Below are 115343 nucleotides of genomic sequence, written 5' to 3' on the forward strand. Positions count from 1 at the left end.
TTACAGATTGAACCGTATCAAGTACTTCCAAATAACTTTTACAATATAGGAATGAACTTTTCTTATGGAGAGATGAATAGAAACCTCTACACTAGAGTATGGCACCCTTATTTTGAAATTTATCCTTATTATAACTCCGATATCAACGATTTTACTTTTGGTCTCAATGCCGGTATCGGTGGAAAAGCATTTCATCAAGATCATATGAATATAGGTGTTTCTTACAGCGATTCAGTTAATGGTATCGGAGGTAAAATTCTTGAATTTTATATCAACTATCAATTTATGTATACTCTAAGTAAGGAAATTTAGTTTGAAAAAAGTTATATTTCTTTTAATATTTTTTATTACCTCTTTATCAGCATCTTTAGAAGATAAAAGTGCCATTGTTTATTATGGGGAAGATCTTTCTTATCCTCTAGTCGGTATTCATGACTATATTATTGTACAACCTGAGCACATAAATACCTATACTCATGGCTTTTCACTTTACAAAAAAAATATCTATGCATACATAAGTATTGGAGAGGTTGATCGTAACACTACAACTGCAAAAGCTATAAATACTTCATGGATCGTTGCAGAAAACAGTGCTTGGAAAAGTGATGTTCTTGATATTAGAAACCAAAAATATCAGGAATTCATCTTTGCAAAACAGATTGAACCATTGCTAAAACGAGGATTTAAAAACTTCTTTTTTGACACTCTGGACTCTTACCATCTCTATGCCAAAACTATGCAAGAGAAAAAACAATGTGAACAATCGTTAATTTCTTTTATCCGTGAATTTCATACACGCTATCCAGATGCAAAACTGGTCGTAAACCGTGGATTTGAGATTATAGATGATATTCATGATTCAATAAATGCTGTTTTATTTGAATCTTATTACAAAGGGCTTCAAGGGGAAAAACTGGAGTATACGGATGTCAATGACAGTTCGAGGGAGTGGCTTGACACGTATTTAAATAAAATCAAATCATATAACCTCGACATCATTGCCGTTGATTATCTTCCTACACTAGATGGTGCTGATGCACTTGTTGCAAAACTAAAGGACAAAAGGTTTATCCCGTATGTTTCCAATAAAGCACTCGACACCTACGGAAAAAGTTCTAAAAATGCTATACAAAGAGAAATTTTAACGCTTGTTGATGAGAGCAAACTAGACAAATCGCTACAGAGTGCCCATAGAAATGGAGCTACTGTTTTTGAATACCTTGGCTATATACAAAAGTTCTCCGACATTAATAAAAACTTACCCGATCCCTCTTCTCTACACAGATACTCAGGTGTAGTCATTTGGACCGAGAACTATGTAAAAGATCCGGAAAAATTTTTAAAATGGCTCCTTGAATTGAAAAAACAACATATCAAATTTGTTTTTGTCGGTAACTTTGGTTTTGAACTCCAAGGCAATGAACTTGATCTACTAGGTATTAATGTTGAAAAGAATAATACACAAAAAAGTTCTATTATCAAAAAAGACACAATGTTCGATTTTGAGATAGACCCCCCTATGTCTTTTAATTCCGTACTTATTCATGTAAAAGATGCACGAAAGCTTTTAACTTACCAATATCAAAATGATAAAATTTCAACACCAGCAGCGATAACATCATGGGGTGGATATATTGTTGATGAAGCATATTTAACTGATTTCGATCAAGAAGAAATTTGGACAATAAACCCGTTTCAATTTTTTGAACAATCACTCAAATTAAAAAAACTGCCTGTTGCCGATCCTACTACTGAGAATGGGAAACGTTTACTTTTTACACACATTGATGGTGATGGGATTATGAATAGAGTCGAAGGTGATTTTGGTGAGTTTTCAGGGGATGTAATTTTAAATCAAATTCTCAAAAAATATCAAATCCCCCACTCTGTTTCTATCATCGGTGCCGAAGTCGATCCAAACGGCTTATTTCCAGAGCTCTCTCCACAGCTTCTCAAGATTACAAAAAAAATCTTTGCACTTAAAAATGTAGAACCTGCATCTCATACATTTACACACCCATTTTTTTGGGGGAAAATAGTTGATGACAATTTAGCACCTGAATATAGGCTCAAAGTTCCAAACTATCAATTTTCTCTCAATAGAGAACTCAAAGTTACGCTTGATAATATCAATGAAAAATATCTGCCGAAAAACAAACTGCCAAAAGCAAATACTATTTTTTGGAGTGGGGATTGTGCTCCGAGAGAGAATGCTTTAGAGTTTATCTATAAACACCATATTTTAGCAATTAATGGAGGAGATACAACTATCTCAAAAATACACCCTTGGATGAGCCGTATTGCCCCTTATGGTATTAAACGTGGCGATTATTATCAAGTTTATACAGGAGCACAAAACGAAAATGTGTTTACAAATGACTGGCTTGGCCCATTTTGGGGCTTTAAACGTGTAACACAAACGTTTGAACTAACAAACTCGCCAAGACGTTTTAAACCAATAGATATCTATTACCATCTTTACTCAGGTTCAAAGCGTGCATCATTAGAAGCTTTAAAGTATGTCTTTAACTGGGCACTGAAACAAGATGTGATGCCTATCTATACTTCAGAGTATATTCCTAAAGTTATGGATATGTATGAAGTTTCTATGGCAAATGAAGGGAATAACTGGCTTATTAACGGTATGAAGGATCTTAAAACCATCCGTTTTGAAGACTTTACTCAGGCCATAGATATGAAAAATTCGCAAGGTACTATAGGAATAACTCAGTTTGAGAATCACACCTATGTCAGTTTGGATCAAACACAAAAACATCTGCTTAGACTCACATCGAAAGATACAAATAAAATCTATATGGTTTCAAGTAACGGTAAACTTCTAAACTACAAAGAAACAAATACGACAAAAAGCTATCAGCTTCGTTCTTATGTTGATTTAGATCTCACTATGCACGTCGATAAAGAATGTCGCATAAAATCGTCTCCAAAAGCAATGAAGCTTTTACAAGACGGCAATACTATAACTCTTCAATATAAACATGTGAAAGAGGCGACTATTACACTAGAGTGCAAGTAACTCTAGTCATTTTTATATCCGTTTGGATTGTTGACCTGCCATCTCCAACTATCTTCACACATCTCATTCACATCTCTTGTCGCTTCCCAGTTTAAAACCGCTTTGGCATAACTCGGATCGGCAAAACATTTTGCTATATCACCGCTGCGTCTTGGAGTAATTTTATACGGTATCTCTTTACCTGATGCTTTTTCAAATGCTTGCACCATATCTAAAACAGAATACCCTTTACCTGTTCCGAGATTAACTGTTAAAACTTTCTCTACACTATTAATTTTTTCTATCGCTTTCACGTGTCCCATTGAGAGATCAATAACGTGGATATAATCTCTGACACCCGTACCGTCATGCGTATCGTAGTCATTTCCAAATACACTTAAATGCTCACGTTTGCCTACAGCTGTTTGCGCAATAAACGGCATAAGATTATTTGGAATTCCATTTGGATCTTCACCTATTAATCCAGATTTATGTGCCCCTACGGGATTGAAATAACGTAATAATACTATTTTCCATTCATTATCCGAGATATACAAATCACGTAATATCTCTTCAATAAAGAGTTTGCTTTTCCCATAAGGGTTTGTAGCTGAAAGAGGAAAGTCCTCTTTAATCGGTGTTGTATGGGGATCGCCGTAAACAGTTGCAGAAGAACTAAAAACAATCTTTTTACAGTTATTTTTTTTCATCACTTCACACAGATGCAAAGTACCGACTATGTTGTTATCATAATATTCTAAAGGCATCTCAACCGACTCACCTACCGCTTTAAGCCCTGCGAAATGGATCACTGATTCAATATCATAATTGTCGAAAACCTGCTGCAGTGCCGCAGAATCACGAATATCCCCTTCTACAAGTTTTATCTCTTTTCCTATAATCTTTGCAACTCTGTTTAAACTCTCTGAAGATGAATTAGAAAAATTATCAAATACCACAAAGTCATGTCCTGCATTATGTAACTCTATACATGTATGAGAACCGATATAGCCTGCTCCGCCGGTAACTAAGATCATTAACAACACCCCTGCTTAATATGGGATTTATTATACAATTTATATACTTACGTATGCTGAATTTAATAAAAACAACCATTAAAGAACCCCTTCTGCACTTCTTACTTTTAGGTGCCCTAGCTTATCTTTATTTCGATTATTATCAAGAATCGCCAGCTACTCAAAAAGAGACTGTGATCACTATTGAAAACTATGAACTCAAAGCACTTCAAAAAGCAACAAAATTACAAGACCCAGAACTAGTATTAGAGCTTTTAAAGTATCAGAAAATTTTACTTGCAGAGGCATATTCCTTAGAACTTTACAAAGAAGATAAACAGATTAGCAAACTGCTTCTAGAAAAAGCAGCTTATCTTATTAATACGGATAAAAAATTCGAAGAACCTACAGAAGAGCAGCTCAAAGAATTTTACAATTCGCATCTAAATGATTACAGTCACCTGCAATCTTTCGATCTCTATACCATCTCACTTGGCTCAAAAACAGATCGAAAGATAATACAAAAACTCTCTAAAGTCTCTGATCTCATCTCAATTGCTAAGAGTTATAAAAACTATACACCCAAACTTTTAGAAGAAAAATTTGGAAAATATACGGCTTTTAAACTTTCTCATTTGGCACAGGGATTTTGGAGTGAACCGATTCAAAACGGTTCTGATGAAAATATCTATTTCATTAGCAACAAAAAAGCTGAAAAGCCTTATCCTTTTGAAGAGGTAGAAGATATTGTTTATGAAAACTATAAAAAAGAGTTTTTCACTAAAAATGCCCAGCAAGAATATGCAAAACTATATAACAAATATATTATCAAAGAACAGAAATAGATGTATCTTTTTCGCTCTCTTCTTTTATTCACACTTTTAACAACCTTTCTCAAAGCGCATCAAACAGGTCTTTCATTTTTTAACCTGTATGAAAACAATGATAAAACAATTGATGTGGTATACAAAAAACCGCTTTCAGACACCAGAGGAGAAGATATCAGTATCAACTATCCTTCACATTGTGCACAACTCTCTCCAACTGTGAAAATTATAGAAAACGGTTTTATCATAAGAACTTACAAACTTAACTGCGGCAGTAATGGATTGCAAAATTCCAGAATTTGGGTTGAAGGACTCGTATCAAGTGACAGAGGTGTACTTGTTCGCTATGAAAATAGTGAGAACATATATAAATCTCTTTTACGTTCAACAACACCCTTTATGAAAATCGATCAACAAAGTTCTAAATGGAAACTCTTTTTAGAGTATGTACAACTGGGAATTTTGCATATTTTAGAAGGTTTTGATCACCTGAGTTTTGTTATGGGACTCTTAATCCTCTCAACTACTTTCAAAAAACTGCTCTATACGATTTCAGCCTTTACCCTTTCTCATTCAATTACATTAATCTCTGGTGTTCTTGGAATCGCTACCATCAACACCTCTTATGTAGAAGCTATGATTGCTTTAAGTATATTATTTTTAGCAAAAGAGATTATGCTGGAGCGTCAAACATTTACAAAAAAACATCTGGGAGTTGTTGCATTTATATTTGGGCTTGTTCACGGATTTGGATTCTCTTCAAGTTTATCAAGTATAGGACTTCCGCATGATGAAATTCCTCTTTCACTTTTTTCATTTAATCTGGGGATAGAGTTGGGGCAGATTATCTTTATTGTAGCGGCTTCTATAGTATTAAAAGCAGTATATAAATTTCTTGCGGAGAAAAAATTTGATACTGCCGTTGCTTATACAATCGGCAGTGTCTCTTCTTTTTGGCTTTTAGAGAGAATACTTTTTTAGGTTCTTCCTATCTTATGTCCCTTAAGTGCATAAAACAGTATAATCAGATAACAAAAAATTCCAAGTAAATAACTTTGCTGCATATCTCCTGTGTACAAAGCAATCCTACCAAAAGCAAGCGGCAGAAGTGCACCGCCTGCTATCGACATAATAAGTAAAGCACTGGCCTTTGGAGTATGACGCCCAAGTCCGTCTAAAACTAAGGGCCAGATTGTTGGCCAAACCAAAGCGTTTGAAAGTCCAAGCAATGCTACAAACAAAACAGTATCGGGAATACTCTCCATGAGCACATGGCTTTCTTTAGGAGTAAATACTACTGCTAAAACAAGCCCTATTCCCAAAACTGATGAAGCTGCCAAAGCATTTTTCTGTGAAAGCAGTTTTGGAATCGCTACGACACCGAATAGATAGGCCACAACCATACATGCCATTGTATAAGATGTCAGTGTCGTTGCATCTGCCACACCTAAACTTTGCGCATATAATCCTATGGTATCGCCTGCTATCACTTCGATCCCTACATAAAAAAATAATGCAATTGCACCAAGTATTACATGGGGGAATCTAAATACGCTTACATGATCGTAAGTATCATCCTCTTCATATTCAACCTCTTTTAAAGGGGAGAAAAAGACAAATACTATAAGTGCAACCAAAATAGATGCCATTACAATATAGGGTGTAACAAGCTTTTGCGACAAGGTGTCTAAGTTAGAGGCTTGTAAATTCTCTACAAGCGGCATATCTGAAAGAATCAATGCTGTGAACACTATTGGTGCCAATACCCCTGCTGATTTATTAATAAGTCCCATAATACTGATACGTCTTGCAGCACTTTCAATTGGGCCGAGTAAAACAATGTAAGGATTTGAAGCACTCTGTAAAATAGTAAGTCCCGTCCCTAGTACAAAAAGAGCAAGCAAAAAAATTCCAAACTCTCTCATAAAAGCTGCGGGAATAAAAAGAAGACTTCCTATAGCCATGACTAAAAGCCCCAGTATCATCCCTCTTTTATATCCTGTCAATTCTAGCAAATATGACATGGGGTATGCCATGACGGTATAAGAGATATAAAAAGCAAAAGTTACAAACAGAGCTTCGAATTCATTGAGATCGCATAAGACTTTTAAAAATGGAATCAGAGAACCGTTTAGCCAAGTTACAAATCCAAAAATAAAAAACAGCGTTGCAATGATTATCATCGGTATAATATTTGATTCCCTATCCATCTCTTAGTCCTTCTAGATATTTTGCCACGGCATCTTCATCATTGGTATGAGGCAGTACTACATTTGCCATTTTTTTAACATCGTTATGAGCATTAGCAACTGCAATAGAGACTTTTGCCAAATCAAACATTCCGATATCGTTTAAATTGTCTCCAAAAACACTTAACCTGGAGAGATCAAAACCTGCCGCTTCGCTCACACTTTCAATCCCGTGTGCTTTGTCTGCATCTTTATGTAATATGGTTAAAAAATAGCATCCCATGTATGCTTCAGGTGCCAAGATATATTTTAATTCATCTCCGAAAACTTTTTCAATTCTGTTTTTGAGCTCTATCAAAATCTCTTCATCGTCCATATACACAATTTTAAAATTATCTTCCATCGCACGTAAGTTTTTATAACCTTGTGTGTGGTCGTCGTTAGCATAACGTTTTAATATTTCTGTTTGATAACTATTCAGTGTAAACGAGTAAGTAAACGATTCATTTAACTCTTGATCGAGTAAAGAAAGTACAAACGGATATATACCTAATTTAGCACCTTCATCAATAATCACATCCGCCATCTCTTTTGAAACAAACTTTGTATCTACTATTTTTTTATCCACAGTCGCTATCAAAGCACCGTCAAGAAGGATCATCGGTGCATTAATACTAACTCCTTGTAAAAACTGCATCGTTTTTTTATATGTTCTTGCCGTTGCAATGGATATAATGGAATCTTGTTCATAAGAGTTCCATATTTTTTTAGTATAATCACTTACAGATAAATCTGTTCGCAGGAATGTATGGTCTAAGTCTGTGATATAAATATTTTTCATAAGAGTAGTATAGGGAAAAGTAATGAAAAACGCAATAGTTACGGGAGCAAGTAGTGGTATCGGTTATGCAATAACAAAAAAATTGTTAGCGTTAGGTTATAAGGTGATCGGTGTTAGCAGAGATATTGATGAAGCGCTCTTTGGTCAATATAATTTTAAAGCTATTAAATGCGATCTCAGTGATGAAAAACAGACAAATTCATTGGTTGAAAAGTTGAAAGTAGAAGATGTCGATATTCTTATAAACTGTGCAGGCTTTGGAAAATTTGCACCGCATGAAGAACTAGATACCAAAACAATTACGCAAATGACTTTTTTAAATCTTACTGCACCTATGCTCCTGACAAATGCAACGCTCCGTTCACTCAAAAAAAACAGCGGCTATCTTATAAACATCAATTCAATTGAAGCCCTGCGTTCTAGTAAGTTTGCAGGCGTTTATAGTGCAACCAAAGCAGGTCTCAAAGCTTTCAGCGATGCTCTTTTTGAGGAAACCAGAAAATCTGAACTCAGTATTACAAACATCAATCCCGATATGACTGAGAGTGCTTTTTATGATGATCTGCATTTTGATGTATCTGATGATGAAAATGCAAAACTGCTTGCCAGCGATATTGCCGATGCAATAGAACATATACTTACAATGAGAAAAGGTGCAGTGGTAACTGATTATACTATTAGAAGTTTACATTTTGGAATAAAGAAAAAGCCTCTTAAGACTTAACATCTAATCTATGCGGCTGTGTAGTCTCTGTAGATTTTAAAAATTCTAAATTTTTTTTGATTTGCTTCATTGAAGCAGCTGTTTCATTTTGTAGTTCTTGAATAATCTCTTTTGCCTGAGCCAGCAAAACAATTGCCGAGTCAAGCTCTTCTTTATCAGTTAAATTCGGTATGTCTGCAAGCAAAGAACCTAAAAGGTCCATATCTTTTTGACTTACCGCTATTTTTAACTGATTAAGCCACATTCGTAGTTTCTCTCCACGCTTCTAACAACCCGCGAAACACATTTGTAGATTCATCAAGTTTTGCTTCATTGTTTTTAAGACCTGCATCTGTCAAAAGTTGAATTTGGTAGTTATAAAGACCCTCAAGATACTTTGCGACATCACCGTGTGAGAAGTCAAGTATAGAGATTAATTCTGTCACAATTGCTATAGAACGGTTTGTCCAATATACTCTTTTTTCAATATTACCGTCTTTCATAGCATTCTTTGCTTGTGTATTAAATTTTAGAATACCTTCATACAACATAGCGATTAACTTTGCAGGTGATTCTACTTGAACATTATTTTGAGCGTAAATATTATGAGCTGCATTTCCATACATTTTAGATCCTTCTTTTTTTTTCATATCCTATGCTTTATATATCGGTCAATCCAACCAATACTTTAACTTTTTTTAGCTTTGTGTTGCAGCGTATTGTGCATTTACCATTTGTATAAATGCATTTGACGCATTATTTATCTGTGTCATCATTAAATCGTATGCTGCATAACGTTTTGCTAACATTTCATACTTCGAATCAAGTCTGGCAACTACAGATTCTCTTCTATCATTAAGTGTAGATATTTGGTCTGTGATACTCTGATCGAATTGTGACAAGAAAGCATTTGTCTGTGTATATTGACCAAGCTGTGTCGTCAATTCATCAAATGCACCTGTAAGTGTCGTCGTTGTTCCGTTACCGTTATCATAAACACCGCCTGAAAAAAATGCTTCAAAATTACTAATGTTTGCATCCATCTGAGCATTGATAACAGTTTTATCAACAGTAAGTTTTCCATCTTTATCAACATCAAAACCATAGTCATATAAGCTACCGACACCACCGCCTACCGTTCCTAACATATCTTGTAAATCTGAACGTAGGTTTCTAATTAAACTCTCTCCTGAGAATATCCCTCTTGTTTCAGAGTCAGTAGAACTTTTTGTCAAACTTGTAAGCTCGTCAATTGCAGTATTGTATTTTTCAACAAAACTATCAATTCTTGAAAGAATTTCATCACGATTTTGTTGTACAGATACAGTTGATAAACCTGTTGACTGCAGTGTAATATCATATCCAGTAACAATATCCGTAATATTGTTACTAGTTCTTGTCATTGCTAAACCATTAAATTCAAAGTTTGCATCAACTGCTGTTTGTACAACGCTTGAACCTGTTGTAAGTTGTGTACCCGATAATAACCCACTTGTATCAGTTAGTGTAATATCTTGTGTAGTACCAGTGTCTACAGAACTCATAAATAGTCTGAAGTCACCTGTTGCCACCTGAACAATTGTCGCATCAATCTTTGTCCCTGCAACTGTATTAATCTGATTTTTCAAATCATCCAAAGTAGTCGTCGCATCGTAGTTGATTGTAAAATCTTGCCCGTCAATATTAAGGTTTAAACTACCTGCACCTGTCGCAACCGTATCTGTCGTTGCCGCAAAACTACCCGATTGTTCGATCTGTTTTGTAGCAAGGTTGATTACATTCAATGAAAAATCTTGAATGTCACTATTTGCTGCAGCCGTTACTGCAACCGATGTTCCCGTTACTGTGGCAGATCTTTCATCATAAAGAGTATTTGTCGCAAGTTCATTCATAGCATCATACACGTTCTTCATATTAGCCATTAAAACATCTAACGCACTTTGTTTGTCTTTTTCTAATGCGAGGCTTAAATCTATCGGTGTAACCCACTGTGATTCATCAGCTTTTCTTAACTGATCAAGTACATCTTGTGTTAATACACCAGCTCCTGCACCAAGTGAAGATATAGTTGCCATAATAAACTCCTTTTTATATATAAGAACTATATCGGCAAGTTGTAAATAATCTGTAACTTTTTTTGTGGAATTAATATTGCTATTTACACAGAACATAGCTGGAGTTATTGAATGGATAAAATTTTAACGTTAAATGGAATTATAGAGACTGATGGAAGCCGTATCACTGCTATAGAAGAGAAACCTATCCATAAATTTTTTGTCAATGCAGGTATTTATGTACTCTCTCCCCAAGTTTTTGAATACATTCCAAAGGATCAGTTTTATGATATGCCTACACTTTTCGAAGAGCTTATTAAAGATGATCTAAAAACCATTTCTTTTCCAATTCATGAATATTGGCTAGATATCGGTCGTATGAGTGATTTCGAACAGGCACAAACTGAATATGGCGAGATATTTTAATGCTTGAAGGCAAAACTTTTTTAGCAATTATCCCGGCTAGAGGGGGTAGCAAAAGGCTTCCGAGAAAAAATATTTTAGACTTATCAGGTAAACCACTTATTGCTTGGAGCATTGAAGCAGCTCTTGAGAGTAAATATATTGACAAAGTTATAGTAAGCAGTGATGATGATGAAATCCTAGACGTTTCACACAGTTATGGTGTAGAATGTATTAAAAGACCAGATAATTTAGCAAGTGATACTGCTACAACATTTGATGCACTGAAGCACACTATTGAAAGTGTATCCAAATACGACTATATAGTATTGCTGCAACCAACTTCTCCCCTAAGAACTGCTAAACATATAGATGAAGCAATAGAATTGCTCAACGCAAAAAATGCAGATGCTGTTATTAGCGTATGTGAAATGGAGCATAGTCCTCTTTGGTCTAATACTCTCCCGGAAGATAAAACTATGGAGCAATTTTTACAGAGTGATCTTTTAAATAAAAGAAGTCAGGATTTACCGACATACTATAGACTTAATGGAGCAATATATATAGCTACAACTGACAAACTTCTTGAAGCCAAAAGTTTCTTTTTACAAAACAACATTTTTGCATACGTCATGGATCAAGAATCTTCTGTAGATATAGATACGCTACTAGATTTTAAGTTTGCACAGATTCTTATTGAAAATAATTCATCAGAACCACTAAAGGACTAAATATGACTGACATTAATGAAATTATAGTCCAAAACTTCCAAAAAAATGTCCAATACCTGCAGATCAACCATCGTGCGATTTACGAAAAACTTCTAGCTTACGAGCATTATGTAAGTCAAAACAATATCGCTGAAAATTTTACATTAAGTTATGAAAACGGTGGTTTTGATATTCTCAACTTACACTCCAATAATTACCTCTATCAACAACAAAGTCAACAGCTCATTCAAATCATGCAGGAAAGTGTCAATTTTCAAAAAAATGAAAATGTGTTTGAAACCTTTAAAGTTCTGCCAAAAACACCAGAGACGAAAGGATACGATTTTGTTTTTGATCTGTTTGAAAAAACAAAAAATCAAGAGCTTGAAAAAATATATAAATTTATCTTTTTCGGCACTGGTTTACACATTAATCCAATCGCTGAGAAAATAAATGCTGAATTTTACCTCATCATTGAAGACAACATTGAACTCTTTCGTCTCTCTTTGTTTACAACAAAATATTTTGAACTAGCAGATAAAGCAAAACTTTTATTTGCTATTGCTTCAGACAAAAGTGAGTTTGAAATCATCACAAAAAAATTTTTAGATGAAGCTTTCTATTACAATCAGTATATAAAATTTTTCGAATCTATTTTTCATTCTGATGATAAAGTTAAGCAGTTTCATACAACTGTTGTAACTCAATCACATCTAAATTTCTTTTACTCTTCGATCTTAAAACAGTATACGCAGCCGCTTCAGTACCTGCAAAAAAACTATAATTTTATAAACTTAACAGCGCAACAACTTAATGAGTATTTTCAAAACAAAAGTGTGTTCTTAATCGCTCCTGGTCCATCCTTAGATAAAAACATTGAGTTTATAAAAGAGTATCAAGACCAGTACATCATTGTAGCCCTTTCGGCAACACTAAGAACTTTAGAAACAGCAAATATCAAACCTGACATCATCACCCATTTTGACGGTTTTGAACGTAGTGCCGTTCATTTTGAAAAACTTGAGAACAAAGCATTCATCCAAGATTCTATACTACTCTTTAGTGCTAAAACACCACAAAAAATTGTCTCTATGTTTCACAAAGAGAAGCTCTTTTTCTTTGAAAGCGGTACCAATTACAAGCAAGGTTTTGGAGAGTTAAGTGCTTTTTGTGCAGGTTCATCAACTTACCTTATTTTAGTTGCTCTTGGATTTAAAGAAATTTTTCTTATCGGACTTGATCTAGCACTTGAACAAACAACATTAAAAACTCATAGTGATGCTTATACTTATACACTTGATGCACAACAAAAAGATGATACTCTCAGTTTTCGTGATTCCATTATAGAATTAGAAGGAAATCTGCGACCACTCGTCAAATCAACTCCTAATTTTTCTCTTTCTGTTAATGCTATGAATGAAATTTCCTTGGGACTCAAACAGCCGTATCAAAATATTTATAACTTCAATGACGGTGCAAAACTACAAAACACTATAGCGGTTTCTTCCGGATCTTTAGAGCTGCAAAAGCACTCGAAAAAGTCACTCGAAGAGCTACAAAAGCTTTTTATCCGAAACAGTGCCCAATCTTTGACTCAAAAGGAACAAAAGTTCCTTTCTACAATTGCAGAAAAAACTCAAGAAAAAATCGAAATACTAAAACTGTTTTCATCTGAACATTATGCTACTAAAGAACTATTTCTCAGTGCCCTTATACAACTTAAGAACGATCTTTGCTTGTGTGATGAAAAAGAGTGTGAAGTGCTTTCAATATTACTTGAACACTATCTCAAATTTGTATATGGATTTATCTTTGATGCATGCAATACACAAGAGTTCAATCCAAATATAGATGAGATACAGCTACACTTAACAAACAATCTTTTAGAGATTTTAGAAGAGTTTATACAACATTTTAAAGAGAGCTGGATTTGACAGATATTAATGCAAAAGTAGCACAAAACTTTCATGAAAATATAGAATATTTACAACAACATCATCCAAAAGTATTTGAAAAGCTTTCTGCATTTGACATTGCTGTTGAAAACGGCCATTATAAAGAAAAATATGAGCTTATTTTTGAAAACGATAATTTTGATGTATTGGAGCATGCAACCCAAAAATTTCTTTATGACAAACAAACTTCTTACCATACTGAAAAATCTTTGCATAGTGTAGATTACAGTACTGAAAACAACTGTTTTGAGGCTTTTATCAGACAAGACTACACGGAAGATGAGATTAAAGATTTTAAACAACTCCAAACAAAAGATCCTCTAGAGTCACATCTGCCTTACATTGCAGATATTATTCACATAACCAACCAAAGAGAAAAAAAACTTTTAAACACAATAGATAAATATATTTTCTTCGGTGTCGGACTCGGTTTACATATTGAAGCAATTGCAGAACATATACAAGCAAAAATGTATCTTATAGTTGAAGATGATTTAGAACTCTTTAGATTATCTCTTTTTTGCATCAATTATAAAAATTTAGCAAAAACAGCAAAGCTTTTTTTTGCTATTTTTGAAGATGATTCGGAATTTGCCCATATTTGTGAAAACTTTTTAAAAGAGTCTTATTACTTTAACCACTATATAAAATATTTTCAATTACTCAGTCATTCAGAAGTAAAAGCAAATCATTTTTATTTGGCACTTTCAAGTCAAGCTGAACTGAAATTTTTATTTCACAACTATCTTCGTACCCTATCTATACCGTTAGAAACATTTTCTCAAGGATATTCGATTATTGAAAAAAATCTCAATTTCAATACTGAGTATTTTCAAAACAAACCCTTCTTATTCATTGCCAGTGGACCATCACTGCAAAAAAATATAGATGCACTCTTACAAAATAAAGACAAGTTCATCATAGTTGCTGTTTCTTCCTCTTTGAACTTCCTTGAGAAGTATCAAATTCAGCCGCACATTGTTTTACATCTTGATCCATTTGAGATTAGTGCCACTCCATTTGAAAGATTAGACTCTCTCTCTTTTTTAGATAATTCACTTATTTTTCTATCTGCTCATGCATCAAGAAAAGTATACTCGTTATTAAACAAAGAAAATATTTATGTTTTTGAAGCAGGTTCTGCATATAAAACAGATGCTTTAAATGTTTCATCTTCCTGCGTCGGTTCCTTAGGATATCTTTTACTTACTGTTCTTAAAGTACAAAAACTCTATTTTTTAGGACTTGATTTGGCAGTAGATAACGAAACGGGTTCTAGTCATATCAATACACATATTCATGAAAAAACTTTAGAATTAAAAGACTCTTTTCAAAATGACACAAATGAGACACTCTCGTATTATGATGACCTCGTCCAGATAAAAGGGAATCAGAGAGAAAAAGTTTTTACGACACCGCACTTCTTTACTTCCGTCAATCTAATAAATAATTATTTTGCGACTATTGTAAAACCATCTCAACAGTTTTATAATCTTAGTGATGGTGCTTATTTCCAAAAAACACAAGCTTTGACGTTTAAAGAGTTAAAAGATCTTCCTGATTTACCGGAGTCAATAGAGAGAGAGCTTAAAACACTTCTTGAAGCACACACACTCCATTCACTCAATGAAAATGAACTAAAATCCCTTAAAAGAAAACTAAAATTTTGTAAAAAGCTTCAATCACAATTACAAAATATTAAACCGAATAATACAACACCGCTCTCCTATGTTAAAACAATACAACAGTTAATCACTGGGGATGAAAATCTCTATAAATATGAATTAGCTCGTGTATTAGATAGTTATTTATACTATATCCTTAACTTTATCTATGACTATCTAAACAATCCAAAAATACCCCAGGAAGATTTTCAGCATATAGATCAACTTTTTAAACAACATCTTGTTGAACTGATATCTGTTTATCAGAATTATTTACACAAAGCTCTCGAAGGAAACAATCAATGAATGATATAGAAAATAAAGCTTTAGAACGTTACACAAAAAACAGTGAATTTTTAGCTCAAAACCATCCTGACGTATTTAATAAGATCAAAATACTTGAGGATGGAATCAATCATGGTCTTTATCAAGAGAAGTACGCCTTAGAATATCAAAATAAATATTTTGATGTTGTAGATTTAAAAAGCGGTCAATTTTTATATAATACCAATAGCATCCAAGTGTCTGATCAGTTAACTTCTCTTGTTAATTTCGATAAAAATTCTTATCTCTTTGAAGGTTTTGGTCTTTATTATAATTATGAACAAGGAAAAGATTCTTTTTTAGATACTGCCAAAGGAGCAGAAGGAATTTATCCCCTAATGACATACTATATCGATAACTTGCCTAAAAATGCGACTATGAATGAGATCGAAAAATTCATTTTTATTGGTGTCGGTTTAGGGCTCCATATTCTGCAAGTTGATAAAAAAATTCATGCTGAAGAGTATTTCATTATTGAAGATGATTTAGAGCTGTTTCGTCTTTCGCTTTTTACAACTCCGTATTATAAAATAAAAGGGAAACTCTCTTTTTCTATACAAGAAAAAGAGGAGCAGTTTACACGAAAATTTCAACTTTTTTTACAACTGAGCTTTTTCAGAAACAAATTTTTGAAATACTCTTATTTTCCTGCACATTCTAAAGAAAAATTTGATTTTATCAAACACTCTTTAGCATCTCAAGCCTTTTCAGTCTTCCCATATAAGACAAGACTTATGAAATATTTAAGACCGCTTGAATACATTAAAAATAACTATAAATTTATCAATTTATCAAAGCAATTCAAAAAATCTTCTTTAAGTGAAAAACCCTGTATAGTTCTCGGTGCTGGACCATCTTTTGAAAAACATATAGACTGGCTGAAAGAAAATCAAGATAGTTTTATCATTATAGCTGTCTCGGCCGTACTTAAAAAACTACATGAATATAATATAAAACCTGACATTGTGACACATTTGGACGGCTTCGCAATTTCTGCAAAACACTTTGAAGGTTTTGAAACGAAAAACTTTTTAAATAACAGTATTTTACTCGCCGGCAGTTTTGTACAACAAAATATTATTGACCACTTTGTCAAAACAAATGTGTATATCTATGAAGAAAATCAAACAAATTACCATAAAGGTTTTGATTCTATCAACGGTTCGTGTGTCGGTTCAACATCAGTGGTTCATTCTGCATTATTGAATTTTGACAAAATATACCTTTTAGGTGTTGACCTAGCAATTACAAAAGATGGACAAACTCATGTTTCATCTCATATTCATAGTAAAACTGTAGATCTTAATAAGATTAAAGAATCTCAGACGAATATCTCTCTCGCAGGCTCATTTTTTAATGTTCCAGGAAATTTAGAGAAAACTGTTTATACTAATCCTACGTTTTACGGTTCTATTTTAAATCTCAACAATATCATTCCACATGTTAAAAATGAAACTCAAACAATCTATAACTTAAGTGAAGGTGCATACTTTAGTGGTACAGAACCTTTCAAAAATTTCGAACAACTAAGCGATAGTTTGGGATCTTATGATAAAAAAGAGATACATGCTGAAATAATGGACCTATTTCAATCTTACTCAAATGACAACTTATCATCAGATGAGCTCAAGGAAATTGCGAAAAAACTAGAGTTTGTTACTTCTGTCAAACATATCATTACAACTTTTCAAGAAAAGAAATTTTTACATGCAAATCACTACCTGCATGCATTAATATCTCTGATGTTGGATATTCTTCAACCGCCAACTATCACAACTGCAAACCTAATCGATATTTATGACCAGTTCTTTAGTTATTCCATGCCTTTAATCTTTGATCTTTTTAATACCAAAGAGTTAAAAGAACAAAATAAACATATAGAGAATATTAATAAACTTATTATTGACGAAATGATGGAAGTTGTAACTATTTATGAAGAAAAAATAACGGAGTTTTTAAACTAAGGAAAGTTGGACTTGTTTTAAATTAATAGCTAAGGCCACCGAAGTAGCCTTAGTAGATACGGTTAAGACTATTGTAATAATCTTAATACGTTTTGTTGAACAGCATTAGCTTGACTCATAGCATAAGAACCAGATTGAGCTAAAATGTTTCTTTTGTTGAAGTTTGCAGATTCAGCAGCAAAGTCAACGTCACGAATTTGAGATTCAGCAGCAGTAACATTTACTTGAGTAACTGAAATATTTCTAACAGTTGATTCAAGTTTATTTTGCGCAGCACCTAAAGTCGCTCTTTTACCGTTGATTGTATCAAGTGCAGCATCCATTTGTGAAATAGCTGCTTCTGCTTTACTACGGTTACTTACAACAACACCAGCAAGTGCAGTTCCTACGATTGCAGATACAGTATTTGTACCGATCGCAACATTTTGTGTTTCGTTAGCATATGCACCAACGTGGAATGTAAATGTACCTGTAGCACCACCTGTAGCATCTAAAAGAGAAACACCATTAAATTTAGTAGTAGTAGCGATATCACTAGCTTCTTGTAAAAGTGCAGTAACCTCTTTTTGAATGTGACCACGAGATGTAGAATCTTGTGTATCATTCGCCGCTTGAGCAGCAAGAACACGAACTCTTTTTAAAATGTTTGTATACTCTTCAAGTGCACCATCAGCAGTTTGGATAAGACCAATACCGTCATTTGCATTAGCGATAGCTTGACCAAGACCTTGAGACTGAGCAGAAAGTTTGTCAGCGATTGCAAGACCAGCAGAGTCATCAGCAGCTTTGTTGATTCTTAAACCTGAAGAAAGTGATTGTAAACTTTTATCAAGTTGAACATTGTTCATTGTTGCATTTCTGTGTGCGTTCATCGCACCTACGTTAGTATTAATTCTGAAACCCATAATAAATCCTTTTAGGGAAGAGCCTTTCGCTCTCGTCAATTTAATTTTATCTTCAGGCTTCCTTGCCCTAGATGTAAACTAAATCGACACTAAAAAAAATAACTTTAGAAAAATTTACATTTTTTTTCAATTTTTTTATATTTAAAGTTTTTGTGCTAAACTTTCGCACTTGAAACACTATACTATATTATATAGGATTATATTTGAACTTAATTATCGTCGAATCACCCGCAAAAGCTAGAACTATTAAAAACTTTTTAGGTAAAGATTATGATGTAATCGCGTCAAAAGGACATATTAGAGATCTTCCAAAGTCACGTTTTGGAATTGAGATAGATGAAGATACACATACTATCGTACCTAAGTATTCTGTAGCTAAAGAGAATGCTGCTACAGTAAAAGAGATCAAAGACAAAGCAAAAAACGCAGATACTATCTATATCGCGACCGATGAGGACCGCGAGGGGGAAGCTATCGGATGGCATATTGCTCATGCCATAAAGAAAGATCCTGAAGAACTTCCACGTATCGTTTTCCACGAGATCACAAAAAGTGCTATTACACATGCACTAGAATCTGCTCGTAAAATTGATATGAAAATGGTAAATGCTCAACAGGCTCGTCGTTTACTTGACCGTATTGTAGGGTACAAACTATCCCCATTACTAAGTTCAAAAATCCAAAAAGGTTTAAGTGGTGGTCGTGTACAAAGCTCTACTCTTAAACTCGTAGTTGATCGTGAAAAAGAGATCAGAGCTTTTGTTCCTGAAGAATACTGGAGCATCGATACGACATTTAAAACAGATATTGAAGCAAATCTTATTCAGCATAAAAATGAAAAGATAGAAAAACTGACTATCAAAAATAAAGAAGCTGCTGCTGCAATCGTTGAAAGTGTAAAAAAAGACAACTTTACAATCACGAAAATTGAAACAAAACAGAGAAAAAGTTCAACGCCTCCTCCGTTTATGACTTCAACTCTGCAACAAACAGCATCTTCAAAACTAGGTTTTTCACCTAAAAAGACAATGATGCTTGCGCAAACATTGTATGAAGGTGTAAAAACACCTGATGGTACGAGTGGGGTTATTACATATATGAGAACGGACTCATTAAACCTAGCTAGTGAAGCAGTAAGTGCAGTTCGCGGTATTATCGAAAGTCGTTACGGGAAAAACTACCTTCCGGGTAAACCTAAAGTGTACACGAAAAAAGCAAAAGGTGCACAAGAGGCCCACGAAGCAATCCGTCCAACAATGTTGCAGTTTACTCCGGAAGTTGCAAGTAAATACTTAAAAGCTGACGAATTAAAACTTTACCGTCTGATCTATGAAAGATTTATGGCATGTCAGATGGAAGATGCAGTGTTTGAACAGCAATCAATCATCTTCAGCGGTTCTGAAAACGAGTACCGTGCAAGTGGTAGAAAACTAATTTTTGACGGTTTTTACAAAGTTCTAGGCAATGATGATAAAGACAAACTTCTACCATCACTTAAAGAGGGTGAAAAAGCTGAGATTGAAAAGATTAAACCAGAACAGCACTTTACTGAACCACCTTCACGTTATTCTGAAGCAAGTCTTATTAAAAAACTAGAAGCTGAAGGTGTAGGACGTCCGTCTACGTATGCACCGACAATTGCAACACTTACAAATAGAACTTACGTAAGCATTGAGAAAAAGCAGATCGTACCTACAGAAGTAGCATTCACTGTTACTGAAATTTTAGAGAAACACTTTGCAAACATCGTTGATATTAACTTCACTGCGAATATGGAAGAGAAACTCGATGAGATTGCTGAAGGTGATGTTGACTGGGAAAAACTGCTTGTTGATTTTTACGATGAATTTATGCAGAAAATTGCAGAAGGTAAAGAGAAAATAGTTTCACTTAAAATGGCAAAACCACTTGGAAGAAACTGCCCTAAATGTGGGAGTGAGCTACTTCTTCGTTCAGGACGTTTCGGAGAGTTTGTAGCATGTAGCGGTTTCCCTAAATGTAAGTATACGGAACAAGTAGATGCCGAAGGTAACAAAGTAGAAAAACAAGAGGAAGTTGCTGAAGACAAGTGTGATAAATGTGGTGGTGATATGGTTGTGAAAAATGGCCGTAACGGACAATTTTTGGCATGTGCAAACTATCCGGAGTGTAAAAATACAAAAAGTATACAGGTAGAAGAAAAAGTGAGTGAAACTCCTTGTCCTGATTGTGGAGGGAAACTCAGTCTGAAAAATTCAAGACGCGGACCATTTTGGGGATGCGAAAACTATCCTGATTGTAAATTTATCTCTAAATTCGAACCGACAACTATAAAATGTACACAAGAGGGTTGTGATGGCGTACTTGCTCCTCGTACGTTTAGAAACAAAGAGGTATATGAGTGTGTTAAATGTAAAACAAAAACGCCTCGTGAAGAGATTGACCAGAAGTAACTCTATTTCTGATTCTATCAAAATAGGGATTATTTCCGATTCTCATACAAAGCATAACAGAGCCGTAAAAGCTATTGATATGCTACTTAAAGAGGGTGTGGAGTTTTTTATTCATGCCGGCGATATTGTAGAAGCGGAAACGTTAGAGTATCTTAAAAAAACAAAAAAACGCTACGTTGCCGTTTATGGAAATAACGATGCCCATCTTGTGGATTTGCATAACAAATATAACTTAGTGCAAGAACCGAACTATTTTAAATTGGCAAATACAACTTTTAAACTGATGCATCTGCCTTTTTATATGTCTAACGATACGGATATAGTAATATTTGGTCATACTCACAAATTTGAGGTAGAATATAAAGGTAAAACTCTTTATCTCAATCCGGGAGAGGTTTGCGCAAGGAATAAACCGTCTTCAGAGTGTGTACTCTTAGAGATTACGCCTGAAAAGTTTGATGTAAAATATTTTACAAGAAAGAAAAAAGAGGAGTTTCAACTCGAAGAAGAGTACTCCTTTCAGAGGGAATAGAATGAGTCAAAAAATCTTTTTATGCTCAATTTGTAATATCAATAGTGGCACATGTAAAGAGGATTGTAAATTCTGTTCACAAAGTGTACGTTATAAAGCAGACATTGAGCGCTATAAACAAAAACCGATCGAAGATATTAAACAAGAAGCTATTGCTGCGCGTGATAAAGGTGCACTAGGATTTTGTCTGGTAACTGCAGATAAAGGCTTAAATGACAAAACACTTGATTTTGTATGTTCAACTGCAAAAGAGGTACAGAAAGTAGCTCCAGAACTTCGCCTTATCGCTTGTAATGGTACTGCTTCGATTGAGCAACTAAAAGAGTTAAAAAAATCGGGTATTAAAGCGTATAATCATAACTTGGAAACTAGTGAAGCATTTTATCCTGAGATCTGTACAACTCATCCTTGGAGCGAGCGATATGAGACATGTCAAAATGTCAATGAAGCTGGACTTGTACTTATAAGTGGGGGGATCTTTGGACTTGGTGAAACTCAAGAGGATAGAATTAGTATGCTAAACTCTCTTAAAGAGTTAAATCCGACAAGTGTGCCGATAAATTTTTATCATCATAATCCGGCATTGCAATTACAACCGAATCCTCTAAATATTGAAGAAGCACTAGAACTTATCAAGTTAACTCGTGAAACGTTACCAGATGCAGAACGTATAATGGTAGCGGGTGGTCGTGAACTGATGTTTGGTGAACGTCAAGGTGAAATTTTTGATTATGGTGCAAATTCAATCGTAATAGGAAATTATCTTACGACTTCTGGACGTGAGATGAATAAAGACCTCGAAATGCTAAAATCGCTTAATCTCGAAGTCGCTACAAAAGTAGGAAAATAAAATGACTCATACGATAGGTGATAATGTTGTTTTAATCATAACAATATCACTTATCATCATTTTCTCTCCATTTATAGCTCGTGCTGTTAAACTCCCTACAACACCGATTGAGATCATACTAGGTTCAATCTTCGGATATATAGGATTTATTCACGATGAACACCTCTTTGAACTCGTTGCGGAGTTTGGATTTTTATATCTGATGTTTATTGCAGGGACAGAGATTAATTTAAAAAATGTCCTCAAAACCCCATCTAGTATCCTGAAAAAAACAGCTCTGTATCTTGTCTTTTTATATACCTTCTCCTTAGCCTTTTCTCTACAGTTTGATCTTGGAAAAGTGTTCATGGTGCTTCTGCCTCTAATCTCCGTCGGACTTGTTGCATCATTGGCAAAAGAGTACGGAAAAACCGATTGGCTAGAACTCTCAATGACAGTCGGAGGTATCGGTGAAGTTGCCTCTATCTTTATCTTGACAATCACCTCCGCAACACTCCAGTCAGGAATTGGTTTTGGATTAGTGCAGACAATTTTTGCCCTGATAGTATTTATCTTTATCATGTTTGTGATCTTTCGCTCTATGCAGCTTGTCTTTTGGTGGTTTCCTGCAATTTCTACTGCACTGATGCCGCATGAAGACAACAAAGAGCAAGATATACGTTTATCTATGGGGATATTTTTTCTACTCATCGGTGCTATGCTTTACCTTGATCTCGAACTTGCATTTGGTGCTTTTTTGGCGGGTATTTTTATTCCAAGTTTCTTTGAACATAAACACGAACTGCCTGAAAAACTTTCATCCTACGGTTTTGGATTTTTAATCCCTATATTTTTCATCCATATCGGGACGATCTTTAACCTTGATGCACTTTTTATGGAAGGTCTTGTAGTTAAATCTTTAATAATCACTGCTGTAATGATACTTATGCGTGTTATTGCTTCACTCGTATTTATTAAAAACCTTGGATTTATAGATTCCGTATTAATGGGTCTTTCACACTCTATGCCCCTTACGCTTTTAATTGCGATGGCTACACTGGCCTATAATGCACACTCCATAGATAAGCTGCACTATTTTGCTTTTATCTTAGCGGCTTTATTTCAGGTGATATCTGTTATGATAATCATCAAGCTTATCAATATGTATAAAGAGAAAAAAGAGATAGAGGTAGTGTAATGGCTCGTTCAGTTTTGCTTCAACTTGCTCGTGATTCAATCCAAGAGGTTATAGAAGCAAGCAATACTATCAATAAACAAAACCTAATTAACGAGCACCCTTTACTTGATCAAAAAATTGCGACTGTGGTGAAAATTTTTCTTGAAGAAGAGCTTCGAGGAACTTCAGAGTTAGATGCCAGCAACGCACTTATAGACAATATTATTATTGCCTCAAAAAAAGCGGCTTTTGAAGATAAAAACTTCACACCGCTAACAACTTCGGAATATCTTCATTGCTCTATTGAGATCACTCTTGATACGCCAGAAGGTATAATCTCTCAAAAAGATGATCCCATTTTAAAAGCTTAAACCTTTATCCCAACTTTTCCGGAAAGTGTGTCATAAACTTTTGAAGCTTTGGAGCGATAACCACCTGGCAATATCCCTGCATAGGATTTAAATTGTAATAGTTTTGATGATACGCTTCTGCGGGATACACTTCTCCTAAAGGACTCACTTCAGTCACTATCTTTTCTGCAAAATCTTTTTGATGCTTTGCAATCGAGTTTTCTATAATAGTTTTTTCTTCCTCATCTGCATAATATATTACAGAACGGTACTGCGTTCCTTTATCTGCACCTTGTTGGTTCAGTGTTGTAGGATTATGTACGGCAAAGAAGATATCTAAAATCTCATCCAACTTGATAACCTCATTATCAAATTCAATATCAACTATCTCAGCGTGCCCAGTTGCTCCTGAACAAACGTTCTCATATGTAGGATTGGGACGTAAACCTCCGCTATAACCGCTTACTGCGGAGATCACACCTTTAACATTTCTGTATACTGCTTCAACACACCAAAAACAACCACCCCCTAAAACAATCCTTCTTTTATCCATGTATCCCTCTTTTTTTATGCTATTATTGCACAGTTTTCTTTTAGAATATAGTAGTGCGATTTTTATCTTAAAAACTTAAGTCTTTTACAATTATAAATAGGAAATATGATGCCTACAATTGACAATAAAACCTTTTATCTTGCCGCCATTAAAAAGTATGGACAAAGTGCTAAAGGTTTAAATTGGAACTCATCAGACACTCAAATTCTCCGTTTCGATAAACTCATAGAACTTTTGCCTAACAATCTTAATCGTTATACACTTACAGATGCCGGTTGTGGTTTCGGGGACTTTTATAACTATCTTGATCAAAAACCAAAAAGATATCTTGGATTAGATGCTTTAGAGGAGATGGTAACAATTGCAAAAGAAAATACTTTGCAAGAGATACTCAAATGTGATCTTCTCCAAGAGACACCGCCAGTAAGCGACTATATTGTCTGCAGTGGTGCTTTAAATATACTGACTAGATTTGAGACCACGATGTTTTTGCAAAACTGCTATAAATCTGCAAAAGAAGGATTTATTTTTAACTGCTTATACGGAGATCGAGAGAGTGATACTTTTAACTATCTAGATCAGGAGTTTATAGAGAAAATTGCCCTCTCATTAGGGGTAAATGAGGTAAAATACGTTCAAGATTACTTACCAAACGATATCACTGTAGGATTTTTTAGATAATGTGTGCAATTTTTGGAATTTTAGGGGAATACGACGAGCAAAAAGCAAAAAGCGCACTCTCTAAACTTGCGCACAGAGGACCTGATTTTTGCGGACTGACACAGGAAAAAAACATCTTCTTTGCACACCAAAGACTCTCTATCAATGATACTCACCATAGAAGTAACCAACCGCTTCGCTACAAAGATATTCTCCTTTCATTTAACGGGGAGATTTATAACTTTCAAGAGTTAAAAAAAGAACTCGATTTTGAGTTTCAAACAGAAGGTGACAGTGAAGTTATTATTGCTGCCTATCTCAAGTGGGGTATAGATTTTGTGCAGCATCTCCGTGGTATGTTTGCAATCGCTCTCAAAGACGGTGACAAACTTTACCTTTTTCGTGATAGACTTGGTAAAAAACCACTTTTTTATATGCAACAAAATAATGCACTCTACTTTGCTTCAGAACTGAAGGCACTCACACCGTTTTTAAGCAAAAAAGAGCTGAATGATGATGCAATGCTCAGCTATCTTAGCTTCCTAGCTCCCACTCCACCCAATACGTTTTATAAGGGAATTTATAAACTTGCTGCAGGAGAGTATCTAAGCTTTATCAACAATAAAGTCAAAGTAGAGAGATACTTCGATCTTTTAGACAACCCTTCTAATATCATAACTTCAAAAGAAGAAGCATTGACAAAAATTGAAGAACTTTTGGAAGAATCTATTTACATGCGCCTTGATACTCAAGTACCAACTGCAGCACTTCTTAGTGGAGGGATAGATAGTGCTACAATTAACTACTATGCACAAAAAAAAGGTTTAAGCCTACCCTCGTATACTCTTGGATATAAAGAGTTTGCAAAGTATGATGAACGTAGTAATGCTAAAGAGAGTGCAGAATTTTTAGGTATTGAAAATATTGAAGTGGAAATAGATCAAACAAGTTTTATTGAGAAGATCGACGAAGTATTCTACGCTTTGGATGAACCGCTTAACGATCCAGCCTCTGTCCCTTTGTATATGCTTTTTGAAAAGATTAAAGCTGATGGACACAAGGTGGTGATGAGCGGTGAGGGAAGCGACGAACTTTTCTTAGGCTACAGACAATATTTTGAATACCTTGACATAGAAAAAGCTGCAGTTTTAATGCACAAAAACTGGCTGAAAAAATATTTTCGCTCAAACTTCTCCATGAATCGGGAATGGGAGTGGTATAAACGTATCTTTGATGAGAGCCTGCTATTTAGAACATCAGGTGAGAAGTTTACCGATCTACAAAAGAACACCCTGCTTCGCAGAAACATAAGAGATGATGAGAGTCTGAAATATCTGCAACCGTACAGAGATCGTTTTGTAAACTCGACCCATTCTGACAACTCCATATGGTACAGTTATATAGATCTTAATCTCTTTCAAGCTGAGCATTTCTTGACAAAACTTGATCGCGTATCTATGGCGCATAGTATTGAGTCACGTACACCATTTTTAGATCACAAGCTTGCAGAGTGTATCTTTTCAATAGATCCGAAATTACGTTATCAAGATGGGAAAACAAAAGCCCTTTTAAAAGAGATAATGCAAAACAAACTCGATAGTAAAATATTAACAAGAAAGAAAAAAGGTTTTTCAAATCCATATATGGAGTATCTCATCAATTCAGAAGAGATCAATCTCATCACTGAAGTCAATGAGCAAACAGGTCTTTTCAAAGATGATGTTTTAGAGCGTTACATTCAGACAGCGGCAAAGGGAAGATTTAAACAACATCTTTGGGGTCTGTATAGCCTTAGTCACTTTCTAAAAAGAGAATTCCTATGAATAAGCTTATGATACTCGCTATGTTTTTTTGGGGAAGCGGCTGGAGTGCACTCAAAATACTCACCTATGAACTTCCTATGGATGTTGTCGTATTTTGGCGTTTTTTCTTTATGTCTTTGACATTTATCCCTGTGCTTATCTATTTTAATAAACCTCTGAGGCTAACAAAAGATTCGCTCAAATTTATCTTATCAAGTTCAGTCCTCAATGTCAGCTTTATGTTCTCTTCTTTTTACGGTATCAAATATGGCTTAGCGGGTGCAGGAAGTGTTATAATAACTACTTTTAGTCCAATTATGACTTTTTTACTTGTAGCTTTGTTATTTAGAAACAGATTACACAACAGACAATATTTTGGACTCCTTTTAGGGCTTGTTGGTGGGTATATACTTCTTCAGCTCAATGATTTTTCCCTCTTTTTAAATTCGGCAAACCTTTACTATCTGCTATGTGCTGTGATTTGGGCAGGTGTAACTGTACTTTCACAGCACTCGCAAAAACATATCCATCCCGTACATTACAGCTTTTTTATATCTGTCGTTGCAACTGTTTTTATGTTCTTTTATTCCTATGATTCAAACTTATCAGCCGTTTTTGATCAAGATCTGAAGTTTTGGAGTGCACTCATCTACCTGGCTGTCTTTGGACAAACGATAGCAACGACAATCTTTTTTATAGCAAGCGGTAAACTAGGAAGTGAAAAAACTAGTTCCTATATGTTCTTGGTACCTGTTTTTGCACTACTTAGTGCATCTGTTTTACTTGATGAATCTATGCAACTACATGTAATAGTCGGAGGGGTTATTAGTATGTTGGCAGTTTATTTTATTAATAAAAAATAATTTTTTCGATACATTGTTGTTAATATAAAGTTAAAAACAATTTTTATAAAATACACGATATTTCGAAAAGGGTCACATATGAAAAAAGTTTTAGTTCTTGGAGGAGGCTTTGCAGGTGTTGATGCTGCAATACATCTAAGAAAAAAAGGTTACAAAGTTACACTTGTAAGCGATCGAGACTATTTTTATATCTATCCTACTTCTATATGGGTGCCGACACGCAATGCCGAATTTAAAGACGTTTGTGTCGACCTAAAAGAACTACAGCAAGCACATGGGTTTGATTTGCTGATAGACGGTGTAAAAACGATTGCTTATAAAGAGAATAAAGTCACTTTAGAAAGTGGAATGCAGATTGAGGACTACGATTATCTCATACTTGCAATTGGTGCTTCAAAAATGCAGCCTAAAGGAGTTGAAAATACTCTCTCAATCTGCGGTGCCCCGGAGCAATCGCTTCTAATCCGCGATAAACTCGATGAACTGATTACAAAAGGAAGCGGAAAAATTGCAATGGGTTTTGGAGGCAATCCAAAAGACACTTCTGCAGTTCGTGGTGGTCCAGGGTTTGAGCTTATGTTCAATGTTCATCAACTCTTAAAACAAAAAGGGATCCGCCAGAACTTTGAACTTACATTTTTTGCCCCTATGCCTGAACCGGGTAAACGTATGGGACCTAAAGCACTTGCAATGATGGATATGTTTTTTACAAGACTGGATATTAAAAAACGATTCGGTAAAAAGATCACTCACTTTGAATCAGATAGTGTCGTGTTTGAGGATGAGAGTAAACTCGAAGCTGACTTTATTATGTTTATCCCTGCAGGAAACGGGCACAAAGTTGTACAAAGTTCCGATCTACCGCAAAATGATGCCGGATTTGTCAAAACAGACGACTATTCTTGTGTTATTGATGAAAACGGTTATATGACAAACGTCTATGCTGTCGGTGATGTTGCAGCACTCGAAGGGTATGAATGGCGTGCAAAACAGGGTCATATTGCCGAAGTTATGGCAAAAAATGCAGTACACAACATTTACCAAAGAGATAACGGCGGTTTTGATTTTAAAGGCTATCACGAGCATCTCAATATCTTATGTGTAATGGATAGCGGTGACGGTGCTGCTTTTGTTTACAGAGATGAAAAACGTGCCTTTATGCTTCCTCTGCCTTTTATTGGACACTGGCTAAAAAAAGGGTGGGGATTTTACTGTAGGAATTCAAAACTCGGGAAAATCCCAAGAATTCCAGGTATGTAACAAGAGCTTATTGCTCTTCTTGCAGTCTTCTTTTGAGCTTCATTTTTCTTTTTGCAAGCTCGCGCATATCTTCGGTTGTATCACTCTCATCCATAATCTCAACTCCTAAAATTGTCTCAACACAATCCTCTAAAGTCACAATCCCTTCCGTTTGATCATAGTTATCACGAACAAGGAACATATGATCTTTTTTTGCAATAAACATATCAAGTGCTTTTGATACCGGAATTTTTTCATTGATTGAAAAAATATCTTTTTTAATCACAGTCAAAGGTACACTGTCATCAATAAGCGCCTGTTTAAATATCTTCTTTGTAAGCACTATACCTGTCACCTCTTCAATTGAGTTTTTAAAGACAGGGATACGTGAAAATTTAAAAATAGCCGGTTGTGTATTCACAACTTCTTTAATTGTCATATTCTCATCAAGTGCGAAAACAACACTTCTCGGTGTTAATACTTCTGCAACTTTAATCTCGCGAAGTTTTAAAATATTTTCAATTACCTCTGATTCTTTCTCATCGATAACACCTTCATCCTCACTCAAAAGCATACTTTCTAAAAGTTCCTCTTTCGTCATCGTATGTGCGTTTTTTTTACCTTTTGAAATCTTATTTGTTACTGCCAATGTAAGTAAAATAACAGGGTATGTAAACCAGATAAACACACGGATGAAATATGCTGCTGCAGGAGCTAAACTTTTCCAATAAATAGCCCCTATAGTTTTAGGGATAATTTCCGATAAAAATAAAATTGCAAATGTTAAAATAACAGAAACATATACCACTGCATCATTTCCGAAAATCTTTGCGGCTTGTGCACCGACAGCTGCAGCACCTAAAGTATTTGCAATGGTATTTAAAATTAAAATAGAAGCTATAGATTTGTTTATATTCTCTTTTTGAATACGAAGTAATATACCTATATTTGGTCTTTCTTTCTCCATTACTGCCACGTAAGACATATTGATGGATAAAAGTACAGATTCTAAAACTGAACATAAAAACGATACACCAACTGAAAGAAGGAAAAACAGTATCAATAAATCCAAATGATTACTCTCTTTATAATAAAATATATGTTGCTAAGCCTAAAAAACTAAAAAAGCCGACTACATCGGTTACAGTGGTCAAGATAACCGTACTTCCGATCGCCGGATCAATTTTTAGCACTTTAAGTCCTAGTGGCACTACGGCCCCAAAAAAACCTGCCATTAACAGGTTTATGATCATACTAAGCCCTATAACAAGCCCTAACATACTTATATCGAACCACAGCCATGCTATAAGTCCCATGACTATAGCAAAAACCAGTCCGTTCATAAGCGCAATAAAGATCTCTTTTTTTAATATCCTTAAAGCATCACCGTTAGAGATATCTCCCAAAGCTAACTGACGTACAACAACCGTTAGCGTTTGTGTTCCCGCATTGCCTCCCATAGATGCGACTATCGGCATCAAAACAGCAAGTGCTACCAAACTTTGCAGTGTTTGCTCAAACATACCGATTACTAAAGAAGCTATTATTGCTGTTACAAGATTTATTCCAAGCCATGTAGCACGCTTTTGCCCTGCCACTAACACATCATCCTCTTCCGCTTCGTCATCGACACCGGCAAGTTTATACATCTGTTCTGTTGCATGTTCGTTAATAATATCATAAATATCATCCGATGTGATACGTCCTAACAGTTTTCCATCACCGTTGACAACAGGCATAACAGAGAGGTCATACTCTTCAAAATAATGTACAACTTCTTTAATATCTTCAGTATCTAAAGCTTTTTTCGGTTCAAAAGTCTCTTCACTCTCTTCAATATTTTCTTTGATTGTTTTTGAAAAATTAAAAATTAAAAGATCATCCAAACCGACTGCATATAAAAGTTTATTTCTTCTATCAACTACAAAAAGATTCTGAACATTTTCAAGTTCATGCTCTTTACGAAGTTTTGCAAACCTTTTGATTACATCTTGAACAACTTCATCTTCATACGATGTAAATACTTCCAGCTGCATGTATGCACCGGCTTCATCTTCATCATAACTTTGAAGTGTTTCAATCTCTTCTTTATTCTCTTCGTCAAGCTTTTTGAAAACCTCTGCAGCAACCTCTTCATCTATATCTTCTAGTTCTTCTAAGAATTCTACCTGGTCATCTGTTTCTAGTTCGTTAACTGCATGTAAAAGTTCATCAATACTTAAGTTGCCTACTACATCTTCGAAATATCTATCTGGAAGTGCTAGTGCAACGTCACCGATAATATCTTTAGGAACAAGTTTTATGGCACGCTTAAACTCTTCTGCATTGAGTTCTTTTAAAAGCTTTGCTATATCTGAGGGATGCATCTCTACATCATCATGTGTTTGTAAATATTTTTCTATCTCTTCCATTAATGTAATTATAACTTAGTTGGGTTACTTTTTATCATATTTCATAAGCTTATTATATTTTATAATGCTCTTTATTTCATCTACGTAGGACTCACCACGTTCGGAGTATCCATCCAATCCTTTAATTATTTCAAATACATTACTGCTTGAATAATTTAATTCTCGAAGATTTTGATAACGTTTTCCACGCCCGAGTGTTAAATAGTATCCTCTTACTGAATCTTCTAACGAACTATATTTTTTTACCCATACCGTGGTGTTGTTATCTCTTTTTTCCTTAGCGGCAATCCGCTGTTCCTTTTTACTGACACTCCACATTCCGAATAAATTGTTCCCAAGAAGAAAAAAACGGGATGTGCCCCATGCACTCTCCATAGCCGCCTGAGCTATCGTGATACTTTTAGGTTGTGGTTTCAAAGCCATAAGCAGTTCTTCATTTGTCTTAACTTTGTAATATTGCTTTAATTCTTCTATTTTTTCGTTATTTTTATTTCGATTTAAATCAGTACTGATTTTTTTATATTCGTTATATCGTTCTTTATATATTTTATCAATAATAGGTACAACTAAGGCATAAAATCGTTGTTTTTTCTCTGTAACACTTATATTTTTAGAGGTTTTAATATAAGCATCTGCATGTGCATCAAGATATAGCAAAGTAACAATTAAAAAGAATTTTTTCATACCCTACCTAATTTTAATAAAGAGTAAAAAGATAGCCGCTTTTTGTAGAGACTTTTTTGTATCTATAACTGCCATCAAGCTCAATAACTACTCTATAATAGCCTTTATGTGTACCAATTTTGATAGATCTTACATCTTCATCTTTTACTTTTTTTATATAACTTCTTATATCAGTCTCTCTCTTAAAATCACACACTATTCTATGAGGATTAACTAGCAAGAATGTACGTAGTACTTTATCTTCAGTATCTATTTTTATCTCATTTTTATATATGTTAAATTTTATAAATGGCAGAGACACAATTTCTTTATAAATTTTTTTTACTTTTTTAGTTTCTACTTGTTTTGTAGGTTGTTTTAGAGAACTATTATCATTCTTCTCATCTTGATAATTTTGTGTAATAAATATAGGTAAATGCCAATCAATACTATTTTGCAGTTCAATTGTCTTTTGTGCAATACTACCGTCTAAATTTTTATAACTGACAGTTACACTCTCAATAGTTCTTGCAGTTGAAGGTAGTTGTATACTAGCACGTTTTAACGGTACATCTTCTTCATATTGATTTGTTGTTAATGGTATATCTTCGGCTTCTATTGGAAAGAATGGATTTTCTCTTGAAAAAAGTATTGTAGAAAGAAATAAGAATAAAAAAAGCTGCCTACCCATTATAAAAACCTATTTTTTGTAAACATTATATCACAAATCCCTTTTACTGTGCAGAGATCTCTTTAAGCTCAAAATATTCACGTTGTAATTCAGCATTTTCAGACTTTAGTCTTACGACTTCATTTTGGAGATATGTTTCATAATCTTGAAGATTTAGTAGTACCTCTACGGAATTTGTACCATAGAGGATAATACCTAAGTAGACACCAAAGGTTATAACTATAAAAACAAGTAAAAAGAACTTTTTTAGAGAAAGGCCGAGATATTTTTGAACAATATTCTGCTGAGTATCGATCTCCTCAAAAAGTTCTTCTTGCTGCATCATAACTCTTAGTTAAAAAGTGTAGAACCTAAATACTCACCATAAAAAACTTCGTTTTCTATCTCAAGAAGACGGTTGTATTTTGCAGTTCTTTCACCACGTGCAGTTGAACCTGTTTTAATCTCACCACAGTTTAGTGCAACAGCAAAATCAGCAATAAATGCATCTTCACTCTCACCAGAACGATGAGACATTACACATTTATACCCGTTTCTTTGTGCTAAACGTACAGTAAGCATAGTTTCACTTACAGAACCAATTTGATTTGGTTTAATTAAAATAGCATTACCAATACCTTTTTGGATACCTTCTGCTAAGATATTTGCATTTGTAACGAAAAGATCATCACCTACTAACTGAACCTTATCACCAAGTCTGTCAGTAAGAATTTTCCAACCGTCCCAGTCATCTTCACTTAGACCGTCTTCTATAGAAACGATTGGGTATTTAGCACATAAATCTTCATAATAAGATACTAATTCTTCTGAAGTAACAGTTCTGTTTTCAGATTCTAGTCTGTATCCACCCTCAACTACAAGTTCACTTGAAGCAACATCTAATGCAATTGCAATTTGCTCTCCGGCTTTGTATCCAGCTTTTTCAATTGCTTCCATGATAACTTGAATAGGTTCTTCATTCGAACTTAAATCCGGTGCGAAACCACCTTCATCACCAAGTGCAGTATTGTGGTTTTTATCTTTTAAAATCTTTTTGAGGTTATGATATACTTCAGCAGATGCTCTTAATGATTCTGCAAAGTCATTAAAACCAACCGGCATAATCATATATTCTTGGAAATCTACTGAATTGTCAGCATGGCTTCCACCGTTAATAATGTTAAGCATCGGTACAGGCATAACCATAGCATTAGCACCACCTAAATAACGGTAAAGAGGGATATTTAAACTTGTTGCAGCAGCGCGAGCAACAGCCATTGAAACACCGAGGACTGCATTTGCACCTAAATTTGAATAGTTATCAGTTCCATCAAGCTCTTTCATTGTAGCATCAATAATTGCTTGATTAAATGGACTCATACCGATTAAAGCGTCTGATATTTGAGAATTTACGTTTTCAACTGCTTGTAAAACACCTTTACCCATATATCTATCGCCACCATCACGAAGCTCTAATGCTTCACGCTTACCAGTACTTGCTCCACTTGGTACAATTGCACTCTCAACTGTACCATCGCTTAGTCTAACTGTAGCTTTTACAGTTGGATTACCACGAGAATCCATTACTTCGATTGCACTTACGTCATCTATGAACATTTATCTGCCTTTTTATAAATTATTAGTGCAATTTTAGCAAAATTTGTTTAAATCTTAGTTTATGCCTACAGATCATCCTCTGTAGCTTCAGCTATCTCTGAGGTATCCATAGTCATAAGAGAGCTGATACCCATTGCAACTTTGATTTTTTCTTCGATTTCACGTGCAAGTTCTGGTTCCTCTTTGAACTTTAGCTTCACATTTTCACGACCTTGTCCAAGTTTTGTTTCACCGTAGCTAAACCATGCACCGCTTTTGTCAATTATGTCTAGTTTCACACCGTAATCACAGAGTTCACCCTCTTTAGAGATCCCTTCACCGAACATAATGTCAAACTCAGCTTGTCTAAACGGAGGTGCTACTTTATTTTTAATTACTTTTGCTTTTACGCGGTTACCGATTTGTGCTTCACCCTGTTTGAGTGATGCGATACGACGAACATCAATTCTTACCGATGCATAGAATTTTAAAGCATTTCCACCTGTAGTTGTTTCAGGTGTTCCATATCCCATCATACCGATTTTCATACGGATTTGGTTAATGAAAATAACAGTACAGTTCATTTTATTTAAAACACCTGTCAGTTTTCTCAGTGCTTTTGACATTAAACGAGCTTGCACACCAACTTGCTGATCGTTCATTTCACCTTCAAGCTCAACTTTCGGTGTAAGTGCAGCAACAGAGTCGATTACGATTAAATCAACCGCCCCACTACGTGCTATCGTTTCAACAATATCTAAAGCTTGTTCACCGTAATCAGGTTGAGAGACTAAAAGATTATCAATATCTACACCTAGATTTTTTGCATATACAACATCTAAAGCATGTTCTGCATCAATAAATGCGCAAACACCACCGTTTTTTTGACACTCTGCAGTAATTTGAAGTGCCAGTGTTGTTTTACCAGAACTCTCTGGACCATATACTTCAATAACTCTTCCTTGCGGTACTCCGCCTATACCAAGTGCAAGGTCAAGTCCCAATGAACCTGTAGAGATCGCCTGAATAGGTTCTATCTCTTTATCCCCTAAACGCATTAAAGCACCTTTACCAAATGCTTTATCTATTTGTTTAATTGCTAAGTCGAGTGATTTTTGTTTGTTTGCATCCATGATTTATGCTCACTTATTTGAAATTTGGGAAATTATAGTAAAACTTTTTTTGTATTACTATTAATATGGCAAATTGTCATATTTTTAAAATAATATTTTTTATGATAATTATTATTAATTTGACTTATCATTTTATTTGATGTATTATTGGTAAATATTTTCATCACGAAGGGGTTTTTATGAAACAATTATTTGTAGTTGTAGTACTCGCTATAGTATCAATCAACGTAACAGCTTCAGAGTCACATTCAAAATATGATCCGGCTTTATGTAAAGTTTTTCAGAATAAAATAAAAACTTATGAAAAAAAGATGCGTGATGATTCTTACGCTAGAACTACTTTAGAATCCTATAAAAAAAGAGCTAAGATCTATTGTACAAAATAGTTACAGTGTAAGTGCTTTTTTAGTCTGATTGGGCTAAAATATTTTTCATGAAAAAAACACTTATAGCACACTCACCTGACGCCGACGATATCTTTATGTACTATGCCATCAAGTTTGGCTGGGTAGATATGAAAGATACTCATTTTGATAATATTGCAAAAGATATACAAACACTTAATGAAGATGCACTCAATGGTGTTTATGATATTGTAGCTATAAGTTTTGCACTCTACCCTTTAATAGCTAAAGAATATGCTCCTCTTAGAACAGCGGTAAGTTTCGGTGAGGGTTACGGTCCTAAAATTATTAAGAAAAAAGGGACAAATCTCAAACGTAATTTTAAAGTAGCACTGAGTGGCAAACACACAACCAATGCTATGTTATTTCGCATAGCTTATCCTGATGCTCGCATTACTTATATGAATTTTTTAGATATTGAACAAGCTGTACTTGACGGTAAAGTTGATGCAGGTGTACTTATCCACGAATCAATTCTTACATATGATGACCAATTAGAAGTTGAACGTGAAATGTGGGATATATGGCAGGAACTTTCAGGTGGTGGTCTGCCGCTTCCTCTCGGTGGTATGGCAATTCGCCGTTCTATTCCTCTTACAAAGGCAATAGAGTATGAATCAACACTAACAAAAGCCGTTGATGTCGCACGTAAACATAAAGAGAGACTCTCAGAGATGCTTTTAGAACGTAACTTAGTACGTATCGACGCTCCAACTCTTGATAAGTACCTTGAACTTTATGCCAATGATGAAAGTGTCAGTTTAAGTCCTATTCAATACAAAGCGATAGATAAACTTTTTGAAATAGGTTACAAACACGGTTTTTATGATACACTTGTAAAAGTAGAAGATTATCTCATCCCTACGGAATATAAAGAGTTAAGGTACTCATAATGGAAGCAAAACTGATCGCCCTTGGCGTTGAGACGTTTAAAATTGCACTTATTCTCGCACTTCCTGCGTTACTTGTAGGTATGCTTCTAGGTCTAATCGTTTCTATTTTTCAAGCTACTACACAGATTAATGAGATGACTCTTTCGTTTATTCCAAAAATTTTAGGCGTTGTTATTATCATTGTTTTAACCATGCCTTGGATGATTAATGAGATGCGGGACTTTTCTCTGCAGGTTTTCAATATGATTCCAGATTTTATTGAGTAATGAAATATAAATCTATAAACTTTAAAAACTACTCCTCTTTTAAAATCGGTGATACTTTTGATGTAGCTCTCTTTGAAAAAGGAGATACTCAGTACAAAAACTTTTATCTTATAGGCTCATGCAACAATACCCTTATTGGTCATAATCCACCTCCACTTATGATGCTCTCAAAAGATTTCGATTATATCAAAATAGAAAACAATCAGCTTAAAATCGGGGGAGCGACTCCATCAGGAAAAATTGCATCATTTTGTAAAAAACATAATATTGCAAACTTTGAGTTTGTAAGTCATCTGCCTGGAAAACTAGGCGGTTTAGTTTATATGAATGCAGGACTAAAAGAATATGAGATCTTTAACCAGCTTATAAATATCACTACACCAAATGGTAGCAAACAAAAAGATGAAATAGAATTTGGCTACAGATATACAAATATTTCTGAACCAATTTTAGAAGCAACTTTTAAACTGGAATATGGATTTGATGAAAATAAAGTTTCTATGTTTAAAAAAATGCGTTCTAACCAACCATCAACACCATCGGCAGGGAGTTGTTTTAAAAATCCTCAAGGTGATTATGCGGGTAGATTAATCGAAGCTGTAGGACTTAAAGGAAAACGTATAGGAGATATGGCTTTTAGCGAAGAACATGCAAATTTCTTGGTAAATTACGGTGAAGGTAAATTTGAAGATGCAATTAGCCTTATCAAAGAAGCACAAAAACTTGTAAAAAAAGAATTTGCTATAAATCTAGAGTGTGAGATTATTATTCTAGATCAAGAGTATCTTGGGAAAAAGATACTCTAAAATATTAAAAACGTAGCATTAAACCGCCATAAACCCCGGAAAATTTTAAATCTGCTTTTGTTTTCTCATCATCTGTTTCAATGACATAACTTTGTTTTCTATATCCTAATTCTATCGCAGGCTGTACGACCGGAGAGATATCAAATGTATAATCAATTTTTACTCTAAAATCTGATAAAGTAGAACCTTTATAGGTGATATATTTTATATCTGATTCTAATCCTATATCAGTTGATGGAATCTCAACACGAGCTCTTGCATATCCCATCGGTACAGGTAATAAAGCCGTGTCTTTATAGTTACTGATTCCAGGGACAGTATTTACATTTACTCCATTTGCTTCAAAGGTTACATCTAGAACTTTAATATCTAAACCAATATCTAGTGTTACCCAACCTGTGTTATCTAAAATGTTATAGTAAGGGATAACATCATACTGATTCAACTTATATGAACCAGTTGTTAAACTACCAGCAGTAAAGTCTTTAAACGTTCCGCTTAGAGTCCCTTTGTCCTCTACGCTAGTATATTCTAACCTTAAATTTGGTATAACAGGCATAGGATGTTTAATAAGCATCCATGCATATGCTGATGTTTTTTTTGTTTCATTACTCGTGTATGTACCAGTTAAAATACCATTAGTGTATTTAATTGTCCCTGTTGGTTTATTTTGCCATGCACCAACACCCATTTCTATTCTTGTAAAATCTGCATTTGTTACAACTGCCAATGCTGAAAGAGCTGTTAAAGTAGCTATGATTTTTTTCATAATACTCCTTTGAAATATATATTTTATTATAGCAAATATTTAAAATAAGGAAAATAAAGCGGTTGGGGTCATAAAGACCCCAAAATAGGAGAGAGTTTCTTTATTTAAGAAAGAAAAATTATTTTTGTGCTGCTTCTAAAGCTGCATCGTAGTTTGGTTCTTCAGTAATTTCTGGAACGATTTCTTTGTAAGTTACAACACCGTTTTCATCAACAACGAAGATAGCACGACAAGTTACACCTGCTAAAACAGAACCACCTAAAAGTACTCCGTAAGCGTTAGCAAAATCTTTATTTCTGAAGTCAGAAGCAACAGTTAAGTTACAAATACCTTCAGCTGAACAGAATCTTCCAGCAGCGAATGGAAGGTCCATAGAAACAACAGTAGTTTTAACACCTTCTAAAGAAGCTGCTTTAGCATTGAAGTTACGAGTTTCAGTAGCACATACACCAGTATCTAGTGAAGGAACAACAATGATAAGTTGTTTAGTACCTTGTGCACCACCTACTACAACATCACCTAAACCATCAGAGTTTACTACTGTGATTTCTGGAGCTTTATCTCCAACATTTACTTGATTACCTAATAATTCTACGTCTGTACCTTTAAATTTTGTAGTTGCCATTTTTTGGCTCCTTAGTTTTTAAAATTTCACGTTTTTTACGTTTCACATGAGAAGTATATTTCAATTAGGATAATTCTACTCTTATTTAAAAATAAAATGGTATAGCGTAAGTTTTATTTAAGTTTTGTGCTTCTTTAGGTATCACTTACTATTTTATTTTTTCCTGTTGTTTTAGCTATATATAGTAATTCGTCTACACGTTTTATCAACTGTTCTGCTGTTTCATGATCTTGCAATTGAGTTACTCCAAAACTACAGGTTAAAACATTGACTGTATTAAAGTTGTACTGATTAACCTCATGCTTTAATTTTCCAGCTAATGTCTCTGCATCTTTTACAGATGTTTTAGGTAAAAGGATAATAAACTCCTCCCCACCCCATCTGGCAAAAACATCACTTTCACGTATATGTGCCCTTATTAGTCCACTTAACTCTTGTAAAACTATATCACCTATATCATGACCAAAACTATCATTAATTTTTTTAAAGTCATCTATATCAAAGAAAATAACACTTAACGCTGAGTTATATCTTCGTGATACAGACATTTTATAACATAATAAATTATCAAAACCACGTCTGTTCAAGATACCTGTAAGAGGATCTTTTATAGCCTCTTGAGAAGCTATTTCTACTTTTTTGGTCTCTTTTCGAAAAAGGGTAAAAAATAATAACATTACCATAAAGTTCAATATACTTAATAGTACAAAAACTTGTGCATTTCTTTTTTGTAACAAATCCAATGTAGTGTTGTAATTGTATCCAACTATGTAAGCAACTTTTTTCTTTTCAAAATTTCGCACAGCCAAAAACGTTACAATCAAATTTTTATTGGGAGCACTGTCTAAAAAAGTATTTACTGCAAAGTTGTCCTCAGTTTTTAATTTTTCAGACACAACCGAAGATATTTTTTTGTTAATTGCCAGAATATCATCCAATGGTATTCCCATACTATTGCTCAAAATAGTTTTATCTATACTGTATTGTCCAAAAACCGTTTTCATATAATGATTTTTTTCATCTTTAAAAACCTTGGTATCAATAACATGGTTATTTATCATAAAAAGATAAGAAGCCTTCGTGTTAATTTCCAACATATGTTCTAAAAATGCTCTAAAAGAGTATGAAATCTCTACAGTACCAACAAACTTATTATCTTTAAATATTGGATAAACATGTCTAAAACCGTTAAAGATACGTCCCTCTTCAAAACACTCTATAGGTTTTTTATATTGATTTACATACATAATAGACTCTCTAACACTTGCAAGTGAATCCCCAAATTTTTCCGGTTTATGAAATCGTAAAAAACTAACAACACCAGGAAGATGAAAGTGAAGTTGTCGTACTCCAAGTGTTTTCATATACTCATACTCTTTTATATATGTTTGATAGAGTTTAGCTCTGAGTTGTGCTTGTTTTTTTAAATCGTTTGTATTGGAAGCTTCATACATAATGTCTGCGTTGATCGAATTATTTAAAACATTAGTATGTAACACTTCCGCAAGAAGATTAAGATAATGTTTTCCTGTTTCAACCTGTATGTTTAGTTCTTTTGTTTTATGTTGTAAAAAGTTCTTTGTATCCAACTCTTTCATATAATTTACGGAAAAGTAAATCGCCACTTCCACACAACAAAACAAAATAAATGTAGTCAGAAATATATATTTGTTTTGTAATAAAAACTTTATCATAAACTGCTCTTTGGTAATATGTCCAAGTCTGCAATCTTGATAAAACTTCTTTCTTGAAATAATTCTACAGCTACTCTGCCTATCATCGCTGCATTATCTGAACAATATTGTAATTCACTAAGTAATAATTCTGCACCATAAGGTTTTAGGATCTCCTGAATTTGTCCGCGGAGATATAAATTCGCACTCGCTCCTCCGACAATTGCCAGCCTTTTAGGAGGGTGTGATTTAAAATATTTTTTGAGCTTCATCGTAATATGCTTTGTTGCAATATGCTCAAACGATGCAGCTATATCTCTATAAAGTTCTTTATTATCTCCTGCTTCTTCTACAGCAAGACGAACGGCATTTTTCAGCCCAGAATAACTAAATGCGATCTGCGGTGATTGATGTAGCGGTACAGTAAAGTTGTATTTCAACCTGTCACCGTCTTGTGCCAATTTTTGGATCAGCGGCCCACCTGGATATCCGAGCCCCATCATCTTGGCAACTTTATCAAAGCTCTCACCAAAACTGTCATCCATAGATTTTGCAACAGTTGTTATTTCATGAAGACTTTTAACTTCCATCACCTGTGTATGTCCGCCTGAAACTAGTAGGACAGTTAAAGGAAAAACTGTTTCTTTCTCAATAAATAAAGAGTAAATATGCCCTATAAGATGGTTGACACCGATTATCGGAAGATTTAATGCTATAGCTATAGCCTTTGCCATAGTTACACCTTCAACAAGTGTTACAGCAAGTCCAGGGGAAGATGTTACTGCTACGGCTTTAAGATCTTTATAGTAAGGTTTTACTTGTTCAAGAATTTTAGGAAGAGCTTCAGCATGAAGACGGGCTGCAAGTTCAGGTACTACACCACCGTATATACTGTGTTCTACCTCTTGAGAAATTTTTTTATGAAAAACAAGTTTTTTAGTTTCTATCTCAGTTATCGCTATTGCACTATCGTCACATGAACTTTCTATACTTAAAATCATTACTTTCCCTATTTACAAACAAATGCTCTTACTTGCTTATCTAAAGCAAAAACATCTTCTATATTTTTCGGTTTTTCCCTAAAATGCTCATACGCCTGAATAATATTTTTGCTTATATCCATAAAACCTATCTCTTTAGAGATAAATCTGCTAATTGCCGCTTCATTGGCTGCATTAACTACGACACCAAGTTCAGGGTTTTTAAGAAGATCTTCTTTAATCTCCCAAACCGGGTAACGCTCAGGTGTAATTTTACGAAACTCTAAAGTCCCTACTTCCAATAAGTTTACGTGTTCTAAAATCTTTTCTTCACACTTGGCATTTAGTGCATAGGCAATCGGTAGTTGCATGGAAGCGTGTGCAAAATGCGCAGTAGTTGAGCCATCTTTATAATCAATGAGTGCATGAATAAGTGATTTTGTCTCAATAATTGCATCATATTCACCTTCACCAAAAAGCCATCTTGCTTCTAAAAGTTCAAACATCTTATTGACCATTGTTGCACTATCAATCGTAATCTTCTGTCCCATTGACCAGTTTGGATGTTTTTGCGTATCTTCTAATGTTGCATTGTGAATATCTTCAATTACCCAGTCACGGAAGGCCCCACCACTTGCAGTGATTGTCATTTTATTGATCGGACGGTCTTGCAACAGATACCAGAGTCCGAAATGTTCACTGTCTATAGGTTGAATTTTTGAAGTATCTATAAAAGCCCCACCTGCAACTAAAGATTCTTTATTTGCCAGTGCTACTCTTTTCTTACACTCTAGAGCTTTGAGTGTAGGGCGCAATCCTAAGAAACCCACAAGGGCATTCACAACTAGGTCACTTTTTGCTTCTGTAATAACGTCTAAAATTGCATCTTCACCACATAAAACATTTGGATGCTGGACATCTTTTACATCATTTTGATTAGCGACGACAACTACTTTTGGATTGTATTCTTTGATCTGCTCATTGAGCAGTTTTATATTGTTCCCGCAAACGAGAACCTCAACCTCTATGCCGAATTTTTTTGCGACAATAAGGGCATTGACTCCTATGGAGCCTGTTGAGCCTAAAAGAATCATCTATTATACAAGTCCGCGAAGAAGTATTAACATTATGATAGCACCAAACAAATAGCCGTCAATTCTGTCTAGAATACCGCCGTGCCCAGGTAAAATACTACCACTGTCTTTCACTCCCGCAGCTCTTTTTAAAGAAGATTCAAACAGATCTCCAAATACAGACACCACAGCTACAAAGAAAGAGATAAAAAATGCAACGGTAAAATCAACAATACTTAAACCAAAGAAAAGACCACCGAAAGTTGCAACAGTTACACCGCCGACAACACCTTCCATCGTCTTCTTTGGAGATGTTGGAGAAAATGGAGTTTTTCCTATACTTTTACCTACCGCATATGCACCGATATCAGTAAGTGCTACGATCGCTAAAAGCCACAAGAGTGAAACCACTCCGTACTCTTGGTACATTGTAAGAATAAAAAGCATACCTGCCGTCGGATATACAAAAGGGAGAAAATCATTCCAAGGAAGCTCTTTGTTATACGCTACAGCAGACGCATAAGCAACACCGGCTAAAACAAAAAGATCATCACCGTAAGGATATACACCTGCTACCAACCATATACCGATTGCATATATTAAAAGCCCGTCTTTTTCTACACCGAAAAGTTTAACAGCTTCATTAAATGCTAAAATATATACTCCGCCAAGTGCTAACCACATTAAAAAAAAGTTATCTATAAAACCTATGATTAATACTACCGCTAAAAGTGCCAACCCCGTTACTATACGTTCACTATGCTCTTTAAATATACTCATACAATTTCCTATATTTGTCTAAAAGAAGATTATACCTTATAAGAGTTTAATTATCTATTTTAAAATAAAATTTTAAGCTAAGCAGTCCTATACTATGAAGAAGAGATAAAAATTGTTTTTTAACATTAGTTGTTTTTTTTCAATGTTTATTTTCTGCAATAGGAGCTTGGATGCATGTTTTAATAACTGGCGGTGCCGGTTTTATAGGTTCAAATTTGGCAGCATATCATCTTGAGAAAGGTGATAAAGTGCACGTTGTAGACAATCTCTCTACTGGACGGCTAAAAAATATAAGCTCCTTAATGGAAAGTTCCCGTTTTATTTTTACTGAAGCCAACCTTCTAGAATGGGATGAGTTAGACAAAGCCGTAAGTTGGGCAGATCGCATCTACCACATGGCAGCAGTAGTAGGTGTTTTTAGAGTTTTAAAAGAACCAATTGCTACGTTGGCAACCAATATTGCCGGTTGTGAACGTCTTCTACGTGCTTTACATAAAAGTTCGTGGGATACAAAACTCATTATCGCTTCTACATCAGAAGTTTACGGTAATCGTCCTGATGACAAACCGCTGCATGAAGAGATGGAACTGCTTATTAGTCCCGGTCACAATACACGCTGGAATTATGCAGTAAGTAAAATAGCTGATGAAGCGTTTGCTCTTTCATATGCAAGAGAGTATGATATGGATATTACGGTCGTTAGATTTTTTAATGTCATAGGTCCTAACCAAACCGGTAAATACGGTATGGTTGTTCCTCGTTTTATCAAACAAGCACTTAACGATGATCCTATTACCGTATACGGTGACGGTACACAAGTAAGAGCTTTTATGGATGTTCGTGATTGTGTAAACATACTGCAAAGACTTGCTGACAATTATAGTTCAAAGGGGGAAACTGTGAATGTAGGAGCACCACAGGAGATCACAATCGGCTCACTTGCCCGCATGGTTAAAGAGCTTGCAAATAGTGATTCGGAAATCACATACACTTCTTACGATGATGCTTACGGTGTAGATTTTGAAGAGATATATCATCGTAAACCGGAACTTTCAAAGCTACACAGGCTTACAGGTTATACTCCTGAATGGAGTCTAAAAGAAACAATATCATTTCTTATTCAAAATCAACTTCAAAAGACAAAGGATTAATTATGGCAGCAGCCTCATATTTTGTAGTAAGTCCAAACCTGGTTTTAAGTGTACTAGGTTTACTTCACGGTCCGGATGAAACAGTCCCTACACCAGCTGAAAACTGGCAAGATGCAACTATTAGTGTTGTCATACCTGCTCTCAATGAAGAGAAAAACATTGTATTATGTCTTGACTCTGTTCTCAATCAAACCATAAAACCAAACAATATTATCCTTATTGATGATGGCAGTACGGATAATACAGTCGCTTATGCAGAAGCATTTTGTAAAGAAAATGATATAGACATTCTCATAATTAAACGGGACCATCCAATAGGAAAAACACCTACCATAAAACGTCAAGCCCGTGAATTCCTCTCTGATGTTGAATTTATCTTAGATGCAGATACCATACTTGAATCTGAAAACTATATTGAAAGAACTGTTCAAGAACTTTATCAAGGTGTTGGAATTGCTTCAGCATGTGGAACGATTGTACCTACAAAAGACAAAAATAGAAAAGCGATGATCCAAGAGCCAAAAGTTCAAAAGTTCCTACAAAACAATCCTGAAGTCAATCTGCTTCTAAAACAAGATTGGTTGCATATACTTGCAAGAAAGTCAAGTAATATTTACCGTGAAGTACTTTATATGTATCTGCAACAATTTATATATCATGGTCAAATGGTCTATTTTGGTTCAATTACCAACCCAGTCGGTTGTGCAGTAGCCTACCGTCGTCAATATGTACAAGAACTTTTTGATCAATATGAACCGATATTCGGTGATGATTTAACAAACTCAGAAGACATTTTCATAGGATTTGCTCTGTTAAAGCATGGTTATCGCAACATCCAACTAACGGATGTTTTTGCCCGATCGCAAGAACCAGAGATAGAAGATATTCCTCATGAAATCTATATGTGGTCATCCTCTTTTTATCAAAGTTGTTACTATTTTGATGACTTAGTAAGAAGCCCTTTAAAATCATTCAAAAGTTATCTTCATCACAGAAAAACAGAGAAACTTTATGGAGATGAGATTCGAAAACGACGTAAAGTTCAAGAAGCATATCGTCAACAATTCGGTGATGACGTTACTACTCAGTATGGACGACCAATGGGCTGGGTTATTTTTGTCTCTTTACTTGAAAAAACACTCTTTCCAAGTACACTTTTTGTTATGATTGCTTTAGGTTTATGGGAAGCTTTAGGTTTAACTCTGGTTTTTGAATCGTTGATTTCCATCTCAATTTTAATGTATATCAATAAAGGAAAAAGATTAGAATACTTCTTCAAAGGTATCTTAGTCACTCCGATCAGATACACTACGATTTTATTTGACTTTGCAACCATGATTATATTTGCCAAAGATATTTGGTTTACGAAAAAGAAAGGATGGAGAAAATGAGAACTCTTGTAAAATTATCCAGTATATTCGTTTTAGGTGCCGTACTGAATGCTGCTGTACCGGAAAATGGGCTTAAGGCTGAAATGGAAGGTAGATGGAATGATGCGATCAATATTTATGAAAAAATTGTACAAACATCTCCTGAGCGTACTGATCTTTATCTTCGTCTTGCCGATATCTATTCAAGCCAAAACAAACTTGATAAAGCAGCTCAAACTCTAAACAAAGCGATCACTGTAGATCCTAAAAATGCATTACTGTATAAAAAGCTCTCAGAAGTCTATGCAGTACAAAACAAACCGGCAGAAGCACTCAACGCTATGGAGTCTGCATTACAACTAGATGGTAACAATCCAAAGTACCTTATGGCACATGCCAAAATTGCCAACTGGAACAAAAAATTTGCTGAAGCTGTAAAAAGCCTTGAAAAACTTGTAAAAATGGAACCTAAGAACAAAGAAGCACGTCTGCTTCTTTCACGTTCTTATGACTGGCTTGGTGAACGTGAGAAAGCTCTTGCTTTTTATAAAAACTATTTAAAAAACAATCCTGACAATCTTCGTGCAAGACTTGAACTTGCAGATATTCAAGAACTGTTTGGAGATATAAACGGTGCAAATAAAACACTTGAAGTAGGATATAAATCTCTAAAAAAGGCTAAAAAGCCCGTCGCTCAAACACAAACACAAGCTAATGTTGAAGTTCCTATATTGCTCTATCACTGTGTAGATGCAGTACCTCAGAATGATTACTGGATAGCGACAGACGAATTTGATGCACAGATGCAAACACTTGATGACAACAACTACACATCTGTTTCAATGAAAGATGTTTACAATCATCAAAACTATGGTACAAAACTTCCGGAAAAACCGATAGTAATCACATTTGACGACGGATGTAAAAATCTTTATACGGATGTTTTTCCTATTTTGAAAAAACATAAATATATTGCAGAGGTATATCTCATTACAGAAGCTATAGGAGATTCTGAAGCGGAGAGAATTGACAATGCAAAGGGAGACGATGCGACTAAACTGGGTGAGACAGGTGAAAACTCCCTAACAGAATATTTAGTTTGGCCAGAGGTCAAAGAGATGGCTGATTATGGTATTGTATTTGGATCACATACAAAAGCCCACCCTTATATGAGTCAAGTAGATGATGCTAATGCAACATACCAACTACTCTCTTCAAAACTGGCGATTGTAGCGAATACAAATACGGATGTTACATCGTTTTCATACCCTTTTGGGGATGGAGCAGCTAAAAAAGAGCTTCATACTCTTTTAGAAAAATATGGATTTTTGACAGCTGTAGCAGCTGAAGGGGGTATTTTACAAAGTAGTGATGCTGATTTTCTAAACCTTCCAAGAGTCAGTATATACGGTGTACACCCTGCAATAGATCCAAAAAGTAAAGGTGTCTCTGTTATCCCAGATCCAACGCGACCTGAAGATCTATTTATGGCAAAACTGCAACCTGATGAAGCTGAACAAAAGTTTGAACTATGTAATAAATATACTGCCCTCGGGCAACACGATAAAGCGCTTGAAGCGATCAATAGATCGGTTGAGCTAAAACCGAAAAACCTCCGTTACCTGGTAAAAAGACTCGAAACTGCAGGTTCGGCAGACAAAATGAATATCGCTTATGACAGTGCATTACGGGCATATGAACTTGATCCTGATAATGATGAACGCTTGTTAGCTCTTGCACAAACTGCTGTATGGGCAAATCATCTTGATGATGCCACTATATACTACAAACTGTACACAGAAAAACATCCTGAAAACAAAGAGGCTAAAATCGAGTATGCCCAGGTAGAATCATGGAAAGGTGCCTATGCATGTGCATTTGAAATACTTGAGTCTTACAAAAAAACTTTTGGGGAAGATGAAGTATACTTACAAACTAAAGCGGATATCTTAACTTGGGCAAATCGTCCAACTAAAGCTTTCCCGATTTTAAACGCTCAATTAGCTAAAGATCAAAATAACTATAATACTAACTTTACAAATACTGTCGCTTTATATAAAGATGGTCAGATCCTCGAATCTCTGGAGAGCCTTGAGAAAACAGAAAAGCTTGCACCTGATTCTGCAGACAGCAAGTTCCTAAGAAAGTTTATAACTACAGACCTTCGTCACTATGTAGGTGCAGGTGTTGCATACTCTTATGACACCGATCATATTACTACTATCGCTGGAGAATTAGAGGGGAGATATTTCATTTCACCACTAACAAGTGTTTATGCACTCGGACATACAGACTATGTATCTTTAAGCAACTCTTCTCCAGCAATATATGCTCAAGACAATGGCTCTCTTCACGCAAAACAAAACAGTTTGCGTGCCGGAGTAAGTCATAGATTCTCTCCTGACCTTACAGGTGATTTTTCTGCGGGGGTAGCTAACGCGGCAACACATACAACAGGAGTTTACGGAGCAAGTCTCTCATATACCCCTATTGATGAGATGAGATTGAGTCTCGCTTATGACCATCACTACTATACAGCTACACCTAAAACGATAGGACGTGGTACTTTAGCAGACAGCATTCAGGCAACTCTTTATGCAGAACCGACGACAAGTATGTATGTAGACCTTTCTGGAGGATACAGCATACTTTCTGATGATTACTATAACAATCGTAGTTGGAATGTCAGTCTTTCACCTACATGGGCTGTTTTACGTCGCCAGTACTGGAACTTTGATCTTGGATTAAGTGCTAATCTTGAAGGTTATGCCAAAGAGAGTGAATTTTATGATCTAGGGTATTATGCACCGAAATGGATAGAGTCTTATTATGTTACAAGTTATACAACTTGGAAAATAAATGATGATGATAGTGTTAATCTTGCTGTCAACCTTGGAGTGTTTAAAGACAATAGTATGAGTAAATTTGTATTTGGTGGAGGTGCACATTTAGAAGGTGTCTTCGGACGTTATAGAGACTGGATGTTCAAAGTTAATGCAGGGGTAGATTACAGTGCCAGATATTATGATACTCAGTACACTATATATTCAGCCGGACTCTATATCACAAGAAGATTTTAGGGGTAATTGTGAATAACAAAAAAATATGTGTCATAGGGGCCGGTTATGTCGGTATCCCTTTGGCATTTGCTTTTAGTAAGCATTTTGATACAACTGTGTACACACATTCAAAAGAACATGCTGAAGAACTTCAAAACGGTTATGACAGGACTCAAAACTTTACAGCAGAAGAACTCAAAAGTTCTCAGTTAAAAGTCATCTCTGATATTCAAACTGTTAACTCTGCAAATATTTATATTATAACTGTTCCAACTCCTGTCGATGACACATTAAAGCCAGATCTTACACCTATTATCAGTGCTACTTCAACAGTGGCTTCTGTTTTAAAAAAAGGTGATATAGTAGTTTATGAAAGTACTGTGTTTATAGGCTGTACAGAAGAGTTATGTGTACCGATTTTAGAAAAAGAGAGTCATTTAATTTACAATGAAGAGTTCTTTTGCGGTTACTCTCCTGAAAGAATCAATCCGACAGACAAAAAAAATACTTTGGAAAATGTTGTCAAGATTGTCTCGGGTTCTACGGAACAAACAAAACAGACCTTAGTATCGCTATATGGAACAATTATTAAAGCCGGTATTTATCAAGCACCCTCCATGAAAGTAGCTGAAGCTTCAAAACTGATGGAAAACATTCAAAGAGATGTCAATATTGCACTTATGAATGAGCTCTCTGCTCTTTATGCTAAACTTGGTATCGCTACACATGATGTGATAGAAGCTGCATCTACAAAATGGAACTTTCATAAATATTTTCCTGGACTTGTAGGAGGGCACTGTATAGGTGTCGATCCATACTATATACTTCTCAATGCTGAAAATGAGCATATCTCAATGCCTATTGTCGAACAAGCCCGTGACACTAACGAGAAAGTACCCCTGCGCATCATTAATGAGATTAAAGCTGTTCTTACAAAACGTCAACAATCTCTGGCAGGCAAGATGGTATTGCTTCTTGGCATTGCCTACAAAGAGAATACCAACGACATACGTAATTCAAAGAGTGCTGTAGTCTATAAGCTTCTTAAAGAAAACAATGCCATTGTAGACGTAGTTGATCCTTATGCCGATAAACAGTTGACAAAAAAATCTTATAATGTAGATCTTCTCGATGATATTCCAGATGAAAAACAGTATGACATTATTATTGTCACACTTGCTCATGACAGTTTTAAAAAGATCAATTGGAAAAAGTTAAAAAAAGAAGAAACACTTCTTTATGATATCAAAAAGCTTGTACCAAAAGAGGAGCAGGATTTTTATTTTTAGGGTTAGACTTTAATATCTAGTTTATGAAGAGGAGGCATTGGAGGTCCTTCCTCACTTTCTTCTTCAGCGAGCTGTCGCTTTTTGTTTCTTCTATTTTTTTGATCGGCATCTTCTTTTGTATGTTCACGGTCCGGATCAACTGCTTGATTCTCTTCTGTAGGACGTACTTCAAGTACTTCGTTTTCTTTCTCTTGTACTTGTGCCTGTGCAACCATATTTTGAAAATCTACACGATTATTATGCGCATTTTGTACGGAAGTAGCTGCCGGTGTCATTTGATTGACAAAAATTGCATTTCCAATTGGTCCAACAGCCATATTTCTTCCTCTCCTATCTTGTATCTATCTCGATAGTTTTGTATTTATTGTATAAAACATTTGCACCGTTTTGGATGCTCACTTCTCTACGTGGTGTATAATCGACCAAAAATCGATCTTTTGAAGTAGTAGAAAAATCTACACACAAACGTGCAGCCGACTCTATAATTCTTTCAGGCAGATTTTGTTTATCTGTAGTTATTATAACATGTGTTGAAGGACGGTCTTTTAAATGAAGCCAAACATCCCTTGCTTTGGCACTCTCTAAAAGTTTTACATTCCCTTTTTCATTCTTACCGAGCTGAACTTTGTATCCTTCTATCCAAAATGTCTCAATTGATTCATCTTTTTTGATCTTTTTGTTCTGAATCTGCTTAGGGAAAAGCAGTTCTATCTTCGCCGTATCTTTTGCTTCTTGTACTGTGTTTATAAAAAGTTTTGTATGCTCAATTTTACTTCTAAGGGACTCTTCCTCTATATGTAAATGTTTTGCCCTTTGTTTTGCTTTTTTACTTTTGCTAAAAAACGATTCACTGATCATAAAAGCATTCGGATATTGTTTCTCTAAACTTACCTGCTTTAAACTCCCGTCATAGTCTTCGAGTTCAAGCTTTTGACTGTACGGCTTAATCTTTTGCGCATTAGCAAGTACTAAATTCCCAAGATGTTCATACTCTTGTGCCTGAATTTGCAGCAACTCCTGTGAGTCCAACTTGCCATACAGTTTTTCAAGTTTTTTGAGTTTTTTTTCTAAAATAGAGATCTTTTGTTTTTTTAAAGATGCCAGTTTTTGATTTTGCTCTTTTTCAAAGACTTCATATAAAAAACTTTCAACATCTTCTATTTGATACTCTTTTGCTTCAAATGGCGGAGGTGGGACATCGACAAGTTTTTGCCCTACCCTTACTTCACGAAACGAGGAAAACAGGTCAATATGGCGCAGGGCTTCTAAAACAATGTTATTTTCATCTAACACGATAATATTTGTATATTTTCCCGTAAACTCGAGTTGTAAATAAGTGAGCTCCTCTTTATAAGCAGAAGCAATCGCCGTTTTGACACGGATAATCTTATCTCCGTTCAAAAGCTCCACACCTAACACATTTGAGCGGTTAAACCGTTTAGCAAGAATTACGTCAAATGGAGCATTATAAACTTTAGAACGTGGATATTCATGGCACTTGAAAATACTGGAGTTTGAGCGTGTCATATTAAAATAGATCGTATCATCTCTGTCAAAAACAACTTTGATAATTGTGTCATTCACACGATGTATAGCTGATATTTTTTTAAATTGTTTAAGATACTCTACGATCTGTTTTAAGTGCGATAATTTCATAAATGTATTTTACCGAAGATTTTCGTTATAATTCGGAAAATTATAAAGGAGAGGCATGTATATACCTAAGGGTTTTGGTAGAAACTATTTTACACTAGCAGCGATTCAAGCATATATATCACAGCTAAAAATCATTGCACTTGTTTCTTCTGTTTGTACACTTAGCGGTAAACCGCTCCGTGTGCAAATTGCTTCTCCACCTGCATCATAATCCTCTTAACTAACACAACAAACAAACTATTTTTTAATTTTTAAGGATTATTATGCAAAAAAAACTGCAATTATTACTATTGGCTGCACTATCTACTCAGCTCAGTGCTCAAGATTTACAACTGGATACTATTACTGTTACCAGTGCTACAAAAACTGAACAAAAACTTCATGATGTAACGGCAAATACACAAGTTATTACAGCCGAAGAGATAAAAGAAAAACGCTTTACAACTGTTACCGAAGCATTAAACTCGTTAAGCGGTATCAGCTTTACAAATAATGGAGGTCTGGGAAAGACTACATCTGTTTTTGTTCGCGGATTTGATTCAAAAAGAGTCCTTGTACTTATTGACGGTATCCGTTTTAACGACTTAACAGGTCTTAGCGGTGCACCTTTTGGCAACTTGATGATCTCTGATATTGAACGTATCGAAGTGATCAAAGGAGCGCAATCTGGTATATGGGGAGCTGATGCAAGTGCCGGTGTTATCAACATCATCACAAAGTCTGCAAAAAAAGGTTTACACACTGCAGCAAGTCTAGAACTTGGAAGTTACAACACACGAAAGTACGCTGCTCTACTTTCTTATAAAACAGATAATTTTTATGTCAAAGCTTCCTCACAACTTCTCAAAACTGACGGTTTTAGTACAAAAGTACCAGCAGGTGCAAATGTAGAAGATTTTGAAAACGATGGATACAAAAACATTACAACCGATCTAAAATTCGGTTTTTCAATAACTCCGACAGATAAAGTTGATCTCTCATATAGATTTATTCATGCAAACAGTCAATACGATCCGTATGATTCAAATAAAACAGTTGAAGCAAATAAATACGGTGAAGAAAATACGCAAGATAGCTTTACTCAAATAAATTATAATCATATAGACAGTTTTAATGAATTTAATCTCTATGCAAAATCTTCAAAATTTCAAAGAGAATATATTACGGCTACATCAGTTTCACTGTACAACGGTGATGTAAAAGAGTATGGAGTGAGTTCAAAAATCCCTTATAGAACAAAAGATTTTACACTCCTTGTAGCTGACTACAAAAAGTTTACGCATGAAAACAGTATCAATGAAAAATATACTAACAAAGCAGGGTCTATTACAAACTCAAACACTCTGAACATTTGGGGTGAAGAACTCATTTTTGTTGAAGCGCTTAGACGCGATCAATACGATAAATTCGACAATAAAACTACGGGGAAACTTGGATTTAGATACAACTCTAAAGCTTTAAAGTCTTTCTCATTTGCAACAAACTTCGGCACAGCTTATAATGTTCCGACTCTCTATCAGCTTTATTCATACTATGGCAACACGGCTCTTACACCGGAAGACACACGTTCATATGATGTGAGTCTGGAATACGCCGGATTGAAAGCGACATATTTTTATAATACTGTAAAAGATATGATTGACTACGATTTTACGATCTCGAGATACAATAATATTGAAGGTAAATCAAGATTCAAAGGCTATGAGTTTGGTTATAAAAATTTTGTGAGTGATACACTTTTAGTAGATCTGAGTTATACATATTTAGATGCAAGAAATGATGCTAACGAATTTCTCGCTCGCAGACCGCAAGACACTATCAAATATGCTTTTACTTACTATCCGACACAAAAATGGCAACTTGGAATTAATGGGGAATACATTGGTTCACGTTTTGATAAAGACGATCGTAAAGGGGTACAAACAGGTTATTATGCACTTGTAAACTTTGTAACAAACTATGAGATTGGCAAAAACTTTACAACATATATGAAAATCGATAATATGTTAGATAAAAAGTACCAAGTAATTGACGGCTATGCGACTCCATCGAGAAGCTATTATGTCGGTTTAAACTATAACTATTAAGAAGAGATGATGGGCAAAAAAACACTACTTTTCCTTGTTTTATTTGTACTGAATGTAAGTGCAACAGAGCGTATTATTGCCCTTTCTCCTTCAATTAACGAAATCATTTTTTCTTTAGGAGGTGCTAATCAGATTGTTGGGAATACTGAATACTGCACTTATCCTGAAGCTTCAAAACATGTAGAAAAAGTTGGAGGGTATTTTTCCCCTTCACTTGAAAAAATCGTAGCTTTGCATCCAACACTTGTAATTATGCAGCAAAACAATTATAAACTCAGCCAAAAATTGCAACAACTCGACATTGCTACCAAGATCGTAAAAATAGACACACTTCAAAACATTAAACACTCGATCCTTGAAATTGGAACTATATTACATCAGGAACAAAAAGCGCATGAACTTATTCTAGATATAGAGGGTACCCTGCAGAGCCTAAAAAATATAACGACTAACAAAAAAGTGTTATTTGTTATAGGACATAATACATCTCTCGCTTCACGTGTCTTTGTAGCGGGACAAAACCTCTATTTTGATGACATCATTAATGCAAGTGGCAATACCAATGCCCTGCAAAGCTCACGTAAAGGGCAGCCTGTTCTAAATGCCGAAAACATCATAGCAACCAACCCGGATATCATAATCCTTTTAGCTCATTCTATGAAGGAGAAACATCTTACACGAGATGATCTCATCAACCCTTGGCATGAGCTCCCAATAAATGCATCAAGAACAAATTCGATCTATATAATAGATAAAAAATATGCAGGAATTCCGAGCAACCGCCTTGTATATTTTATGAATGATTTTAAAAATATACTTCAGGATTTTGCAGCTTGTGATGGCAAACATATTGTCTCTCAAAGCCCATATATCACACATACTTTAGAGTTCTTTGATCTTAAAAAATGTGTTATCGGAGCAAGTGTCTATGATGATTTAGTTGAGAAGAATCTGCCTCGTACAGGTAAAGTAATAGATCCCGATAAACTTGCACTTGAAAAACTCCGTCCCGATTTTCTTTTTACATCGGACTGGACAAAACCAAAGATGCTTCAGGAAATAACTCCAAAAGGAACATATGCTGTCACACTTCACGGTTTTAATTCAATGCAAGAGATAGAAAACAATCTTTATACGATTGCAAATACACTTCATTTGAATAAAGAGAAAATTGAGTCCTTTAAAAATGAGTACAAACAACTAAGTCAACAAATCGATTCAAAAAACAAGAGAGTGCTTTTACTCTCGGCATGTTCAAAAGAGATCTATTCATACGGACAAAATACATATCTTGGAGATCTTTTCTCAAAGGCAGGATTTATTATTCCCGACAATGCTAAAAACGTGAAACATTTTAAACTTGATGAACTCAATGAATTTATACAAAAAGAGAAAATCGATTTTATTTTCGGTTTTGTCCCTTACTCAAAAGCAACAACGTGTTATGTTCTCGAAACTCAAAAAAACCTTCCGATAGTTTATCTTGATGCAGATAATTTTATGCATCCCGCACCTACAACACTTTTAAAAGGCTTACAAGAACTAAAATCCAAAGAGAGTGAGTGGTAAGATGATTACAGTCAACAATTTTACTAACCACATTTTACATGCACTTACTTTTTCTCTTTCAGAAGACGAAAACCTCATTATTTTAGGCTCAAACGGTGCTGGAAAATCAACGCTTGCCAAACTTTTATGCGGGCTCACCCCTTCAAAAAATGTAGAGTTATTTTCCAAACGAATTGACACTTTAAGTGCAAAAGAGCGTTCAAAGCTGATCAACTATGTCCCACCGAAGCTTGAGATATTCGATGAGTATATCTCAGTACGTGAATATCTTGAACTCAGCCGTCTTTACACTTCATATAGTGTCGACGAAGCACTCAAATTACTCAGAATTGAACATCTGCAAAACAAACCGTGTAAAAATCTCAGCAGTGGTGAAGAGCAACTGACAATGTTATGTTCAGCTTTACTCCATGCAGCACAACTCACTATCTTTGACGAACCGACAGCTAACCTTGACCCGCAAAAAACAAAACAGGTTTTTGATTTTCTTCAAAACGAGTTTGTAAACAATAAAATCATCATTACACATGATCTTAATATTGCTTACAAACTTGGATTTAAAATTCTCTATATACAAGAGGGAAAAATAGAGTTTTTTGGTGACAATAAAGATTTTTTTGAAGAACAAAACCTCAATTCAATTTTTGGCGAAAGTCTCAAAAAAGTTGACGAATATTTTATGGTGAACCTATGAAGTTACTGTTTCTATTTTTATCACTGTTCTTACTGTTAATTGCTCCTTTTTTTGGTCAAATTGATCTTGATCTGGCAAAGCTAAACAATCTTGCATCGATGGATTACACTCTCTTTTTCGATCTGCGTCTTCCACGTGTTGTAACTGCATTTTTCAGCGGTGCATTATTGGGGCTAAGCGGTTTGTTATTTCAATCCCTTTTTAGAAACCCTTTAAGTACCCCTTTTACTCTCGGTGTTGCAAGCGGGGCAACTTTAGGGACTGCTTTTGCAATCGTATTTGGATTTGTGAGTTTTGCGGCTGTTTTTGGATTTTTCGGTGCGATTGCAACGATCATCATTTTATTTGCAATCACGTCTCGTCTGCAAAGTTTTTCGATCGCAACACTTCTGCTTGTGGGAATTGCTTTATCATTCTTTTACTCGGCAGCGCTCATGATCCTCTTTTACCTTAGTGATGAGAGTCAAAGCTACGAAATAGTCCGCTTTACAATGGGGAGTTTGGATGTTGTAGGGTTTAAAAGCACTTTGCCTATTATCATCGCCTCTCTTGTGCTTTTGGCAATTGCTTACAAGTTTCAAAAAGAACTAAAAATCCTGTTAACCTCTTACGACAATGCCTTTTTAAAAGGGATAGAGGTGAAAAAAGTAAGTTTGCTTTTACTGCTTATCATCTCAATTGCTATCGGTATAGCCGTTAGTGTTGTTGGACCTATAGGATTCGTCGGGCTTATCGTACCGCATATTTTAAAAACACTTTACAAACAAAGTGCCGACAAACTTTTAGGAGTTACATTCTTTTACAGCGGTATATTTTTAGTTCTATGTGACTTAATTGCAAGAAATTTAGGGACATCTTCAGATATCCCTATTGGAGTAATCACATCATTTTTAGGCGGACCGTTTTTTATCTACCTGCTTGTTTCAAGGAGAAAAAATTGAAAGCCTTAACCATTAGTGCCATCGGGTCAAACGAAGGAAAAACAGTTCTCACAACTGCTTTGTTGCACTATTTCAAAGATTCCGTAAGACCTTTTAAAATAGGTCCGGATTTTATCGATCCGCAGTTTCATGAGCATATCGCACATACTCCTTCGATCAATCTTGATCGATTTATGATGGATGATGAGCAGGTCAAATGGCTTTTTAATAGATACTCAGACAAAAATATTTCTATCTGCGAGGGGGTAATGGGCTTTTATGACGGTATGGATAAAGGCAGTAGTGCTTACGATATCTCAAAACTGCTTGCTATCCCAACAATCCTTCTTTTAAACGGAAGCTCTAGTTATATTACCGTCTCAGCCGTTTTAAAAGGGCTGGTGACTTACAAAAACGATAACACTATTCAAGGTGTTATTCTCAACAAACTCTCTTCTCAAAGCCATTTTGAGCTAATAAAAAATCAGATAGAAAAAGACTTTGACAACATCGTCGTTCTTGGATGGATTAAAAAGGACATTACTTCTTTATCAGATACCCATCTCGGACTTGATCTAAAAGAGCAGTACAAAATAGAGAAGATTGCAAATGAGGTATTAGAATACATTGACGTACAAGCTGTTGAACAACTTGCTTCCTCTTACATAGCCAAAAATGTGAATAACTACCCTTTTGAAAAGCTCTCCCCTATAAATAAAAAAATTGCGATCGTGCATGATGCAAACTTTTCGTTTTTATACCACGACAATGTAGAGTTTTTAAAAGAGGTGTTTGATGAAGTGCTATTTGTTAATCCGTCACTCGATGAGACAATTGCAGAAGATGTAGATGTTGTATATATTCCAGGTGGTTACGTGGAAAATGAAATCAATTACGACAGACTCAAAAATAGCCAGCACTTTAAAAATTCACTTATAAAACACGCTCAGACAAAACATATCTATGCAGAGTGTGCCGGAATGCTCTACCTTTCAAAATGTGTAGATGAAAAAGAGATGAGCGGAATTCTAGATCTCGAATTTACTCTTCATAACAGATTTCAAAGAATGGGCTACTACTGCTCAAGTCTTGATCAAAGAAAAGGGCATGCATTTCATTATACGGACGTTCTTGATCCCAAAGAGGGAGATGAAAGACTTCTAAAAAGTCCTAATTCTGAGGGAAAAGTGGGAAGCTGGCAAAAAAATAATGTCTACGGAACCTATTTGCATATTATGCTGCGCTCAAACCCGCAAATTATAACAAGTAGATTTCTATGACTTTTACACAGCAAGACAGTATAAAGCTTTTAGAGATTATGAAAGCCAGACGTGACGTGCGTGGCAATCGCTTTATAGATAAAAAAGTGGAAGAAGAAAAACTCTCATTTATCCTAGAAGCAGCACTGAGTGCACCTTCTGTAGGGTATTCTCAGCCTTGGAAGTTTGTTATTATAGAAGATGCTGCAACTAAAAATGCAATCCTGCAAAACTTTGATTACGAAAACACAAAGGCAAAAGAGATTTTCAAAGAGAGAGAACTCTATAACAAACTAAAACTCGAAGGGATCAAAGAAGCACCTTTAAACATTGCCGTTTTGTATGAACCAAAAGAGGAAGATGTACTTGGGATGACAAGTATGCAGCAAATGGGTGAGTACAGCGTCGTATGTGCCGTACAGAATATGTGGCTGATGGCTCGCTCACTCAATATAGGAATAGGCTGGGTAAGCATCCTGAATGAAAAAAAAGTACTCCAAGAACTTCAGGCAAAAGAGAACACTAAACTCATCGCTTACCTATGTGTGGGCTACGTCGATCAGTTTTACAAAGAGAGTGAACTTAAAATTCTTGGCTGGGATCGAGAAAAAAAACTGCACGAATGTGTACAATATTTGAAAGGATAAACTATGGGTTATTTATCTTGGTTTGAAGAGCATGCCAGTGCTCATAAAAAAATAGTAGATAAACTTCTCTCGCAAGGAAAAACTAAAGAGAAGATCATTGAATATTTTGATTTTGACAATATGGTAAAGAATGAAAAAGATTTTTGCCCTTTATATGCAGAAAACAGAAAATGCCACGATATGGATGAATTAAACTGCTACCTGTGTGCCTGCCCGAATTTCCGCTTTAAAGATGATGGGATCCAACAAATTAAAGATAAAACACAGTATAGCTTTTGTTCTATAGACTCTAAAGATGGGCGTCAAGGGGTGTACGGTGAAAAAATACATCAGGATTGCTCAAAGTGTACAGTACCGCACCACAGATCTTATGTTGAAAAAAACTTCGATCTTGAATGGAAAAAAATTATGAAAAAGTGCATCTTGTAATGGGCGTGAATATTCACATCACACTAAATGAGCTGCAAGAGCTTTTTCCAAGCTATAATTTTGTCAATATAGAAGCGACAAAAGATGGCGTTATAGATACGACTTACATAGTAACTAACACACAAACTAGTTATATATTAAAACACTTTGATCGCGATATATCAAGTAAAATCCAAACAGATAAAGAGCTTCTTACTCTTTTAAAAGATGCAGAGCTCAATGTCCCGGAATATATTGATGAAAAAAAAGGCTGGTACCTTTTTAGCATATTGAAAGGCTCTTCACCAAAAGTGATTCAACTCTACCATATCCAAGCCTTGGCACGTTTTATGGCAAAGTATCATGCTCAAACAACTAAGATAAATTCAAGCACAGACTTTATAGACAATTATCCGATTAAAGAGATTTTGAGTTATACAAAAAAATATTTTTATCGCCACTATAAAGAGTTGGAAAACTTACAAAACTATAGTCTAAAAACAGACGGTTTTATCCACGGAGATATATTTAAAGACAACACGATTTTTGACGGCGAAAAAATTGGTGTATTTGATTTTATAGACGGGGGAAGCGGGGAATTTGCTTTTGATATTGCCGTAGCACTCATCTCGTTTAACCCTAAAAACAAATCCCTTTTTACAAACGCTTTTTTGCGTACCTATAACCAAACAGCACCAAAAAAGCTGACTCTTGACGAATTACAAGCCAAAGAACCAAGCGCCCGCCAGCTCTATGCGCTTTTGAGAATTGAGCGGTATAAAAACACTCAAAGAGCAAACGAACTTCTCAAGATATGCTGAGGATCACGATGAGCAACTCACATGCGAAATACCCGCTACTCTAAATAACTCGTCAGGTTTGAGTCTATAGTACTTCTCCTCTATCTCTTTTGAGAGTTCAGCATATGGATCGTTCATCACCTCTTGGAGTTCATGTATAAGGGTATAATCCCCTCTCTCTGCTGCCTGATATGCAGGAACTAAAAACCACTCTCTAAGTGTATATTTCGGATTGACTCCTTTCATCTTTTTAGAGAGTTGCTCACGTGATTCTTCCGTTGTAGTACCAACAAGTGTTCTCCATCTCTCAAACCACTCTTTCCATCGCCCTAAAAGTTTTTCATTGTAATCTACATAACCGTAAAAACTTTTTTTGAGTGCAGAGACATCTTCTGGAATTTTAGAGAGCTCACGAAAAAAGATCGTATAGTCAACCGAAGTCTCCACCATCAGTGAGACAAGTTCGTTAAAGAGTTCTGCATCAAATTTTTCTAAACCGAGTTTTAAAGCCCACATTTGGAACATTTTGCCCTGCATCACTCTTGGAAACTGTTCTTGTATCTCTTCCAATCGCTCCAGCTGTTCTTCATTTGAGTTCACTAAAGGTTTCAGTGCTGCAATAAACATCATGAAATTGCGCGCGGCAGCTGTTGGCTGATTTAAAAATGAGAAGTGAATCCCGCCACCCGTCCACGGCTGATAACGCGGGTCAAAATTATCCATAAATCCAAACGGTCCATAATCAAGGGTAAAACCACCTACTGAAGTATTATCGCTGTTAAAATTTCCTTGACAATAGCCGACGCGGATCCAATCAGCTACAAGGGAGCTAAGGCGATCGGCAAATAAATCTGCGAGTCTCACTACTTTTTCACCAAGTGACAGATCTTGTTTAATCTCTTCTTTATACTCACGCTCAATTACGTGTAAAACGATCATTTCCAACTCTTGCATCGCCTCTTGATGCTCTTTTTTACGTGCACGGCGACCAAAAAGCTCCACCTGCCCCACTCTTAAAAATGACGGTGCGACACGTGTCGTAATTGCGACATCCTCCTCGATCATCACCTCGGGATCTCTTGAGTACGAGCCGTCTCTAAACCACGGACGTCTTACTTTTTCGGTTTTGGAAGTGTACAGAGTTAAAGATCTAGATGTTGGTACACCTAAAGCGTGCATATGCTCCTGCGCCAAAAACTCACGAATACTTGAGCGCAATACCGCACGACCGTCAGCTCCCCTGCAGTAAGGTGTGCGCCCGCCACCTTTGAGCTGCATCTCCCAGCGTTTACCATTTATAACAGCTTCTAAAATAGAGACTGCACGCCCGTCCCCATAACCGTTACCAGTGCCAAATGGGCACTGCTCATAATACTCAGTTCCATAAATTGAAAGGGCATACCCCGTTGCCCATCCTTCATTTTTTAGGGGCTTGGGTAACTGTGAACTATCACCCGAAAACATTTTCATAAAATCTTCTGACTTGGCCAAAGCATCATCAAAACCAAGCTCTTCAAAAAACTGCTTGCTATGTGTAATGTATGTAGGATTTTCTATAGGTGTAGGGTTGACAGGGACATAGTGCCCGCTAAACACTTCCCGAGGCCAGTGATCTTTGCCATCTTTTTTTGCATACGGATCGGAACTAAGTGTCTCTACTAAAGAATAATCTGCCAATTTTGCCAGATCGTCTAATGTTTGCACCTTCATATATTTTCCTTAAAACTCTATATATTATTGGCACTATAGCAAGTAAAACACAAACTTTGCTTGCTATATAAGAGTAGCTAAAATATTTTATAAATTTTTATCGCATAATTGTTTTACGACTGTTATCTCATCTTTGTGAATACTATGATCTTTTTCAATCGCATGAAACTCGACTTCAAATCCACCCTCTATAAGTTGCTCTATTTGATCTTTACTCTCTTCAAACGGCAGTACTTCATCATATGTCCCATGCGTGCAGAGCCATTTAGAGTTTTTCACATCAGGATTCATTTCACCCAAAAGCTTTTCTACATCGTATATATATCCACTTATAGCAATGTACCCGGCCAATGCTTTATGGTATCTTGCACCAAATTCAAATGTGAGCAGTGAGCCTTGTGAAAAACCGAACAAGTAACTCTGTACAGCATCAAACTCTTCTGCAAACAAACTATCCAGACATTTTGTCAGAAGTTCCGATGAGTACTGGATCCCGGGGAGTTGGTTTGGCGGGAGATTGTACCAAGAATAACCGCCATAATATTCAAAAGGGGCGTCAAATAAAATATAGTTCATATCTTCAATATCTAAAAACGAAGGCAACCCTTCAAATCCTTCGGAGGAGTCCCCTCTTCCATGGAGCACTATCATCAACTTTTTTGATGGAATCTTCGATGGTATAAAAATGTTATCTAGTTCTAAATCTTTTCTCATAATTTATTGTACATTGTTATTTCCATCTTTTGGATAAAATTACACTATGGAAATAAAACTTACAGAAGATAATTACGAAAACTTGGAAAACTTTGCCCAACTTCTTAAAAAAGAGCCTTCAGAGATGATCAATGAAGCGCTGCAAAGTTACTTTGAGTATCAGCATAAAAAACTTGTAGAGAAGAATTTGGAAGATGATAATGGCATGACAAACCTAGATTTTGATGAATTCTGGGACGGAGTTGATCTATGAGTCACGGTGGAGATATCTACAAATATGCAAAAATTTTAGAGTGTGAGAGTGATGAGATCATAGATTTTTCATCCAATATCAACTGCTATGATCCCCAAACCTCTATAACACTTACAAACGAAACAATAACAAAATACGCAGATTTCCGCTATAAAGAACTAAAGTCTGTCATTGCACAAAATTACGAAGTAAAAAAATCGCAGATTGCCCTTTTTAACGGTGCGACTTCTGCTATTTATGAGCTGTTTCGCTCAATCAAACAAAAAGAGGTTTATCTTTATGCCCCTCTTTACAGTGAATACGAAAAAGCTGCAATAAAAGCTAAAAAAGAGATCTATAAAATCAGCCGCCTGGGTGGAGAGATGAATGACGATGTCTGGGATGAGTCAATTGTTGTCTTCGTCAATCCAGCCACTCCGGACGGAACTTACTATGAGAAAGAAGAGCTTGATGAACTTTTTGAGATGTGGATAGAAAGAGAGTGTACTATCATCATTGATGAAAGCTTTTTAGAGTTTGAAGTCTTAGAGTCTGTCCGCTCAAAAATTAATGAGTACAAAAAACTCTATATCATTCAATCGTTTTCCAAATTTTACTCTTGTGCAGGTGTACGCATCGGCGCCGTGTTTTCAAATAAAAAAAATATCGAAAAGCTTGATCCTACAATCTGGAATATCTCTTCGCTTGATGCTGCATTTTTACAGCAAAGACTCTCCGATGAAGAGTTCAAAGCACAAGCAAAAGAGTTTCACAAACAACAAAAACAAGAGCTTTTTGATATCCTCGAAAACTCAAATCTTTTTGAGCAAGTTTTTGAAAGTGATGCCAACTTTTTTCTCACAAAAACCCAGCGTTCAACAGAGATCTTTAACCATCTACTAGAACATAAAATTTTAGTGCGTCGCTGTTTCGATTTTGATTATCTTGACAACAGTTTTTTACGCTTTGCAGTAAAAGATCCTTTCTCTCATCAAAAACTACAAGAGGCGTTCAGCGGACTTTCTCACATTGAAAACGTTGAACACAACCAAGAAGTCCAAGATGAAACTCCACTCCCTTAGTATCTTCGGTACAAGCAGTGATGCCGGCAAATCAACACTAAGTTTTGCCATCACGTATCTGCTTAAACAATACGGCATAAATGTAGCTCCTTTTAAAGCACAAAACGTCTCCAATAATTCTATGGTTACAGACTTAGATACTGGTGAAATTGCCATACCACAAGCCTTTGCCGCAGAAGCCATCGGTTTAAAAACAATACCTGCTATGAATCCGGTTCTTTTAAAATCTGGCGGGAAAAACAAAGCGCATATGATCATCAATGGACAAAGCGTTTCCAATACAGATGTGAAAGAGTATTACCAAAACCTTGACACACTCAAACCTGTTGTAAAAAAAGCGTTTAAAAAGCTCAAAAAAGAGTATGACTGCATCGTTGCAGAAGGTGCGGGAAGTCCGGTCGAGCTTAATTTGATGGAAAAAGATCTCAGTAATATATACATTGCCGATGAGTTTAATACAAAAATAATTTTGGTAGCAGACATTGAGCGCGGCGGTGTATTTGCTTCTATCTACGGGGTATACAACTTACTACCAAAAAAACTCCAAAAGAATGTTATCGGTGTTATCGTCAATAAGTTTCGCGGAGACATCTCCCTATTTGATGAAGGTATTCGCATTATTGAAGAGCAATTCAAAATACCGGTTCTGGGCGTAGTGCCGTACAAGCCTTTTAACCTTGGTTTTGAAGACTCTGCTTCACTTATTAATTACAAACAAAACAAACCCTATTCATCAATTAAAGTTGCTGTAATCAATCTGCCTCATATGAGTAATTTTACCGACTTTGAACCGCTTATAGTTGATCAGGAAGTAGAACTTCATTTTATTACTAATCCTGTGCAGGCTCAACTGTACGATTTGGTAATCTTACCTGGTTCAAAACGTGTAGTTGATGATCTACTATGGCTGAGAAAAAACGGTTTTGAGCCTTTTTTTAAAGACAAGTCAAAAAACATCATTGCTATCTGCGGCGGTTATGAAATGATGTTTGAAACTATCAAAGACCCATATAAAACAGAATCCAAGATAGAGCATATTGAAGGGTTTGGACGTTTTAAAGGGGAAGTGCTTTTTCAAAAGAAAAAGATCGTAAAAAAAGGCACTTATAACACTATGGGAATTATGGCTGAGGGGTATGAGATCCATAACGGTACGACCAAACACAATGCCAAAAAGAAAAAGAACCTTTACGGTACGTTTGTTCACGGTATTTTTGAAAACGATGACCTCAGAGATACGATTTTTCAAGAACTTAACCCAAACTATCAAGGGTACAAGTTTAAAGAGTATAAGGCAAAGTCAATAGCAAATTTTGCACAGCATATTAAAGATCATGTAGATATTGTGAGAGTTATCAATGAGCTTCACGACTAATTTTTTTATCACTCTTTTTGCTTATCTGATTGATAACAAGTTTGGAGAATTCAGCTTTATAAAACACCCTGTTATTCTTATTGGTGACCTCATCAGTTTTAGTGAAAAAAAACTTTATAAAGACTCTGTTTTCTCAGGTTTAATTCTTGTGTTAGTTGTTCTAAGTGTTAGCAGTTTTATCAGCTTCACTATTGAACACTATCTCAATCATTTTAATATCTATATCCACATTATTATTAGTTCATTTTTAGCTTCAATGTTTATTGCACACAAAATGTTAAGAGATTCCGTTCATAAGATCATAATTCTGCAAACCTTAAGGGAAAAACGTCAAGCGATTGCAATGTTAGTTTCACGCGATACACAAAATCTCAGTGAAAATGAGATCAATAAAGCAGCCATTGAGACCTATGCCGAAAACTTAAGCGACGGTGTTATTGCACCTATGTTTTATCTTCTTTTTTTTGGACTACCTGGTATTATTATCTATAAAACAATCAATACAATGGATTCGATGATTGGTTATAGAAATGAACGCTATGAAAAATTTGGAAAAATAGCTGCACGTCTTGATGATATAGCCAATTTCATCCCTGCCCGCATCACCGCTTTAGGGATTACTCTTTTATGTAAAAAAGGAGTAGATTTTAGCTATTTAAAATATGCAAAACTGCATGAAAGCCCCAATGCAGGTTTTCCAATCACAGCGATGGCTCTTTGTTTAAATGTGAAGCTTGGCGGAGATACATCCTATTTTGGTAAAGTAAAAAAGAAACCTTTCTTTGGAAATGGCAAGAGCGAAATCACACAAGAAGATATCAAAAAAATGCTCCATATCTCTGACTAAACTATTTTAAAAGTTCTATCTTTTTTCTTATTAACTCTTTTTCTTTAAGATCGTTTGTTTTCATCTCAAGTTTGTTCAGTAAAAAAATACTCCCTTTTTTATAACCGTGAAAAGAACTCGACGTTATAGCTTGCTGCAGCGTTTCTATAGTAACTGCATCAACAAGCAGAGAAATTTCCAATAGTTGTGAAATGGGATCCTTCATCTTTTGTACTATGCTATTGGCCTGCTCCGTATTCTTTTGTTGCATTGCAATTACAAAAGCTCTATATCTAGCGGGAAGCATCTCTGTATCTAGGTTATCAAAATCTTTTTGTATCATTTTGTAATAGTTCTTTATCTTTGGACAAGTGACTAACTCTTCTATATCTTGATACTCTTTACAGCTATCCTCAACTCCAACTGCAATATTCAATGCACATGTTCCAAGATATATTGAAGCTAGCTGAGTTACATCTGTACCCTGTTTTGCATAAGATACCGCGGATTCTAAATCAGCCTCTGCCAAAATATCATTATCACTCAGAAAGTTTTTTTTGTAACTTTCAAAATAACTGCTGCTTTTATATTCCCAGCTGTTAGGTGCTGGTTCCGTGCTACATGCGCTAAACAACAATATCAATAAAATCAATAAACTTTTTATCATGGCAACTCAACTTTATCTTTGGATTGATCCTGCAGTAAAGCATCTACTTTTTCCATCAAAGCATCGGTCTTTTCTATAGTATGTTTAATCCCTTGACGTATAACTTTAATATCTGCTCCAGATCCCCCAAGATTTTCGATAAGAGGATCAAGAGTTTTTAGCTTTTTGTTAAGATCATGTAAAATCAGATAAAACTCTCTTATACTTACAGAAGTAGGTTCTACAATATCTGTTTTTAGATTCTTTGTCGCATCATTGATATTTTGTAGTATTTGATTAAGTTCATTAACCGAGTTCACCATATTTTGTGTTGCTTTTTTGTCACCTGTAACCGTGGTCAAAAGAGCATCGTTTTTTGCAAGTTTTTCACTGAAAGCTTCAAGATTTTCAATGCTTCTATTAAACGGTGAATCTTCTCTACTGAGCGTATTGGTCATCATTTCTATATTTTCAATGATATTGAGCAGTTTATCGACAACCGGTTCAAATTTTGTGACCAGATCATTGATATCATCCGTAATGACTATCGGAAGCCGTGTTCCAACTTCTAAATAGTTTGTTTCACTTGTAGCATACACTTCAATATGGGCTGAACCCAGTAATGGCTTTTTCAACATTAGATAGGTATAAGGATTAATCCATTTTCTATTTTCGCTTGTTACTGAAAAATAGATAAGTACTTCTCCGTCATCTTCAAGCTCTATGTCATCTATATGACCTATAGCGAACCCTGAAAACTTTAAAGGCATACCTATAGAAAATGATGCTGCAGATTCTGTAACAAAGTAATATCTATACTGTTTTTCAAATACCCCTTTTGCATCAAGCAAAAAGAAAGTAAACGCACTGAGGCTAAATATAAGTACAATAACAAAAATGCCTACAGCAAGTTTCATATTTTCATAATGCATCGATTACAACCTTTTGATCACTAATCTTATCATAATATGACTTGTGCACAATAGTATCCAAGATGATGATATCTTTTTTAGAGTCCAATTTTCTTATATGCATAACTAAGTCGTTTATATCTAAAAGTGAATGTACTATTGAAAAAGGGAGACGAATAATAATTTTTTTCTCATCGCTCATCATGGTACGTATCAACATTACATAAAATCTTTGTATACTTGAACACTCTCTTTGACGTCTTTCAGCGATATCTTCAAGTCCTATTTTTTGCAACATTTCCACCGCTTCATTTTCTGCTACAGAGATCTCAAGGCGATGAAACACTTCCCGTATCAAAGCTATATTTTCTTTCATATTAAGGTTTGAGAGCAAAGGTGTATCTTTAGAAAGCAGTGCAAAAGAAGTTTGCTTGTTTATATACTGGTTGATATCGTGGTAATGATGAAACAGTTTTATATAAATTGAACTAGTAATGATAACACCTCAATAACAAAAATAGAGATGAACAATCTAACCATCCCTTTTAAAACAGCTATAGGAATAGCCGTATAGCTGTTAAATGCATTCAGTCCACTATAAATCGGGATAAGCATTGTCATAAACCCAAATGCTATCCCTTTAAAAAGCAAAATCAGCAGGTCTTTTATTTCTATTGCATTAAGTAAAAGCATCTTATAGGAATATAGATCAAAATGCATATAAAAAAAGACAAAAACATACCCTGCTGAGAGCATAATAATAGCAAATAGTGAAGTCAATGCGGTTAAGCTTAAAATACCACTAATGATTCTTGGAATAAACAGATAACTTACCAGATCTATTTTATATTCATTCAGCGTATTAAGCTCTTTATTTACTTTCATCACTGCTATTTCTGCATTGACCGCAGCTGAAGAACGCAAAGAGATTAAAAGTGCAGTAAATAATGGTGCGAATTCCTCCACTACAAACTTGATAATGATCGATCCCATCTGTTCTTGAAGCCCATACTCTACGGCAACAGAGATCACAACGCCAACGACAATCGTCCCGAATATAATAGAAAGGATTGTAAAAAGCGGCAGAATCTCAATAGCAGTAAAATAGATCTGTTTAATTAAAACAGTACGCATTGCGGGATTATAACTTGAAGGCAAAAACATACCTACGGCACACATGAATGAAAAATATAAGATCTCATTTAATGCATTAATTGCATTAATTGTTTTCTCGCCAATATACTTTACAAAACTCTTCATCTTATCTCTTCACTTCTTCGATATAGCCTTATTTATGTATTGTATCACAAAACAACAAGTTATATTTTTTTTAAGTTTATTTTGCTTAAAATGAGTACATCTGACATAAAGGGGTTAATATGAAAAGTTCTCTTTTGTTGAGCATCACTCTTGCTCTTCTTTTTACAGGCTGTGCCACAATGGAGCATCAAAAAACACGTGAAGTTCCCACAGTTTCTGAGCCACAAGTAAGTAAAACACTCCAAGCAAAACAGGATGAGCCAAAAGGTCTTAAACGTAAAGTTGCAATCGGAAGATTTACAAATGAAACGCGTTACGGAAACAGTTTTTTTGTCGATCAGGAAAATGACAGAATAGGGAAACAAGCTATGGATATTCTCTCTGCAAAACTGTTTCAAACAGGTAAATTCATTATGCTTGAACGTGCCGATCTATCAAAGATAGAACAAGAGCTTCAAATGGGTGGAACTATGGAGCTGGAAAATGCAGCAGATTATGTAATTCTCGGCTCTATTACTGAATTTGGAAGAAAAGAGGTAAGTGATGTAGGTTTCTTCAGTCGTGTCAAAAAACAGGAAGCTTTTGCAAAAGTACATATACGCATCGTTGACGTCAGCACAGGACAAATCATCTATTCTGAAGAGGGGCAAGGTAAAGCATTCAGCGAAGCGGGAACCGTTATGGGTGTGGGTGATAAAGCGGGATACGATGCGCAACTTAACGATAAAGCTATAGATGCTGCAATCTCTGATCTGGCATCGAACATTATTGAAAACATGTTAGACAAACCGTGGAGAGGCTATATACTAGGTTATGAAGACGGCTCTTTCATCACATCAGGCGGAGCAAGCCAAAATATCAAAGTAGGAGATATTTTTGATCTCTTTGAAGAGGGAAAAAAAGTAAAAAATCCTCAAACAAATATGTATATTACCCTACCTGGTAAAAAACTAGGAACTCTTAAGATTACTGCTACTTTAGGCGATACACCAGAGACTGAAGTCTCAACAGCAAAACTGATTAGCGGTAAAATAGACAGCTATATACATTCAAAAGAGTTTTCAAAACTCTACATACAAGCAGGAGCAAAATAATGAAAACAATTATAATAACACTTGTAACTTTGTTACTAACATTTTTTTCAGGATGTGGATATAAAGAAGGTGTAACAACAGAAGACACAAAAGCTTATCTTTACTTTAGCGGCGATCTTGACGACGTAACTGTCTCTGTTGATCATGCTGAAGAGTTTAAAGTCAAAGCCGGTAGAGACAACCAGTACAAACTAAAACCGGGTAAACATTTGATCGAAGTTTATAGAGACGGTCAAAAAATTATACAAAGAGAAATTTTCTTAGGCAACGGAATCGCTAAAGAGATAGAGGTGGCAGAGTGAAAAAAATGATCTCTATAAAAACTTTCTTTCTTATTGCAGGAATTGTACTCTTGACAGGCTGTGCATCGCAACCTACGGCACTTTATAACTATGACGGTTATTCTGAGTCTTATTATGCATATAAAAAAGAGCCCTCTAAAGAATCACTTGAAAAACTTATTGAGGTTATTGAGGGAGATATCAGCAATACGGATGAAAGTATCTCAAAAAGAGTACCGCCTGGACTTTATGCAGAACTAGGGTATCTCTATTTAAAATCAAATAATAAAGAAAAAGCCATTACTTTTTTTGAAAAAGAAAAAGCCCTCTACCCAGAGTCTAGGAAATTTATGAATGCACTCATTAGAAAGGTAGAAGTTTCTGAAGGGGGGACAAAATGAAAACAATAATTTTATTTATATCGCTTATGGTAACTCTGTTTCTTAGCGGTTGTGCCACTAAAGATATAGCAACCAAGGGGAGTGAATTCCCAAAAATGTATGAGGAACAACCAAGGTCCCTGTTAATTCTTCCTCCTATGAATGAATCAACAGATGCAGAGGCAAAAGATTACTATATGACAACGGTTGAAGTGCCTTTAGCACAAATGGGATATTATGTATTTCCTGTTGAGATTGTTAGTGATATTATGAAACAAGAGGGTGCATACAACACAGAGCTTCTCTATAACATGCCTCTTGACAGATTTGCAGAGTACTTTGGGGCAGATGCCGTACTGTTTACAAAAATAAAGAAATGGGATTTGATGTACGCTGTTCTCGCTGCAAATCTAACAGTTTCTATCGAAGCAGAGATCAGATCAACAAGCACATCGGAGCAACTGTGGCACTATACAGGTACAGTAGTCGTAGATCTTTCAGGAAGCAGTGATAGCGGTGGCGGACTTGCAGGACTCATAGTAAAGGCAGTAGCGACCGCCATAAATTCAGCTGCAGCAGATTATGTCAGATATGCACGCGTTGCAAACACGAGATTAATGTATGCTTTGCCTGTTGGACCGTACCATGGACGTTATATGCAGGATCAAAATGATCAAGTAATGAGGCAAAAATAGAAGAAACATTTCTTTTTAACTAATTATGTTTCTTTAAGTTTATTTTCTTTACAATGGTTTATATCAAAACTGAAGGAGTTTTATATGAAAAAGGTTTTAGTAAGTACAGTAGCGGCATTAGCTATTGCATCAACAGCGTTCGCAGGTGTAAACAACCAAACAGGTTGTGGTCTTGGTTCAGTAATTATTAAAGATGATTCATCTGCGGTTTTATTAGCTTTACAAGCTACAACAAATGGTACTTCTGGTAACCAAACTTTTGGTATTACTTCAGGAACTCTTGGTTGTAAAAAAACTAAGTTTGTTATGAACGACAGAGCTGAAGAGTTTGTTGCATCAAACATGGATACTTTAGCAAAAGAGATTGCAGCTGGTCACGGTGAATCTGTGGACACATTAGCTGAACTTTTAGATGTTCAAGATAAAGATGCTTTCGCTAGCGCTCTTCAAGCTAACTACAATAAAATCTACACTTCTCAAAACGTAGAAATGAATGAAGTATTAGACAACATTTCTGAAACTTCAATGTAATAATTCATAGAGCAAGCAACTTCGCTTGCCTCTATCTTAGGAACTTCCCATTTTTAAAAAATCATTTTTATTTTTTATTTTATTTGCATCTACCCTATTTGCGTCAGTAGATGAATATAAGACAAAAGCCAAAGAATTAGGCTTAGCAAATGAGCGTTATTGGCATTTACTGTTACATACGAACGGCAATGTGAGCGAAATTGACGACCCTAGATTTTTCTTTGCAGAAAATGGGAAAGAAGATCCACAAGCGGAACTGGATGCGACACTTGATGCCTTCTTCAATGAGACTCGTTTTGATGACAACTCTTCAGCTTGTAGATTTCCGGCAAGAAAAGCTTGGCTGCAAGAAAAGCTAAACATCACAGACTTTCCACAGGTAGCATGTAGAGAATATGACGATACCATCGAAAAACTCTCACCTACATCGGCAACTTTGGTATTTCCTTCGGCACATATCAACTCACCTGCTTCAATGTTTGGGCACACCTTTTTACGCATAAACTCCAAATACAAATCAAAACTTTTGGCTTATGCCATTAATTACGCAGCCGATGCCGATCAGAAAAAAGAGAACGGCTTTTCATTTGCCATAAAAGGACTATTTGGAGGCTATTTCGGTAAATATTCACTCCTACCTTACTATGAAAAACTCAAAGAATACCGTGATACGGAAAGACGTGATATCTGGGAATACGATTTAAACCTCACGCAAGAAGAAGTGATGAGAATGGTACGTCACATTTGGGAGCTTAACGGTACCAAATCATATTATTACTTTTTTACTGAGAACTGTTCATACAACATGCTTTGGCTCATGGAGATTGCTCGTCCGAGCGTCCACATAAGAGAACATTTTACTTATCAGGTAATCCCTTTAGAGAGTGTACATGCAACAAATGCAGAAAATCTTATTGCCAAAGAGTTTTACAGACCTTCAAAAAGAACAATTTTACTCAAATATGAGAAGTTGATTGATGATAATGCAATGCATTATGTAAAAGATCTACAAGAGGATGCAAAGCTAAGCTCAAAACTCTTAGAAGACCAAAATATATCACTACAACAAAAACAATATATCTTCGAAGCGGCTATTGAGTATCTCGAGTATACCTATTCCCGTAATGAAATGACAAAAGAAGTTTATCTTAAACGATTTTATCAATTCTCTTCTGCTAGAGCACAGCTTGGCAAAGGAAAGATACTTGAATTTAAAGATCCTCAAAACCCCCTTGACTCACATCGTACAGTTAAAACAACAATCGGTAGTGCTTTTAGAGATTCTCATTACTATACTCTTCTTGGTATTCGTCCTGCATATCATACTTTAGAAGATCCTCAATACGGATTTCTAAGAGGCACGCAGATAGAATTTTTAAATTTGGAACTTGGGCTTACCAAAGATTCAATCAAAATTGAAGATCTAACTGTTATTTCAATTCAGTCTATTGCACAAAGAACCAAACTTTTCTCCCCTTGGTCTTGGAGAACAAAATTTGGGTGGGATAAAAACTATATAGATACAAAAGCCAACTTTAGTGCGAGTGTAGGTGCAGGGCTTAGCTGGGGAAATGAGCTCGGTTATCTTTATGTAATGATTGATCCACTCTACTATGTAGCTCGTAAAAGTGCCGGAGGGATAGGTGCCAGCATAGGGTTTGATATCGACGGGTATAAAATGCTTAAAACAAATATCGAGTTCACGCAAAGATATTACGATAACGGTGATGAACAACTACTCATATCAGCGGCACAAAGTGTAAATATTTCAAAAAAACTGCAACTCAAAGCGAAATACGAATATAAAGACAAATATGACCTTGCAAAAAAACGTCAGGAAGACAATTTCAAAGTTCTGCTAAATTACTATTTTTAGCTAAAATTGCAAGTATGAATACATACAATATATTTACAGATGAAGCAGTAAAACTACCGCAAGGAAAAGCTGACTTTTTACTAGCAGCCTCAGTCACTAAAACTTGTGAGATAGAGGGAATTACACAAGCAGGAATTCCCGGAAAGATTGCCTATACTCCTACTCTTGACGCAGAATTCATAGTTAATGAAGCACTCTACTCTATGCCTGAGATAGCTGAAACACCCAGCGGAGTACCCACTCCTGCACTCATGACACGTGCAATCCACAACTTAGATCCTTTTAGTGCCATAGAGATTTTAGATCTGGGACTTGAAATAAAACCTCAAAACGTACAGCTGCATAGCTTTGACATAACACCTTCAGACTCAATTGATCAAGGCGCAAATATCGATGCCAAAGCAGTCTTTTTAAAAGGGATGGAGTTTGGCAAGAAGTATGAGCTTAAAGGCAACTACCTCATTCTCGGAGAATCAACTCCGGCAGGAACGACGACTGCAGCTGCAACTGCATTGGCACTCGGATATGATTTAAATGGAGCATTCTCTTCAAGCTTTTTAAACGTTCCAAGCGATATTAAAAATCAAACAATTCAAAAAGCTCTTTCTCTAATCAACGAAGATATGTCCACATTTGAAAAGTTGGGAATTGTAAGTGACAATATGCTCATTTTCTGTGCCGGTTTTTTAATGGAAGCGAGTAAAAGATTTGAGATCGTATTAGCGGGTGGGACACAAATGGCTGCATGTTTACTTATTGCCGACAAACTGCGTGAAGATGTGCTTCAACGAATAAACCACAATAACGTTACTTTAGCAACGACACAATGGGTGGTCAAGGATCCAAATTCTGATATCACTAAGATACTTTCACAGCTCAGTTATATGCCAAATGCCGTGTATACGACTTTATCATTTGCTCATGCAGAGATTCCCGTACTGAAAAAATATGATGACGGTGAAGCAAAAGAGGGTGTCGGTGCCGGCGGTGCCTTAGGATACGGTGTTATCAATGGTCTTGAAAACGATACAGTTGTAGAAGCTATCGAGCTAATCATGTATAATATGATGTAAGGTGAATTATGGGTTTTAAAGCACTCTTTATCGGTGGTATCAAGTCTGGAAAAAGCAAAAATGCAGAACTCTATACCCTTGATCTTGTAAAGGGACAACCTATTTATCTTGCAACTACGGAATTCTTTGATGAAGAGATGCAAGAACGTGTGAAAAAACACAAAGATCAGCGTGCCGATAAGTTTGAAACTGTCGAAGAATCTCTCCTTATTGATAACGCTATTACAAAACAAAACAAAACTGTTTTATTAGAGTGTGTGAGCATGTGGATCAACAATATGCTCTACCACCAGAAAACACTTGATGAGATGCTTCTCCAGCTTGAAAACATTTCAAAACAAAACAATGACGTTATTTGTGTTATCAATGATGTTAGCAATTCTGTTATAAGTGAGAACCCGCTTGTAAGAAAATTTGTCGATTACAACGGTATTATTGCTCAATACATTGCTGAACACTCTGAGGAGGTCTATCATGTCACTGCAGGTATCAAGGTGAAAATAAAATGAGTTATCTTAAAGCCTTTGCACTTGCATTTAACATGTTTACTATCTTCCCTTTTTTCAAGATCCATACTTACGATAAAGGGATTAATGGTAAGTCTGCTCTTTTTTATCCACTGATCGGTTTTTTACTTGGGTCGTTACTCTATGGAATCTATACTTTATTAAATACACACTTTCCGCCAATGCACCTTGCCGTGATACTTTTTGCTCTCAGTGTGCTTTTCACTGGGGCACTACACCTTGACGGACTTAGCGATACGATAGACGGGCTTTTTGTTAATAAAGAAAAAGCATTAGAAGTGATGAAAGATTCTCATGTCGGCGGGATGGGGATGATCTTTACATTCGTCTTTTTAGTACTCAAGCTTTCATCTTTTATTTATTTCAATGCTTGGTTTCTTTTACCAGTAATAATGATGGCCTCACGTCTCAATGCAACACTTGCCATCTACCTTTTCCCATACATAAGTAACGGTGTAGGACTCCTTATAAAACAAGAGCTAAAAACTCTTTACATAGTTATAGCACTTATTTATGCTTCTGTTTTAGCATTTACGTTTGGAGCAACTTTCTGCATCATCACGGCTCTTTTAGTAATGCTCTTAATCGGTAGTTCACTTCACAGCAGGTATCATGGACTCAATGGAGATATGTACGGTTTTATCATTGAGATCAGTGAACTTATATTATTGAATTGTCTGATTGTTTTATGAAGTTGGTTCTCATTCGCCATAGCGAAGTTATAGAAAAATATCAGGGAAAATACAACGGACACATCGACATCCCCCTTTCCAAACAAGGACTTGAAGATGCAAAAGCTTTAGGAAATAAACTAAGCTCTTATAACTTCGATGCAATCTACTGTTCCGATTTAAAGCGCTGCAGACAAACACTTGAACAATTAAATATTCCTCAAAAAGCCACCTTTACAAATAAACTGCGTGAAAAATCTTGGGGGAGACATGAAGGCTTGAGTTTTAACGAGATCGAAGCAAGCGGTATTACATATACTACTTTTCATGAATGGATTGAACAATTAGACGGTGAAGAGGTATCACATTTTACACAAAGAGTAGAAGAGTTTTTCTTTGAAGATCTACAAAAAGAATCATTAAATACAGTTCTCATAATTACCCATTCCGGTGTTATTAAAACCCTGCTTGGACGTACCAAAAACCTCGACTTAGAGGAGTCTTTTTCAATAGTGTTACCTTATTCATCAGTTACAGAAATACTATTATGATATAATATCCGCAAATTAATATATAGGCTGAAAAAATGTTCAAAACTGTCAAGTCGAAAGTTCTTATTTCTATTCTTTCATTGTCAATTATAGGATTGGTTTCAATTACCTCTTATCTCTCATCTACATTGAATGAACTCTCAAATAACACTGCTAAACAATCTTTAAAAATGCTTAGCGAATCAATTTTTCAAACAATGACAACAAGTATGATGATGGGTGATCCTAGCATAGTTGAACAGACTTTTCACAATGCAAAAAAAATCGACGGTATCGAAGATTTAAACATTGCCAAATCTAAAGCGGTTTTAGAAGTATATTCGCCAGATGAAAAATTCACGACAGATCCACTTTTAATAGATGTACTCAATAACAAGGTAACAAAAGTTTTAGAAACAAATGACAATTCCCATCACATTATCAGACTTATTAAACCTATGCAGGCTGAAGAACGTTGTTTACAGTGTCACTACAATGCACAAGTGGGTGATGTGCTTGGTGCAATGGATCTTGTACTGTCATTAGACAGAAATGATAAAGAGATAACGTCTACAAAAACGACTCTTATAATTATTCTCTTAGTTGCTGCAGTTATTTTTATGCTTATTTCATCTACTTTCTTTATGCGTGAGATTATTCACCCACTAACAGCTCTGAAAGATAAAATTTCAGATCTTATCAGTGGTGACAAGGATCTGACAAAAAGACTTGAAGCAAAAGCAGGCAATGAATTTGGTGAAGCGGCTAACGAAGTAAATAACTTTATTGAGATGATACAAGGGACAATCAACGAAGTAAAAGAACAAGGAAAACAAAATATCAAAATTGCTTCAGAAATAGAACATGCCTCTCATGTCATTCGTGAAGCGACACAAAAAGAGAAAACTCTTGTCGATGCTACGGGACAAAAAGGGATCGATATCCAACAGGTTTTAAAAGAAACTCTTGAAACAGCGGCAAGTACACAAGCAACTGTCCAAGAAGCAGATGCAGAACTAACGAATGCAAAAGCATCCCTTTCAACACTCAGTAGTGAAGTGGAAGTATTTGTTCAAAATGAAGAGGAGCTTCTTCAAGAACTTTCGTCACTCAAAGACGATGCAGACAAGGTGAAAGATATTCTGAGCGTAATCAGTGATATAGCTGATCAAACTAATTTACTTGCACTTAATGCTGCAATTGAAGCGGCTCGTGCCGGTGAACACGGACGCGGTTTTGCCGTTGTTGCGGATGAAGTTAGAAAACTTGCGGAACGTACACAAAAAAGTTTAACAGAGATCGATATGAACGTAAGTACAATTGTGCAATCGATTAACGATACAACAGATAAAATGGCAAAAAATGCAAAACAAATTGAAGCTCTTGCGGAAATTTCAAGCGATGTGGAAGATAAAATCAATATTACATCAAGTGCAATGGAGACTTCAACAAAAGTAGCAAATAAATCAAAAGAAGACAGTATGAAGATCTCTCAAAACGTTCAAGAGATACTTGACAATATTCAAGAAATTGAAAAACTCTCTTCACAAAACAATACAAGTGTATTAAATATTGAAGAAGACCTTCAAGAGCTTGTAACAGTTGCTACAGCACTACAAAAAACTATTAATGAATTCAAAAGCTAATTAGCTTTTGAATCTCCTCGAACCTCTTCTGCTATAATTCTTTTTAAAACAAGATTCACAGATATTGTATTTTGAATTTGTAGGCAATACATTGCTGCACATTTTACAACTTTGGGACAACTCCGTTTTTTGCAATGTTTTTTCTATGTAATGGTTTAGCACACCCCTGGATTCTGTTGCTTTTTGCACATCTACGAAATACTCGCTAAATCTGTAACTCAGCCATAAATACAAAGAGATCTCTTTTACCATATCTTCAGCCATCAATAACTCTTGCGATGTCTGAGCAAACTCACCGTTTAATTTTGGACGTTGATAATAGACTGGTTCTTTTTTCTCCAAAGCATGGATATATGTCTCATACGCCGTAATGATATATGGAGATTTGAGCGTCAGCGGTGCACATGCCAGATGATATTTTGTCGCAATATCCAAATCGTAACTATCAACTATCTTGGAAGCTTCTAACATATCGTCCAGACTTGCAGCGTAAAACGGTCCGCTGAACTCCATATTTTTTATAAAGAAATTTAAAATCTCTTCTAATGAATTCTCTTCTAAAATAGAGCTTACGAGCTTGATGTGTTCAAGGTTTGCCATCACTTTAAACGGTGTGGCAATTTTCCTTGCTTCTTTATGAAAATTGCGTTTGATTACTTTGAGAGTCTCTTTATTTAATGCTCCAACATAACCCTTTTCTTCTAGGCCGTAGCGCCCTGCACGCCCAGATATCTGATGTATTTCAGATGCAAAAAGATCACGCTGAATAATCCCGTCAAACTTGTCCGCCGTTGAAAACAGTATAGTTTTAATCGGCAGATTCATTCCCATCGCAATTGCATCAGTTGCTACAAGTACTTGAGTTTCACCCTCACGAAAACGTCTTGCTTCTTCACGGCGAACTTCTGGAGAAAGGTTTCCGTACACAACACTCACACTAAAAGATTTTGAAAGTCTTTGTTTGAGTCTAAGTACATCTTTTCTGCTAAACGCGACTACTGCCGTTGAGGGTCTAATATCTTCGATAAACGTAGGTTTATCCAGTACTTCAAGTGGATTTTTTCTCTCAAATTCTATAATTTCCAACTTTTCACCAAGATATTCTGCAAGTGCGATTATTGCCTCTTTTACATTTGCAGAACCTGTCATTATGATCTCTTTTGCAGGTGCACCAATAATTGCATTTGCCCAGGCCCAACCGCGATCACGGTCATCAATCATCTGTACCTCATCGATGACACAAACATCCACATCCACATCAAAATTCATCATCTCAATCGTAGAACTGATATGTGTCGCTTCATCGTTAATGAGTTGCTCCTCACCAGTAATCAAAGAACAATCAACACCCATAGAGTTCAGGTTTTCATACCCCTCTAACGCTAAAAGTCTTAAAGGTGCCAAATAGTACCCAGTATCAGCATCTTTGAGTTTTTGCATCGCAGTATATGTTTTACCGCTGTTTGTCGGTCCAATGTGTAAAGTCAGCTTTCTCTGCATATCACGTGCTATAGGGAAAAGATTTTTAAAATCTCTAATAGTACGTGCTAGAAGTTCCTGTCTTTGTTTTTTAATCAACTCTTCTTGAATTGAATATAAAAACCTGCGAATCGTTTTTCTGTATATCTTCGGAGTTATATTAAGGTCTAATCCCAACTGGTCAACTAAAAAGCCATATACTTTATCATACAGTATCTCATCTTCGTAGTGAAGCAGTCGAGCATGCCCTTTACACTCTTTTACAAGAAGTTCCAATTCTTCTAAGAACAATCGTTCATGTTCAGTTTTCAACTCCTCTAAAGCTGCATCAAAATTAAAACCTTTTGCCTCCCAAATGTCTGAAAGTATTTTGTTCAATTCAAGATGCAATTCCAAAGTATATGCAATTTTTTTCTCCGAATTTGGCAATTCTAAATTCTGCATAACATCCACAAGTAACTCTTCATCGTGAATAGAAATATTTTTAGCATCTATCTTCTGTGCAATAATTTTTCTGAGCACTTTTGGCGTGACCATCGGATAATTTAATCCCGTTTTTGGAGGTGATGAACGAAGAGAGTTTACGATCTCTTCATGTGTTAGATACTGATGAGGATCTTTTAATGAAGCAATAAAACTCTTTATACTCTCTTGCTTGTTTTTTACGATCTCTACTTTGTCTTCACCTATCTTTTTAATTATCTCGTCAAACTCAGTCGTTTCTATATATTCATACGAGTAAGGCTTGGTATTAAGTGTCAGGATTTTATGAAACTGTTGATCGTAGATCTCATATTTAAGCGATGCGTTGAACTCAAAACTGTCATCTAGATCAAAAAAACCTTCCAACTCTTTTTCGAGAGCCTCTCTTTTGATCTCAAAACGGATATGTCTGAGTTTTGCTTCCATCTTCTCAATCGTGATCTTTTTGCTTCTAATAGTCGCAAATGCTTCACGCAGACGGCTCGCTTCCATCGGTGTCACATCGAGTTCTGCTAAAATAGATTCTATTTTAACTTCACGATCGTAATGATGGTGCTCTTCGAGCTTATCCCCTTTATAGATTTTTGCTTCATTTTCAAAAAAGTGCAAAATATCCATTCTTATCGAACTGTCTGCTTCAGACCAGATCATACGGAGAGTTTTTATCATTAAATTACGATTGTGTTCAATCTCATAAATTCCAAGGGCACTGAAGAGTTCACTTAAAGTTTTCGATTCAACCCGTTCAATACCAATATCAAAAGGATCATCGTCAAAATATTTTCTAATTCTTTGATTTATTTTGCTGTTTTTCTTATTTTTTTTTGCCATGTAGTTTAATTTCGTTTTAATCAGTAATATCTATATATGATTATACTCAAAAATTAAGTAATATCTTTTTATAATTAAATTATGGAAATAAAAGACGAATGGACTCAAGAAGAGTTCTTAAGAAATAAAAGAAAATTAGAACAAGAGGGAGTCGAAGTAGTACTTGTAGATACTATTTTATCCCCTATTGAAAAAGCAAATACAATAACATATAATCCGCATGAATTAAAAAACTATCCCAAAGGAAGTGTTTTTGTATTTTATTGCGATACCGGAAAAGCTACAAAAGAAAGACTAAATGAGTATAAAGCGAAATTTCCGGAGTATCATTGTGTCTCTTTAAAAGGGGGACGCGGTTATTGGAGAGTAAATATGCAGCTATTGGATGAAGATGGTAAATAAAAAAATTGAAGAGTTTGTAACTTGTATAGAACAAGAACGCTTTTACGATGCTCACGAGGTGTTAGAAGAGCTTTGGTTCCCTAGACGGTTTGAGAAATGTATTGAGGTAGAACTTCTAAAAGGTTTTATCAATGCAGCCGTCAGTTTTGAGTTAATTAAACGCGGAAGAATTGTACAAAGTAAAAGAGTTTGGGCAAACTATTTGAAATACAGACAAAATCTTTATAAAATCTCATCACAATATAAGAATTCTTATTTTAAACTAGCAAGATACGTTGAAGAAAAACAACATACGCTACTTAAACAAAGGAATTTGTAATGGATATCGAAAAGTACACAAATCTTGCACTAAGCTATATAAGTGAATACAGTCTTAAAATTTTAGCTGCGCTACTTATCTTTATCATCGGGAAATGGATAGCAAAAAAACTTTCTCATCTAATAAGAGCAACAATGATCAAAGCCAAGGTTGATCTGACACTTTCAGAATTTACCGAGAGTCTCATCTTTTTTACTCTATTAGCAATGGTCATTCTTGCTTCACTCAATGCTCTTGGTGTCAATACTACATCGTTTATTGCTGTTTTTGGTGCAGCCTCTTTAGCTGTTGGTTTAGCACTACAGGGATCTTTATCAAACGTAGGTGCTGCCGTACTTATTATAATCTTCAGACCTTTTAAAATCGGTGACTTTATTGAAGCCGGCGGTGCTACGGGAACAGTAGAGGATATCACAATGTTTTCTACTATCATTTCACCGATTGACAACCGTACGATTATTGTGCCAAACTCTAAAATTATCGGTGGTAACATCATCAACTACTCTAAAAAAGACAAAAGAAGAGTTGACCTTGTTTTTGGAATAAGCTATGACGATGATCTAAGACTTGCAAAACAAACACTTCTTGATATTCTCCATGCCGATGAAAGGGTGTTAAAAGACCCAGAACCATTTGTTGCTGTAAGCGAGCTGGGCGACAGCAGTGTGAACTTTGTGACACGTGCATGGGTAGAGACTGATCATTACTGGGATGTGCATTTTAGTACAATCGAAAAAGTAAAACTCACGTTTGATGAAAAAGGGATCTCTATCCCTTATCCGCAAATGGATGTGCATATGAAAAAAGAAGAAAATTAACAAGGAAGTAGATGAAAAAAATAGTATTAAGTTTAGTAGTATTTAGTTCTTTGGCATTGGCTGAAGATGTTACGGTTGATGAAAAACCTTTAAAAGCACATAGTGAATTGGGTTACGTAGAGACTAACGGAAATACTAATACAAAAGCTTTCAATCTTGAAATAAACCTCAAAAAAGAATGGACAAAAGAAATTCTTACTTTTGATTTTGACGGACAATATGCAACAGACCATGGAGTTGAAACAAAAAATAAATTTGTCACAGAACTGGATTACGGCTATAAGCTATCACCAAAACTATCTCTTGATTATCTTATAGGTTACAAATCTGATAAATTCTCCGGTTTTGAGTACCAGTTTTACACAGGTCCCGGTGTAAAGTACAAAGCGATAGATAAAAAAGAGCACAAACTCTCGTTAGAAGCAAACATTTTATACTCTGTCGACCAATATGAAAATGTGTGGGCTGATGCATTAGGTACTCAACTCAGCTATCCGTATGACGGCGTTATAAGAGACCATATTATCAAACAAGCTTACAAAGATGACTATGCTTCATATAGACTCAAAGGTATATACGACTGGCAGATCCTTGATACTTTAAAATTCAAACAAGAGTTGAGTTTCAGAGGTTCGATGGAAAAAACTAATAAATACTTCGTATATTCAAAATCTGCTATTAACAATAAAATTAACAGTATTTTTTCTGCAGGTATCAGTTATAAAATCGATTACGTTAATTTACCGGCTGAGGGTAAGAAAAAAACAGACACTACTTTCGCATTTAATCTGATTTTAGATTATTAACAAGTCTCAGGCTTCTTGCCTGTGCTTGTACATTACTAACAAAACAAAACTCACTAACGCAAAAAGACTAGAACTTAAAAATAACAGCTTTGGAGCATACTCATATATATATCCGGAGATTACCGCACCACTTAAACCTCCTAAACCATAACTAAAGCCCATGAAAAATTGTTGCGCTAGTTTTTTATTTTGATAAATTTGGTATAAATAACTGATCGTTGCCGAATGAAACAGTGCAAAAGAGAGTGCATGGATCGATTGTGAAAAGAAAAGCAGCACCAAGTTCTCAGGATAACTAAAAACCAAAAACCATCGAAATACCGAAGCCAGTACACTTATACGTATAAGATTTAAGAGCTGATAGTTTGCAAGCAGTCTGCCTTGTGCAAATAACATTACAACTTCCACAAGTACTCCGAAACTCCAAAGATATACAGTCATATCCAAACTTATTCCATGATCTGTTTCATAGATCGTAAAAAAGTTATAAAATGAGCCAAAACTTATCTGCATAAAAACCAGCCCCGCCCACAGATAAATATCTTCAAAAAATGAGAACCGTTTTTGTACCATTTGCTCATTTTGAACACTTTCTTTATGCTCTTTAGTACTAATCACATATGCAATTACTGCCGTTACAGCCGTGAGTGTCAGTAAAAAGTCAAGGGCTATTGAAGTAACACTAAAAAACTTAGCAAGTATCAAGGCGACAACTATAAACCCTATAGAACCGAAAAGTCTTACTTTTCCATAACGCTCTTTACCGATGTTTTCAAGTGCTATCACTTCAATATACGGCAGAATTAGACTCATCCCTACACCTAAAAGGATATTAGAGAATAACAGTCTGTAAAAATGCTCCACATTAATATAAAATGCAATGGCAGCTATAACCATAACAAGCAAAGAATAATGAAATGTTCTTGTATTTAGCTGTAAACCCTTTATAAATAAAAACGGGAGTATAAAACGCACCAGTGGAGCGGCACCGAGCAGTATCCCTATCTCACTTGCACTATAGCCATAGCCAGAGAGTACTTTTGGGATAAAAATAACATATACGCCGATAATTGAAAAGTAAAAATAATAAAATAATGATAATAGTATTGTCATAATGGAAGTATATCGAAGAATATATATTGAATCGATAGAACTACTCTTTTAAATCATTTATTTTCTTATTTTCAACGTATATTATTTACTTAGCATTTACTTATAATAAATATAATTTTTCATCTCAAATATGTTTCCCCCTTTCATATGCGAGAGAAAACAATACTCCTATAAACTATTTAGATCAGCCGAGTTTTTCCCTTTTTACCTCTTGGCTGATTTTTCCCTTTTTTATGCTAGACTTCCTTTATGAAAATAGTCCTGTCCACCTTAAATTCCAGATATACTCATACATCCTTGGCACTAAGATATCTTTATGCCAACATGCAAGAACTCCAAGCAAATACTACCATAATGGAATTTTCGATCAATGATGCAATGCAAAGCGTAGCAGAGAAAATTCTCGATCAAGACGTAGATATTTTAGGTCTTGGTGTTTATATTTGGAATGCCTCACAAATCCAGGAACTTATTCACATCGTTAAAAGAGTATCCCCGAAAACAAAAATAGTCCTTGGCGGTCCGGAAGTAAGTTATGAACCTTTTCGAGTGGATTTTTCAGATGCCGACTATATTATAAAAGGGGAAGGCGATGTTGCGTTTTACGAATTATGTAAAAACCTCGTTGATAATCAACCCCAGGAGCGCATTTCTCCTCTCTCAGCTCCAAAATTAAAAGAGATAGAACTGCCGTATCAATACTACAGCGATGAAGATATACAAAACAGATACATCTACGTAGAGATCTCGAGAGGATGCCCTTTTGAGTGTGAATTCTGTCTCTCCTCTATGGATGAAAAGGTTAGAGCATTTGATCTGGAAAAAGTGCTGGAGGAGTTTGAAAAACTTTGGCAAAGGGGTGCTAGAAACTTCAAATTTGTCGATCGCACGTTTAACCTGAATATGAAAGCGGCGAATATGGTACTCGATTTTTTTCTTGAAAAAGAGCCTCCGTATTTTGCCCATTTTGAAGTAATACCCGATCACTTTCCAAGTTCACTCAGAGAAAAAATAAAAGCGTTTCCTCACGGTGCTCTTCAACTTGAGATCGGAATTCAAACACTCAATATGGAGATCGCAAACAATATCTCTAGACAGCTCAAACTTGACAAAATAAAAGAGAATATTGCCTTTTTGGAGAATGAGACTTCGGCACATATTCACCTTGACCTCATCGTTGGACTACCGGGAGAGAGTCTGGATAGCTTTGGAAAAAATCTTGACGAACTTATGGCAATGAGTTCGTGTGAGATCCAGATCGGAATACTCAAAAAACTTTCAGGCACTTACATAGACAGACACGATCAGCATTTTGGTATGGTCTACAGTGATATCCCTCCGTATGATATACTCAAAAACGATCAGCTTTCGTTTAAGGACCTTCAAATTATGAAAAGGTTTGCAAGATTCTGGGACATTTTTTATAACAGCGGGAATTTTAAAAATGCTGTTGAACTGCTTTGGAAAGAGGAGTCTGTTTTCACAAACTTTTATGCTTATAGTTTATGGATATATACACAAACAGACGCTACATATAAAATTTCTCTGCAACGTCAGGGGGAACTTCTATTTAAATACCTTACAGAGGTAAAAAATATATCGCCTGAACGGATTGCCAATGCAATGCTCAGTGATATTATGAAACTAAAAGGGAGAGCAGTACCAAGTTATTTAAAAGCTTACAGCGAAGGTTTTAATATAGATGCTAAACTCGGTACCTCAGGCTTTAACAAAAGACAGCAATAAACTTAAGCATTGCCTCCTCTTGATTTGATCCCTTTTGTAAGGGCATCATTAATCTCTTTGGCATATTCTGGATTCATTTTTTGCAATTCTCGATCAAAATTTAATATAAGATCTTTTGTCGTATGCGGATGGTGTGTTAAACGTATAATTAACTCAGAAAAATGATAAAAGTCATTATGCAATTTAATACCGTCCTTAGGTGGAATCTCTCCGTAATATCTTAGTATTGTATTCAAAGCCCATTGCAATTCATCCGTTGATGATTTTTTTGCTTTGATAATTGCAGAGAGATCATCAAAACTATATTCCTTGTCTTCTCTGGGTTTATCTGCCAGTGCTTTTTTCTTTTTTCTTTTTTCACCTGGACTGTAAAAGAACAATGCGATTAAAATCCCCAGTATCAGAATCAATCCGATCAAGGACTTAATGATAAAGAGTAAATCCATAAATATTCACCTTAACCCTATTTAAACTTACAGACATTATAATAGTTTATAAATTAAAAGGAAATTATCATGGCTAGGGTTGTTGTCTTAAGCGGTGCAGGTATTAGTGCTGAAAGTGGGCTCTCTACTTTCAGAGAGAGTGATGGATTATGGGCAAACTATTCAGTCGAAGATATATGTACTGCAGGATGTCTTGTAACCAATAGAGACGAGACTATCAGCTTTTACGATAAAAGACGGACAGAGCTTGTAGACAAGGAGCCAAATAGTGCTCATAAAGTTTTGGCAGAACTCAAAAACAGATATAAAAACGATATAGCAATTATCACCCAGAATGTAGACAACCTTTTTGAAAAAGCCGGCATTGCCCACGAAGATGTTATCCATCTGCACGGTTTTCTTACAAATGTTGAATGTGAACAATGTCAAAATATTTACGATATAGGATATAACAAACTCGCAGATGTAAACGACGGGAAATGTACAGCATGCGGGAGTGAATATGTACGCCCTTATATTGTTATGTTTGGAGAAGCCGCACCGAACTATGCTCTTCTTGATCAGGAGATTCAGGACTGTTCACTGTTAGTTGTTATCGGTACAAGCGGAATGGTTGTCGGTGTAAACACTCTGGCTTACTTTGTTGAACGCTCTATTTTGAACAATCTCGAGCCAAGTGACGCGATCAACGATACCTTTTTTGACAAGGTGATCTACGATAAAGCAACCAATGCCATTCATGAGATAGCTTACGAGATCGAAGAACTGCTTGCCAAAGGCTGAATTATTCACAATAACCTATAAACTCCAATTGTGGTATAATGTTTTTTATTACACAAACTAGTTATTAAAAGGTGGGAGTTGATGCTTCAATATCTCTATCGATTCTTTTTCATTGCTATTCTCTTATCCCCTTTACACCTTCTAGCATCTACTAACACCCCTATAAACTATAATCTAGATTTAAATCTCACTCAAGATGAAAAAACTTGGCTTTTAGATCACAAAGTTCTTAAAGCGGGAAACGAATTTGATTATGCTCCATGGGATTTCAATAAAGATGGAAAACCTACCGGCTATTCAATCGATTATGTCAATCTGCTAGCTTCTAAGCTAGGGATAAAAGTCAGTTTTGTTACAGATCACTGGAATGATTTGACCTATATGCTTGAAACCAAAAAGATTGATCTCCTCCATACAATGTTTGCAAACAGTTTTCGAACAAATATTATTTATACACATTCATATAAACAACTTGTTTTCGCCCTTTATAAAAACAAACACAACAAAAAACTCAACTCCATAGAAGCACTTAAAGATCAAACTTTGAGTATTCCAAAAGACGACTCAAGCATTATAGTGTTAAAGAAACTCTACCCTCAAATTAAAATTATAGAACCTGATAGCTACGTAGATGCACTCAAAGATGTCATACTTGGAAGGGCCGACGCAACTGTTATGGATACAGCAGTAGCAAGTTATCTCAGTGAAAACTACTCTTTAAGCGATCTTACCATTGTAGATGAAGTAAAACTTCCAGAAGACACTATCCACTATAGTTATCGTATAGGTGTAAATGCTGAAAATGAAATTCTACAATCTATTTTAAATAAAGCTATCGCTAGTGTTACTGATGATGAAAAAAAGCAATTAGAAAACAAATGGTTCAATAAATCAGCAAAAAAAGTAAAAAAAATAAAATTTACCAAAACAGAAAAAAAATGGATAGCACAACACCCTGTCGTAAAATTTACCGGGGATCCTGATTGGCTGCCGTTTGAAGCTTTTAAAGAAGATGGTAGCTATATAGGTATTGTAGCCGATCATCTTAAACTGATAGAACAAAGAACGGGTCTTTCTTTTGAACGTATCAAGCCAAAATCTTGGAGTGATGCACTTGTAAAAGTTAAAGCCAACGAAGTAGATATGATCTCTGAAGTAGTGACAGAAAATTTCGTAAGTACTAAAATGTATTTTACGAAACCCTACATAGAAACACCTCTCGTTATCATTATGAAAAAAACACAATCAGATCATTTCCTAAACGACCTTTCTGCTATCAGCGATAAGAAAATAGCTTATGTTAGTGGCTACGGTTATGTTGATGATTTGAAAAAAAAGTATCCGAATATTCATTTTCAAGAGGTAAATACTGTACAAGAGGGACTTGAAGCAGTTGCTGCGGGAAAACTGGATGCTTTTATATGTACGCTTGTTATTGGTTCATATAACATACCTCAATTAGGTCTTTCAAATCTGACTGTTGCAGGTAAATTAGATATTGCAATGAAACTCGGTTTTGGGATTAGAAAAGACTCCCCTATGTTATTAGGCATTATCAATAAGGCTCTTGCTTCAATTGATTCAACAGAAAAAAATGAGATTGTTAACAAGTGGGTTAAAGTTGATATCGAAGAAAAAATCGACTGGGATCTTGTTTTAGAAATTGCAGGCGTTGCTGTTATTGTTATTGCTTTTATTGTTTATTCCAATCGACAACTCAAACGTCTTGTTGAGCAAAAGACCGCCAAGCTCAGCTCTTTATTAAAAGCTTTTGATCAAAACGTTATTGCTTCAAGTACCGATAAAAATGGAAAAATAACCTATGTCAGTGATGCCTTTTGTGAAATTTCTGGCTATTCCAGAGAAGAACTTATTGGAAAACCCCACAATATCTTACGCCATCCAGATATGCCTAAAAAACTCTTTGCCGATCTATGGACAACTATTAAAGCAGGAAAAAACTGGCATGGAGAGATCAAAAACAGAAAAAAAGATGGTGGCTTTTATTGGGTAGATATGACGATAACTGTAGAAAAAGACAAAGATGGAAAAGTTTTCAGATACGATGCTATCCGCCATGATATTACAGCTAAAAAAGCAGTTGAAGAATTGACAAAAACACTAGAGCAAAAAGTAGAAGAAAGAACGGCTGAGCTTACTAAAAGTGAACAAAAAATCAAAAATGTATTTGCAACCACAAGTCAAGGTATTTGGATGGTAGATAATAATGCCATAACACAAGAAGTGAATAATGCAATGTCTAATATTCTTGGATATCCCCAAGATGAAATAGTGGGAAAACATATCTTTCATTTTGTTAATGATGAAAACAAAAAAATATTTGCTGAACAAATGAAAACACGTGAACATGGTCAAACATCTTCCTATGAGATATATCTTACAAGAAAAAATCGTGTTCAGATACCGTGTCTTTTTAATGCTACGCCCATCTTAGATGAAAACGGTGTCAAAGTCGGTGCCTTTGCAATGGTTACCGATATTACCGAACAAAAAAAGCTCCAAGCACAAATAGCTGAAAAAGAGAATTTTGTCCGAACCCTTCTTGATTCCCAAGAACAGATTATTATAACCACAGACGGAAAGAAAATTTACACTATCAACAAAGCCTTTAAAAAATTCTATGGTGTTGAAGTGCTTGAAGATTTTCTCAAAGATTATGAATGTATCTGCGACACTTTCGATACGTCAGATCCGGAACACTATCTACAAAAAGAGATGGATGAACTTACGTGGATTGAATATGTTCTTGTAAATCCCTTAATGGTACATAAGGCACGGATTATTAGAGATGAGCAAGCTTATATTTTTACTGTTACAGGAGCAGAGCTCCCTATTGAAGGTAAAAATCTAATTTCTGCAGTTTTTACAAATATTACGGAATTGGAAAAAGTACAAAAGGATCTAAAAAATACAAATCAAAAAGTGATGGATTCTATTGAGTATGCCTCTTTAATTCAAGGTGCACTTTTACCGGATAGTCAACTCATGAGCTCCCATTTTGATGATTGTTTTACACTTTGGCGACCAAAAGATGTTGTAGGGGGAGATATCTATCTCTTTACTGAAATCCGCAATAAAGACGAAGCACTTTTAATGGTAGTAGACTGTACTGGACACGGTGTTCCAGGAGCCTTTGTAACAATGCTTGTAAAAGCGATTGAACGCCAAATTATCGGTGTCTTGGAAAAGACAAATGAAGTTGTAAGTCCTGGAAAAATCCTGGGTATTTTTAACCGTTCTATCAAGCATCTTCTTAAACAAGACCAAAGCGAGTCTGTTTCGAATGCCGGTTTTGACGGTGGTATACTTTACTATAACAAAAAAAATAACATAGTAAGATATGCAGGTGCCAACATCCCTTTATTTGTCAAAAACTCTTCCTCTTTAGAGATCTTCAAAGGAGATAGACACTCTATAGGTTACAAAAATTCTGATAGAGACTATGAGTTTAATGATTATGAGTTTGATATTAGGGAATCTACAAGCTTTTATATCTCCACCGATGGATTCTTAGATCAAAATGGAGGAGAAAAAGGATTCCCTTTTGGAAAAAGACGCTTTAAAAAGCTTATAGAGGAACACTATAATAAAAGTATGAAAGAACAACATATTCATTTCCTTGATGCCCTTCATGAGTACCAAGGGGAAAATGAACGAAATGACGATGTATGTCTCGTCGCACTTAAAGTAAGTAACAAATGATTTTGAAAAAGGAAAGATTTATGAAGTTTGATACGCTAGAAAACATATTAGAAGAAGATGGTATAGTATTTTTAAGTTATGGTGGCTTTTTAACACAGTCATTAATAGCAGGTATGACCGATGCACTTGAACAAGAAGCACAAAACAATGATCTAAGTATGAAAGTTTCTGCAAATATTTTTACTATATTTATTGAACTAGCCCAAAACATGATGAACTATGCAAAATCAAAATCAGATGCAATACGTTATGAATCTAAAGGGCTTTTAATTGTTGGAACTGAAGCAAAAAACAATCAGGATTACTATTACATCATCAGCAGAAATCTCATAGATGCAATCGATAAAGAGAGGATAGAAAATCGTCTAAAGACTATAGAAGGACTTGATAAAGAGGAACTTCGTAAACTCTACCGTGAACAAAGAAAAGCGGGTAAAGACAAACATCACAGAGGTGCCGGAATTGGTCTCATTGAAATTGCAAGACGATGTAATAAAATTGAACACCATTTTGAAGATCAGGGAGATGGACATTTTTACTTTACAGTTAAAACAATATTACATAAAGAAAAAGGAGAATAAGATATGAAACGTTTACATTTAGAAGCGACACAATATACTCCCGAAATCACTTTAGATCCAGCAGGTACAATCACTATGGTTGGAAAATCTTATCCTGAAAATACATTTGACTTTTATAAACCAATTATGGAGTGGGTAGAAAATTATTTTGATGGCAATACTGCCAAAAAAACTATAATCAATATGGAAATTATATATTTTAATTCCAGTTCTTCAAAACTCTTTTTTGATCTTTTCGATCTAGTAGATGAAAATAAGGAATCCAGTAAGATTGTGATCAATTGGATATACGATAAAGAAAATGAGAGTGCCCAAGAAGCAGGTGAAGATTTTCAGGATGATTTCGAGGACTTAGAGATTAATTTAGTCTCAAAATAGGAGAAGATTATGGACAGTGCTGATAATAAACTTATTCATGAACTTGAAGATTTAAAATCCAATTTTTCTAAAACAGCAGATAAAATCATCAAAGATATCCATCGTCAAGCACGCATTATGGAAAGAAGTGACAAACGACAACGTCAGGAATATGATGAGCTCCAAAGACGTCTTGCAGAAGTAGAAGCACTCCAAAAAGAGATTGAAGACACGCAAAAAGAGGTTGTTTTTACGATGGGGGCCATCGGTGAGAGCCGATCGAAAGAGACGGGAAACCATGTAAAGCGTGTAGCTGAATATTCAAAAATTTTAGCAACTTATATCGGATTGCCTGAATCAGAAGCAGAGATGCTCAAACAAGCTTCTCCTATGCATGACATCGGTAAAGTCGGTATCCCAGATTCCATTTTAAACAAACCTGGACGTTTGGATGCAGAAGAGAGAAAAGTTATGGATACACATGCAGAACTGGGTTACAATATGCTGTCACACTCATCAAGACCACTGTTAAAATGTGCAGCCACCGTAGCTTATGAACACCATGAAAAATGGGATGGTACTGGTTATCCACGAGGCTTAAAGGGAAAAGATATTCATATCTACGGACGTATTACGGCACTAGCAGATGTTTTTGATGCCCTTGGAAGTGAAAGATGTTATAAAGAAGCTTGGGATGATGAAAGGATATTTGCACTTTTTAAAGAAGAACGTGGGAAACACTTTGATCCGCAGCTCATTGACATATTTTTTGAACATTTAAATGAGTTTTTAGAAGTTCGTGATGATTTAAAAGATGTTTTCGAATAATTAAGCACTTACATTAATTACATCGGCAGCATTTGCAAAAATTTTCTCCACTCTTTTTTGCCATAAGTTTTTAAAGAGTTGCATCTCCTCACTCGAAGCACTATGATTTTTTATCTTTTCCATTAATTCATTTTGCAAGGGCTCTACAGCTATTTTTTGTGGCATATAACCAACTTCTACGCTCTTTCCTGTTATGATGTTTGTTAGTTTTACATCTAAATCTATCTGATCTTGAAAGCTTAAAAGATTATCTCTTGCAAAATTTCCCGCTATACCTTTAAATCCAGAACTTGTTGCAGCACCTGTCAACTGTGTCAAAACATTTGCAATTACACCGTTAACTCCCTCTTCAGAAGCACCTTTAAACTCTACTTTTATTTCCCCGCGGACAGGTATCTCCTCTTTATAAAGGGCTTTTAATCCATACAGAGCCATGAGATATGCCCCTGCCACCGTCGGACAGCTATGCCCCGTACTTTTGACAACATCAAGATAACTAAACTCTACCATTCCACCCTCTAAAGCACCGAGAAAATCGGCTAAAGGATCTCTAAGTTTTATTGTCTCTACAGCATCAAAAAATGATGGATAATGCATAGTATTTAATGTAGCGCGCATGGACTTACTCCAGATTCAAAAAACTTTGCCGTTACCGTATCCATAGTATTTATATGATTCACTAACCATTGCACTAAATGATCATTGAAGTAGAGTTTTAAAACATTTATATTATTACTCTCTTGCCAATGGCGAAATACATCATCCATGATTCTCAGAGCATTCTCATGCTCCCCTTTATGCATCGGGTACGGAGGAAAGTTTTTCTCCAGCATCATCATCTCTTCGGCACGAAAGTGTTCAACCGTATGGTGAAACCATTTTCCATAAAGCTCATCTATCTTTTCTTTATTCGCTTTCGTCTGTTTCTCTTCATATGCCAATATATGTGTAAATAGCTCATTAATAATATCTACATCCTCTTTATGTGTGTCGTTCATAAACTCCATTGCAACAAGAGGGATATTCTCTTTTTCAATTAACATCTCTTTACCTTATGTAAATTTTTTGTATTGTAAGAAAAAAGAAAATAATAAAGATTGATACGGATCAAGTAATCTTGATATAATTCACACATGTATACACAAAAACTAAAACAGATATATTTTTTTAATTCACTCAATGAAGAAGAGATAAAAGCGATCGAGTCTATGAGTGTGATCAAAAAACTGCAGCGTGACGAGATCCTTTTTTATGAAGGTGAAACTGCAAAGTCCTTTTATTTTCTTCTAGAAGGGAAACTCAAGCTTTATAAAACAAATTCAAAAGCAAACGAGATCGTTTTACACCTTTTTCAAGCACCGACAATGGTAGCAGAAATGGCCACTATAGAAGACATCCCTTTTCCTGCAACCGCTCGTGCACAAACAAACAATACCTTCGTTGCCGTTATAGAAAAAGAAAAGTTTCTCAATTTATTGGAGATAACTCCAAAGCTCTCTTGGCATATTATAAAATCACTTACAAGCAAGATTAAAACTCTTGAAAAATCTATTAACAGAAATTTGGTACTGGATGCAACTGCCAAAGTTTGTTCTTTACTTCAAGAGAATCATGATATTTTACAAACACATAAAAATATTCAAATAGCAAACATACTTAACATTACCCCAGAAACACTCTCTAGAACACTGCGAAAACTAAAAGATCTAAGAGTCCTGGATGATAAAAACAATCTCATCGATCAAGAAAAACTTGAGTTGATATTACACTCTAATTAAGGATACAAATGAGCTGGCCGCCAAAAACACCATACCTTACAACAGATGGAATTGTTGAAATATATAACGATGAAAATGAATTTATGGGAGTTGCCCTGATTACTCGTAAAAATCCTCCTTACGGTTTAGCATTTCCAGGCGGTTTTGTCGATGTCGGAGAAAGCATCGAAAAAGCAGTCGTACGAGAGATGAAAGAGGAGATTTCCTTAGATGTCGAGATCACAAAACTTCTAGGGGTGTACTCAAATCCCGATCGCGATCCAAGATTTCATACTGCAAGTGTCGTATATGTTTGTAGAGCCTACGGTGAAGCAAAAGCAGCAGACGATGCAAAAGAAGTAATTGTTTTATCTTTGGATGAGTTGCGTTCTAAACAAGGTGAGCTTGTATTTGATCATGGTGAAATACTTGGGGATTATTTAAAGAGTTAAATTTTTAGAGAATATTATAATCAAGCCCCTTCCGTACATAGGGGCTAATTTATTGAAGTTTACAGTACTTGTTAATGATATAAACTTATGATTAACTTTTCTTTTTTCCAATAAACCATTTCTGGTCACTATCGCAGACAGACCAACTACTTTTTTTTGGCTTATTTTTTTTCTTGCCAATACCTGCTTTAGCACTATTTTCACAAATAGTCCATTCACGTTTTCTAGGCATTTTTCCCCTCGAATATAATGTAGACAAAAATTATATCACCAAAATAGGAATTTTAGTTCAAAAAAGTATTATGTAATAAAGGAGTTTGTTTTAAGAAGTATGGTGGACAACGAGGGATTCGAACCCTCGATAGCTTGCACTATACTCGCGTTCCAGGCGAGCGCCTTCGACCACTCGGCCAGCTGTCCACTTTTTGTAGAGAACGCATTGTACAGTGACAAAGCCCAAAAAGGACTTAAAAGAAGAGGTGTAGAACTTTTACATTCTACCTTTTCCCATTCCTTGACCTTGTCCCATGCCACCTTGTTTCATACCTTGACATTTACCCATGCCTTGACCCATACCACCTTTTTTAGGCATCGGTTTTTGTCCCATACCTTTTCCCGGTTTAGAGTTAAAGCGTTGTTTCTGCTCTTGGCTCATTGTTTTATAACGGTTTTGAAGTTCGTTATGAAGCTCATTACGCTCTTGTTGAGTTTTAGGTGTCCCTCTAAGATCGAGTAGTTCATCTGTACTCATACTGCCATAATTAGCACCGAAAAGGCTCATAGACCCTAGTAACATTGCAACTGCCGCAATTTTTAAACTTTTCATGATAAATCCTTTAAAATTAGATTGTTTATTCTCCATTATATCACTTTTTAACCTTTATTAATGCTAAATTCACACCTATTGTGATAAAATATTACATCTTAAAACATGAGGTGATAAATGAAGTCATTTATGAAGTATGTAGGTTTTCCTGCTCTTATTCTTCTGGTACTCATACAATTTTTACCAATAGGTAAAGATCATACAAATCCCCCTGTTCTGGCAGAACCTATGTGGGATTCTCAAACAACAAAACAGCTTTTTGAAAGAGCTTGTGCCGATTGTCATGCAAATACAACGAAATGGCCTTGGTACAGTAATGTTGCACCTATCTCATGGATCATCCAAGAACATGTAGAAGACGGTCGAAGACACTTCAATATCTCAGCATGGGGCGTACAAAAACGCAATGAGGGTAATGAAGCAGCTGAAGAGGTTGAAAAAGGTGAAATGCCTATATTCGGATACGATATTACACATCCGGAAGCCAAACTCTCTACTCATGAAAAAGAAGCTCTCATTCAAGGACTCAAAGCAACTTTCGGTTCTAAACAAGAAAAAGAAGATGATGACGATTAAGGCGTTATAAAACGCCTTTTCTTCGGCTGTCATTGCCTTTGATTCAATTCATTTTCATCCGTTTTTGATATTATTACAAAAAAATTAGGGATATTACTTGCTAAAACTTTCAACTTTTTTTCAACTATTAAAAGAGTCTTTTCGAGATCTTTTGCCGATTATACTCGTAATTGTCTTTTTTCAACTTGCCATTATTCAAAGTGTACCTGAAAACTGGTTAAGCACTACAATCGGTTTAGCTATAGTAGGTGTAGGACTCGCAGTTTTTTTACTTGGTCTTGAGGTAGGTATCTTTCCAGTTGGTGAAGGGCTTGCCAGTGAATTTGCCAATAAAGGTTCCACATTTTGGATCATACTCTTTGCTTTTATGATCGGCTTTGGTACGACTGTTGCGGAACCTGCTCTTATCGTTATCGCACAAAAAGCAGCCTCTATTAGTGACGGGAGAATAGATGCAACGACCCTTAGAATGGTTGTTGCCTTCTCTGTAGGTTTTGCAATTGTTTTAGGTGTTTGGAGGATTTTAAAAGGGCATCCTATCCACTATTACATCATCTCGGGCTACATTTTGGTTGTCGCTTCAACTGCTTTTGCACCGCAGGAGATCGTAGGACTTGCGTACGACCTTGGAGGGGTTACTACATCAACGGTAACCGTTCCTCTGGTTGCCGCACTCGGTATCGGTCTGGCTTCTAGCATAAAAGGGAGAAACCCTGTACTAGATGGTTTTGGTCTGATCGCATTTGCTTCACTCACACCTATGATCTTCGTACAGTTTTACGGTATCGTAGTTTATCAGTTTGTAGATTCTGTAACAAACATTCCTACTATCGCACCTATTACTGATGCCGCTGCAACAGTTGCCGCACAATACAACTTTAAAATCCTCGACGTCCTCAAAGGTTTACTCGGAGTGATGATTGATGTACTTCCTATTCTAGCCGTTATTCTGTTTTTCCAGTATGCAATTCTAAAAAAGCCTATTGAGAATTTCAAAGAGGTAGTTATCGGTTTTGGACTTGTTATTATCGGGCTCGATGCTTTTATTGTAGGTTTGGAGATGGGTCTTTTCTCAGTAGGCGAGACTATGGCTCTAGAACTTACAAAGTATGACAGTAACATCATTATTTACTCTTTTGGAGCGCTTATCGGTTTCTCTACGACAATGGCTGAACCATCACTGACGGCAATTGCAAGAAAAGCAAAAGAGATAAGTGACGGGAAGATTAACGACTATGCTCTAAGAGTCTTTGTGGCAATCGGTGTTGCGATCGGTATATCTCTGGGTGCTTATAGAATTGTTGTTGGTGGAGAGATTGTGTACTACATTATGGCGGGTTATCTGTTTGTTATAGCACTTACTTTCCTCTCACCAAAATACATTATCCCTGTAGCGTATGACAGTGGTGGGGTAACAACTTCGACTGTAACAGTTCCTCTCGTTGCTGCACTTGGACTAGGACTTGCAACCAATATACCGGGACGTGATCCACTAATAGACGGTTTTGGACTTATTGCGTTTGCATCACTCTTTCCAATGATAACGGTAATGCTTTATGGCTTTGTAACAGAGCAGATGGGCATTAGAGGTGATCGTGAGAGAGAACAGCTACATATCAAAGAACTTCGCCATGCTTTAGAAGATGCAAACAATATGGGGCTTGCTACCGTTCACGTACAAGGTACGGACAAACTCCATTCTGAAAAAATACCTTTTTCAGCTGTTCACATAATCGTACCGACCAATAAAACGGAACAAGCACTTTTAGCAGCTAGGAATGCAGGAGCAAGAGGTGTTACGATCATGAGTGCACATGGAATGGGTCTGGAGAAAATGGACAACTTTTACAACAGACTGCACAGTGATGAGACAGATTCTAATTTGATGTTCATTACACCTACAAAAAGGGTAGATAATATCATTAAAGCGATTATGGAGGAGTTGGATCTTACTGGCAATGGGGCAGGAATAGCCTTTTCATATCCGATCTCGCATATGAAAGGTATTACACTGAAGATGGGTGATCTCTAGAAGTATCTACTTCTTAATGAGATCACTATAGTCATATTTAATAGGATCGATGTAGATTTTCTTTCCTATTCTTATAACTCTGTCATCATCTAAGTTTTTAAATTTTTTCAATGTTTTTTCCAGCTTTTTTTCTGAAAGGTGTAAAGATTTTAAATACTTTTTGAGTGAAACCATTTCACTCTCGGAGCTTTCTTCCAATTCTGCTTCAAAAGCTGTTTCTTCTTGAGCTATAAGTTCAGGTTCTTGCGTTGGAGCATTCAGCATAAACTTTGTAGAAAGAGTCTGAAGAATATTTTTTAGCTGTTCATCTTTCTCTTTATAGATTCTCTCAAGCTTCTCTTTTTCCTCAATAAGCATCTGCTCTTTTTGATCGCGAAGAGTTCTTGTTTCACCCTCTAAAGTCTCTACACGCTGTTGTAGTTTTGCATTTTGTTCTTCAAGATATTTATAGTATCTGTCATTTGCAAACGGTTTTGCACTCGATGTTCTTTTTTGCGGTGCTTTTACTTTTTCGTCAACCACTACTAACTTCACACCGTTTTCAACTACACTTTCAATGGAACCACGTCTTATTCTGTTGTGAATAGCTTCTTTTGAAACACTATAAAACTCTGCAGCTTCCTCTACACTCATTTTTTTCATCTTCGCTCCCCTTATCTCATGTTTTCAAATTTTAACGGAGCGTCCCACTCACCTTCACGGATCATCTTCATCACTTTTTGCAGGTCATCAATGTTTTTAGCTTTTACACGGATTGAGTCACCCTCAATTTGAGCATTTACCTTAAGTTTCATATTTTTTATATCGGCAGTGATCTTCTTTGCTTCTTTTGATTCAATATAATCTACCACTTTGTACGTTGCTTTTCTTGTCCCGCCGCTTGCATCTTCCACGCGAAGTTCGTCCAGTACTTTTGAAGAAAGCCCCTGTTTTAAAAGTTTATCGATCACTATATCTTTTAACGCATCTAATTTATTGTCCGATGAAGCAACTAACACTAACGCTTTTTCTTTCTCTTTATAGTTAACTTCGTACGATGTCCCTTTAAAATCGTATCTGTTTGCCACTTCACGATCTACTAAATTAATTGCATTTTTAAAAAGTTGTACATCTACTTTTGCCGTAATATCAAACGAATGCTCTTTCGCCATCACTCACCTTTTTTTTTGATTTAATTATAACATAAACGTAATGTTAGTTATTCACTCTTTTGCTCTTTTGATTTTTCTTTTTTAGCAAATCCCACACCTTTTTTTCTTTTAGGCTGTAATTGCAAAGATTCTATCTCTTCTTTATAGTCTATCCCCTCTTTATGCATCACTGCAATACACTTGGCAATAGCTGCTATTGCATTAGGGACTTCCCCTTTTTGTTTATATGCTTGTATGTTTTTTTCACTTACCTTGATCAGCTTACTAAATTTTGGCAAACTGATCTCGGCATCTAAAAGCAATTTTTTAAAGTCAATAAATGTCATGTTATATTCTCTATATATGATTATAAATTGAAATATAACATAATTTTCTCTATATTTTCTTGACATATATGAATAAAAACTATACAATCTCTATAATTTATTACTATTAGTAAGTAATAATGAGCTCTGTTAAAAGGATATAAGATGGCAAAAGCACTTAAGAAAAAAGCCGTAAAAAAGCTTGTTAGATCTGCAGCGAAAAAAACTGTTAAAAAGAAAGAGTTAAAAGAAGTAACTAAAAAAGCTACAAAAAGAGTTCTAAAAAAGAAACCTACAACTGCTAAAAAAGCGAAAAAAGTAGCGAAAAAAGCTATCAAGAAAGTTGCTTAACTTTCTTATGTAGAGTGTGTTCTCCTCACACTCTAAAAACTTGGACTCCCGTCAAAACCAAAACCACTATCAAAACCGCCGCCGAAGTTTCCAAAATTTGGATCTGTATAACCAAACATACTAGAACGTACTCTTAGTTTTTCAATGTCAGCTTTAGATGAGATATTTTGAGGACACACTACCGTACAGTTGTTACACAGTGTACAATCCCAAACACCGTTTGTCTGAATGGTGTCGATTTTTTCTTTGGCATCACCTTCACGTTTGTCACTCACATATTTCCAAACACGGGTAAGAGAAAACGGTCCTAAAAATTCTCCATTAACTGCATATACGGGACAAGATGAATAACACGATCCACACAAGATACAGTCACTCTGTACTTCGTTAATCTTCTCAGCTTCATGATCTAAAACAGCTTCATTATTAAAACTGTTGATCCACGCTTTTGCTTTAACATTCATCTCATATGATTTATCCATGTTCACAACTAGATCACGAATAACAGGCATATTGTTAAGAGGTTCTATTCTGTCTCCGTCTTGTACTTTATATGAACATGCCAGAACCTCTTTTTCATTCACGCGCATTGCACAGCTACCACACACACTGCTGCGACATCCGCTTGAAAAACTGAGTGTATTATCAATATCGTGTTTAATCGTATTTAAGGCTTCTAGTAATGTGTATTCACCATCTTCCAACTCATAAATTTCAAAGGCATCATCTCTTTTAACCGTTATTTTCATTACTCAGCCTCCATATAGTGTGCACCGCAGCTCTCTGTTCTGGAAAGTGCACTTTTTACAACCATTTCACTGACCTGTAAAATATTTCTGAACTCTAAAAACTCTTGTTTGTTGGTGTTATAAACAGAAGAAGGATCACTCCAGCCCATTTGCGGTAAAAGAGATTTAATCATCTCTATCTCTTGCTGTGCATCTTCAAGTTCTGAGCGTTTTCTAACAATCCCTACTTTGTTATAAAGTAAGTTGCCTAACTTCTCTTTGTATTTGTAAAAATCTACCGTATTACTGAACTCTTGCTCTAAAAAACATTCACAATTTACTGGAACAGACAACTGCTCTATGTTTTGTGCCCGTTTTGCTGCATTACGTCCTGCTTCACGACCAAAAACCACAATCTCCAAGAGTGAATTGCCGCCTAATCGGTTTGCTCCGTGTACATTATGGTTTGCACACTCACCGCAGGCAAATAATCCATCTATGTTTGTTTGTGACTGATTATCAACTGCCACACCGCCCATTGTATAGTGTGCTACAGGTTTTATAGGAATCAGGTCGTGTACAGGGTCCACATTTTCATAAAGCTTTGCCAGTTTTCTCTCTTGCGGCAAGCCTTCATCAATAAATGCCTCTCCAAGATGACGGATATCTAAAAACACCTCTTCCCCTTTTTTGATCTCCGCATCAATTGCACGGCTTACTTCATCACGAGGTGCTAACTCATTGGTAAAACGCTCCCCTTTTGAATTTAAGAGATAACCGCCCTCACCGCGAGCCGATTCACTGATTAAAATTGAAGAGTTTTTAAGTCCTGTCGGATGAAACTGTACAAACTCCATATCTTTTACGTCAGCTCCAATGCGAAGTGCTGCAGCAATTCCATCACCGCTTGAAGCTTTTGAGTTTGTTGAGTATTTATCATAGATACGAGAATAACCACCGCTTGCCAATATAACAGATTTTGCAATATATGTTTTTGTCTCTCCGCTGCGAAGATCTAAAATTTTTGCACCGCATGCACTACCGTTTTCATCTTGCAGAAGGTCGAGTAAAAAACTGTCACTGATAAATTGAATCCCTAATGCATTACAGCGATCATATAAAGTGTGAAGAATTTTTAAACCTGTATAATCCTGAGCATAACAAGCACGAGGGGCTGATGCACCGCCTAAACGACGTTGAGCTATTTTTCCATCTTTTGTACGGGAGAAACAAACGCCTATGCTGTTTAAATACTCGATTGCATTTGGAGCTTCCGAACACATAAAACGGATCGCTTCTTCATCCGCTGCACCGTGAGCAGACTTTAAAGTATTTTGTACATGATCTTCAACACTGTCTTCACCTGCGTTTCCAAGTGCCGCATTCATTCCACCCTGTGCCATACAAGTCTGACTACGTGTGGGATACTCTTTAGTAAGCACTAAAACATCAGCACCCTCTTCTTTTGCAGCGATCGCAGCCATAAGACCTGCTCCACCCGCACCAATAATCAATACATCGGTTTTCATATCCATACCCTTTCAATAGTTATGATTTTTACACATATTTTCTGTACTTTTATATATTTATTTTAGAAGCCAGACCGAAGGGAGGATTCGTATTCTAAAATAAAGGTATCAAAGTACTTATCAACTTAAAAACGTTAAAATATAATAACGCAAAACTCTCAAACTTCCCGCAATTATAACAAACCAAACAAACTTTAGTCTAACAAGCCCTGCAACTAATGTAAGCGGATCGCCAATAATCGGAAGCCAGGATAAGACTAAAGCATAATATCCGTACATATGCCCAAAACTATACGATCTTTTTCCTATCTTCGATCTAAATAATTTTTCTTTGGTTTTTGTATAAAGAAAATATCCAAGATAATAATTCACAATGATCGCCAGTATATTGCCTATCGAGGCAGATAATAAAGCATTTGCAATCGGCATTCCATTTGAGAGTGCTACTAAAAAAGCAGCTTCAGAAGAAAAAGGGAGAATGGTTGCCGCAAAAAAAGCGGCGAAAGCTAAAGAGAGTTCAGCCATAAAAAGTTTATAGGCTTACTTCTATATTTTTAATAACACCTGCGATCAGTTCATCTCTCGCTTCGACAGATGTCCAAGCGATATGCGGTGTCATATAGAGTCTGTTTTTGTTTTTTACCGCTAGAAGTGGAGATTCACTCGGTAGCGGCTCTTTTGTAAATACATCAAGTCCAAAATAAAGTTCTTTTTGATCTACAAGCTTTGCTACGGCATCTTCGTTGATAATTCCACCGCGTCCAAGATTTAAAACAATTGCGCCCTCTTTACATAATGACAACTGTGTTTCATCCAAAAGATTATTCGTCTGCTCGTTTAATGGTGCATGGATAGTGATAATGTCAGATGTACTCATAAGAGTCTTTAAGTCAACACTTGTGTACTCGTCATTGTTATTTTTTCCACTTGTTGAAAAGTAATAAACATCTGCTCCGAAACAACTTGCAACTTTGGCAACACCGCGTCCTATCTCACCAAGACCAATGATACCCCATTTTTTGTTTTTTACTTCAAAAAATGGACGGCTAACATCTGTAAAAATACCGCTTTGACTGTAAGTACCGTCTTTCACACTCTCATCATAGTAACGTGAATGTCCCATTAGATAAAACAGCATAGAAAATGTGTGCTGAATTACAGAATCAGTTGAATACCCGCTAACATTTTTCACTTCAATGCCAAGCTCTTTTGCAGCTTCCAAATCAACATTATTCATTCCCGTCGCAGCAATACAAATCAGTTTGAGATTGTTTGAGTTTTTCATAATCTCTTTTGTAATCACAACTTTATTTGTCACAATCACATCAGCATCTATTACTCTTTCTTGTGTTTGCTCAGCTGTAGTTTTTTCATACGCAACTACATCACCGAACTGATTAAAACCACTTAAATCTGTATCTCCAAACGTGATCGTATCAAGCAGAACAATTTTCATTAGTTGTCTTTTACTTTTTCAATAAGTTCTCTTGCTTTTTCAAGTGCTGCATCTACTTTATCGTAAACTAAAGCAACTGCCAAACGGCGACCTTTATGAGCTTCAGGTTTTCCAAACACTCTTACATAAGAGTTTTCAGAGAATAAAGAATCATCTACATCAATTACTGGCGCATAGTTGTGTAAATTTGTTTTGTAAGCAGCACTTGCACCATCACCATAGAATGTAAATCCTAAAGGAAGACCTAATACTGCACGTAAATGAAGTGCAAATTCACTTTGACTTTGAGTAATAAGCGTTACCATACCTGTATCGTGTGGACGAGGTGAAACTTCTGAGAAATATACTTCATCACCTTTTACAAACAGCTCAACTCCAAACAGTCCTTGACCACCAAGACCATCAGTGATCTCTTTTGCAATTTGCTGTGCTTTTTGTTTGGCTACTTCACTCATCTGCATTGGCTGCCAAGAGAATACATAGTCTCCGTCTCTTTGCTCATGTCCGATAGGCTCACAGAAAACTGTTTCTTTACCATTACGCGCTGTCAGCATTGTGATCTCGTAATCAAAGTCGATAAACGCTTCAACTATTAGCTCACTTGCATCACCGCGAGCCTCTTTTGCCATATCCCAAGATTTTGGAATATCAGCAACTGAACGAGCAACAGATTGTCCGTGACCGCTTGAGCTCATAACTGGTTTAATCACACATGGAAATCCAAGTTCTACTGCAGCTCCCATTAAGCCTTCTTCAGTTGTAACAAATCTGTATGGACCAGTTTTAAGACCTAGTACCTCAGCAGCAAATGTTCTAATGTTTTTTCTGTTCATTGTTTTTGAAACGGCATTTGCGTTAGGAATAACGTTGTACCCTTTATCTTCTGCTTCAAATAAAGCATCGATTGAAATAGCTTCGATTTCAGGAAGGATATAGTGTGGTTTTTCACGCTGGATAATCTCTAATACAGCTTCTTTATTTTGCATATCTACAACATAGCTGCGGTGGGCTACTTGATGTGCAGGAGCATTAGCATATTTGTCAACGGCAATTGTTTCAAGCCCTAACCTTTGAGCTTCAATAACAACTTCTTTACCTAGTTCACCTGAACCTAGTAACATGATTTTTTTTGAGTTTGATTTAAGTGGAGCAGAGAATTGCATCGATATAATCCCTTCGTTTTTTATTGAAGAAATTATATCAAATTTGAATTAAAATTAGTTTTTGAGCCCTATAAGCGTTTGAAGAAGTTGATCAGAAGTAGTAATCGTTTTACCATTGGCTTGGAAACCGCGTTGTACAATGATCAGCTGAGTTAGTGCACGTGAAAGGTCAACATTTGATGCCTCTAGTGCAGCTGACTGGATAAATCCACGTCCTGCCGTTGCAGCAGTACCAATGATTGGATCTCCAGAGTTTGCCGTTTGAATAAATACATTCCCACCTTCAGTCGAAAGACCTTCGTTATTTGTAAATTTAGCCATAGCAATTTGTGCAAGACCAAATGAACGACCATTTGAGAATGACCCGATTAGCGTACCTGATTGATCGATTCTGATACCAACTAAATCTCCACCAGTATAACCATCTTGCGAAATCCCTGATGTAGATGACTTACTATCAAAACTTGTCATACCGTCAAACTTATTCGCAGTACCGAAAGATAAAGTAATCTGTTGGTCAGGTGCTGAACCGTTATTTGCCGTAAATGAAATATTTGGCGGCGTATACGTCGCAAGTGATCCATCATTGTTAAATCTGATAGAACCTTTTTTCTCAAAAGTTGGTGCTACGGTATCGATCGTTGCAGGTTCTGGAACAGTGATCGTTACCGCCCATGTACTACCTGTTGCCGTATCAAGTGCCGTTTTTCTGAACTCCATTCTCAGTGTGTGTTTTGAACCTAAAGAATCAAATACGTCAATAGAACTAGAATGTGTTGCAGCATTAAATGATTGAGAAAATGATTTTCCTGCAGTACCCGCTTGAAGTACTGTATTCATAGCTTCCATATTTCTTGTAAAACGAGTATTTTCAGTCACACCACCGCCTGAAAGACCTGTAACTTTTAAGTTAATGTTATAACTCGTAGCATCAGGGTTTGTCAGTTCCAGCTTACCTTGATCATTGACAATTACAGAAATATTTGCAGCACCTGGTACAGCAACTTCAGCTTGTGCTTGATTCTCTAAAGCTTCACGGAGTGATGCAATAGTAGTAAACTCTTTATCTGCACCTGCTGCAGTAGTCGGACCTGCAGGATTATAAGTATATCTATATGCAGTTGTAGATGTCGTACCTGCAGCAAAACCAGGACTACCTGTTACAGCACTAATGTTTATATTATGTGATGCAGCAGCATTACTGTTGTCGTTTGTTAGTACAATTTGGTCTAAAGCGTCTACAGTAGCCGTTACCCCTGTAACAGATGAAATTGCATTAATAGCAGCAGCTTCAATTGCAGCATTTTGTGTAGCAGTATTAGCTGCTAGCAATGTAAAGTTAGCTGTTTTTGTCGTTCCATCATCTAGAGTAAATGTAATGCTTGAAGGAGTATCTGCACCTAAAGCAACACCTGACTGAATAGGGGCACTAGTCGTTGTCGATGCTATAAAAGATGCCCAAATACCTTGACCAGATTGAAGAGAAAATGCTTCACCTACTTCGTTAAACATAACCCCAAGATCACCAGATTCAATTGGATAACCGTTAGCATCTACCGCCGGTGTAGTACCTGTTGTACCACTTGCCACCTGATATGCAGGAGAATAACTCTCAACAAGAGGCCCAGAATTCAGATTTGCCTTCAGTACAACTTCTTGCGTTGCATTTGCAGGAGTTGTAAGTCCAGGTGGGATATTGATGTTTTCAATTGGTGCAGTAGAATCAACTTTTCCAGTTACTGGATCACGAAGCCACCCTTGAGCAATAAAACCGTTGTTGTCAACGAAGTTTCCACCTGCATCAAATTTAAAGTCTCCCGCACGAGTATACTTATAAGTGTTCCCGCCATCTGGAGAGATAATAAAGAAACCATCTCCCTGAATAGCAACGTCTGTATTTTTATCAGAGTTTTGTACAGAACCTTGAGCAAAAATTCTCGTCATTGAATTTACTGTTGATCCAAGACCTACTTGAACAGGGTTTTTCCCTCCAAGCTGTCCTTGAGGAGCAGTAGCAATAGCTTTTGTTTGTGCTAACAAATCAGAAAAATTTGCACGAGAATACTTAAAACCTACAGTATTAACGTTAGCAATATTGTTTGACTCAACATCCATCGCAACTTGATGGGATTGAAGTCCTGATACGCCGGAAAAAAGTGATTTTAACATATCAAATCCTTTACAATCTATCTATTCAAGATAGAGTTAGTAAAGGAGTTAAAGCATAAAGTGTTCCAACTTTTTTTATTGAGGTTAAGCACCCATATTTAGGGCTTTTTGAATCATCTGATCAGCAGTTGTAATAGATTTTGAATTTGCATCATAGGCACGTTGTAGTACGATTAGCTCAGTAAGTCCGCTAGCCATATCATAGTTAGCACTTTCTAGTCTGAAGTTTTGAATATTTGTTCCGATAATATTATTTCCGTCTGCATCTTTATAGAAAAATGCTTTTCCACTGTTAGCACTCTCTTCAAAACGTGTTCCGCTTACACGGTTAAGACCTTGTTCATTTTGAAAATGAAAAACTGCAATTTTACCTACACTGCTTTGTTTACCGTTTGTAAATGTTGCAAGAACTTCTCCATTTTGTGAAATCGAGTATCCCTGTAAATCACCACCAATTGTTCCATCAGCCAAACTTGAACCAGACACTAAAGGGACATCCATAGACACCATACCATCATAACCGCTACCAAGATTGATAGCAATCGTCGAACCGTTATTATTAATTGAAGTCAATGTGTTTGATGCAAGGGCACCTTTACCGTCAAACGTTACTTCACCTGAAGCTGTCGAATAGACTGTCGTACCATCTAAACTCTCAACTGTTGCTCTCACATCATACTGTGATCCAGGAGGTGTTTGTACAGCTTTTTTTGTAAACTCCAAACGGAGATGATTTCTGTTATTTTGAGAATCTACAACACTCGCTCCAACCGTTACAGGCTCATACCCAACACCCACATTGGCAATAAATTTTGCTGTTGTTGTCGGTTCAGGAGGATATGTCAAGTTTTTTGGAAAACGAAGTTTTTCAACACTGTTCACATCACCTAGAGCTACTTCTGCAAGAATGGAAGTCAAAACATTGTCTGCACTAATGTTATTGCCCATAGTCCCAAGAACATGTAAACCATCATTTGTTACAAGATCTGCATTTGCATCTATATTGAATCCACCGTCTCTTGTATAAATAGTGTTACTATCACCACGGACACCAAACCAACCTTCACCAAGTATAGCCAAATCTGTACTGCGATCTGAAAGTGCCAAAGTACCTTGTTCAGTAGACATTGCAGTTGCCTGCATTCTTACACCGTATCCTACACTTTGGGGAGAAACAGTAGAAGTTGCACCAGCCAATGCTTCTTCAAATAATGAAGCATACTCGGCATTATATGCACGATAACCTGTTGTCGATATATTTGCAATATTATTAGAAACTACATCTATACCCGCAGAGTAGTTTTTAAGTCCAGAAATTCCGGTATAAAAGGCTTGTGTCATCATGGGATTTTACCTCTTAATATACTTCCACAACACTATCAAGCGGTACATAACTCGAACCAACTTTTACATAAGTACTTCCTTGATCAAATCTTACTGATTCAATTGGATAAGCACCTAAACGTGTTGTTTGATTATTACCGTTTGAGTCACTATAACGTGCACTCACATGATAAATTCCACTCTCAGCAGCTTCGCCAGCTGTAGTCATCCCGTCCCAGTCAAAAGAGTATACACCTGAAGGGTTTGTACCAACATCAATACTCCCTATAACATTTCCGTTACTATCACTAATATCAACTACACCTTGTTGAATATCATTTGGAAAATATACTTCAAAAGTTGATGTGCTTCCTTTATCGTGAGCAATAGCGTCACTTCCAAGGTCAGCTGTTTTACCGATTGCTGCGATAGTTGAGAATTGTTGTGCATTACCTAAAGATTTAGTAAGGTTCTCTAGAGCTGTTTTTGTATTATCCGATGCTTCAAGTGCCGCCAGTTGGGAAGTTTGCGTTAAAATCTTCTCGGTATCCATAGGCTCTGTAGGATCTTGGTATTGCAGTTGCACTAAAAGCAGTTTCATAAAGTCATCTTTTCCTAGTGCAGTTTTGTTCTCAACTGCAGCAGTCGTATCTGCTACAGTTCCGTATGTTGCTACATTTTCTCCATAAGCATTAATTGCCATGACTTATCCTTTATGCATAATTAGGAACTACAATCTCTAAGGAGTTTACAATCTCCTCATTTGTGTCCTCATTTTGAAAATAACCGTACTCTTCTTGAGCATTTTGACGGTTATGTTGTTGCTGGTGAGCGTGCGATCCAGCACCGCTTTGGTCACCTTGCGACATATTACTAAAGTTCAATGAAGCATTTTGTATTCCACTATTGTTTAACTGTACTTTTAAGTCATTGGCATTCATTGCCAGAGTATTAATAGCAGCATTGTTGGAACTCAAATTAATATGTAAGTTTTTACCGCGTTGTATTACTGTTAGATCAATCTCTCCAAGCTTTTGAGGGTTTAGTTGTACCTTTACTCTTGTAAACGGTGGCTTATACTCTTCAATAGCCTGTTTAACATCTTGTGAAAGATATTTGATCATCTGTTTTGCTTCATTTATCTTCACTTCAAAGCTATCTGTTTTTTGTACATGCATGTCTGATTTAGCTTCAGTATGATTATGCACTACATTCTCACCTTTTAAAAGAGAATCTAAATTCTCATCGGCATCTGTTTTTGCCTGTGGAGCTATAACTCTGGCTGTTGCTACAGAGAAATCTGCCGTTAAATTTGTCTCATTTTTACGTACTTTTTCTCCACGTAATAGTAACTCCAAAGTATTTTGTGTTTTTTGCTTTTGTGTTTTATCGATCTCATTACCAACTTTCACATTTACAAGCTGTTGTGTAGTGATTTCAACCGGTTTTGTCTGTGTTTTGAATAGAGGTGTTTGTTGTACCTGTACAGGTTTCTCTTCAGTTTTTACTTGTTGTTTTACTTGTGGCTGTTCTTTGAGTTCAACTTCATTATTTTTTTGTACAGCTTTTTTCACAACTTTTTCAGATTTTATCTCTAAATCCTTTTCAAGCTTAACAATTGTTTTGAGTTCCTCTTTTGGCAGCTTTGGAGTAATACTTTGTTTTACCTCTTCAAGGGTAACTTTTGACACATCAATACCAAACTTTTGTGCTACTTGTACCAAACCTTTTAAAGTTTTTGGTAATGATGCTATTTCACTCTTTTTAAACCCTTCGAGTGAAATGATTTTATTTTTGAGATACTGTTTTGCTTCTTTGATAATTACTTTAAGTTCAGAAACTGTTTTATCCTCTGTTAGTTGAGGATTAAGTTCTAAAGGTTTTACTTCATTTTTCGGTGTTTGAATCTCTTCATCTTTTAATAAAGAGAGTATCGATGATGCTGTTGAAGAGTGTTTTGTGTCTTTAGTGTTTTGCTCTGTCACATTATCTTTTAAAGAGAGAACAAGAGTGCCATTTTGCGGTAATTTCAAATCTTTGTCCTGATCCGTAATTCCGCTGAGCAACGAAGCAAAAGAGAGAGTACTAGGCAATTTATCTTGCTGCGAATCTTGTGAAGATAAAACTAGTTTTGACGGTGTTTTAGTATCAGCTTTTAATTCTAAACCTATCATTATCTCTCTCCGTTTATGGGAATTTGATAAAATATAGCATTTAGTGTTCCAAAAACTTAAATTGTATTTGAATAGGCCGATATAGAAGAGATGATAAAACTTTTACTTTTTTTACTCCCGATAGCACTGTTTTCCGAGAAGATCTACGAAACGACTTTCACACAGGAAAATAAAAAAGCGATGAATAATCCTAAAATAAAATGTAGAATGGTATGCGATAAAAAACTTTATAGACAACAAGAGATCTCAGAAGCTATCTCTTTTTATAAAAGTTCAAAAAGATATACGTTTACCCAAAACGGCTTTAGCCCCTTTGAGTAAGTTCATTTAAACAAACGAGATCGTTTGATAAAACTCTGCTTGCAGAATGTTGTATCTCTGCCAATAATTCCTGTGGATTCTCTCCATCAGAAGGATAACTAGCCATTACAGAAGGCAACTCGACATTAAAAAAAGCCTCAAACAGACCTCTCACACTTTGTGCACCGAATTGATCTGTATACGGTAGAACAAAGAAATAATCATTTACATAATTGACAACAGAATCAGAATTGCGAAGTGTCTTTGCCAAAGATTTTTCAACTACTTCTAAATTTAGTCCGCCAAAGTCACAATAAAGTATTGTAAAACGCTCTGCACGATTTTCATCTAACCTATCTGCTATTCCAATATTCAAATCAATAAGTTGTTCAAAATTATCGAATGAGAAATGAATACCTGCCATCTATATCACCTTTATTTTTTAATATAAAAACAGTATAGCACAAATATTACATTATAGAAAACGGTTTCATTACCTCACGAGATTCTAACGGTTTTACCTGTACTTCTTCTTCTCCAAAAGCAAGTGTATACTCTTCATCTGCTTTAGTTTTACAGTAAGTTAAAATACCACGCATTGCGAACTCTTTATCTTCTTGAGATGCATTTTTGCTAAGCAGTGCATGCGGTCCCGGCAGACCTACAGTTCTAATGTGATAAAACTTGTCGTTTTCTATCTCTTGTAAAAAAGCATTCTCATCTTTATCACGACCGATGACAAGTTTTGCACCGTTTTCAAGTCTAAAATGACGACCGTGCTTCATTACAGGGATATCTTGTTTTTCAAATGTATCGTGCTTGATGAAGTCCCACATCTTTTTACCAAAATTTTCATCAGTTAAAAGACAACCGCCACCCGGAGATTCAAAATCAGTCAGACCTATCTCTTTAGCTAATTCCATTTGGCGATCACGACTTCTTCCCATAATATCTTCAAGTTTTTCACGATCAACCCAGCCTTCGATCTCAGGGATCGTAGGTGCTAAACGTTTCGCAGACATAGGACGAAGCAGAAGTCCCTCACAGTTAGATTCGTTAAGAACAGTTTGCAGGGCATCTTTATTTTGTGACATCGGGCGTTGTCCTAAAACCTCACCACTGATCAAAAATGAAGCACCTTCATCTTTCATAATTCTTTTTGCCACTTCAAACATTTTTGCATGACAGTCAATACAAGGATTGAAATGTTTCCCATAGCCGTATTTAGGATCAAAAAGTACATCTTGGAGATACTCGTCTTGAATATCTACAATTTTAAATTCTGCACCAACTTGAGCACACATGTTTTCCATATGGGCACGTCTGTCCTTTGTACTTCCAAAACCAGTTGCGATATTGATCGCCAACACATCTATACCTTGATCGATGATCAGTTTCATCGCTAAAGTAGAGTCCAGTCCACCGCTAAATAGGGCTATTGCTTTCATTTTCTTTCCTTGTGAAGGCACATGGGTATCTTTTATATAAGATACTGTTTACCTAAAAAATTTTCGAAATTTTATCACAAGAAAGTTACACTATTATAAAAAAAACTAATTAAGCTTCAAAGCTTACAAGTTGACCGCGCTTCAGTTGCGCTATTTTTCCGCGGTACTTTCGGATATAAAATGCTTTTTGTTCAAAAGAGATGTTAGACGCTATATTGATCTTCTTAAGTTCTCGATCATAATATCTTGTCAAAAAGATAATAAGTTCAGCAGTTAAATCATCGCCACTTTTAAGCACTTTAACCATATCATCAACTAAAATAGCCATAAGTTCAGGAGCATCTGTTTTCCCCTCTAAAGCCATTGCAAATTCACGCGCATGAAACTGCAGCATCGAAGGCTCCAGCACATCCAAAACCGTATCTAAAAACTGAGGTTTTTCCAGTATAGTTTTAATTAAAGAGAGTTCCCACATATCTTTATGGGTATTTTTTTGTACTAACTCTTTTGGTTGTGAGTTTGTTTGATTTGTTATTTTTACGAGTGAAGGGGAAACTCCCAGTCCTCCTAAACGGGAAGCGAGATATGTTTTATACTCCTCTTGTAAAATAGGGCTGAGTGTTTTTAAGTATGCCACACCCTCCGCCATACAACGCTCTTTTTCTTTTGGATCTTTGAGATTGTAAAGCGATAATAACTCGTCTAATACAAATTCGATAAACGGCTTAGGGGTGTGAAAAATATCTGAAAGTTCATTGACACGTCCCTCTTTAACCATATCCGCAGGATCCAGACCACCCTCGAAAACAACAACCCCGCCGTTAAAACCTGCAGCACTCAGTAGTTTACTTGCCTTAAGTGCTGCTGCGCGTCCCGCTTTATCCCCGTCATACGCCATAATAACACGAGGAGAACCTTTTCTAAGAAGCGGTAAGTGTTCGTTTGTAAGAGCAGTTCCAAGCGTTGCAACCGCATTGTCAAAGCCTGCCTGATGCAACATAATTACATCTAAATAGCCTTCAGTGATTATAATCTCTGCTTTTTTGTAGATCGCCTGTTTTGCAATGTTATAGGCATATAAAAGACGTGACTTGTTAAAAAACTTTGTCTCTGGTGAATTCACATACTTTGCACTGTGTCCCGTAATCGTACGTCCGCCAAAACCTACAATAGAACCGTTAGCCGAGTAGATCGGAAAAGTGATACGCTCGATAAAACGTGCAAAACTCTGTCTTCGCTCAGGGTCATATCCAACCACACCGTATTCTACAGCTTCATTTAACGTAAACTGCTCTGATTGAAGATAGTTAATGCTCTCGTGTGACTTAGGTGCATATCCCAGACCAAACTTTTCAATGCTGCTCTCATAGATGCCACGCTCGTGAAGATATTTCATTGCGATCTGATTGTGTGACAGGAGGTTTTGATACCACTCGTTGAGCTTTTCCATAAGCTGTGAGCGTGGTTTGTTATTTTTGTTATCGGTATATGTCAGTGTAAAGTTGTACGATGAAGCTAGTTTTTCGATCGCTTCAGGGTATGTGAGCTTTTCATACTCCATAACAAACTTAATGCTGTCACCGCCGGCACCACATCCAAAACAGTGATAAATCTGTTTTGACGGGCTTACTACGAAAGAAGCTGTTTTTTCATCATGAAACGGACAAGGTGCTTTAAAATTTGCACCTGCCTTTTTCAGCTCTACATAGCTTCCGACAACATCAATAACATCAAGTCGTGCCTTTAAGGCTTCTATGGAATCTTGGGAAATCATAGAAGGATTATACTCATATGTCGATTAAAATCTTTTTATCACCGACTTAAAACTAAAATATAAAACAAATCCCCATAAAATTACACTTGAACTTATAGCAAGCAAGCCTGCTTCTTCATGCAGATGGATCATCTCCTGAACGGAGATATCTTTTAAAACGATATCCAAACCTAATCCAAAAAGTACAGAACCGACTACTATCGTTGAGAGATAAACGGCTAATGAAGTTTTTCCAAGCATCTCTTTGACAACACCGATAGTGACAGTATTGGTCGCCGGTCCTGCACTTAAAAATACAAAAGCCGCTCCGGGTGAAACACCTGCGAGCATAAGTCCTGCAGCGATAGGCAATGAAGCTGTCGCACAAACATACATAGGCACGGCAATAATAATCAC

General features: G+C 35.9%; 119 protein-coding genes and 1 tRNA gene (2 of these 120 only partly in view). 67 read left to right on the forward strand and 53 right to left on the reverse strand.

Going from position 1 to position 115343, the window contains the following annotated elements; all coding sequences use genetic code 11:
- Both P6N22_RS06680 and P6N22_RS06685 read left to right on the forward strand, forming a co-directional pair.
- Nucleotides 1–312: the 3' end of a tetratricopeptide repeat protein gene (locus tag P6N22_RS06680; protein WP_280331385.1), read on the forward strand. 2769 nt of this gene lie to the left of the window's left edge; 312 of the gene's 3081 nt are visible here — the last part of the coding sequence; its start codon lies beyond the left edge, outside the window; the stop codon is at nt 310–312.
- A 1-nt stretch (nt 313) separates the two neighbouring features.
- On the forward strand, nt 314–3037 hold the full coding sequence (locus P6N22_RS06685) for an endo alpha-1,4 polygalactosaminidase (protein WP_280331387.1): 2724 nt from the start codon (nt 314–316) through the stop codon (nt 3035–3037).
- Between the two features lie 2 nt (nt 3038–3039).
- Here the strand turns inward: P6N22_RS06685 and galE are convergent, their stop codons facing one another.
- A complete protein-coding gene (gene galE / locus P6N22_RS06690; RefSeq protein ID WP_280331389.1) occupies nt 3040–4053 on the reverse strand; it encodes a UDP-glucose 4-epimerase GalE in 1014 nt (337 codons plus the stop codon).
- Between the two features lie 53 nt (nt 4054–4106).
- On the opposite strand from galE, the gene P6N22_RS06695 reads away from it, so the two are divergent.
- Nucleotides 4107–4877, forward strand: a complete 771-nt coding sequence (locus P6N22_RS06695) for a peptidylprolyl isomerase (RefSeq protein ID WP_280331391.1) — start codon at nt 4107–4109, stop codon at nt 4875–4877.
- Nucleotides 4878–5840 carry a HupE/UreJ family protein gene (locus P6N22_RS06700; protein WP_280331392.1) on the forward strand — a complete coding sequence of 321 codons (963 nt, stop codon included), beginning with the start codon at nt 4878–4880 and terminating at the stop codon, nt 5838–5840. It abuts the gene before it with no gap.
- On the opposite strand, the gene P6N22_RS06705 is transcribed toward P6N22_RS06700, so the two are convergent.
- Nucleotides 5837–7069 (reverse strand): sugar MFS transporter, encoded by a 1233-nt coding sequence (locus P6N22_RS06705; protein WP_280331394.1) that lies wholly within the window; start codon nt 7067–7069, stop codon nt 5837–5839. The two genes, P6N22_RS06700 and P6N22_RS06705, sit on opposite strands and share 4 nt — an antisense overlap.
- Nucleotides 7062–7889 (reverse strand): HAD-IIB family hydrolase, encoded by an 828-nt coding sequence (locus P6N22_RS06710; protein WP_280331395.1) that lies wholly within the window; start codon nt 7887–7889, stop codon nt 7062–7064. Before P6N22_RS06710 ends, P6N22_RS06705 begins: the two co-directional genes overlap by 8 nt.
- Before the next feature lie 22 nt (nt 7890–7911).
- On the opposite strand from P6N22_RS06710, the gene P6N22_RS06715 reads away from it, so the two are divergent.
- Complete coding sequence (locus tag P6N22_RS06715) at nt 7912–8613, forward strand: SDR family NAD(P)-dependent oxidoreductase (RefSeq protein WP_280331397.1); 702 nt, start codon at nt 7912–7914, stop codon at nt 8611–8613.
- Here the strand turns inward: P6N22_RS06715 and P6N22_RS06720 are convergent.
- The 3 genes from P6N22_RS06720 to fliD form a co-directional block, all read right to left on the reverse strand.
- Nucleotides 8603–8857, reverse strand: a complete 255-nt coding sequence (locus tag P6N22_RS06720; RefSeq protein ID WP_280331399.1) for a hypothetical protein — start codon at nt 8855–8857, stop codon at nt 8603–8605. The genes P6N22_RS06715 and P6N22_RS06720 overlap by 11 nt on opposite strands.
- The gene (fliS, locus tag P6N22_RS06725) at nt 8847–9218 is read right to left on the reverse strand and encodes a flagellar export chaperone FliS (protein ID WP_280331719.1); all 372 of its coding nucleotides are present in this window, start codon (nt 9216–9218) and stop codon (nt 8847–8849) included. The genes P6N22_RS06720 and fliS overlap by 11 nt, the downstream gene beginning before the upstream one ends.
- A gap of 72 nt (nt 9219–9290) precedes the next feature.
- Complete coding sequence (gene fliD / locus P6N22_RS06730) at nt 9291–10667, reverse strand: flagellar filament capping protein FliD (RefSeq protein WP_280331401.1); 1377 nt, start codon at nt 10665–10667, stop codon at nt 9291–9293.
- Between the two features lie 111 nt (nt 10668–10778).
- Here fliD and P6N22_RS06735 point away from each other — a divergent pair, with 111 nt between their 5' ends.
- From P6N22_RS06735 to P6N22_RS06755, 5 genes are read left to right on the forward strand one after another with little or no spacing between them, the layout of a single operon-like run.
- Complete coding sequence (locus P6N22_RS06735; protein ID WP_280331404.1) at nt 10779–11072, forward strand: sugar phosphate nucleotidyltransferase; 294 nt, start codon at nt 10779–10781, stop codon at nt 11070–11072.
- Entirely contained in the window at nt 11072–11779 is a 708-nt protein-coding gene (locus tag P6N22_RS06740) for an acylneuraminate cytidylyltransferase family protein (RefSeq protein ID WP_280331406.1), read from the forward strand. Before P6N22_RS06735 ends, P6N22_RS06740 begins: the two co-directional genes overlap by 1 nt.
- A 2-nt stretch (nt 11780–11781) precedes the next feature.
- Nucleotides 11782–13692, forward strand: coding sequence for a 6-hydroxymethylpterin diphosphokinase MptE-like protein (locus P6N22_RS06745; protein WP_280331408.1), 1911 nt, complete (start codon nt 11782–11784; stop codon nt 13690–13692).
- Complete coding sequence (locus P6N22_RS06750; RefSeq protein ID WP_280331410.1) at nt 13689–15683, forward strand: 6-hydroxymethylpterin diphosphokinase MptE-like protein; 1995 nt, start codon at nt 13689–13691, stop codon at nt 15681–15683. The genes P6N22_RS06745 and P6N22_RS06750 overlap by 4 nt, the downstream gene beginning before the upstream one ends.
- The gene (locus P6N22_RS06755; protein ID WP_280331412.1) at nt 15680–17665 is read left to right on the forward strand and encodes a 6-hydroxymethylpterin diphosphokinase MptE-like protein; all 1986 of its coding nucleotides are present in this window, start codon (nt 15680–15682) and stop codon (nt 17663–17665) included. Before P6N22_RS06750 ends, P6N22_RS06755 begins: the two co-directional genes overlap by 4 nt.
- Nucleotides 17666–17733: 68 nt before the next feature.
- Here P6N22_RS06755 and P6N22_RS06760 read toward each other — a convergent pair whose 3' ends face one another.
- Complete coding sequence (locus P6N22_RS06760) at nt 17734–18570, reverse strand: flagellin (protein WP_280331414.1); 837 nt, start codon at nt 18568–18570, stop codon at nt 17734–17736.
- Between the two features lie 203 nt (nt 18571–18773).
- Between P6N22_RS06760 and topA the strand changes: the two genes are divergently transcribed.
- The 5 genes from topA to P6N22_RS06785 are packed head-to-tail and all read left to right on the forward strand — an operon-like array spanning nt 18774 to nt 23911.
- A complete protein-coding gene (topA, locus tag P6N22_RS06765) occupies nt 18774–21002 on the forward strand; it encodes a type I DNA topoisomerase (RefSeq protein WP_280331416.1) in 2229 nt (742 codons plus the stop codon).
- On the forward strand, nt 20980–21534 hold the full coding sequence (locus tag P6N22_RS06770; RefSeq protein WP_280331418.1) for a YfcE family phosphodiesterase: 555 nt from the start codon (nt 20980–20982) through the stop codon (nt 21532–21534). Before topA ends, P6N22_RS06770 begins: the two co-directional genes overlap by 23 nt.
- A gap of 1 nt (nt 21535) precedes the next feature.
- Complete coding sequence (locus P6N22_RS06775; protein ID WP_280331420.1) at nt 21536–22384, forward strand: biotin synthase; 849 nt, start codon at nt 21536–21538, stop codon at nt 22382–22384.
- Between the two features lies 1 nt (nt 22385).
- Nucleotides 22386–23561, forward strand: coding sequence for a cation:proton antiporter (locus P6N22_RS06780; RefSeq protein ID WP_280331422.1), 1176 nt, complete (start codon nt 22386–22388; stop codon nt 23559–23561).
- Nucleotides 23561–23911 carry an AMMECR1 domain-containing protein gene (locus P6N22_RS06785; RefSeq protein ID WP_280331424.1) on the forward strand — a complete coding sequence of 117 codons (351 nt, stop codon included), beginning with the start codon at nt 23561–23563 and terminating at the stop codon, nt 23909–23911. The genes P6N22_RS06780 and P6N22_RS06785 overlap by 1 nt, the downstream gene beginning before the upstream one ends.
- Before the next feature lie 4 nt (nt 23912–23915).
- On the opposite strand, the gene msrA is transcribed toward P6N22_RS06785, so the two are convergent.
- Nucleotides 23916–24443, reverse strand: a complete 528-nt coding sequence (gene msrA, locus P6N22_RS06790) for a peptide-methionine (S)-S-oxide reductase MsrA (protein WP_280331426.1) — start codon at nt 24441–24443, stop codon at nt 23916–23918.
- A 105-nt stretch (nt 24444–24548) separates the two neighbouring features.
- On the opposite strand from msrA, the gene P6N22_RS06795 reads away from it, so the two are divergent.
- From P6N22_RS06795 to P6N22_RS06810, 4 genes are all read left to right on the forward strand, one after another.
- Nucleotides 24549–25124, forward strand: a complete 576-nt coding sequence (locus tag P6N22_RS06795; RefSeq protein ID WP_280331428.1) for a class I SAM-dependent methyltransferase — start codon at nt 24549–24551, stop codon at nt 25122–25124.
- Entirely contained in the window at nt 25124–26926 is a 1803-nt protein-coding gene (asnB, locus tag P6N22_RS06800) for an asparagine synthase (glutamine-hydrolyzing) (RefSeq protein ID WP_280331430.1), read from the forward strand. The genes P6N22_RS06795 and asnB overlap by 1 nt, the downstream gene beginning before the upstream one ends.
- On the forward strand, nt 26923–27768 hold the full coding sequence (locus P6N22_RS06805; protein ID WP_280331432.1) for a DMT family transporter: 846 nt from the start codon (nt 26923–26925) through the stop codon (nt 27766–27768). The genes asnB and P6N22_RS06805 overlap by 4 nt, the downstream gene beginning before the upstream one ends.
- Before the next feature lie 78 nt (nt 27769–27846).
- Nucleotides 27847–29028, forward strand: coding sequence for an FAD-dependent oxidoreductase (locus P6N22_RS06810; protein ID WP_280331434.1), 1182 nt, complete (start codon nt 27847–27849; stop codon nt 29026–29028).
- Between the two features lie 7 nt (nt 29029–29035).
- Here P6N22_RS06810 and P6N22_RS06815 read toward each other — a convergent pair whose 3' ends face one another.
- The 7 genes from P6N22_RS06815 to recA all read right to left on the reverse strand — a co-directional run bounded on the left by P6N22_RS06815 (nt 29036) and on the right by recA (nt 35480).
- The gene (locus P6N22_RS06815) at nt 29036–30079 is read right to left on the reverse strand and encodes a CNNM domain-containing protein (protein ID WP_280331436.1); all 1044 of its coding nucleotides are present in this window, start codon (nt 30077–30079) and stop codon (nt 29036–29038) included.
- 13 nt (nt 30080–30092) lie between these two features.
- A complete protein-coding gene (gene mgtE / locus P6N22_RS06820) occupies nt 30093–31418 on the reverse strand; it encodes a magnesium transporter (RefSeq protein WP_280331438.1) in 1326 nt (441 codons plus the stop codon).
- A gap of 24 nt (nt 31419–31442) precedes the next feature.
- On the reverse strand, nt 31443–32102 hold the full coding sequence (locus tag P6N22_RS06825; protein ID WP_280331440.1) for a glucosaminidase domain-containing protein: 660 nt from the start codon (nt 32100–32102) through the stop codon (nt 31443–31445).
- 13 nt (nt 32103–32115) lie between these two features.
- Nucleotides 32116–32772 (reverse strand): AMIN domain-containing protein, encoded by a 657-nt coding sequence (locus tag P6N22_RS06830; RefSeq protein ID WP_280331443.1) that lies wholly within the window; start codon nt 32770–32772, stop codon nt 32116–32118.
- Nucleotides 32773–32815: 43 nt separating this feature from the next.
- Nucleotides 32816–33094 (reverse strand): hypothetical protein, encoded by a 279-nt coding sequence (locus tag P6N22_RS06835; RefSeq protein ID WP_280331444.1) that lies wholly within the window; start codon nt 33092–33094, stop codon nt 32816–32818.
- 8 nt (nt 33095–33102) lie between these two features.
- Entirely contained in the window at nt 33103–34368 is a 1266-nt protein-coding gene (eno, locus tag P6N22_RS06840) for a phosphopyruvate hydratase (RefSeq protein WP_280331446.1), read from the reverse strand.
- Nucleotides 34369–34433: 65 nt separating this feature from the next.
- A complete protein-coding gene (recA, locus tag P6N22_RS06845) occupies nt 34434–35480 on the reverse strand; it encodes a recombinase RecA (RefSeq protein WP_280331448.1) in 1047 nt (348 codons plus the stop codon).
- A 179-nt stretch (nt 35481–35659) separates the two neighbouring features.
- Here recA and P6N22_RS06850 point away from each other — a divergent pair, with 179 nt between their 5' ends.
- Genes P6N22_RS06850 through P6N22_RS06865 form a run of 4 tightly spaced genes read left to right on the forward strand, consistent with a single transcriptional unit; the run spans nt 35660 to nt 37849 of the window.
- Complete coding sequence (locus P6N22_RS06850) at nt 35660–35866, forward strand: hypothetical protein (RefSeq protein WP_280331450.1); 207 nt, start codon at nt 35660–35662, stop codon at nt 35864–35866.
- Between the two features lie 47 nt (nt 35867–35913).
- Nucleotides 35914–36777 carry an MqnA/MqnD/SBP family protein gene (locus P6N22_RS06855; RefSeq protein ID WP_280331451.1) on the forward strand — a complete coding sequence of 288 codons (864 nt, stop codon included), beginning with the start codon at nt 35914–35916 and terminating at the stop codon, nt 36775–36777.
- Nucleotides 36777–37043 (forward strand): flagellar biosynthesis protein FliQ, encoded by a 267-nt coding sequence (fliQ, locus tag P6N22_RS06860; RefSeq protein WP_280331453.1) that lies wholly within the window; start codon nt 36777–36779, stop codon nt 37041–37043. The genes P6N22_RS06855 and fliQ overlap by 1 nt, the downstream gene beginning before the upstream one ends.
- Nucleotides 37043–37849: a UDP-N-acetylmuramate dehydrogenase gene (locus tag P6N22_RS06865; RefSeq protein WP_280331456.1), complete on the forward strand. Its 807-nt coding sequence runs from the start codon at nt 37043–37045 to the stop codon at nt 37847–37849. Before fliQ ends, P6N22_RS06865 begins: the two co-directional genes overlap by 1 nt.
- 4 nt (nt 37850–37853) lie before the next feature.
- On the opposite strand, the gene P6N22_RS06870 is transcribed toward P6N22_RS06865, so the two are convergent.
- The 6 genes from P6N22_RS06870 to P6N22_RS06895 form a co-directional block, all read right to left on the reverse strand.
- Nucleotides 37854–38618, reverse strand: a complete 765-nt coding sequence (locus tag P6N22_RS06870) for a TIGR04219 family outer membrane beta-barrel protein (protein WP_280331458.1) — start codon at nt 38616–38618, stop codon at nt 37854–37856.
- Between the two features lie 118 nt (nt 38619–38736).
- Nucleotides 38737–39243, reverse strand: coding sequence for a thiol peroxidase (gene tpx, locus P6N22_RS06875; RefSeq protein WP_280331460.1), 507 nt, complete (start codon nt 39241–39243; stop codon nt 38737–38739).
- Between the two features lie 134 nt (nt 39244–39377).
- Entirely contained in the window at nt 39378–40937 is a 1560-nt protein-coding gene (locus tag P6N22_RS06880) for a diguanylate cyclase (protein WP_280331462.1), read from the reverse strand.
- Entirely contained in the window at nt 40934–41917 is a 984-nt protein-coding gene (gene tsaD / locus P6N22_RS06885; protein ID WP_280331464.1) for a tRNA (adenosine(37)-N6)-threonylcarbamoyltransferase complex transferase subunit TsaD, read from the reverse strand. Before tsaD ends, P6N22_RS06880 begins: the two co-directional genes overlap by 4 nt.
- 8 nt (nt 41918–41925) lie before the next feature.
- Entirely contained in the window at nt 41926–42990 is a 1065-nt protein-coding gene (dxr, locus tag P6N22_RS06890; protein ID WP_280331467.1) for a 1-deoxy-D-xylulose-5-phosphate reductoisomerase, read from the reverse strand.
- 3 nt (nt 42991–42993) lie between these two features.
- Entirely contained in the window at nt 42994–43749 is a 756-nt protein-coding gene (locus tag P6N22_RS06895) for a phosphatidate cytidylyltransferase (protein ID WP_280331469.1), read from the reverse strand.
- 170 nt (nt 43750–43919) lie between these two features.
- On the opposite strand from P6N22_RS06895, the gene P6N22_RS06900 reads away from it, so the two are divergent.
- The 4 genes from P6N22_RS06900 to P6N22_RS06915 are packed head-to-tail and all read left to right on the forward strand — an operon-like array spanning nt 43920 to nt 50618.
- Nucleotides 43920–44900, forward strand: coding sequence for an NAD-dependent epimerase/dehydratase family protein (locus tag P6N22_RS06900; RefSeq protein ID WP_280331471.1), 981 nt, complete (start codon nt 43920–43922; stop codon nt 44898–44900).
- Between the two features lie 2 nt (nt 44901–44902).
- A complete protein-coding gene (locus tag P6N22_RS06905) occupies nt 44903–46291 on the forward strand; it encodes a glycosyltransferase family 2 protein (protein ID WP_280331473.1) in 1389 nt (462 codons plus the stop codon).
- Nucleotides 46288–49350 (forward strand): tetratricopeptide repeat protein, encoded by a 3063-nt coding sequence (locus P6N22_RS06910; protein ID WP_280331475.1) that lies wholly within the window; start codon nt 46288–46290, stop codon nt 49348–49350. The genes P6N22_RS06905 and P6N22_RS06910 overlap by 4 nt, the downstream gene beginning before the upstream one ends.
- Before the next feature lie 8 nt (nt 49351–49358).
- Nucleotides 49359–50618: a nucleotide sugar dehydrogenase gene (locus tag P6N22_RS06915; protein ID WP_280331476.1), complete on the forward strand. Its 1260-nt coding sequence runs from the start codon at nt 49359–49361 to the stop codon at nt 50616–50618.
- 2 nt (nt 50619–50620) lie between these two features.
- Here P6N22_RS06915 and P6N22_RS06920 read toward each other — a convergent pair whose 3' ends face one another.
- Nucleotides 50621–50935 (reverse strand): hypothetical protein, encoded by a 315-nt coding sequence (locus P6N22_RS06920; RefSeq protein WP_280331478.1) that lies wholly within the window; start codon nt 50933–50935, stop codon nt 50621–50623.
- 13 nt (nt 50936–50948) lie between these two features.
- Nucleotides 50949–52274, reverse strand: coding sequence for an NFACT family protein (locus P6N22_RS06925; RefSeq protein WP_280331479.1), 1326 nt, complete (start codon nt 52272–52274; stop codon nt 50949–50951).
- Nucleotides 52275–52329: 55 nt separating this feature from the next.
- On the opposite strand from P6N22_RS06925, the gene P6N22_RS06930 reads away from it, so the two are divergent.
- The 9 genes from P6N22_RS06930 to P6N22_RS06970 are packed head-to-tail and all read left to right on the forward strand — an operon-like array spanning nt 52330 to nt 60679.
- The gene (locus tag P6N22_RS06930) at nt 52330–52485 is read left to right on the forward strand and encodes a hypothetical protein (RefSeq protein WP_280331481.1); all 156 of its coding nucleotides are present in this window, start codon (nt 52330–52332) and stop codon (nt 52483–52485) included.
- Between the two features lie 52 nt (nt 52486–52537).
- Nucleotides 52538–54361 (forward strand): TonB-dependent receptor, encoded by a 1824-nt coding sequence (locus P6N22_RS06935; RefSeq protein WP_280331483.1) that lies wholly within the window; start codon nt 52538–52540, stop codon nt 54359–54361.
- Nucleotides 54362–54367: 6 nt separating this feature from the next.
- The gene (locus tag P6N22_RS06940; RefSeq protein WP_280331485.1) at nt 54368–55930 is read left to right on the forward strand and encodes a helical backbone metal receptor; all 1563 of its coding nucleotides are present in this window, start codon (nt 54368–54370) and stop codon (nt 55928–55930) included.
- Nucleotide 55931: 1 nt separating this feature from the next.
- Complete coding sequence (locus P6N22_RS06945; protein WP_280331487.1) at nt 55932–56624, forward strand: ABC transporter ATP-binding protein; 693 nt, start codon at nt 55932–55934, stop codon at nt 56622–56624.
- Complete coding sequence (locus P6N22_RS06950) at nt 56621–57565, forward strand: iron ABC transporter permease (protein WP_280331489.1); 945 nt, start codon at nt 56621–56623, stop codon at nt 57563–57565. Before P6N22_RS06945 ends, P6N22_RS06950 begins: the two co-directional genes overlap by 4 nt.
- Nucleotides 57562–58824 (forward strand): cobyrinate a,c-diamide synthase, encoded by a 1263-nt coding sequence (locus P6N22_RS06955; protein WP_280331490.1) that lies wholly within the window; start codon nt 57562–57564, stop codon nt 58822–58824. Before P6N22_RS06950 ends, P6N22_RS06955 begins: the two co-directional genes overlap by 4 nt.
- Nucleotides 58821–59450: a 5,6-dimethylbenzimidazole synthase gene (bluB, locus tag P6N22_RS06960; RefSeq protein WP_280331492.1), complete on the forward strand. Its 630-nt coding sequence runs from the start codon at nt 58821–58823 to the stop codon at nt 59448–59450. The genes P6N22_RS06955 and bluB overlap by 4 nt, the downstream gene beginning before the upstream one ends.
- Before the next feature lie 3 nt (nt 59451–59453).
- On the forward strand, nt 59454–59879 hold the full coding sequence (locus P6N22_RS06965; protein WP_280331494.1) for a hypothetical protein: 426 nt from the start codon (nt 59454–59456) through the stop codon (nt 59877–59879).
- Nucleotides 59846–60679, forward strand: coding sequence for a phosphotransferase (locus tag P6N22_RS06970; RefSeq protein ID WP_280331496.1), 834 nt, complete (start codon nt 59846–59848; stop codon nt 60677–60679). Before P6N22_RS06965 ends, P6N22_RS06970 begins: the two co-directional genes overlap by 34 nt.
- A gap of 3 nt (nt 60680–60682) precedes the next feature.
- Here the strand turns inward: P6N22_RS06970 and P6N22_RS06975 are convergent, their stop codons facing one another.
- Nucleotides 60683–62368 (reverse strand): protein adenylyltransferase SelO family protein, encoded by a 1686-nt coding sequence (locus P6N22_RS06975; RefSeq protein ID WP_280331498.1) that lies wholly within the window; start codon nt 62366–62368, stop codon nt 60683–60685.
- Nucleotides 62369–62455: 87 nt separating this feature from the next.
- On the reverse strand, nt 62456–63082 hold the full coding sequence (locus P6N22_RS06980) for a serine esterase (protein WP_280331500.1): 627 nt from the start codon (nt 63080–63082) through the stop codon (nt 62456–62458).
- A 46-nt stretch (nt 63083–63128) separates the two neighbouring features.
- On the opposite strand from P6N22_RS06980, the gene P6N22_RS06985 reads away from it, so the two are divergent.
- From P6N22_RS06985 to cbiB, 4 genes are read left to right on the forward strand one after another with little or no spacing between them, the layout of a single operon-like run.
- Entirely contained in the window at nt 63129–63335 is a 207-nt protein-coding gene (locus P6N22_RS06985; protein ID WP_280331502.1) for a hypothetical protein, read from the forward strand.
- Nucleotides 63332–64396, forward strand: a complete 1065-nt coding sequence (locus P6N22_RS06990; protein ID WP_280331504.1) for an aminotransferase class I/II-fold pyridoxal phosphate-dependent enzyme — start codon at nt 63332–63334, stop codon at nt 64394–64396. The genes P6N22_RS06985 and P6N22_RS06990 overlap by 4 nt, the downstream gene beginning before the upstream one ends.
- Nucleotides 64377–65771 (forward strand): cobyric acid synthase, encoded by a 1395-nt coding sequence (locus P6N22_RS06995; RefSeq protein ID WP_280331506.1) that lies wholly within the window; start codon nt 64377–64379, stop codon nt 65769–65771. Before P6N22_RS06990 ends, P6N22_RS06995 begins: the two co-directional genes overlap by 20 nt.
- On the forward strand, nt 65755–66618 hold the full coding sequence (gene cbiB / locus P6N22_RS07000; RefSeq protein WP_280331508.1) for an adenosylcobinamide-phosphate synthase CbiB: 864 nt from the start codon (nt 65755–65757) through the stop codon (nt 66616–66618). The genes P6N22_RS06995 and cbiB overlap by 17 nt, the downstream gene beginning before the upstream one ends.
- Nucleotide 66619: 1 nt before the next feature.
- Here cbiB and P6N22_RS07005 read toward each other — a convergent pair whose 3' ends face one another.
- The 4 genes from P6N22_RS07005 to P6N22_RS07020 form a co-directional block, all read right to left on the reverse strand.
- Nucleotides 66620–67264 (reverse strand): hypothetical protein, encoded by a 645-nt coding sequence (locus P6N22_RS07005; RefSeq protein WP_280331509.1) that lies wholly within the window; start codon nt 67262–67264, stop codon nt 66620–66622.
- Nucleotides 67261–68175: a hypothetical protein gene (locus P6N22_RS07010; RefSeq protein WP_280331511.1), complete on the reverse strand. Its 915-nt coding sequence runs from the start codon at nt 68173–68175 to the stop codon at nt 67261–67263. The genes P6N22_RS07005 and P6N22_RS07010 overlap by 4 nt, the downstream gene beginning before the upstream one ends.
- Nucleotides 68165–68530 carry a hypothetical protein gene (locus P6N22_RS07015; RefSeq protein ID WP_280331513.1) on the reverse strand — a complete coding sequence of 122 codons (366 nt, stop codon included), beginning with the start codon at nt 68528–68530 and terminating at the stop codon, nt 68165–68167. Before P6N22_RS07015 ends, P6N22_RS07010 begins: the two co-directional genes overlap by 11 nt.
- A 98-nt stretch (nt 68531–68628) precedes the next feature.
- Nucleotides 68629–69414: an ABC transporter permease gene (locus P6N22_RS07020; protein ID WP_280331515.1), complete on the reverse strand. Its 786-nt coding sequence runs from the start codon at nt 69412–69414 to the stop codon at nt 68629–68631.
- Between the two features lie 119 nt (nt 69415–69533).
- On the opposite strand from P6N22_RS07020, the gene P6N22_RS07025 reads away from it, so the two are divergent.
- The 11 genes from P6N22_RS07025 to P6N22_RS07075 all read left to right on the forward strand — a co-directional run bounded on the left by P6N22_RS07025 (nt 69534) and on the right by P6N22_RS07075 (nt 78718).
- Entirely contained in the window at nt 69534–70508 is a 975-nt protein-coding gene (locus tag P6N22_RS07025; RefSeq protein ID WP_280331517.1) for a CsgG/HfaB family protein, read from the forward strand.
- The gene (locus P6N22_RS07030) at nt 70508–70810 is read left to right on the forward strand and encodes a hypothetical protein (protein ID WP_280331518.1); all 303 of its coding nucleotides are present in this window, start codon (nt 70508–70510) and stop codon (nt 70808–70810) included. Before P6N22_RS07025 ends, P6N22_RS07030 begins: the two co-directional genes overlap by 1 nt.
- Before the next feature lie 5 nt (nt 70811–70815).
- Nucleotides 70816–71190 (forward strand): DUF4810 domain-containing protein, encoded by a 375-nt coding sequence (locus tag P6N22_RS07035; protein WP_280331721.1) that lies wholly within the window; start codon nt 70816–70818, stop codon nt 71188–71190.
- Nucleotides 71187–71864 (forward strand): GNA1162 family protein, encoded by a 678-nt coding sequence (locus tag P6N22_RS07040; protein WP_280331520.1) that lies wholly within the window; start codon nt 71187–71189, stop codon nt 71862–71864. Before P6N22_RS07035 ends, P6N22_RS07040 begins: the two co-directional genes overlap by 4 nt.
- A gap of 84 nt (nt 71865–71948) precedes the next feature.
- The gene (locus P6N22_RS07045; protein WP_280331522.1) at nt 71949–72395 is read left to right on the forward strand and encodes a DUF3015 family protein; all 447 of its coding nucleotides are present in this window, start codon (nt 71949–71951) and stop codon (nt 72393–72395) included.
- A gap of 190 nt (nt 72396–72585) precedes the next feature.
- Nucleotides 72586–74271 carry a DUF4105 domain-containing protein gene (locus P6N22_RS07050; RefSeq protein WP_280331524.1) on the forward strand — a complete coding sequence of 562 codons (1686 nt, stop codon included), beginning with the start codon at nt 72586–72588 and terminating at the stop codon, nt 74269–74271.
- A gap of 14 nt (nt 74272–74285) precedes the next feature.
- Nucleotides 74286–75344 (forward strand): nicotinate-nucleotide--dimethylbenzimidazole phosphoribosyltransferase, encoded by a 1059-nt coding sequence (locus P6N22_RS07055; RefSeq protein WP_280331525.1) that lies wholly within the window; start codon nt 74286–74288, stop codon nt 75342–75344.
- 8 nt (nt 75345–75352) lie between these two features.
- Complete coding sequence (locus P6N22_RS07060; RefSeq protein ID WP_280331527.1) at nt 75353–75853, forward strand: bifunctional adenosylcobinamide kinase/adenosylcobinamide-phosphate guanylyltransferase; 501 nt, start codon at nt 75353–75355, stop codon at nt 75851–75853.
- Nucleotides 75850–76563, forward strand: coding sequence for an adenosylcobinamide-GDP ribazoletransferase (locus P6N22_RS07065; RefSeq protein WP_280331529.1), 714 nt, complete (start codon nt 75850–75852; stop codon nt 76561–76563). Before P6N22_RS07060 ends, P6N22_RS07065 begins: the two co-directional genes overlap by 4 nt.
- A complete protein-coding gene (locus P6N22_RS07070) occupies nt 76560–77093 on the forward strand; it encodes a histidine phosphatase family protein (RefSeq protein WP_280331531.1) in 534 nt (177 codons plus the stop codon). The genes P6N22_RS07065 and P6N22_RS07070 overlap by 4 nt, the downstream gene beginning before the upstream one ends.
- A 35-nt stretch (nt 77094–77128) precedes the next feature.
- The gene (locus tag P6N22_RS07075; protein ID WP_280331533.1) at nt 77129–78718 is read left to right on the forward strand and encodes a methyl-accepting chemotaxis protein; all 1590 of its coding nucleotides are present in this window, start codon (nt 77129–77131) and stop codon (nt 78716–78718) included.
- On the opposite strand, the gene P6N22_RS07080 is transcribed toward P6N22_RS07075, so the two are convergent.
- On the reverse strand, nt 78719–81511 hold the full coding sequence (locus tag P6N22_RS07080) for an SUV3 C-terminal domain-containing protein (protein WP_280331535.1): 2793 nt from the start codon (nt 81509–81511) through the stop codon (nt 78719–78721).
- 81 nt (nt 81512–81592) lie between these two features.
- On the opposite strand from P6N22_RS07080, the gene P6N22_RS07085 reads away from it, so the two are divergent.
- Genes P6N22_RS07085 through P6N22_RS07100 form a run of 4 tightly spaced genes read left to right on the forward strand, consistent with a single transcriptional unit; the run spans nt 81593 to nt 83856 of the window.
- On the forward strand, nt 81593–81913 hold the full coding sequence (locus P6N22_RS07085; RefSeq protein WP_280331537.1) for a hypothetical protein: 321 nt from the start codon (nt 81593–81595) through the stop codon (nt 81911–81913).
- Complete coding sequence (locus P6N22_RS07090; RefSeq protein ID WP_280331540.1) at nt 81903–82232, forward strand: DUF309 domain-containing protein; 330 nt, start codon at nt 81903–81905, stop codon at nt 82230–82232. The genes P6N22_RS07085 and P6N22_RS07090 overlap by 11 nt, the downstream gene beginning before the upstream one ends.
- Nucleotides 82232–83050: a mechanosensitive ion channel domain-containing protein gene (locus P6N22_RS07095; protein WP_280331541.1), complete on the forward strand. Its 819-nt coding sequence runs from the start codon at nt 82232–82234 to the stop codon at nt 83048–83050. The genes P6N22_RS07090 and P6N22_RS07095 overlap by 1 nt, the downstream gene beginning before the upstream one ends.
- Before the next feature lie 11 nt (nt 83051–83061).
- Nucleotides 83062–83856 carry a DUF481 domain-containing protein gene (locus P6N22_RS07100; protein ID WP_280331543.1) on the forward strand — a complete coding sequence of 265 codons (795 nt, stop codon included), beginning with the start codon at nt 83062–83064 and terminating at the stop codon, nt 83854–83856.
- A gap of 6 nt (nt 83857–83862) precedes the next feature.
- Here P6N22_RS07100 and P6N22_RS07105 read toward each other — a convergent pair whose 3' ends face one another.
- Nucleotides 83863–84969 carry an MFS transporter gene (locus tag P6N22_RS07105; protein ID WP_280331545.1) on the reverse strand — a complete coding sequence of 369 codons (1107 nt, stop codon included), beginning with the start codon at nt 84967–84969 and terminating at the stop codon, nt 83863–83865.
- A 249-nt stretch (nt 84970–85218) separates the two neighbouring features.
- Here P6N22_RS07105 and P6N22_RS07110 point away from each other — a divergent pair, with 249 nt between their 5' ends.
- Nucleotides 85219–86715, forward strand: a complete 1497-nt coding sequence (locus tag P6N22_RS07110; protein ID WP_280331547.1) for a B12-binding domain-containing radical SAM protein — start codon at nt 85219–85221, stop codon at nt 86713–86715.
- A 2-nt stretch (nt 86716–86717) separates the two neighbouring features.
- On the opposite strand, the gene P6N22_RS07115 is transcribed toward P6N22_RS07110, so the two are convergent.
- Nucleotides 86718–87161 (reverse strand): hypothetical protein, encoded by a 444-nt coding sequence (locus tag P6N22_RS07115; protein WP_280331548.1) that lies wholly within the window; start codon nt 87159–87161, stop codon nt 86718–86720.
- 69 nt (nt 87162–87230) lie between these two features.
- Here P6N22_RS07115 and P6N22_RS07120 point away from each other — a divergent pair, with 69 nt between their 5' ends.
- The 5 genes from P6N22_RS07120 to P6N22_RS07140 all read left to right on the forward strand — a co-directional run bounded on the left by P6N22_RS07120 (nt 87231) and on the right by P6N22_RS07140 (nt 93433).
- Entirely contained in the window at nt 87231–87944 is a 714-nt protein-coding gene (locus P6N22_RS07120) for a Sir2 family NAD-dependent protein deacetylase (protein WP_280331550.1), read from the forward strand.
- 81 nt (nt 87945–88025) lie between these two features.
- Nucleotides 88026–91667, forward strand: a complete 3642-nt coding sequence (locus tag P6N22_RS07125; RefSeq protein ID WP_280331552.1) for a transporter substrate-binding domain-containing protein — start codon at nt 88026–88028, stop codon at nt 91665–91667.
- Nucleotides 91668–91687: 20 nt separating this feature from the next.
- Nucleotides 91688–92248 carry a SiaB family protein kinase gene (locus tag P6N22_RS07130; protein ID WP_280331554.1) on the forward strand — a complete coding sequence of 187 codons (561 nt, stop codon included), beginning with the start codon at nt 91688–91690 and terminating at the stop codon, nt 92246–92248.
- A gap of 3 nt (nt 92249–92251) precedes the next feature.
- Nucleotides 92252–92626, forward strand: a complete 375-nt coding sequence (locus P6N22_RS07135) for a DUF1987 domain-containing protein (RefSeq protein ID WP_280331556.1) — start codon at nt 92252–92254, stop codon at nt 92624–92626.
- A 9-nt stretch (nt 92627–92635) separates the two neighbouring features.
- On the forward strand, nt 92636–93433 hold the full coding sequence (locus tag P6N22_RS07140; RefSeq protein ID WP_280331558.1) for an HD domain-containing phosphohydrolase: 798 nt from the start codon (nt 92636–92638) through the stop codon (nt 93431–93433).
- On the opposite strand, the gene P6N22_RS07145 is transcribed toward P6N22_RS07140, so the two are convergent.
- Nucleotides 93434–94051: an FmdE family protein gene (locus tag P6N22_RS07145; protein ID WP_348542137.1), complete on the reverse strand. Its 618-nt coding sequence runs from the start codon at nt 94049–94051 to the stop codon at nt 93434–93436. It abuts the gene before it with no gap.
- On the reverse strand, nt 94036–94476 hold the full coding sequence (locus P6N22_RS07150) for a hemerythrin family protein (RefSeq protein WP_280331560.1): 441 nt from the start codon (nt 94474–94476) through the stop codon (nt 94036–94038). The genes P6N22_RS07145 and P6N22_RS07150 overlap by 16 nt, the downstream gene beginning before the upstream one ends.
- Before the next feature lie 90 nt (nt 94477–94566).
- On the opposite strand from P6N22_RS07150, the gene P6N22_RS07155 reads away from it, so the two are divergent.
- Together P6N22_RS07155 and P6N22_RS07160 are read left to right on the forward strand one after the other, a co-directional pair.
- Nucleotides 94567–95211: a Crp/Fnr family transcriptional regulator gene (locus P6N22_RS07155; protein WP_280331562.1), complete on the forward strand. Its 645-nt coding sequence runs from the start codon at nt 94567–94569 to the stop codon at nt 95209–95211.
- Between the two features lie 8 nt (nt 95212–95219).
- Complete coding sequence (locus tag P6N22_RS07160; RefSeq protein ID WP_280331564.1) at nt 95220–95642, forward strand: NUDIX hydrolase; 423 nt, start codon at nt 95220–95222, stop codon at nt 95640–95642.
- Between the two features lie 91 nt (nt 95643–95733).
- On the opposite strand, the gene P6N22_RS07165 is transcribed toward P6N22_RS07160, so the two are convergent.
- The 3 genes from P6N22_RS07165 to P6N22_RS07175 all read right to left on the reverse strand — a co-directional run bounded on the left by P6N22_RS07165 (nt 95734) and on the right by P6N22_RS07175 (nt 96468).
- On the reverse strand, nt 95734–95874 hold the full coding sequence (locus P6N22_RS07165) for a hypothetical protein (protein ID WP_280331565.1): 141 nt from the start codon (nt 95872–95874) through the stop codon (nt 95734–95736).
- Nucleotides 95875–95974: 100 nt separating this feature from the next.
- Nucleotides 95975–96062 (reverse strand) — tRNA-Ser (locus P6N22_RS07170).
- 70 nt (nt 96063–96132) lie between these two features.
- A complete protein-coding gene (locus P6N22_RS07175) occupies nt 96133–96468 on the reverse strand; it encodes a hypothetical protein (RefSeq protein ID WP_280331567.1) in 336 nt (111 codons plus the stop codon).
- A 117-nt stretch (nt 96469–96585) separates the two neighbouring features.
- On the opposite strand from P6N22_RS07175, the gene P6N22_RS07180 reads away from it, so the two are divergent.
- Both P6N22_RS07180 and P6N22_RS07185 read left to right on the forward strand, forming a co-directional pair.
- Nucleotides 96586–97044 carry a heme-binding domain-containing protein gene (locus P6N22_RS07180; RefSeq protein ID WP_280331569.1) on the forward strand — a complete coding sequence of 153 codons (459 nt, stop codon included), beginning with the start codon at nt 96586–96588 and terminating at the stop codon, nt 97042–97044.
- Between the two features lie 97 nt (nt 97045–97141).
- A complete protein-coding gene (locus P6N22_RS07185) occupies nt 97142–99076 on the forward strand; it encodes a DUF1538 domain-containing protein (RefSeq protein WP_280331571.1) in 1935 nt (644 codons plus the stop codon).
- Between the two features lie 6 nt (nt 99077–99082).
- On the opposite strand, the gene P6N22_RS07190 is transcribed toward P6N22_RS07185, so the two are convergent.
- From P6N22_RS07190 to P6N22_RS07200, 3 genes are read right to left on the reverse strand one after another with little or no spacing between them, the layout of a single operon-like run.
- Entirely contained in the window at nt 99083–99718 is a 636-nt protein-coding gene (locus tag P6N22_RS07190) for a DNA-binding protein (protein ID WP_280331573.1), read from the reverse strand.
- Between the two features lie 11 nt (nt 99719–99729).
- Nucleotides 99730–100227: a YajQ family cyclic di-GMP-binding protein gene (locus P6N22_RS07195; protein WP_280331574.1), complete on the reverse strand. Its 498-nt coding sequence runs from the start codon at nt 100225–100227 to the stop codon at nt 99730–99732.
- A gap of 47 nt (nt 100228–100274) precedes the next feature.
- Entirely contained in the window at nt 100275–100553 is a 279-nt protein-coding gene (locus P6N22_RS07200; RefSeq protein WP_280331576.1) for a hypothetical protein, read from the reverse strand.
- Between the two features lie 144 nt (nt 100554–100697).
- On the opposite strand from P6N22_RS07200, the gene P6N22_RS07205 reads away from it, so the two are divergent.
- Nucleotides 100698–100883, forward strand: a complete 186-nt coding sequence (locus tag P6N22_RS07205) for a hypothetical protein (RefSeq protein WP_280331578.1) — start codon at nt 100698–100700, stop codon at nt 100881–100883.
- Between the two features lie 32 nt (nt 100884–100915).
- On the opposite strand, the gene P6N22_RS07210 is transcribed toward P6N22_RS07205, so the two are convergent.
- The 9 genes from P6N22_RS07210 to P6N22_RS07250 all read right to left on the reverse strand — a co-directional run bounded on the left by P6N22_RS07210 (nt 100916) and on the right by P6N22_RS07250 (nt 111425).
- A complete protein-coding gene (locus P6N22_RS07210; RefSeq protein ID WP_280331579.1) occupies nt 100916–101632 on the reverse strand; it encodes a 2Fe-2S iron-sulfur cluster-binding protein in 717 nt (238 codons plus the stop codon).
- The gene (locus P6N22_RS07215; protein WP_280331581.1) at nt 101632–103140 is read right to left on the reverse strand and encodes an FAD-dependent oxidoreductase; all 1509 of its coding nucleotides are present in this window, start codon (nt 103138–103140) and stop codon (nt 101632–101634) included. The genes P6N22_RS07210 and P6N22_RS07215 overlap by 1 nt, the downstream gene beginning before the upstream one ends.
- Before the next feature lie 120 nt (nt 103141–103260).
- Nucleotides 103261–103665: a DedA family protein gene (locus tag P6N22_RS07220; RefSeq protein ID WP_280331583.1), complete on the reverse strand. Its 405-nt coding sequence runs from the start codon at nt 103663–103665 to the stop codon at nt 103261–103263.
- 7 nt (nt 103666–103672) lie between these two features.
- Complete coding sequence (locus P6N22_RS07225) at nt 103673–104596, reverse strand: D-2-hydroxyacid dehydrogenase (protein ID WP_280331586.1); 924 nt, start codon at nt 104594–104596, stop codon at nt 103673–103675.
- Nucleotides 104596–105759 carry a formate-dependent phosphoribosylglycinamide formyltransferase gene (gene purT, locus P6N22_RS07230; protein WP_280331588.1) on the reverse strand — a complete coding sequence of 388 codons (1164 nt, stop codon included), beginning with the start codon at nt 105757–105759 and terminating at the stop codon, nt 104596–104598. The genes P6N22_RS07225 and purT overlap by 1 nt, the downstream gene beginning before the upstream one ends.
- A gap of 54 nt (nt 105760–105813) precedes the next feature.
- The gene (gene flgE, locus P6N22_RS07235; RefSeq protein ID WP_280331590.1) at nt 105814–107928 is read right to left on the reverse strand and encodes a flagellar hook protein FlgE; all 2115 of its coding nucleotides are present in this window, start codon (nt 107926–107928) and stop codon (nt 105814–105816) included.
- Between the two features lie 84 nt (nt 107929–108012).
- The gene (locus P6N22_RS07240) at nt 108013–109272 is read right to left on the reverse strand and encodes a flagellar hook-basal body complex protein (protein ID WP_280331591.1); all 1260 of its coding nucleotides are present in this window, start codon (nt 109270–109272) and stop codon (nt 108013–108015) included.
- A 13-nt stretch (nt 109273–109285) separates the two neighbouring features.
- A complete protein-coding gene (locus tag P6N22_RS07245) occupies nt 109286–109954 on the reverse strand; it encodes a FlgD immunoglobulin-like domain containing protein (protein ID WP_280331593.1) in 669 nt (222 codons plus the stop codon).
- A 10-nt stretch (nt 109955–109964) separates the two neighbouring features.
- Entirely contained in the window at nt 109965–111425 is a 1461-nt protein-coding gene (locus tag P6N22_RS07250; protein ID WP_280331595.1) for a flagellar hook-length control protein FliK, read from the reverse strand.
- A 90-nt stretch (nt 111426–111515) separates the two neighbouring features.
- Here P6N22_RS07250 and P6N22_RS07255 point away from each other — a divergent pair, with 90 nt between their 5' ends.
- Complete coding sequence (locus tag P6N22_RS07255) at nt 111516–111746, forward strand: hypothetical protein (RefSeq protein ID WP_280331597.1); 231 nt, start codon at nt 111516–111518, stop codon at nt 111744–111746.
- Here P6N22_RS07255 and P6N22_RS07260 read toward each other — a convergent pair.
- The 4 genes from P6N22_RS07260 to P6N22_RS07275 all read right to left on the reverse strand — a co-directional run.
- Nucleotides 111730–112149, reverse strand: a complete 420-nt coding sequence (locus P6N22_RS07260; RefSeq protein WP_280331599.1) for a hypothetical protein — start codon at nt 112147–112149, stop codon at nt 111730–111732. The two genes, P6N22_RS07255 and P6N22_RS07260, sit on opposite strands and share 17 nt — an antisense overlap.
- A 46-nt stretch (nt 112150–112195) precedes the next feature.
- Nucleotides 112196–113173 (reverse strand): argininosuccinate synthase domain-containing protein, encoded by a 978-nt coding sequence (locus P6N22_RS07265; protein WP_280331600.1) that lies wholly within the window; start codon nt 113171–113173, stop codon nt 112196–112198.
- A gap of 109 nt (nt 113174–113282) precedes the next feature.
- A complete protein-coding gene (gene dnaG, locus P6N22_RS07270) occupies nt 113283–114947 on the reverse strand; it encodes a DNA primase (RefSeq protein ID WP_280331602.1) in 1665 nt (554 codons plus the stop codon).
- A 24-nt stretch (nt 114948–114971) separates the two neighbouring features.
- On the reverse strand, nt 114972–115343 hold the final stretch of the coding sequence (locus tag P6N22_RS07275) for an SO_0444 family Cu/Zn efflux transporter (protein ID WP_280331604.1). The gene runs 717 nt beyond the window's last position; only the last 372 of its 1089 coding nucleotides appear in the window; the start codon falls outside the window, past its right edge; the stop codon is at nt 114972–114974.

Source organism: Sulfurimonas sp. C5 (assembly GCF_029872055.1).
Classification (GTDB): Bacteria; Campylobacterota; Campylobacteria; order Campylobacterales; family Sulfurimonadaceae; genus Sulfurimonas.

What these genes read in the sequence shown, in the direction of transcription:
- galE (WP_280331389.1), bottom strand. Translation starts at nt 4,053, where the DNA reads ATGATCTTAGTTACCGGCGGAGCAGGCTATATCGGTTCTCATACATGT.
- P6N22_RS06695 (WP_280331391.1), top strand. Translation starts at nt 4,107, where the DNA reads ATGCTGAATTTAATAAAAACAACCATTAAAGAACCCCTTCTGCACTTC.
- P6N22_RS06700 (WP_280331392.1), top strand. Translation starts at nt 4,878, where the DNA reads ATGTATCTTTTTCGCTCTCTTCTTTTATTCACACTTTTAACAACCTTT.
- P6N22_RS06705 (WP_280331394.1), bottom strand. Translation starts at nt 7,069, where the DNA reads ATGGATAGGGAATCAAATATTATACCGATGATAATCATTGCAACGCTG.
- P6N22_RS06710 (WP_280331395.1), bottom strand. Translation starts at nt 7,889, where the DNA reads ATGAAAAATATTTATATCACAGACTTAGACCATACATTCCTGCGAACA.
- P6N22_RS06715 (WP_280331397.1), top strand. Translation starts at nt 7,912, where the DNA reads ATGAAAAACGCAATAGTTACGGGAGCAAGTAGTGGTATCGGTTATGCA.
- P6N22_RS06720 (WP_280331399.1), bottom strand. Translation starts at nt 8,857, where the DNA reads ATGTGGCTTAATCAGTTAAAAATAGCGGTAAGTCAAAAAGATATGGAC.
- fliS (WP_280331719.1), bottom strand. Translation starts at nt 9,218, where the DNA reads ATGTATGGAAATGCAGCTCATAATATTTACGCTCAAAATAATGTTCAA.
- fliD (WP_280331401.1), bottom strand. Translation starts at nt 10,667, where the DNA reads ATGGCAACTATATCTTCACTTGGTGCAGGAGCTGGTGTATTAACACAA.
- P6N22_RS06735 (WP_280331404.1), top strand. Translation starts at nt 10,779, where the DNA reads ATGGATAAAATTTTAACGTTAAATGGAATTATAGAGACTGATGGAAGC.
- P6N22_RS06740 (WP_280331406.1), top strand. Translation starts at nt 11,072, where the DNA reads ATGCTTGAAGGCAAAACTTTTTTAGCAATTATCCCGGCTAGAGGGGGT.
- P6N22_RS06745 (WP_280331408.1), top strand. Translation starts at nt 11,782, where the DNA reads ATGACTGACATTAATGAAATTATAGTCCAAAACTTCCAAAAAAATGTC.
- P6N22_RS06755 (WP_280331412.1), top strand. Translation starts at nt 15,680, where the DNA reads ATGAATGATATAGAAAATAAAGCTTTAGAACGTTACACAAAAAACAGT.
- P6N22_RS06760 (WP_280331414.1), bottom strand. Translation starts at nt 18,570, where the DNA reads ATGGGTTTCAGAATTAATACTAACGTAGGTGCGATGAACGCACACAGA.
- P6N22_RS06775 (WP_280331420.1), top strand. Translation starts at nt 21,536, where the DNA reads ATGAGTCAAAAAATCTTTTTATGCTCAATTTGTAATATCAATAGTGGC.
- P6N22_RS06780 (WP_280331422.1), top strand. Translation starts at nt 22,386, where the DNA reads ATGACTCATACGATAGGTGATAATGTTGTTTTAATCATAACAATATCA.
- P6N22_RS06785 (WP_280331424.1), top strand. Translation starts at nt 23,561, where the DNA reads ATGGCTCGTTCAGTTTTGCTTCAACTTGCTCGTGATTCAATCCAAGAG.
- msrA (WP_280331426.1), bottom strand. Translation starts at nt 24,443, where the DNA reads ATGGATAAAAGAAGGATTGTTTTAGGGGGTGGTTGTTTTTGGTGTGTT.
- P6N22_RS06795 (WP_280331428.1), top strand. Translation starts at nt 24,549, where the DNA reads ATGATGCCTACAATTGACAATAAAACCTTTTATCTTGCCGCCATTAAA.
- asnB (WP_280331430.1), top strand. Translation starts at nt 25,124, where the DNA reads ATGTGTGCAATTTTTGGAATTTTAGGGGAATACGACGAGCAAAAAGCA.
- P6N22_RS06805 (WP_280331432.1), top strand. Translation starts at nt 26,923, where the DNA reads ATGAATAAGCTTATGATACTCGCTATGTTTTTTTGGGGAAGCGGCTGG.
- P6N22_RS06810 (WP_280331434.1), top strand. Translation starts at nt 27,847, where the DNA reads ATGAAAAAAGTTTTAGTTCTTGGAGGAGGCTTTGCAGGTGTTGATGCT.
- mgtE (WP_280331438.1), bottom strand. Translation starts at nt 31,418, where the DNA reads ATGGAAGAGATAGAAAAATATTTACAAACACATGATGATGTAGAGATG.
- P6N22_RS06825 (WP_280331440.1), bottom strand. Translation starts at nt 32,102, where the DNA reads ATGAAAAAATTCTTTTTAATTGTTACTTTGCTATATCTTGATGCACAT.
- P6N22_RS06830 (WP_280331443.1), bottom strand. Translation starts at nt 32,772, where the DNA reads ATGGGTAGGCAGCTTTTTTTATTCTTATTTCTTTCTACAATACTTTTT.
- P6N22_RS06835 (WP_280331444.1), bottom strand. Translation starts at nt 33,094, where the DNA reads ATGCAGCAAGAAGAACTTTTTGAGGAGATCGATACTCAGCAGAATATT.
- eno (WP_280331446.1), bottom strand. Translation starts at nt 34,368, where the DNA reads ATGTTCATAGATGACGTAAGTGCAATCGAAGTAATGGATTCTCGTGGT.
- recA (WP_280331448.1), bottom strand. Translation starts at nt 35,480, where the DNA reads ATGGATGCAAACAAACAAAAATCACTCGACTTAGCAATTAAACAAATA.
- P6N22_RS06850 (WP_280331450.1), top strand. Translation starts at nt 35,660, where the DNA reads ATGAAACAATTATTTGTAGTTGTAGTACTCGCTATAGTATCAATCAAC.
- P6N22_RS06855 (WP_280331451.1), top strand. Translation starts at nt 35,914, where the DNA reads ATGAAAAAAACACTTATAGCACACTCACCTGACGCCGACGATATCTTT.
- fliQ (WP_280331453.1), top strand. Translation starts at nt 36,777, where the DNA reads ATGGAAGCAAAACTGATCGCCCTTGGCGTTGAGACGTTTAAAATTGCA.
- P6N22_RS06865 (WP_280331456.1), top strand. Translation starts at nt 37,043, where the DNA reads ATGAAATATAAATCTATAAACTTTAAAAACTACTCCTCTTTTAAAATC.
- P6N22_RS06870 (WP_280331458.1), bottom strand. Translation starts at nt 38,618, where the DNA reads ATGAAAAAAATCATAGCTACTTTAACAGCTCTTTCAGCATTGGCAGTT.
- tpx (WP_280331460.1), bottom strand. Translation starts at nt 39,243, where the DNA reads ATGGCAACTACAAAATTTAAAGGTACAGACGTAGAATTATTAGGTAAT.
- P6N22_RS06880 (WP_280331462.1), bottom strand. Translation starts at nt 40,937, where the DNA reads ATGATAAAGTTTTTATTACAAAACAAATATATATTTCTGACTACATTT.
- tsaD (WP_280331464.1), bottom strand. Translation starts at nt 41,917, where the DNA reads ATGATTTTAAGTATAGAAAGTTCATGTGACGATAGTGCAATAGCGATA.
- dxr (WP_280331467.1), bottom strand. Translation starts at nt 42,990, where the DNA reads ATGATTCTTTTAGGCTCAACAGGCTCCATAGGAGTCAATGCCCTTATT.
- P6N22_RS06895 (WP_280331469.1), bottom strand. Translation starts at nt 43,749, where the DNA reads ATGAGTATATTTAAAGAGCATAGTGAACGTATAGTAACGGGGTTGGCA.
- P6N22_RS06900 (WP_280331471.1), top strand. Translation starts at nt 43,920, where the DNA reads ATGCATGTTTTAATAACTGGCGGTGCCGGTTTTATAGGTTCAAATTTG.
- P6N22_RS06905 (WP_280331473.1), top strand. Translation starts at nt 44,903, where the DNA reads ATGGCAGCAGCCTCATATTTTGTAGTAAGTCCAAACCTGGTTTTAAGT.
- P6N22_RS06910 (WP_280331475.1), top strand. Translation starts at nt 46,288, where the DNA reads ATGAGAACTCTTGTAAAATTATCCAGTATATTCGTTTTAGGTGCCGTA.
- P6N22_RS06920 (WP_280331478.1), bottom strand. Translation starts at nt 50,935, where the DNA reads ATGGCTGTTGGACCAATTGGAAATGCAATTTTTGTCAATCAAATGACA.
- P6N22_RS06925 (WP_280331479.1), bottom strand. Translation starts at nt 52,274, where the DNA reads ATGAAATTATCGCACTTAAAACAGATCGTAGAGTATCTTAAACAATTT.
- P6N22_RS06930 (WP_280331481.1), top strand. Translation starts at nt 52,330, where the DNA reads ATGTATATACCTAAGGGTTTTGGTAGAAACTATTTTACACTAGCAGCG.
- P6N22_RS06935 (WP_280331483.1), top strand. Translation starts at nt 52,538, where the DNA reads ATGCAAAAAAAACTGCAATTATTACTATTGGCTGCACTATCTACTCAG.
- P6N22_RS06940 (WP_280331485.1), top strand. Translation starts at nt 54,368, where the DNA reads ATGATGGGCAAAAAAACACTACTTTTCCTTGTTTTATTTGTACTGAAT.
- P6N22_RS06945 (WP_280331487.1), top strand. Translation starts at nt 55,932, where the DNA reads ATGATTACAGTCAACAATTTTACTAACCACATTTTACATGCACTTACT.
- P6N22_RS06950 (WP_280331489.1), top strand. Translation starts at nt 56,621, where the DNA reads ATGAAGTTACTGTTTCTATTTTTATCACTGTTCTTACTGTTAATTGCT.
- bluB (WP_280331492.1), top strand. Translation starts at nt 58,821, where the DNA reads ATGACTTTTACACAGCAAGACAGTATAAAGCTTTTAGAGATTATGAAA.
- P6N22_RS06965 (WP_280331494.1), top strand. Translation starts at nt 59,454, where the DNA reads ATGGGTTATTTATCTTGGTTTGAAGAGCATGCCAGTGCTCATAAAAAA.
- P6N22_RS06970 (WP_280331496.1), top strand. Translation starts at nt 59,846, where the DNA reads ATGGAAAAAAATTATGAAAAAGTGCATCTTGTAATGGGCGTGAATATT.
- P6N22_RS06975 (WP_280331498.1), bottom strand. Translation starts at nt 62,368, where the DNA reads ATGAAGGTGCAAACATTAGACGATCTGGCAAAATTGGCAGATTATTCT.
- P6N22_RS06980 (WP_280331500.1), bottom strand. Translation starts at nt 63,082, where the DNA reads ATGAGAAAAGATTTAGAACTAGATAACATTTTTATACCATCGAAGATT.
- P6N22_RS06985 (WP_280331502.1), top strand. Translation starts at nt 63,129, where the DNA reads ATGGAAATAAAACTTACAGAAGATAATTACGAAAACTTGGAAAACTTT.
- P6N22_RS06990 (WP_280331504.1), top strand. Translation starts at nt 63,332, where the DNA reads ATGAGTCACGGTGGAGATATCTACAAATATGCAAAAATTTTAGAGTGT.
- P6N22_RS06995 (WP_280331506.1), top strand. Translation starts at nt 64,377, where the DNA reads ATGAAACTCCACTCCCTTAGTATCTTCGGTACAAGCAGTGATGCCGGC.
- cbiB (WP_280331508.1), top strand. Translation starts at nt 65,755, where the DNA reads ATGAGCTTCACGACTAATTTTTTTATCACTCTTTTTGCTTATCTGATT.
- P6N22_RS07005 (WP_280331509.1), bottom strand. Translation starts at nt 67,264, where the DNA reads ATGATAAAAAGTTTATTGATTTTATTGATATTGTTGTTTAGCGCATGT.
- P6N22_RS07010 (WP_280331511.1), bottom strand. Translation starts at nt 68,175, where the DNA reads ATGCATTATGAAAATATGAAACTTGCTGTAGGCATTTTTGTTATTGTA.
- P6N22_RS07015 (WP_280331513.1), bottom strand. Translation starts at nt 68,530, where the DNA reads ATGAAAGAAAATATAGCTTTGATACGGGAAGTGTTTCATCGCCTTGAG.
- P6N22_RS07020 (WP_280331515.1), bottom strand. Translation starts at nt 69,414, where the DNA reads ATGAAGAGTTTTGTAAAGTATATTGGCGAGAAAACAATTAATGCAATT.
- P6N22_RS07025 (WP_280331517.1), top strand. Translation starts at nt 69,534, where the DNA reads ATGAAAAGTTCTCTTTTGTTGAGCATCACTCTTGCTCTTCTTTTTACA.
- P6N22_RS07030 (WP_280331518.1), top strand. Translation starts at nt 70,508, where the DNA reads ATGAAAACAATTATAATAACACTTGTAACTTTGTTACTAACATTTTTT.
- P6N22_RS07035 (WP_280331721.1), top strand. Translation starts at nt 70,816, where the DNA reads ATGATCTCTATAAAAACTTTCTTTCTTATTGCAGGAATTGTACTCTTG.
- P6N22_RS07040 (WP_280331520.1), top strand. Translation starts at nt 71,187, where the DNA reads ATGAAAACAATAATTTTATTTATATCGCTTATGGTAACTCTGTTTCTT.
- P6N22_RS07045 (WP_280331522.1), top strand. Translation starts at nt 71,949, where the DNA reads ATGAAAAAGGTTTTAGTAAGTACAGTAGCGGCATTAGCTATTGCATCA.
- P6N22_RS07055 (WP_280331525.1), top strand. Translation starts at nt 74,286, where the DNA reads ATGAATACATACAATATATTTACAGATGAAGCAGTAAAACTACCGCAA.
- P6N22_RS07060 (WP_280331527.1), top strand. Translation starts at nt 75,353, where the DNA reads ATGGGTTTTAAAGCACTCTTTATCGGTGGTATCAAGTCTGGAAAAAGC.
- P6N22_RS07065 (WP_280331529.1), top strand. Translation starts at nt 75,850, where the DNA reads ATGAGTTATCTTAAAGCCTTTGCACTTGCATTTAACATGTTTACTATC.
- P6N22_RS07070 (WP_280331531.1), top strand. Translation starts at nt 76,560, where the DNA reads ATGAAGTTGGTTCTCATTCGCCATAGCGAAGTTATAGAAAAATATCAG.
- P6N22_RS07075 (WP_280331533.1), top strand. Translation starts at nt 77,129, where the DNA reads ATGTTCAAAACTGTCAAGTCGAAAGTTCTTATTTCTATTCTTTCATTG.
- P6N22_RS07080 (WP_280331535.1), bottom strand. Translation starts at nt 81,511, where the DNA reads ATGGCAAAAAAAAATAAGAAAAACAGCAAAATAAATCAAAGAATTAGA.
- P6N22_RS07085 (WP_280331537.1), top strand. Translation starts at nt 81,593, where the DNA reads ATGGAAATAAAAGACGAATGGACTCAAGAAGAGTTCTTAAGAAATAAA.
- P6N22_RS07090 (WP_280331540.1), top strand. Translation starts at nt 81,903, where the DNA reads ATGGTAAATAAAAAAATTGAAGAGTTTGTAACTTGTATAGAACAAGAA.
- P6N22_RS07095 (WP_280331541.1), top strand. Translation starts at nt 82,232, where the DNA reads ATGGATATCGAAAAGTACACAAATCTTGCACTAAGCTATATAAGTGAA.
- P6N22_RS07100 (WP_280331543.1), top strand. Translation starts at nt 83,062, where the DNA reads ATGAAAAAAATAGTATTAAGTTTAGTAGTATTTAGTTCTTTGGCATTG.
- P6N22_RS07105 (WP_280331545.1), bottom strand. Translation starts at nt 84,969, where the DNA reads ATGACAATACTATTATCATTATTTTATTATTTTTACTTTTCAATTATC.
- P6N22_RS07110 (WP_280331547.1), top strand. Translation starts at nt 85,219, where the DNA reads ATGAAAATAGTCCTGTCCACCTTAAATTCCAGATATACTCATACATCC.
- P6N22_RS07115 (WP_280331548.1), bottom strand. Translation starts at nt 87,161, where the DNA reads ATGGATTTACTCTTTATCATTAAGTCCTTGATCGGATTGATTCTGATA.
- P6N22_RS07120 (WP_280331550.1), top strand. Translation starts at nt 87,231, where the DNA reads ATGGCTAGGGTTGTTGTCTTAAGCGGTGCAGGTATTAGTGCTGAAAGT.
- P6N22_RS07125 (WP_280331552.1), top strand. Translation starts at nt 88,026, where the DNA reads ATGCTTCAATATCTCTATCGATTCTTTTTCATTGCTATTCTCTTATCC.
- P6N22_RS07130 (WP_280331554.1), top strand. Translation starts at nt 91,688, where the DNA reads ATGAAGTTTGATACGCTAGAAAACATATTAGAAGAAGATGGTATAGTA.
- P6N22_RS07135 (WP_280331556.1), top strand. Translation starts at nt 92,252, where the DNA reads ATGAAACGTTTACATTTAGAAGCGACACAATATACTCCCGAAATCACT.
- P6N22_RS07140 (WP_280331558.1), top strand. Translation starts at nt 92,636, where the DNA reads ATGGACAGTGCTGATAATAAACTTATTCATGAACTTGAAGATTTAAAA.
- P6N22_RS07145 (WP_348542137.1), bottom strand. Translation starts at nt 94,051, where the DNA reads ATGCGCGCTACATTAAATACTATGCATTATCCATCATTTTTTGATGCT.
- P6N22_RS07150 (WP_280331560.1), bottom strand. Translation starts at nt 94,476, where the DNA reads ATGTTAATTGAAAAAGAGAATATCCCTCTTGTTGCAATGGAGTTTATG.
- P6N22_RS07155 (WP_280331562.1), top strand. Translation starts at nt 94,567, where the DNA reads ATGTATACACAAAAACTAAAACAGATATATTTTTTTAATTCACTCAAT.
- P6N22_RS07160 (WP_280331564.1), top strand. Translation starts at nt 95,220, where the DNA reads ATGAGCTGGCCGCCAAAAACACCATACCTTACAACAGATGGAATTGTT.
- P6N22_RS07165 (WP_280331565.1), bottom strand. Translation starts at nt 95,874, where the DNA reads ATGCCTAGAAAACGTGAATGGACTATTTGTGAAAATAGTGCTAAAGCA.
- P6N22_RS07175 (WP_280331567.1), bottom strand. Translation starts at nt 96,468, where the DNA reads ATGAAAAGTTTAAAAATTGCGGCAGTTGCAATGTTACTAGGGTCTATG.
- P6N22_RS07180 (WP_280331569.1), top strand. Translation starts at nt 96,586, where the DNA reads ATGAAGTCATTTATGAAGTATGTAGGTTTTCCTGCTCTTATTCTTCTG.
- P6N22_RS07190 (WP_280331573.1), bottom strand. Translation starts at nt 99,718, where the DNA reads ATGAAAAAAATGAGTGTAGAGGAAGCTGCAGAGTTTTATAGTGTTTCA.
- P6N22_RS07195 (WP_280331574.1), bottom strand. Translation starts at nt 100,227, where the DNA reads ATGGCGAAAGAGCATTCGTTTGATATTACGGCAAAAGTAGATGTACAA.
- P6N22_RS07200 (WP_280331576.1), bottom strand. Translation starts at nt 100,553, where the DNA reads ATGACATTTATTGACTTTAAAAAATTGCTTTTAGATGCCGAGATCAGT.
- P6N22_RS07205 (WP_280331578.1), top strand. Translation starts at nt 100,698, where the DNA reads ATGGCAAAAGCACTTAAGAAAAAAGCCGTAAAAAAGCTTGTTAGATCT.
- P6N22_RS07210 (WP_280331579.1), bottom strand. Translation starts at nt 101,632, where the DNA reads ATGAAAATAACGGTTAAAAGAGATGATGCCTTTGAAATTTATGAGTTG.
- P6N22_RS07215 (WP_280331581.1), bottom strand. Translation starts at nt 103,140, where the DNA reads ATGAAAACCGATGTATTGATTATTGGTGCGGGTGGAGCAGGTCTTATG.
- P6N22_RS07220 (WP_280331583.1), bottom strand. Translation starts at nt 103,665, where the DNA reads ATGGCTGAACTCTCTTTAGCTTTCGCCGCTTTTTTTGCGGCAACCATT.
- P6N22_RS07225 (WP_280331586.1), bottom strand. Translation starts at nt 104,596, where the DNA reads ATGAAAATTGTTCTGCTTGATACGATCACGTTTGGAGATACAGATTTA.
- purT (WP_280331588.1), bottom strand. Translation starts at nt 105,759, where the DNA reads ATGCAATTCTCTGCTCCACTTAAATCAAACTCAAAAAAAATCATGTTA.
- flgE (WP_280331590.1), bottom strand. Translation starts at nt 107,928, where the DNA reads ATGTTAAAATCACTTTTTTCCGGCGTATCAGGACTTCAATCCCATCAA.
- P6N22_RS07240 (WP_280331591.1), bottom strand. Translation starts at nt 109,272, where the DNA reads ATGATGACACAAGCCTTTTATACCGGAATTTCTGGACTTAAAAACTAC.
- P6N22_RS07245 (WP_280331593.1), bottom strand. Translation starts at nt 109,954, where the DNA reads ATGGCAATTAATGCTTATGGAGAAAATGTAGCAACATACGGAACTGTA.
- P6N22_RS07250 (WP_280331595.1), bottom strand. Translation starts at nt 111,425, where the DNA reads ATGATAGGTTTAGAATTAAAAGCTGATACTAAAACACCGTCAAAACTA.
- P6N22_RS07255 (WP_280331597.1), top strand. Translation starts at nt 111,516, where the DNA reads ATGATAAAACTTTTACTTTTTTTACTCCCGATAGCACTGTTTTCCGAG.
- P6N22_RS07260 (WP_280331599.1), bottom strand. Translation starts at nt 112,149, where the DNA reads ATGGCAGGTATTCATTTCTCATTCGATAATTTTGAACAACTTATTGAT.
- P6N22_RS07265 (WP_280331600.1), bottom strand. Translation starts at nt 113,173, where the DNA reads ATGAAAGCAATAGCCCTATTTAGCGGTGGACTGGACTCTACTTTAGCG.
- dnaG (WP_280331602.1), bottom strand. Translation starts at nt 114,947, where the DNA reads ATGATTTCCCAAGATTCCATAGAAGCCTTAAAGGCACGACTTGATGTT.